General features: G+C 66.0%; 78 protein-coding genes and 4 pseudogenes (1 of these 82 cut by a window edge). 32 read left to right on the plus strand and 50 right to left on the minus strand.

Features of this window, described 5'->3' with window-relative positions; translation table 11 throughout:
* The 3 genes in view from OEZ60_RS14295 to OEZ60_RS14305 are tightly spaced (at most 57 nt apart) and all read right to left on the minus strand, a layout consistent with a single transcriptional unit that may run on beyond the window.
* Positions 1 to 100, minus strand: the 5' portion of a protein-coding gene (locus tag OEZ60_RS14295; RefSeq protein WP_263337549.1) for a peptidoglycan -binding protein. The gene continues 1,568 nt to the left of window position 1, outside the view; the window shows 100 of its 1,668 coding nt (coding positions 1–100); its start codon is at positions 98 to 100; its stop codon lies beyond the left edge, outside the window.
* A 3-nt stretch (positions 101 to 103) separates the two neighbouring features.
* The gene (locus OEZ60_RS14300; protein WP_263337552.1) at positions 104 to 1,300 is read right to left on the minus strand and encodes a biopolymer transporter ExbB; all 1,197 of its coding nucleotides are present in this window, start codon (positions 1,298 to 1,300) and stop codon (positions 104 to 106) included.
* Positions 1,301 to 1,357: 57 nt separating this feature from the next.
* Positions 1,358 to 1,912, minus strand: a complete 555-nt coding sequence (locus OEZ60_RS14305) for a gamma-glutamylcyclotransferase (RefSeq protein ID WP_263337553.1) — start codon at positions 1,910 to 1,912, stop codon at positions 1,358 to 1,360.
* Positions 1,913 to 1,981: 69 nt separating this feature from the next.
* Here OEZ60_RS14305 and OEZ60_RS14310 point away from each other — a divergent pair, with 69 nt between their 5' ends.
* Positions 1,982 to 2,965, plus strand: coding sequence for a DUF2125 domain-containing protein (locus tag OEZ60_RS14310; protein ID WP_263337555.1), 984 nt, complete (start codon positions 1,982 to 1,984; stop codon positions 2,963 to 2,965).
* 1 nt (position 2,966) lies between these two features.
* Here OEZ60_RS14310 and OEZ60_RS14315 read toward each other — a convergent pair whose 3' ends face one another.
* From OEZ60_RS14315 to OEZ60_RS14340, 6 genes are all read right to left on the minus strand, one after another.
* On the minus strand, positions 2,967 to 3,764 hold the full coding sequence (locus OEZ60_RS14315) for an extensin-like domain-containing protein (protein ID WP_263337557.1): 798 nt from the start codon (positions 3,762 to 3,764) through the stop codon (positions 2,967 to 2,969).
* On the minus strand, positions 3,761 to 4,684 hold the full coding sequence (locus tag OEZ60_RS14320; RefSeq protein ID WP_263337560.1) for a prephenate/arogenate dehydrogenase family protein: 924 nt from the start codon (positions 4,682 to 4,684) through the stop codon (positions 3,761 to 3,763). Before OEZ60_RS14320 ends, OEZ60_RS14315 begins: the two co-directional genes overlap by 4 nt.
* Complete coding sequence (hisC, locus tag OEZ60_RS14325; RefSeq protein ID WP_263337562.1) at positions 4,681 to 5,766, minus strand: histidinol-phosphate transaminase; 1,086 nt, start codon at positions 5,764 to 5,766, stop codon at positions 4,681 to 4,683. The genes OEZ60_RS14320 and hisC overlap by 4 nt, the downstream gene beginning before the upstream one ends.
* Before the next feature lie 87 nt (positions 5,767 to 5,853).
* Positions 5,854 to 7,011, minus strand: a complete 1,158-nt coding sequence (locus OEZ60_RS14330) for a ZIP family metal transporter (RefSeq protein ID WP_263337563.1) — start codon at positions 7,009 to 7,011, stop codon at positions 5,854 to 5,856.
* A gap of 1 nt (position 7,012) precedes the next feature.
* On the minus strand, positions 7,013 to 8,050 hold the full coding sequence (locus tag OEZ60_RS14335; RefSeq protein ID WP_263337566.1) for a multicopper oxidase domain-containing protein: 1,038 nt from the start codon (positions 8,048 to 8,050) through the stop codon (positions 7,013 to 7,015).
* 112 nt (positions 8,051 to 8,162) lie between these two features.
* A complete protein-coding gene (locus OEZ60_RS14340) occupies positions 8,163 to 9,068 on the minus strand; it encodes a LysR family transcriptional regulator (RefSeq protein ID WP_263337568.1) in 906 nt (301 codons plus the stop codon).
* Positions 9,069 to 9,157: 89 nt separating this feature from the next.
* Between OEZ60_RS14340 and OEZ60_RS14345 the strand changes: the two genes are divergently transcribed.
* Complete coding sequence (locus tag OEZ60_RS14345) at positions 9,158 to 9,451, plus strand: DUF1330 domain-containing protein (protein WP_263337570.1); 294 nt, start codon at positions 9,158 to 9,160, stop codon at positions 9,449 to 9,451.
* Between the two features lie 185 nt (positions 9,452 to 9,636).
* Here the strand turns inward: OEZ60_RS14345 and OEZ60_RS14350 are convergent, their stop codons facing one another.
* The 4 genes from OEZ60_RS14350 to OEZ60_RS14365 all read right to left on the minus strand — a co-directional run bounded on the left by OEZ60_RS14350 (position 9,637) and on the right by OEZ60_RS14365 (position 12,535).
* Positions 9,637 to 10,050 (minus strand): LCCL domain-containing protein, encoded by a 414-nt coding sequence (locus OEZ60_RS14350; RefSeq protein ID WP_263337572.1) that lies wholly within the window; start codon positions 10,048 to 10,050, stop codon positions 9,637 to 9,639.
* 161 nt (positions 10,051 to 10,211) lie between these two features.
* Positions 10,212 to 10,832, minus strand: a complete 621-nt coding sequence (rpsD, locus tag OEZ60_RS14355; RefSeq protein WP_263337575.1) for a 30S ribosomal protein S4 — start codon at positions 10,830 to 10,832, stop codon at positions 10,212 to 10,214.
* A gap of 186 nt (positions 10,833 to 11,018) precedes the next feature.
* The gene (locus OEZ60_RS14360) at positions 11,019 to 11,903 is read right to left on the minus strand and encodes a cation diffusion facilitator family transporter (protein ID WP_263337578.1); all 885 of its coding nucleotides are present in this window, start codon (positions 11,901 to 11,903) and stop codon (positions 11,019 to 11,021) included.
* Positions 11,904 to 12,028: 125 nt separating this feature from the next.
* Entirely contained in the window at positions 12,029 to 12,535 is a 507-nt protein-coding gene (locus tag OEZ60_RS14365) for an SH3 domain-containing protein (protein ID WP_263337581.1), read from the minus strand.
* Positions 12,536 to 12,672: 137 nt separating this feature from the next.
* On the opposite strand from OEZ60_RS14365, the gene OEZ60_RS14370 reads away from it, so the two are divergent.
* The gene (locus OEZ60_RS14370) at positions 12,673 to 13,659 is read left to right on the plus strand and encodes a 2-hydroxyacid dehydrogenase (RefSeq protein ID WP_263337583.1); all 987 of its coding nucleotides are present in this window, start codon (positions 12,673 to 12,675) and stop codon (positions 13,657 to 13,659) included.
* A 418-nt stretch (positions 13,660 to 14,077) separates the two neighbouring features.
* On the opposite strand, the gene OEZ60_RS14375 is transcribed toward OEZ60_RS14370, so the two are convergent.
* Positions 14,078 to 15,052: a quinone oxidoreductase family protein gene (locus tag OEZ60_RS14375; protein WP_263337585.1), complete on the minus strand. Its 975-nt coding sequence runs from the start codon at positions 15,050 to 15,052 to the stop codon at positions 14,078 to 14,080.
* A 210-nt stretch (positions 15,053 to 15,262) separates the two neighbouring features.
* On the opposite strand from OEZ60_RS14375, the gene OEZ60_RS14380 reads away from it, so the two are divergent.
* Complete coding sequence (locus OEZ60_RS14380; RefSeq protein ID WP_263337586.1) at positions 15,263 to 17,761, plus strand: GcvT family protein; 2,499 nt, start codon at positions 15,263 to 15,265, stop codon at positions 17,759 to 17,761.
* Positions 17,762 to 17,840: 79 nt separating this feature from the next.
* On the opposite strand, the gene OEZ60_RS14385 is transcribed toward OEZ60_RS14380, so the two are convergent.
* The 7 genes from OEZ60_RS14385 to coaBC all read right to left on the minus strand — a co-directional run bounded on the left by OEZ60_RS14385 (position 17,841) and on the right by coaBC (position 25,107).
* Positions 17,841 to 18,185, minus strand: a complete 345-nt coding sequence (locus OEZ60_RS14385; RefSeq protein ID WP_263337589.1) for a carboxymuconolactone decarboxylase family protein — start codon at positions 18,183 to 18,185, stop codon at positions 17,841 to 17,843.
* Positions 18,186 to 18,283: 98 nt separating this feature from the next.
* On the minus strand, positions 18,284 to 19,057 hold the full coding sequence (locus OEZ60_RS14390) for a glycoside hydrolase family 25 protein (RefSeq protein ID WP_263337591.1): 774 nt from the start codon (positions 19,055 to 19,057) through the stop codon (positions 18,284 to 18,286).
* A 44-nt stretch (positions 19,058 to 19,101) separates the two neighbouring features.
* Positions 19,102 to 20,181: an NAD(P)/FAD-dependent oxidoreductase gene (locus OEZ60_RS14395; RefSeq protein ID WP_263337593.1), complete on the minus strand. Its 1,080-nt coding sequence runs from the start codon at positions 20,179 to 20,181 to the stop codon at positions 19,102 to 19,104.
* 10 nt (positions 20,182 to 20,191) lie between these two features.
* Complete coding sequence (locus tag OEZ60_RS14400; protein ID WP_263337596.1) at positions 20,192 to 22,234, minus strand: M3 family metallopeptidase; 2,043 nt, start codon at positions 22,232 to 22,234, stop codon at positions 20,192 to 20,194.
* A gap of 131 nt (positions 22,235 to 22,365) precedes the next feature.
* Positions 22,366 to 23,388, minus strand: a complete 1,023-nt coding sequence (locus OEZ60_RS14405; protein ID WP_263337599.1) for a HesA/MoeB/ThiF family protein — start codon at positions 23,386 to 23,388, stop codon at positions 22,366 to 22,368.
* Positions 23,385 to 23,852, minus strand: coding sequence for a dUTP diphosphatase (gene dut / locus OEZ60_RS14410; RefSeq protein WP_263337602.1), 468 nt, complete (start codon positions 23,850 to 23,852; stop codon positions 23,385 to 23,387). Before dut ends, OEZ60_RS14405 begins: the two co-directional genes overlap by 4 nt.
* Positions 23,853 to 23,901: 49 nt before the next feature.
* A complete protein-coding gene (gene coaBC, locus OEZ60_RS14415; RefSeq protein WP_263337604.1) occupies positions 23,902 to 25,107 on the minus strand; it encodes a bifunctional phosphopantothenoylcysteine decarboxylase/phosphopantothenate--cysteine ligase CoaBC in 1,206 nt (401 codons plus the stop codon).
* Positions 25,108 to 25,263: 156 nt separating this feature from the next.
* Between coaBC and OEZ60_RS14420 the strand changes: the two genes are divergently transcribed.
* The gene (locus OEZ60_RS14420; protein ID WP_263337607.1) at positions 25,264 to 26,133 is read left to right on the plus strand and encodes a glutathione S-transferase; all 870 of its coding nucleotides are present in this window, start codon (positions 25,264 to 25,266) and stop codon (positions 26,131 to 26,133) included.
* 53 nt (positions 26,134 to 26,186) lie between these two features.
* On the plus strand, positions 26,187 to 27,701 hold the full coding sequence (locus tag OEZ60_RS14425) for a YifB family Mg chelatase-like AAA ATPase (RefSeq protein ID WP_263337610.1): 1,515 nt from the start codon (positions 26,187 to 26,189) through the stop codon (positions 27,699 to 27,701).
* On the opposite strand, the gene OEZ60_RS14430 is transcribed toward OEZ60_RS14425, so the two are convergent.
* The 4 genes from OEZ60_RS14430 to rsmI all read right to left on the minus strand — a co-directional run bounded on the left by OEZ60_RS14430 (position 27,667) and on the right by rsmI (position 30,837).
* Positions 27,667 to 28,590, minus strand: a complete 924-nt coding sequence (locus OEZ60_RS14430; RefSeq protein ID WP_263337612.1) for an alpha/beta hydrolase — start codon at positions 28,588 to 28,590, stop codon at positions 27,667 to 27,669. The two genes, OEZ60_RS14425 and OEZ60_RS14430, sit on opposite strands and share 35 nt — an antisense overlap.
* A 17-nt stretch (positions 28,591 to 28,607) precedes the next feature.
* Positions 28,608 to 29,555, minus strand: coding sequence for a glutathione synthase (gene gshB, locus OEZ60_RS14435; protein ID WP_263337614.1), 948 nt, complete (start codon positions 29,553 to 29,555; stop codon positions 28,608 to 28,610).
* Positions 29,556 to 29,626: 71 nt separating this feature from the next.
* Positions 29,627 to 29,980 (minus strand): YraN family protein, encoded by a 354-nt coding sequence (locus tag OEZ60_RS14440; RefSeq protein ID WP_263337722.1) that lies wholly within the window; start codon positions 29,978 to 29,980, stop codon positions 29,627 to 29,629.
* Positions 29,977 to 30,837, minus strand: a complete 861-nt coding sequence (rsmI, locus tag OEZ60_RS14445; RefSeq protein ID WP_263337617.1) for a 16S rRNA (cytidine(1402)-2'-O)-methyltransferase — start codon at positions 30,835 to 30,837, stop codon at positions 29,977 to 29,979. Before rsmI ends, OEZ60_RS14440 begins: the two co-directional genes overlap by 4 nt.
* Before the next feature lie 94 nt (positions 30,838 to 30,931).
* Between rsmI and OEZ60_RS14450 the strand changes: the two genes are divergently transcribed.
* From OEZ60_RS14450 to murJ, 3 genes are read left to right on the plus strand one after another with little or no spacing between them, the layout of a single operon-like run.
* Positions 30,932 to 32,104 carry a penicillin-binding protein activator gene (locus OEZ60_RS14450; protein ID WP_263337619.1) on the plus strand — a complete coding sequence of 391 codons (1,173 nt, stop codon included), beginning with the start codon at positions 30,932 to 30,934 and terminating at the stop codon, positions 32,102 to 32,104.
* Positions 32,064 to 34,877 (plus strand): [protein-PII] uridylyltransferase, encoded by a 2,814-nt coding sequence (locus tag OEZ60_RS14455; RefSeq protein WP_411709806.1) that lies wholly within the window; start codon positions 32,064 to 32,066, stop codon positions 34,875 to 34,877. The genes OEZ60_RS14450 and OEZ60_RS14455 overlap by 41 nt, the downstream gene beginning before the upstream one ends.
* Entirely contained in the window at positions 34,874 to 36,418 is a 1,545-nt protein-coding gene (gene murJ, locus OEZ60_RS14460) for a murein biosynthesis integral membrane protein MurJ (RefSeq protein ID WP_263337621.1), read from the plus strand. The genes OEZ60_RS14455 and murJ overlap by 4 nt, the downstream gene beginning before the upstream one ends.
* On the opposite strand, the gene OEZ60_RS14465 is transcribed toward murJ, so the two are convergent.
* Positions 36,409 to 37,095: a rhomboid family intramembrane serine protease gene (locus tag OEZ60_RS14465; protein ID WP_263337623.1), complete on the minus strand. Its 687-nt coding sequence runs from the start codon at positions 37,093 to 37,095 to the stop codon at positions 36,409 to 36,411. The two genes, murJ and OEZ60_RS14465, sit on opposite strands and share 10 nt — an antisense overlap.
* An 81-nt stretch (positions 37,096 to 37,176) precedes the next feature.
* On the opposite strand from OEZ60_RS14465, the gene trpS reads away from it, so the two are divergent.
* Together trpS and OEZ60_RS14475 are read left to right on the plus strand one after the other, a co-directional pair.
* A complete protein-coding gene (gene trpS, locus OEZ60_RS14470; RefSeq protein ID WP_263337626.1) occupies positions 37,177 to 38,214 on the plus strand; it encodes a tryptophan--tRNA ligase in 1,038 nt (345 codons plus the stop codon).
* Between the two features lie 257 nt (positions 38,215 to 38,471).
* Positions 38,472 to 38,957 carry a VOC family protein gene (locus OEZ60_RS14475; protein WP_263337627.1) on the plus strand — a complete coding sequence of 162 codons (486 nt, stop codon included), beginning with the start codon at positions 38,472 to 38,474 and terminating at the stop codon, positions 38,955 to 38,957.
* 432 nt (positions 38,958 to 39,389) lie between these two features.
* Here OEZ60_RS14475 and OEZ60_RS22250 read toward each other — a convergent pair whose 3' ends face one another.
* The gene (locus OEZ60_RS22250; protein WP_317852838.1) at positions 39,390 to 43,472 is read right to left on the minus strand and encodes a calcium-binding protein; all 4,083 of its coding nucleotides are present in this window, start codon (positions 43,470 to 43,472) and stop codon (positions 39,390 to 39,392) included.
* Positions 43,473 to 43,751: 279 nt separating this feature from the next.
* Between OEZ60_RS22250 and OEZ60_RS14505 the strand changes: the two genes are divergently transcribed.
* The 3 genes from OEZ60_RS14505 to OEZ60_RS14515 all read left to right on the plus strand — a co-directional run bounded on the left by OEZ60_RS14505 (position 43,752) and on the right by OEZ60_RS14515 (position 46,580).
* Entirely contained in the window at positions 43,752 to 44,207 is a 456-nt protein-coding gene (locus OEZ60_RS14505) for a universal stress protein (protein WP_263337629.1), read from the plus strand.
* Between the two features lie 298 nt (positions 44,208 to 44,505).
* A complete protein-coding gene (locus tag OEZ60_RS14510) occupies positions 44,506 to 45,567 on the plus strand; it encodes a DUF1214 domain-containing protein (RefSeq protein ID WP_263337632.1) in 1,062 nt (353 codons plus the stop codon).
* A 17-nt stretch (positions 45,568 to 45,584) separates the two neighbouring features.
* On the plus strand, positions 45,585 to 46,580 hold the full coding sequence (locus OEZ60_RS14515) for a DUF1214 domain-containing protein (protein WP_263337634.1): 996 nt from the start codon (positions 45,585 to 45,587) through the stop codon (positions 46,578 to 46,580).
* A gap of 57 nt (positions 46,581 to 46,637) precedes the next feature.
* Here OEZ60_RS14515 and OEZ60_RS14520 read toward each other — a convergent pair whose 3' ends face one another.
* Both OEZ60_RS14520 and OEZ60_RS14525 read right to left on the minus strand, forming a co-directional pair.
* Entirely contained in the window at positions 46,638 to 47,096 is a 459-nt protein-coding gene (locus tag OEZ60_RS14520) for a methylated-DNA--[protein]-cysteine S-methyltransferase (protein ID WP_263337637.1), read from the minus strand.
* Positions 47,093 to 47,974 (minus strand): LysR family transcriptional regulator, encoded by an 882-nt coding sequence (locus tag OEZ60_RS14525; protein ID WP_263337639.1) that lies wholly within the window; start codon positions 47,972 to 47,974, stop codon positions 47,093 to 47,095. The genes OEZ60_RS14520 and OEZ60_RS14525 overlap by 4 nt, the downstream gene beginning before the upstream one ends.
* A gap of 93 nt (positions 47,975 to 48,067) precedes the next feature.
* On the opposite strand from OEZ60_RS14525, the gene OEZ60_RS14530 reads away from it, so the two are divergent.
* Positions 48,068 to 48,274: a hypothetical protein gene (locus OEZ60_RS14530; RefSeq protein WP_263337640.1), complete on the plus strand. Its 207-nt coding sequence runs from the start codon at positions 48,068 to 48,070 to the stop codon at positions 48,272 to 48,274.
* Between the two features lie 33 nt (positions 48,275 to 48,307).
* Here OEZ60_RS14530 and OEZ60_RS14535 read toward each other — a convergent pair whose 3' ends face one another.
* The gene (locus OEZ60_RS14535; protein ID WP_263337643.1) at positions 48,308 to 48,901 is read right to left on the minus strand and encodes an NAD(P)H-dependent oxidoreductase; all 594 of its coding nucleotides are present in this window, start codon (positions 48,899 to 48,901) and stop codon (positions 48,308 to 48,310) included.
* Between the two features lie 99 nt (positions 48,902 to 49,000).
* Between OEZ60_RS14535 and OEZ60_RS14540 the strand changes: the two genes are divergently transcribed.
* Positions 49,001 to 49,588: a TetR/AcrR family transcriptional regulator gene (locus tag OEZ60_RS14540; RefSeq protein WP_263337646.1), complete on the plus strand. Its 588-nt coding sequence runs from the start codon at positions 49,001 to 49,003 to the stop codon at positions 49,586 to 49,588.
* Positions 49,589 to 49,649: 61 nt separating this feature from the next.
* On the opposite strand, the gene ileS is transcribed toward OEZ60_RS14540, so the two are convergent.
* Positions 49,650 to 52,619 carry an isoleucine--tRNA ligase gene (gene ileS, locus OEZ60_RS14545; RefSeq protein ID WP_263337649.1) on the minus strand — a complete coding sequence of 990 codons (2,970 nt, stop codon included), beginning with the start codon at positions 52,617 to 52,619 and terminating at the stop codon, positions 49,650 to 49,652.
* A 174-nt stretch (positions 52,620 to 52,793) separates the two neighbouring features.
* Here ileS and OEZ60_RS14550 point away from each other — a divergent pair, with 174 nt between their 5' ends.
* Positions 52,794 to 53,432, plus strand: a complete 639-nt coding sequence (locus OEZ60_RS14550) for an MSMEG_1061 family FMN-dependent PPOX-type flavoprotein (RefSeq protein ID WP_263337652.1) — start codon at positions 52,794 to 52,796, stop codon at positions 53,430 to 53,432.
* Positions 53,433 to 53,498: 66 nt separating this feature from the next.
* Positions 53,499 to 53,906: a group III truncated hemoglobin gene (locus tag OEZ60_RS14555; RefSeq protein ID WP_263337653.1), complete on the plus strand. Its 408-nt coding sequence runs from the start codon at positions 53,499 to 53,501 to the stop codon at positions 53,904 to 53,906.
* A 6-nt stretch (positions 53,907 to 53,912) separates the two neighbouring features.
* On the opposite strand, the gene OEZ60_RS14560 is transcribed toward OEZ60_RS14555, so the two are convergent.
* Complete coding sequence (locus tag OEZ60_RS14560) at positions 53,913 to 54,101, minus strand: hypothetical protein (protein WP_263337655.1); 189 nt, start codon at positions 54,099 to 54,101, stop codon at positions 53,913 to 53,915.
* Between the two features lie 63 nt (positions 54,102 to 54,164).
* Here OEZ60_RS14560 and OEZ60_RS14565 point away from each other — a divergent pair, with 63 nt between their 5' ends.
* On the plus strand, positions 54,165 to 54,719 hold the full coding sequence (locus OEZ60_RS14565; protein ID WP_263337657.1) for a hypothetical protein: 555 nt from the start codon (positions 54,165 to 54,167) through the stop codon (positions 54,717 to 54,719).
* Here the strand turns inward: OEZ60_RS14565 and OEZ60_RS14570 are convergent.
* Complete coding sequence (locus OEZ60_RS14570) at positions 54,716 to 54,958, minus strand: hypothetical protein (RefSeq protein ID WP_263337658.1); 243 nt, start codon at positions 54,956 to 54,958, stop codon at positions 54,716 to 54,718. The two genes, OEZ60_RS14565 and OEZ60_RS14570, sit on opposite strands and share 4 nt — an antisense overlap.
* A gap of 160 nt (positions 54,959 to 55,118) precedes the next feature.
* Here OEZ60_RS14570 and OEZ60_RS14575 point away from each other — a divergent pair, with 160 nt between their 5' ends.
* Positions 55,119 to 55,583, plus strand: coding sequence for a hypothetical protein (locus tag OEZ60_RS14575; protein ID WP_263337660.1), 465 nt, complete (start codon positions 55,119 to 55,121; stop codon positions 55,581 to 55,583).
* A 15-nt stretch (positions 55,584 to 55,598) separates the two neighbouring features.
* Here OEZ60_RS14575 and OEZ60_RS14580 read toward each other — a convergent pair whose 3' ends face one another.
* The 9 genes and pseudogenes from OEZ60_RS14580 to OEZ60_RS22300 all read right to left on the minus strand — a co-directional run.
* Positions 55,599 to 56,378, minus strand: a complete 780-nt coding sequence (locus OEZ60_RS14580; RefSeq protein ID WP_263337663.1) for a succinate dehydrogenase iron-sulfur subunit — start codon at positions 56,376 to 56,378, stop codon at positions 55,599 to 55,601.
* 35 nt (positions 56,379 to 56,413) lie between these two features.
* Positions 56,414 to 56,725 carry a hypothetical protein gene (locus tag OEZ60_RS14585; protein WP_263337666.1) on the minus strand — a complete coding sequence of 104 codons (312 nt, stop codon included), beginning with the start codon at positions 56,723 to 56,725 and terminating at the stop codon, positions 56,414 to 56,416.
* The gene (locus tag OEZ60_RS14590; protein ID WP_263337669.1) at positions 56,725 to 57,420 is read right to left on the minus strand and encodes a hypothetical protein; all 696 of its coding nucleotides are present in this window, start codon (positions 57,418 to 57,420) and stop codon (positions 56,725 to 56,727) included. The genes OEZ60_RS14585 and OEZ60_RS14590 overlap by 1 nt, the downstream gene beginning before the upstream one ends.
* A complete protein-coding gene (gene sdhA / locus OEZ60_RS14595; RefSeq protein WP_263337670.1) occupies positions 57,420 to 59,222 on the minus strand; it encodes a succinate dehydrogenase flavoprotein subunit in 1,803 nt (600 codons plus the stop codon). Before sdhA ends, OEZ60_RS14590 begins: the two co-directional genes overlap by 1 nt.
* A 12-nt stretch (positions 59,223 to 59,234) precedes the next feature.
* On the minus strand, positions 59,235 to 59,606 hold the full coding sequence (locus OEZ60_RS14600; protein ID WP_263337674.1) for a succinate dehydrogenase, hydrophobic membrane anchor protein: 372 nt from the start codon (positions 59,604 to 59,606) through the stop codon (positions 59,235 to 59,237).
* A gap of 12 nt (positions 59,607 to 59,618) precedes the next feature.
* Positions 59,619 to 60,002, minus strand: a complete 384-nt coding sequence (gene sdhC, locus OEZ60_RS14605) for a succinate dehydrogenase, cytochrome b556 subunit (protein ID WP_263337677.1) — start codon at positions 60,000 to 60,002, stop codon at positions 59,619 to 59,621.
* A 664-nt stretch (positions 60,003 to 60,666) separates the two neighbouring features.
* Entirely contained in the window at positions 60,667 to 61,701 is a 1,035-nt protein-coding gene (locus OEZ60_RS14610; RefSeq protein ID WP_263337679.1) for a glycosyltransferase family protein, read from the minus strand.
* On the minus strand, positions 61,698 to 63,908 hold the full coding sequence (locus OEZ60_RS14615; protein ID WP_263337680.1) for a glycosyltransferase family protein: 2,211 nt from the start codon (positions 63,906 to 63,908) through the stop codon (positions 61,698 to 61,700). Before OEZ60_RS14615 ends, OEZ60_RS14610 begins: the two co-directional genes overlap by 4 nt.
* An 87-nt stretch (positions 63,909 to 63,995) precedes the next feature.
* A pseudogene (locus OEZ60_RS22300) lies at positions 63,996 to 64,544 on the minus strand (FkbM family methyltransferase); the annotation flags it as partial.
* Between the two features lie 427 nt (positions 64,545 to 64,971).
* Here OEZ60_RS22300 and OEZ60_RS14625 point away from each other — a divergent pair.
* A complete protein-coding gene (locus OEZ60_RS14625) occupies positions 64,972 to 65,130 on the plus strand; it encodes a hypothetical protein (RefSeq protein ID WP_263337684.1) in 159 nt (52 codons plus the stop codon).
* A gap of 183 nt (positions 65,131 to 65,313) precedes the next feature.
* Here the strand turns inward: OEZ60_RS14625 and OEZ60_RS14630 are convergent, their stop codons facing one another.
* Complete coding sequence (locus OEZ60_RS14630; RefSeq protein WP_263337686.1) at positions 65,314 to 66,198, minus strand: LysR family transcriptional regulator; 885 nt, start codon at positions 66,196 to 66,198, stop codon at positions 65,314 to 65,316.
* A 193-nt stretch (positions 66,199 to 66,391) separates the two neighbouring features.
* Here OEZ60_RS14630 and dctP point away from each other — a divergent pair, with 193 nt between their 5' ends.
* From dctP to OEZ60_RS14650, 4 genes are all read left to right on the plus strand, one after another.
* On the plus strand, positions 66,392 to 67,375 hold the full coding sequence (gene dctP / locus OEZ60_RS14635; RefSeq protein ID WP_263337687.1) for a TRAP transporter substrate-binding protein DctP: 984 nt from the start codon (positions 66,392 to 66,394) through the stop codon (positions 67,373 to 67,375).
* 72 nt (positions 67,376 to 67,447) lie between these two features.
* On the plus strand, positions 67,448 to 67,957 hold the full coding sequence (locus OEZ60_RS14640; RefSeq protein WP_263337689.1) for a TRAP transporter small permease: 510 nt from the start codon (positions 67,448 to 67,450) through the stop codon (positions 67,955 to 67,957).
* Positions 67,957 to 69,258: a TRAP transporter large permease gene (locus tag OEZ60_RS14645; protein WP_263337691.1), complete on the plus strand. Its 1,302-nt coding sequence runs from the start codon at positions 67,957 to 67,959 to the stop codon at positions 69,256 to 69,258. The genes OEZ60_RS14640 and OEZ60_RS14645 overlap by 1 nt, the downstream gene beginning before the upstream one ends.
* Positions 69,258 to 70,043, plus strand: a complete 786-nt coding sequence (locus OEZ60_RS14650; RefSeq protein WP_263337693.1) for an alpha/beta fold hydrolase — start codon at positions 69,258 to 69,260, stop codon at positions 70,041 to 70,043. The genes OEZ60_RS14645 and OEZ60_RS14650 overlap by 1 nt, the downstream gene beginning before the upstream one ends.
* 95 nt (positions 70,044 to 70,138) lie before the next feature.
* Here the strand turns inward: OEZ60_RS14650 and OEZ60_RS14655 are convergent.
* From OEZ60_RS14655 to OEZ60_RS14670, 4 genes and pseudogenes are all read right to left on the minus strand, one after another.
* Positions 70,139 to 70,267 (minus strand): annotated as a pseudogene (locus OEZ60_RS14655) (integrase core domain-containing protein); the annotation flags it as partial.
* 373 nt (positions 70,268 to 70,640) lie between these two features.
* Positions 70,641 to 76,820: a cadherin domain-containing protein gene (locus OEZ60_RS14660; RefSeq protein ID WP_263337695.1), complete on the minus strand. Its 6,180-nt coding sequence runs from the start codon at positions 76,818 to 76,820 to the stop codon at positions 70,641 to 70,643.
* 312 nt (positions 76,821 to 77,132) lie between these two features.
* A pseudogene (locus OEZ60_RS14665) lies at positions 77,133 to 77,423 on the minus strand (transposase); the annotation flags it as partial.
* Positions 77,424 to 77,772: 349 nt separating this feature from the next.
* Complete coding sequence (locus OEZ60_RS14670) at positions 77,773 to 78,132, minus strand: hypothetical protein (protein ID WP_263337698.1); 360 nt, start codon at positions 78,130 to 78,132, stop codon at positions 77,773 to 77,775.
* Positions 78,133 to 78,445: 313 nt separating this feature from the next.
* On the opposite strand from OEZ60_RS14670, the gene OEZ60_RS14675 reads away from it, so the two are divergent.
* The 6 genes and pseudogenes from OEZ60_RS14675 to OEZ60_RS14700 all read left to right on the plus strand — a co-directional run.
* The gene (locus tag OEZ60_RS14675; protein WP_263337700.1) at positions 78,446 to 79,159 is read left to right on the plus strand and encodes a Crp/Fnr family transcriptional regulator; all 714 of its coding nucleotides are present in this window, start codon (positions 78,446 to 78,448) and stop codon (positions 79,157 to 79,159) included.
* 46 nt (positions 79,160 to 79,205) lie between these two features.
* Positions 79,206 to 81,383, plus strand: coding sequence for a SulP family inorganic anion transporter (locus tag OEZ60_RS14680; RefSeq protein ID WP_263337701.1), 2,178 nt, complete (start codon positions 79,206 to 79,208; stop codon positions 81,381 to 81,383).
* A 224-nt stretch (positions 81,384 to 81,607) separates the two neighbouring features.
* Complete coding sequence (locus OEZ60_RS14685; protein WP_263337703.1) at positions 81,608 to 83,878, plus strand: pyridoxal phosphate-dependent decarboxylase family protein; 2,271 nt, start codon at positions 81,608 to 81,610, stop codon at positions 83,876 to 83,878.
* Between the two features lie 52 nt (positions 83,879 to 83,930).
* Positions 83,931 to 84,914 (plus strand): hypothetical protein, encoded by a 984-nt coding sequence (locus OEZ60_RS14690; protein ID WP_263337704.1) that lies wholly within the window; start codon positions 83,931 to 83,933, stop codon positions 84,912 to 84,914.
* Between the two features lie 30 nt (positions 84,915 to 84,944).
* Entirely contained in the window at positions 84,945 to 85,784 is an 840-nt protein-coding gene (locus OEZ60_RS14695) for an adenylate/guanylate cyclase domain-containing protein (RefSeq protein ID WP_263337706.1), read from the plus strand.
* 239 nt (positions 85,785 to 86,023) lie between these two features.
* Positions 86,024 to 86,520: pseudogene (locus OEZ60_RS14700) on the plus strand (TRAP transporter large permease subunit); the annotation flags it as partial.
* 442 nt (positions 86,521 to 86,962) lie between these two features.
* Here the strand turns inward: OEZ60_RS14700 and OEZ60_RS14705 are convergent.
* From OEZ60_RS14705 to OEZ60_RS14715, 3 genes are all read right to left on the minus strand, one after another.
* On the minus strand, positions 86,963 to 87,415 hold the full coding sequence (locus OEZ60_RS14705; RefSeq protein WP_263337707.1) for a nuclear transport factor 2 family protein: 453 nt from the start codon (positions 87,413 to 87,415) through the stop codon (positions 86,963 to 86,965).
* 18 nt (positions 87,416 to 87,433) lie between these two features.
* The gene (locus OEZ60_RS14710; protein ID WP_263337709.1) at positions 87,434 to 88,243 is read right to left on the minus strand and encodes a class I SAM-dependent methyltransferase; all 810 of its coding nucleotides are present in this window, start codon (positions 88,241 to 88,243) and stop codon (positions 87,434 to 87,436) included.
* A 116-nt stretch (positions 88,244 to 88,359) separates the two neighbouring features.
* Complete coding sequence (locus OEZ60_RS14715) at positions 88,360 to 90,006, minus strand: helix-turn-helix transcriptional regulator (RefSeq protein ID WP_263337712.1); 1,647 nt, start codon at positions 90,004 to 90,006, stop codon at positions 88,360 to 88,362.
* Between the two features lie 132 nt (positions 90,007 to 90,138).
* On the opposite strand from OEZ60_RS14715, the gene OEZ60_RS14720 reads away from it, so the two are divergent.
* The coding region (locus OEZ60_RS14720) for a transposase (RefSeq protein WP_263337713.1) at positions 90,139 to 90,371 on the plus strand (233 nt) is incomplete at its 3' end.

Consider the following 90,371-nt stretch of genomic DNA (forward strand, 5'->3'; position numbering starts at 1 on the left):
CGAACATCAGCACCATCAGGAGCGCGGTCATCGCGTCGACGAAACCCGGCCAGATATTGGCCGAGAACCGCTGACCGTTGCGCCCCTTGGCGAGTGCCATCCGTTAGCCCTTCCGCACCGCGTCGGGCCGCGCCAGGGCGCGGACGGCGCGCGTGAGTTGCGCCAGATCGCCGCGCAGATCGGCCATGCTTTCCTGCCGCCCGGCCGCTACCTCCTCGAGCAGCCGCAGAAGCTGCACGTCGATGGACCGCAACCGCATCCGGCTTTCCGCGTCATCGCCACCCTCTTGCCCCGCAGCGACCGGACCGTTGCGCTCGATCAGGCTCGCGACGCGGTCCTGCCCGTCCGCGATACGCGCGAGCACCGCCGAAGTGCCGGACTCCGCCTCGAGCCTTTGGGTCAGATTGCCCACGGCCGCGATCAGGCTTTCGAGCCGCTCGTTCACCGCCGCGCGGCCGGCATCCGATTGCCGGAGGATCGTCTGCAGCGACTCCACTTGCCCCGCCATGTGATCGAGGACACCCGCCACCGCGTCAGCGTCGGGCGCGGCATCGCTGTCACCACCGGCGAAGGACAGGCGGGTGAAGGATGTCAGCCACTCCTCCAGCTCGCGGTAAAAGCGGTTCTGGCCGTGGCTGGCGAAGAGTTCGAGCAGCCCGACGACAAGCGACCCGGCAAGACCAAGGAGTGAGGAGGAGAAGGCGGTGCCCATGCCGCCGAGCTGTTTTTCGAGCCCGCCCATGAGCTTGTCGAAGACCTGCATCCCGGTCTCGCCTTCCTGCGGCGCCAGCGCGCGGATCGTGTCGACCACGGCGGGAACGGTGATGGCGAGGCCGTAGAACGTGCCGAGGAGGCCGAGGAAGATCAGAAGGCTCGTGAGGTAGCGGGTGATATCGCGCGCCTCGTCGATCCGGGTTGCCACGGATTCGAGGATGGAGCTCGCCGAGGTCGAGGAGATCTGGCCGCCGCGCCGGCCGCGGGACCGCAAGAGCGCGGCGAGCGGCGCCAGCATGCTGGGCGCGATCGTCATCTCGTGACCGGGTTGCTGCGCCGCGAAACCCTCGATCCAACTCACCGACCGCACGAGCTGGGCGACCTGCCAGAAGCAGGTCAGCACGCCGAAGACGAAGACCCCGAGGATCAGACCGTTCAGCCAGAGGTTGGCGCTGAAGATCGATATGATCGGGCCATAGGCGACGTAGGCGCCCGCGCCGACAAGGGCCGATACCAGAAGCATCATCGCAATCTGGCGCACCGGCTGGGAAAAAAGCGGCTCGGCCGAGCGCATGGATCTTGCCATCAGGATCGCGACCCCTGTCCTTTGACTTTCTTGGACAATAGGCGGGGCCGTCGCGGCTCACAAGCCGTTAGAGGAGGCGTCAGCCGTCAGCGCCCGCACCCGCTCCGAAAGCCAGTCGAGATCGGGGTCGGCGATGCCGAGCTCGTGCAGGTGTTCGGCGGTGTTCCAGAGGTATTCGGTGTTCGGCCCGCGCCCGCCCCGCGCCGTCGCGATGATGCCGGCCTGCTCCTCGAGCCCGAGGCCGCCACAGTACTGGACGTGGTCGGGGTCGATCACATAGGTCACCGCCTCCACGGCACGGCCGTCACGTAGCGCGATCGAGAGCGTCGTTTCGAGATAGGCCGAAGAGATCAGCTCGCGCTCGCGCAGGTAGCCGAGGGTTTCGGCGGCCCGCTCCGTCTCGACCGAATAGGCAACGCCATTGCAACAGGCCCCTTCGGCGGCGTCGAGCGCGAGGACGAGGCCGGGATGGTCCGAGGTGCCGCGATGATGGATCGAGCGCATGCAGAACGACCGGTGCCAGCCTTCGAGCCGGGCGAGGGTTCGGTCCTGATACGCGAAGCCCGGCTCCCACATGAGCGAGCCGTAGCCGAAGACCCACAAAGAATTCATGCCCACCTTCTGGTTCTTGCCCCCGCCCCCTTATAAACAGCATCCGGAACGATCAGGAAAGGCCCCCTCATGCGCGTGGTGCTCTGGCTGGTGGCGGCCTTCGCCGCTTTCTACGGCGGCTACTGGGTCGTCGGGTCGCGCGCGCTTCTCGACGGGACCGAGGCGGCCCTTGCCGAACTTCGCGCGGAGGGGCTCGCCGATTTCGGCGCGGTCGATCTCTCCGGTTTCCCGTCGCGTTTCGATCTCACCGTGAGCACCCCGCAGCTCACGAGCGCCGACGGGCGCCTGCACTGGTCGGCGCCCGAGATCAATCTCCACGCCCTGTCCTACAAGCCGCACCATATCGTCGCGCTCTTGCCGGCGACGCAGGACATCCGCATTGACCGCGAGGCATTGACGCTCACCTCCGACGACCTCAAGGCCAGCGCGATATTCGGGATCGCGACCGATCTGCCGCTCTTGCGCGCGCAGACGGTTGGCACCGGGATGTCCCTGACTTCCGATCACGGCTGGGGTGCTGGCGCGACCGAGGCGCGGCTCGCGGTGCGGCGCGGCGCGACAGAGACCGAGCAGGAACTCGGCATCGAGCTTTTCGGCCTGTCGCTTTCCGGTCTGCCGGTCCGCCTGATCGAAGCCACCGGGTCACTGCCGGCCAAGGGTGAGCATGCCCGGCTCGACGCGGTGCTCCGGCTCGACCGGCCGCTCGACCGCTTCGCACCGGCCGAGAGTATCGCTCTCATGGGTGCAGACATCCGGTCGGTCGAACTCGTCTGGGGACCGCTCCAGGTCACCGGGCAGGGCGGGGTCGAACGTCGCGCCGACGGTACGCCCGATGGCCGCATCGACCTCGCGATCCGGAACTGGCGCGCGGCGCTGCCGCTTCTCACCAAGCTCGGCCTGATCCGGGAGGAGCTGGCGCCCACGGTGGAAAGCGCGTTCGAGCAACTGGCGCTCGCCGGTGGCGACGCCGAGACGCTGAACCTGCCGCTCACCTTCAGCAAGGGCCGGATGAGCCTCGGGCCGATCCCGCTCGGCGCCGCGCCGCGGTTCTAGCTCAACGGCAGTAAGGCCCGCGGCCGCGCGCGGTATCGAGATGCAGGTGATCGTGGTGGTGGCGGTCCGATCCCGGCCCGAGCACGGTATTGAACGGCCCGCAGGCGGAGCGGCGCATCGAGGCCAGCACCTTGCCGTAGCGTTTCGATCCCCAGCCGTTCTCGACCGTGATCGCGGTGCCGTCGGCCAGCAGGATCGCCGAGATGTCGACCGCCCGGCCGCGCCCGTGTTCGGAGACCCTCGCGCCCTTCTGGTTGTTGCGGCCCCGGCAGGTGTAGCTGCCCGCGACCTGCAGCGCCGCGACGCCGCCGCCGGTTCCCTCGAGCGCCGGCTTCACGCCCGTCTCGACCCAGGTTTTCAGCGCCGACGCGGTCGCGCAGTCGACCGAGGCCGGCTGGCTGAGCGCGACGCCCGCGACCGAAACCAGACTCACGCCCTCCTCCAGCCCGCAGCCCTTGACCTTCGAGAGGATCGGCGGGATCGTCTTGCCCTTGAGTGCGGGATCGCCACAAAGCGCGCCCTTGCGGCCGATCGTGGCCTCGGGCGCGGGCTGGCTGCGGAACACCACCTTCTCGACCTGCAGGTCGGTTGCGAGCCCGCGGGGACGTTTCTCAGGGCGCTCCGACGACACCGGCGCGAAGTCGCTGACCGAGACGACCATGACCGCTGGCCGCGCGGACGCCCCGGGCCGGGCCTCGGGGCGCGGCGATTGCGCCGGCGGATTGGCGAGCGCGGCAGAGGCGACAAGGCAGATCACGGCAGCAATCGCGCCGCGGCCGCGGAGTTCGGTGCGTGTCATTTCTCGTCCACCTTTGTCCGGCCGAAATCCGGGGCGGCGGTATCCTGGCCAGCCTCGATGATGCCGCGGCGGATCGCGCGGGTGCGGGTGAAATAGTCGAACAGTTCCTCTCCGTCGCCCATCCGGATCGCGCGCTGGAGCATGAACAGCTCCTCGGTGAAGCGGCCGAGAATGTCGAGCGTCGCTTCCTTGTTGGTGAGGAACACGTCGCGCCACATCGTCGGATCGGAGGCCGCGATGCGGGTGAAATCCCGGAAACCGGCGGCGGAATACTTAATGATCTCGCTTTCGGTGACGCGCCGCAGGTGGTCGGCCACGCCGACCATCGTGTAGGCGATGAGATGCGGCGTGTGGCTGGTCACGGCCAGAACGAGGTCGTGGTGGGCCGCATCCATCTCCTCGACATTCGAGCCCATCCCTTCCCAGAGCGCGCGGAGTCGCGCGACCGCCTCGGGCGAGGCCTCGCCGGGGATGATCAGGCACCAGCGGTTCTGGAACAGCGTCGCGAATCCCGACCGCGGGCCGGAATGCTCGGTCCCGGCGAGCGGGTGGCCGGGAATGAACTCGATGCCAGCCCGCAGGTGCGGCGCGACCGCCTCGATCACCGCCTGCTTCACCGAACCGACATCGGTGACCGTGGCGCCCAGCTTCAGATGCGGGCCGATCTCGGCCGCCACCGCGCCCATCGCGCCGACAGGCACCGCCAGGACCACGAGATCGGCACCGTCGGCCGCTTCGGCGGCGGTCGCGAAGACCTCGTCGCAAAAGCCAAGCTCCAGTGCGGCGGCGCGCGTCGCCTCGGTCTTGGCGTGGCCGGCGATGCTCCTCGCGAGGCCCCATTTCTTCATCGCGTGACCCATCGACGAGGCGATGAGGCCAAGCCCGATCAGGGCGACGCGGTCATAGATCGGGGCGCTCATTTCTGCCCCTTGAACTGGCCGATCGCATGAGCGACGCGGCGGCACGAGGCCTCGTCGCCGACGGTGATCCTGAGGCAATGCGGCAGGCCGTAACCGGCGACGCGGCGCACGATCAGGCCCTGCGTTTGCAGGAACTCGTCGCAGGCACTCGCCTCGGCCTCGCTGGCGAAGCGGGCGAGGACGAAGTTCGCGGTCGAGGTATCCGACGGAACTCCCCTCTCGGCCAGCGCCTCGGCAAGCCAGGCGCGGAGCCGGGTGTTCTCCTCGCGGCACCGCTCGACGTGGTCGCGGTCGCGCACGGCGGCCTCTGCGGCCTCGAGCTGCGCGGTCGAGAGGTTGAACGGGCCGCGGATCCGGTTCAGCACGTCGATGATCGCCTGCGGACCGTAGCCCCAGCCGATCCTGAGCCCGCCGAGCCCGTAGATCTTGGAGAAGGTGCGCGTCATGACGACGTTCGCGCGCTCCGTCGCCAGCGCCGCGCCGCCGTCGTAGCCCTCGACATATTCCGCATAGGCGCCGTCGAGAACGAGGATCGCCTGTTTCGGCAGGCCATTGGCGAGCCGCTCGATCTCGGGCAGGCCGATCATAGTGCCCGTCGGGTTGTTCGGGTTGGCGATGAAGACAAGCTTGGTGCGGCGGTTGCAGGCCGCGAGAATCGCGTCGACATCGGTCGTGCGATCCCGTTCCTTCACCGCAACCGGCGTCGCCCCGGCGGCCATCGCCGAGATCCGGTACATGAGGAAGCCGTGCTCGGTGAAGACAACCTCGTCCTTCGGCCCGGCATAGGCCTGGCAGAGGAAGTGGATGATCTCGTCCGAACCGACGCCGCAGATGATCCGCGCCGGGTCGAGGCCGTGGGTCTCGCCGATCGCGCGCCGCAGGCTCGCGTGGTCGGTGTTCGGGTAGCGGTGGAGCTTGTGGACAGCGCGCTGAAACGCCTCCCTGGCCTTGTCCGACGGACCGAAGGGGTTTTCGTTCGACGAAAGCTTTACCGCATCGGTGACCCCGGCCACATGCGCCGCGCCGCCCTCGTAAAGGGCGATATCCATGATCCCCAGCTGCGGGCGGATGTGGTCGGTCATCTCGGGCCTCTGCGCAATGTCGGCGCTTTCTAGCGATCCGCCGGGCGCAAGGCCAGCGGGATATTGCCGCAACCCCGCGAGGTGGTGTCAGGCGGCAACGAGAATCGAGGTGAGATACATGACCGCAAGCCCCGCGCCGAAGCCGTAGAGCGCGGCCGGCGCGCGCCACCCCCGTTCGCCGGTGGCCGCCGCGGCTGGTTTCAGCATCAGGCGCGCGATCTCGAACATCACCTGCGCGATCGCCCCCGCGCCGACCGCGAGCGCGAGCGCGGCGCGGAACGGCGTAAAGGCGAAGACCCCGGCGAGCGTGCCGATCGCCGCCGGCCCGCCGGCAAGCAGCGCGAGACCGAGAAGCAGCGGCCAGCGCCAGGTCCGGCCGGCAACCGGCGCGGCGATGGCGATGCCTTCCGAGACATTGTGCACGAAGAAGCCGAGGACGAGGAAGGAGGCGAGCGCCACCTCGCCCACCGCAACAGAGGCGCCGATCGCGATTCCCTCGCCGAGATTGTGCACGCCGATACCGAGCGCGATGAAGAAAGCGAGTTCGATACCTTCGGGCGCGCGGCCCGACCGCCGGCCGAGCGCGAGCAGCCCAAGGCAGGTCAGAAGGGCCGCCGTCCAGATCGCCGGCACCGGGTTGAGCGCGGCGGGCGCTTCGGCGGCAAGCTCGGATGCTTCCGACCAGGTGTCGATCAGCAGGAAGGCGAGCAGCGCCAAGGTGAGCGCGAGCGCGAAATCCAGCCCGGCGCCCCCGAATGCGCGCAGGGCGGGTACGAAGCCGTAGCCCACGAGGACCGGCACAAACCCGACGAACAGCCCGACCCCGATCAGGCTCAACACCCCAGGCCCGGCCAGCGGGGCGGTGCTGACGGCTACCGCGATCTCGTGCTCGAACGCGGCGCCGGCCCGGGTCAGGAGCGTGACGAGATGGGCCTCGCCATCGACCCACGGATAGGGAATGTCGAGCGCCACCTGGCCAAGACGCGGAACCGGTCCTGCCGGGGTCTGGGTGAACCGCCAGAACGCGCCATCAACCTGGACTTGGGCGATCACGACGGGCTCCGACCCCGCCGCACGCACCAGCGCGTGAATCCCGGTCTCGTCGAGTCGAACGGATTCGAAGGTCAGATCCTCGATCGGCGGCACCCCGGCGGTGAGGTTCGAGAACGGCCGGAGCGTCAGAAAGCCCGCAACGAGCAGCGCGACGACGGTGAATGGCAGGATCAGGGTCCAGCGGCCTTGCATGTCAGGACACCTCCAGAAGCGACATCCAGCCGAGTTCGGCGAATTCCGACTGGTGGGCGTGGAACATGTAGAGTCCCGGCTCGTGCTCCGCGAAACTCATCTCGATGATGCCGCGCTGCGCCTGGCAGAGCATCACCGTATCGATGGTGCGCAGGGTGGGCGTCAGCGTCGTGCCATGGTCGTAATAATCGAAGAAGTTCGCATGCATGTGGAACGAGTTGATCGGATCGAACTCGGTCACGTTGACGAGGTAGATCCGGACCGGGCGGCTTCGCTCGACAGGGATCGGCCGGTCCTGATAGGCGAAGGCGATCGAGTTGGCGGCATAGACCTCGTTCTCGTCGTCGAAGTTCATGTCGAAGCCGTTCATCACGATCACCATCTCCTGCCATTCGGCATTGCGGGGATGGCCGAGCAGCCTGCCCTCCGCCACCGCGCGCGCCTCCGGATGCAGGTCGGGATCGGGATCGACGATGAACGCGCCGTAAAGCCCCTTGTGGATGTGGCGCTTCAGCGGCTGCGAATGGCAGTGATAGAGATGGCAGCCGTACGGTCGGGCGGTGAACTCGTAGGTGAAGCTTTCGCCGGGCGCGACCTCGCCCGCGCCGGGCACCCCGTCCATCCGCGCCGAATGGATTCCGTGGAAATGCATCGTATGGACATGCGAGCCGGAATTGATGAACTCGATCCTAATCAGCTCTCCCTCGGTCGCGCGCAGCGTCGGACCCGGCACGCGGCCGTTGTAGGTCCAGGCCGGGAAGATCAGACCCGGCGCGATCTCGATCTCGCGGTCGACGGCGGTGATCTCGAACCGGCGCAGGCGACGGCCGTCGGGCAGGGTTTCGACCGTGCCGGTCTCCCAGTCGGTGAGGATCTCGTGCGGATCGAATCCGTTCGCGGCATGATCGACGGCACCAACGGTGGCGTTGCCCCCGTGATCATGCGGGGTCGCCGCCGCCGCCACAGGCACCACGCCCGCGCCGCCGGTCATGAGCAGGCGGCCGAGAAATCCGCGCCGGTCGAGGGTGAAGCGCAACATCGGTCCCTCCGCCGTAGCCCTTCCTGTCTCGCAGTCTAGACTCATTGCAAATGCTTCTCAATAGCATACTCCCGTGAGACTCGGGAACCGCCAGCCGGAAGACAGTCCGGGCTCAGCCGGATTGCCTGGAATCGCGACCGCACTGCCCCTCGAACGCGGCGCGGTTGGCGAGCAGCACCTTCGTCATCATGTCGACGAAGGCGCGAACCCGCGCGGCGTGGCGCACCTCGGGATGCATCAGCACCCAGATCCCGATTCCGCGCGGCACGAAGGCGTCAGAAAGGCGAGCGAGACCGGGATCGCGATCCGCCCAGTAGCAGGGCAGCACCGAAATCCCCGCCCCCTCGCGCACCATCGCGCTCAGCGCCACGAGGCCATCGACCTCGTGCGCGATCCGCGCTGCCGGAAAGGCGTCGAGGATCACCCGCGCGTTGACCGCGTCATCGGCCCAGCCGATCCAGTCGAGCCGGTCAGGTTGCGAAAGATCGGGCGCGCGCGTCCGCCACGTCGTCGCGCCGTAGACGGCGAGGGCGAAGTCACACAGCCGGCGCCCGACGAGGGGCGGTGGCGGGCTCTCGGACACCCGGATCGCCACGTCGGCTTCGCTGCGCATCAGGTCGAGCGGCCGCATCGACGTCTGCAGGGTGAGGGCAAGCCCTGGATGCTCGCGGCAGAAGCGGGCGAAATGCGGCGCGAGGAAGCGGTCGATCATCATCTCGACGCAGGTCACGCGCAGAACGCCGCCAAGCTGCGCGTCACGCCCTTCGACCTGGCGCAGGACGGCACCGATCTCCGCCGCGATCGGCTCCGCAGCCTGCGCGAGATCGCTGCCCTCCGGGGTCAGGAGATGCCCGGTTGCATGGCGTGTCACGAGGAGCGTGCCGAGCCGGCGCTCAAGAGCGGCCAGCCGCCGCGACACCGTCGACTGGTTCACCCCGAGTTCCTTCGCGGCGGCGGAGAACGAGGCCGCGTGCGCGACGGTCAGAAAGAAGCGGAGATCGTCCCATTGCATCGCCATGCATTGTTGCATGTCCGCGATGCGAAATCACCCCGGTCGGCGGCGGCAAGACCGGCCTATAGTGAAGCCGACGAAGAGGAGGATCGGCCATGAGCACCTACATGATCGCGCAGATCGACATCCGCGACCCGGAGGAATACCAGAAGTACCTCGACGGATTCCTGCCGGTCTTTGAGCGACACGGCGGCAAGCTCCTGGTGACGTCGCGGGCGGGAACCGAGGTTCTGGAAGGGACATGGGCGCTGCCGCGCACCGTCGTCATGGCCTTTCCGGACACGGCGCGGGCACGCGCATGGTACGCGGATCCGGACTACCGCCGCCTCAAGAAGCACCGGCTGGCCTCGGCAGAGGCAAATCTCGTTCTCGTCGAAGGGATCGGCTGAGCCCTGCCCAACAGGGCGCGTTCGCCCGGCACCGGACTGAAGGAAACGGACAACCAACAATATGGGGTTGGAGCGCCGGGCGGGACAAAGCCACCGTGAATTCCGTGCCAGTTCGATTTGGACAACTGACCTTGTCGTGCATCGGGGAAGGCGTGACAGGATATCCAGCCCCCGCATGGCCGCGCCTAATTTTTTACAGGCTCGACATCGAAGGTGTTAAACTTGCTGGATCCCCAATCCTCGCTGTAAACGCCGTTGGCCAGCGTACCCTTGAAACTCGATTGTGGCGGTCTGGGAATTACGCGCACAGGTCCGCCTTCGAGCGTTGTAACTCCTGCGTGAACCGCGGCGATGCAGATGTTGCTGACGGAATCGTATGGGCCACTTCCATATAATTTCACGGTGCCCTCTGTTGTTCGAATTTCCGGGGTACAAAGGCATTCAATTGGATCTCCGGGCGGCTCCCCAAGCACTCTTATGCGTGCCGGGCAATCTGGAAACTCCGCCAGCAGTTCCGAACTTTCCGAACCGCTTTGCGCACTGGCCGATACGGGGCTGGCAAATATCATGGCTGCGTAGAGAACTGTAAATCGGTTCATTGGTCGATCCTTCCGTCTAGCCGGGCCTGTAGTAACACAAGCCCCCCGACATTTCGAACGGCATGGGTGTCAGAACCGAGCTCGCGGGAACCGCGGCGGCCCAAGACTGAAAAAGAAAGGGCCGCCCAAAGGCGGCCCTTTCCGAACTCTCCCGCGAAGGATCAGTTCTTCGCGTAGTATTCGACGACGAGGTGCGGTTCCATCTGCACGGCGTAGGGCACGTCGCCCAGCGCCGGGGTGCGCACGAAGGTCGCGGTCATCTTGGAATGGTCGGCCTCGATGTAGTCCGGCACGTCCCGCTCGGCGAGGCCGACGGCCTCGAGCACGATGGCGAGCTGGCGCGACTTGTCACGGACGGCGACGACATCGCCTTCCTTGACGCGGTAGGACGCGATGTTGACGCGCTTGCCGTTCACGGTGACGTGGCCGTGGTTCACGAACTGACGCGCGGCGAAGATCGTCGGAACGAACTTGGCGCGGTAGACGATGGCGTCGAGACGGCGCTCGAGGAGGCCGATCAGGTTCTCACCGGTGTCGCCCTTGACGCGCTCGGCTTCGCCGTAGATGCGGCGGAACTGCTTCTCGGTCAGGTCGCCGTAGTAGCCCTTGAGCTTCTGCTTCGCGCGCAGCTGCGTGCCGAAGTCGGAAAGCTTGGTCTTGCGGCGCTGGCCGTGCTGGCCGGGGCCGTATTCGCGGCGGTTCACCGGGGACTTCGGACGGCCCCAGATGTTCTCGCCCATGCGGCGGTCGATCTTGTACTTGGCAGAGGTGCGTTTGGTCACCGCTGATCTCCTTCTTTGTGGCGCCGCCCGGAGGCGGCATGAAGGGCGTTGTCCTTTCCCTTTCGGGCGACAGGCTTCCCCTTGCGGGGTCCACCAACACCAAATGAAAGCCCCGGGCGCGATGTCCCGGGACGGGCGGCTTATAACGCCCCGATCCGCAGAGTCAACGCCCGGCGGTCACGTTTCTCAGGTCTCCCGCGCCACGTCCTTGTGCACGATCACGTCGCATTGCGGATAGGTCTCGAGGATCCGGCGCCTCAGCCCGGCACCGATGGCATGGGCCTCGCGCAGGGACTGGTCGCCGTCGAGCTCGATATGGATGTTGACGAAGACCCGGCTGCCCGCGGTCCGTGTCTTGAGGTCGTGGAAGCCGTGCACGCCCGGCCAGTCGCGGGCGATCGCGGCGATTGCGGTGATGAGCGCGGGATCGGCGCTGCGGTCCATCAGCGCGTCCCAGGCGCCCTTGCCGATCCGGAGCGCCCCGAAGACCAGCATCACCGCCGCGGCGAGCGCGACGACGCTGTCGACCTCGACGACGCCGAAGCGGCGCGAGATCCAGAGCGCCGCGATGGCGCCGAGCGCGGGCAGGAGATCGGACATGTAGTGCAGGCTGTCGGCGGCGACGACCCGGCTGCCGGTCCGGCGCGCGACCCGGCGCTGCCAGAGCACGAGCGCCACCGTGAGCACGATCGACACCACCATGACCGCCATGCCGCGTCCCTCGTCCGCGAGCGCGCGCGGGCTGTCGGACAGGAGCCGGTTGACCGCCGACCAGCCGATCACCGCGCCCGAGATCAGGATAAAGACCGATTGCGCCAGCGCCGCGAGGTCCTCGGCCGAAGTATGGCCGAAGGCATGATCCTCGTCGGCGGGGCGCGCTGCGTAGAGGATCGCGGTCAGCCCGCCGAGCGACATCATCAGGTCGAGCGCGCTGTCCGCGAGCGAAGCCGCGACCGAGAGCGCGGACGTCGCGCCGAGCGCCCAGAGCTTCAGCGCGACGAGAATCAAGGCCACCGCCACCGAGGCGATGCCGGCCGAAGCGTTGAGCCTTGTCTCGTTGCGTCCCATCATCCGCTCCCGTCCCTGCGCCGCTCATAGCAGCGGTGGCAGGGGCGGAAAAGGCGGCAAGCTGACCTAGAGGGGCGGGAAGCCGCTTCCTGGCCACGCCGCGCGACAGCCGGGCGCCGCGGTTGAGCTCACTCGCGAATCTCGTCCGGCGCGACGCCCCAGAGCGCTTCCTTGGCGACCCAGCCCTTTTCGCCGCCGGCGCTGATCCGGCACCAGCCGGGATTGCATTCGCCAAGCCAGCCGATCACCCCGGCCTCGGCCTCGGCCACGACCCGCGCGGCGGGGTCGGGCTGGACCCGCATCGCGGTCCTGTCCACCTCGAACATCACGGTGCGGGCGCCCGACAGGAGGGTGTAGTAGATCCAGCCGCCCTGCCCCTCGCTGTCCTCGACCCGGCGCCAGTGCTCGAATTCGGCCGTGACCCGGAGCGGCATGTCGCGGTGGCGGAACACCCAGTCGATCCGGTGCTCAAGGCTCGGCCCGCGGCGCACGTTACCCTCCGCCGCCTTGAGCGAGACGAAGCGCGGCAGCGGCAGGTTCGTCACCGGCCCGCGCAAGGTCTCCGCCGCTGCCGCAGCGGTCACCGCGCCGCCGCAACAGATGATCGACGCGATCAGCGCCCGCAGCGCGCGCATTGTGTACACTCGTCCGCTCATGTCCTGCCCGATATTCGCCCGCCGTGGCGAGCGCCGTCTTTCGGGGCTTGTGACTTGCCCCGTTGCGCTGCACTTTGCCAGTAGCAACGCGCCGTTGGAAGAGAGGAGACAAGTCCATGGGATCGCAGCGCCTGACTGTTGTCGTCACGCGACGCTTGCCCGAGGTCGTCGAGACGCGGATGAAGGAACTCTTCGATGTCGAGTTGCGCGACCCCGACACCCGGATGACCCGCGAGGAACTGGCGGCCGCGATGCGGCGGGCGGACGTTCTGGTGCCCTGCGTCACCGACCATATCGACAGCAACCTTCTCGCCCAGGCCGGTGAAAGGCTGAAGCTGATCGCCAACTACGGCGCGGGCGTCGACCATATCGACGTCCATTCGGCGCGCCAGCGCGGGGTGCTCATCTCCAACACGCCCGGCGTCGTGACCGAGGACACGGCCGACATGACGATGGCGCTGATCCTCGCCGTCACCCGGCGAATCCCCGAAGGGCTTGCGGTGATGCAGTCGGGCCAGTGGCAGGGCTGGGCACCCACCGCCTTCATGGGCGGCCGGGTCGGCGGGCGCAGGCTCGGCATCCTCGGCATGGGCCGGATCGGCACCGCCGTGGCCCGCCGTGCCGCCGCCTTCGGCATGCAGATCCATTACCACAACCGCAAGCGCCTTCGCCCCGAGCAAGAGGCGGAGGTCGAGGCCACCTATTGGGAGAGCCTCGACCAGATGGTGAGCCGGATGGACGTGATCTCGGTCAACTGCCCGCACACGCCGGCGACCTTCCACCTGATGAACGCGCGCCGGTTGCGGCTGATGAAGCCAACCGGCGTCATCGTGAACACCTCGCGCGGCGAGGTGATCGACGAGAACGCGTTGACACGGATGCTGCGCGCGGGCGAGATCGCCGGCGCCGGTCTCGACGTCTACGAGCACGGCAAGGACATCAACCCGCGCCTGCGCGAACTCAGCAACGTCGTGCTGCTGCCGCATATGGGCTCGGCGACCGTCGAAGGGCGGACCGAGATGGGCGAGAAGGTGATCATCAACATCAAGACCTTCGCAGACGGCCACCGCCCGCCCGACCTCGTGGTGCCGGGAATGCTCTGAAGCCTTGATTTTTTCGCCCCGCTGCCACGATTAGGCGCCGCACGGCGGATATCATCCGCAGGTGTTAAGTGCGAGGTGTTGTGGTGGATCGATTTCCGGTTCTTGTGTTTTGTGCGATTCTGGTTCTCACGACGACTGGTCTCGACTACTTTTTGGCGCGCAGGGCACACCCTGACGAGCCCTACGGGTTTAGGACTCATCTGTCGCTGCGTTTCAACGGCCTTATCGGCGCCTCTGGATCGGATAGCGAGCGGGCTGAAGCAGACATAAGGGAAGCTCCCTCCTCCAAGCCGCGCGCGACGGACGCCCCGCTGGACGCTTCGGAATGCACGCGGAAGTCCGGCTCCAAGTTCTGCGAAACGTCCGAGAACTGACCTCCGCGATATGTGAGGTACGACGACTCCGCGCCGCGGGGCGGTCAGAGGGTCAGGACAGTCGAGCCCGTGGTCCGCCGCGCCTCCAGCGCGCGGTGGGCTTCGGCGACGTCCGCAAGCGCGAATCTCTGGCCGATCTCGATCCTTACGGCGCGCGAGGTGATCTTGCCAAAGAGCCGCGCCGCCATCTCTTGGCAGGTCGCGTGATCGGCGATATGGGTGAAGATCGTCGGGCGGGTGATCTTCAGCGATCCCTTGGCGGCGAGCGTCATGATGTTCAGCGGCGGCACCGGCCCCGAGGCGGCGCCGAACGAGATCATCATGCCGAGCGGACGGAGCGAATCGAGCGACCCCTCGAACGTGTCCTTTCCGACCGAATCCATTACCACATGAACCCCGCGCCCCTCCGTGATCTCGCGCACACGCGGAGCGAAGTCGCCCTCGCGGTAGTTGATCGCATGGGCGGCGCCGTGTTCGAGCGCCATCTGGCATTTCTCGTCCGAGCCCGCCGTGGCGATCAGGTTGATGCCCTCGGACCGCGCCCACTGGCAGGCGATGAGGCCGACACCACCGGCCGCGGCGTGGAAGAGCACCCAGTCGCCCTTCGCGATCGGCGTGGTGCGGTTGAAGAGGTAGTCGACCGTCAGACCCTTCAACATCGCCGCCGCGCCCTCCTCGAAGGAGATCCCGTCCGGCAGCCTGCAGACCTGCGCGGCGGGCATCACGCGGGCCTCGGCATAGGCGCCCGGCGGCTGACAGGCATAGGCGGCGCGGTCGCCCGGCTTCAGATGGGTGACACCCTCGCCGACCGCCTCGACGATGCCGGCCGCCTCCATCCCGAGCGCCGCCGGCAGCGGCAGCTTGTAGAGCCCATCGCGCTGGTAGACGTCGATGAAATTGAGCCCGCAGGCCCGGTGGGCGATGCGGATCTCGCCCGGCCCCGGCGCGCCGACCTCGCGGTCCACGAGCCTCAGCACCTCCGGTCCGCCGTGGGTATCGATGATCACCGTGCGCGCCATGTGCTATACTCCCGTCGTGGTTCCCGTTTGCCGAAGTTGTAGGCGCCCGCGCAGCCGCGGTCGAGTGCCGAGGCCGGCGCGAGAAGGGTCTAGCGCGTCCCCGACCTGCGCACATGTCGTTTTTCCTCCGGTTTAGGTCGGGCTGACATTTCCGCTATTCTGCGGCTCTGGCAGATAGGGGCCAGAAAATTGACCCGAGGAGTCGGCCCGATGAAAACCCATGTCAAAGCCCTTGTCGTCGGCGGCGGTGCCGTCGGTACCGGGATTGCCTATCACCTGGCCAAAGCCGGCTGGGACACGATGCTCCTGGAGCGCGACGAGCTGACCTCGGGCTCGACCTGGCACGCCGCCGGTCTGCTGCCGCTCTTCAACATGAGCTACGCGACGACCCACATCCACAAGTACTCGGTCGACTTCTACAAGACGCTCGAGGCCGAAACCGGGCTGAACGCGGGTTTCTACGTCGTCGGCAACCTGCGCATGGCGCAGACGCAGGAGCGCATGGACGAATACATGCTCTACTCCTCGGTCGCCGAGACCTGCGACGTCTACCATGAATTCATGACCCCGAAAGAGATCAAGGAGCGCTGGCCGCTGGTCCGCACCGAGGATCTGAAGGGCGCGATCTTCCATCCGCAGGACGGCTATATCAACCCCGCCGACGTGACCCAGGCGATGGCCAAGGGCGCGCGCCAGCTGGGTGTCACGATCGAGCGCAAGTGGCAGGTCGATGGCTACAAGTGGACCGGCTCCGAGTGGCAGGTCACCTGCACGAAGATGGTCGAGAAGGGCGGCAACCTCGTCCCCTCCGAAGAACAGACCGTTATCACCGCCGAGCATGTCGTCACCGCGACCGGCAACCACGCCCAGCGCACCGCGCGGCTTCTGGGTATCAAGATCCCGGCGATCCCGGTCGAGCACCAGTATATCGTGACCGAGCCGGACCCGATGCTGCAGGAATACCGCAAGAACAACCCCGAGCACCCGGTGCTGCGCGACGCGGACGCCAAGTGGTATGTCCGCGAGGAGCGCGGTGGCTGGATCCTTGGCCCCTATGAGCGCAATGCGCCGGCCCGCTTCCTCTACGACGTGCCGGAATCGTTCCGCGCTGACCTCTTCCCGCTCGACCTGGAGCGGATCGAGGCCGAATACATGTCGATGATCCACCGGATTCCGTCCTCGGAGACCGTCGGCCTCAAGGACGACTTCAACGGCCCGATCTGCTACACGCCGGACGGCAACCCGCTGGTCGGTCCCGCACCGGGCCTGCGCAACATGTGGCTCGCCGAGGGCTTCTCGTTCGGCATCACCGCCGCAGGCGGCACCGGCTACTACCTCGCGCAGATGATGGTCAACGGCGAAGCCGAGATCGACATGGCCTCGCTCGATCCGAAGCGTTACGGCTCGTGGATGACGACCGAATACGCGGCGCGCAAGAACGAGGAATGCTATGAGCACGTCTTCATCCTGCACCACCCGGACGAAGAGCGCGAAGCCTGCCGCCCGCTGCGCACGGCCCCGGTCTATGACCGCCAGAAGGCGCTTGGCGCGCAGTTCGGTCAGGTCAACGGCTGGGAACGCCCGAACTATTACGGCCCGAAGGATGCGCCCGAGTCGTTCGACCATGACTCGCGTTCCTTCCGCCGTGGCAGCTGGTGGCAATATGCCGTGGACGAAGCCAAGGCGATCCGCGAGACCGCTGGCCTGATCGACGCGACCGCCTTTACCAAGCACATCGTGCGGGGCCCGGGTGCGACGGCGTTCCTCGACTGGTTCACCTGCAACGCGCTGCCGAAGGTCGGCCGCATCAACCTGACCTATGCGCTGACGCCCACGGGGACGACGCGGACGGAATACACGATCGTGCGCAACGGCGAGAACGACTACTACCTCGTCTCCGCCGGTGCCTGGACCGCCTATGACGCCGACTACCTGAAGAAGTCGATCGAGGACTTCATCGCGAACGGCGGCGCGCATGTGGACATGCATGACGTCACCACCCAGTGGGGCGTCTTCGCCATTGCCGGTCCGAAGTCGCGCGACATCCTGAAGGAGATCATCAAGGATGCCGAGCCGGAGACGGCGCTGTCGAACAAGCGTTTCCCCTGGCTCTCGGCCCGCAAGGTCGAGCTCGGCATGTGCCCGGTCAACGCGATCCGCGTGGCCTATACCGGGGAGCTTGGCTGGGAGCTTCACCACCCGATCGAGATGCAGCGCTACCTCTGGGATCTGCTGCTCAAGGCGGGCGAGAAGCACGGCATGAAGCTCGTCGGCGCCCGCGCCCAGAACTGGCTCCGCCAGGAGAAGTCCTACCGCGCCTTCGGCACCGAGCTCGGCCGCGACGCGACGCCCGCCGAGGCCGGTCTCGACCGCTTCATCGATCTCTCGAAGGACTTCCAGGGCAAGCAGGCGATGATCGACACCGGTGTGCGCTTCAAATGCGTCACCCTGCTGATCGACGGGCCGTCGGACACCGATCCCTGGGGCAAGGAAGCGCTCCTCGTCGACGGCAAGAAGGTCGGCCGCCTGACCTCGGGCGGCTACTCGGTGGCGTTCAACAAGCAGATCGGCATGGGTTATGTCAGCCCGGAACTGGCGGAAGTCGGCACCAAGCTGAAGGTGCGGATGCTGCGCCAGGAATGGGATGCCGTGGTCGTCGAGGACAGCCCGTTCGACCCGTCGAACGAGCGCATCCGCGTCAACGGCTGATCCTGCGGTCAAGGCCGGGGGCGCTGCCCCCGGACCCCCGGGATATTTCGGAAAAGAAGAAGGGGCCGGGAGACCGGCCCTATTCCTTTGCCGCCGCCAGTTCGTCCCAGCAGGCGAGGGCTGCTGCGGAGTACATCAGCGTCGGCCCGCCCCCCATCTGGATCGCCATCGCGAGCACGTCGCCCAGCTCCGCGCGGGTGGCGCCGGCCTTCATCAGCGCCTCGACGTGGAAGTTGATGCAGGGCTCGCAACGCAGCGCGACCGCCATGCCGAGCGCGACATATTCCTTTTCCTTGACGCTCAGGGGACCGTTGTCCTTCACCGCGGCCGAGAGCTGCGAAAAGCCCTCGGTCGCGGCGGGAATGGTCCTGTAGAGCGTACGCAGCTCGGCGCGTGTCGCTTTGATCTCGTCGATGTAGCTCATCTCGGCCTCCGGTAACCTGTCAGCGCCCAGTCGCACGGGCGTGAGAGACCGGCCTTGACCTGCGTCAAGTTATTCCAGAAATGGAATGTGACGTAACGTCAGAGACTGCGCCGCGCGAGCCAGGCGGACCAGGCAGCCTCGGAGCCCGCGAAGGCGTTGAGGTCGGCCTCGCCGGAAATGCCCGGAACCACGCCGGTGCCGGTATATTGCCAGAAGCTCCAGTCCTGGCCGGGATACTTGATGCTCGGGTGGCCGGCCACCGAGCGCAGCCAGAACTCCTCGCCGCGGAGCTTCCAGAGCTCGTTGTCGCGCCAGAAGTCGACCGCGGTGTAGATCACCGGGCGCTGGCCAAAGCGGGCGCCGACGATGCGCTGGAAGGTCTCGATCTCGGAGCGGATCACCTCCGGATCCGGACGCGAGCGGCAGGTCCGCGAAGTGTTGTTCCACTCGACGTCGAGGACCGGCGGCAGCGTGCCGCGTTCGGCCGGGACGTTGGCGATGAACCACTGCGCCTGTTCGACCGCCGAACGGCAGAGGTAGTAGAAGTGATAGGCGCCGCGCGGGATGCCGGCCTGGGCGGCGCCCGCCCAGTGCTGGAAGAACAGCGGATCGGCGTAGTCGCCGCCCTCGGTCGCCTTGATGAAGGCGAAGGAGACGCCGGAGCCCCTGACCCGGTGCCAGTCGACCGCGCCCTGGTATCGCGAGACGTCGACGCCGTGTACCGGGTGGTGCGCGGGCGTGATGCCGCGCCAGTCATAGGGGTCGATGTCGCTGAACCGCTGCGGGATACCGGCGACGCGGCCATTGCCGCCGCCGCATCCGGCCATAGCGAGAAGGGTGAGTACTGCCAGAAACCGCCCGATCGGCCGCATTGTTCTGTCCCTTTTTTATTTTCTTGCCTGTTCGAAACAGGATGTCACGAAAACCGCTTCGGCGAAAGGGCGCTCACGGTGGCGGCGTCGATTTCCGGGGCGCGCCCGGCGATCAGATCGCCGGCAAGACGGCTCGCGGCCGGCGCGGTCTGGAAGCCGTAGCCGCCCTGCCCGGCGAGCCAGAAGAAGGAAGGTTCGGCAGGGTCAGGGCCGATAACCAGCACCCGGTCGGGCGCGAAGGTCCTGAGGCCCGCCCAGGAAGCGAGAAGCCGGGTCACGGGTTCGCTGACCATCGCCTCGTAGCGCGCGAGGCCCTCGGCCAGCACCATGTCGTCGGCCCAGGCGTCGTGCGGATGGGTCGGATCCTCCTCGGCCGGCGAGACGATGAGCGCGCCGGCATCGGGCTTGGCATACCAGGTCTCACCCGCGCCCATGACAAGCGGCCAGCGCGAGACATCATGCCCGCCGGGCGCGGGGATCCGCGCCATCGAGCGGCGGTGCGGCGTGAGGCCGATCGGTCGCAGCCCGGCCAGGCCGGCGATGGTATCGGCCCAGGCGCCGGCGGCATTGACGAGAATGCGTCCCGCGAAAGCGCCCTCTGCCGTCTCGGCGCGCCAGATGCCGCCCTCGCGGTCAAGCCCGGTGACGCGGGCGCCGGTGACGATCCGCCCGCCTGCCGCCCTCGCCTCACGCGCGAAGTCCTGGATCAGCCGGTCGGTGTCGATGTCCCAGGCGTGGTCGGCGAAGGCGGCGCGGGAAAGCGCTTCGGCCCTGAGCACCGGCAGTCTGGCCAGCGCGTCGGCAACCGCGATCTCGTCGAGGCCGAGCGCGGCGCGGTCGGTCTCGAAGGCAGCGTCCTCCCCTGCCCCCGCGACCAGCATCATGCCGCGCGGGCTGAGCACGCCGCCATTGGCGTGGCGCAGATGCGCCTCGCTCGCGAGCGACAGAGCAACGACCGGCGCGCGGCCGTAATAGGGCTCGAAGAGCGCGGCGGAGCGGCCGGACGTGTGGTAGGCGAGGTGATACTCGGCCTCGAGCAGCGTCACCGTGCCCAGCGACGCAAGTCGCGCGACGGCGGAGATGCCGGCGATCCCGCCGCCGACGATGAGAAAGTCGCTCTCCACCCCGCCCCCTTCAGGCCCGCTCGGGCACGGTTTCCGCAAGCAGGCCGCGGCCTTTCAGGAGCGGCTCCACCCCCGGCATCCGGCCGCGGAATGCCGCGTAGAGATCCTCGGCCTCCCGCGAGCCGCCGGCCGAGAGGATGTTCGCCTCCAGCCGTTGCGCGGTGGCGGGGTCGAAGGCGTCGCCCGCCTCCCGGAACGCCTCGAATGCATCGGCATCCATCACCTCGGACCACATGTAGCTGTAATAGCCCGAGGAATAGCCGTCCCCGGCGAAGACATGGGCGAAATGCGGCGTCGCGTGGCGCATGCGGATCGCGTGCGGCATGCCGATCCCGGCCAGCACCTCGGCCTGCAGCGCCATCGGATCGGCCGGCGCCGCGCCCTCGTGGAACGAGAGATCGACGAGCGCCGAGGCGACGTATTCTACCGTGGCAAAGCCCTGATCATAGGTCGAGGCTGCGAGCAGACGGTCACGCAGCGCCGCCGGGATCGGCACCCCGGTCCGGGCATGTCGGGCGAAGCGGTCGAGCACCTCGGGCACTTCGAGCCAGTGCTCGAAAAGCTGGCTCGGCAGTTCCACGAAATCGCGCGCGACCGAGGTGCCGGAGATGAAGCCGTAAGTCACGTCCGACAGCATCGCGTGGAGCGCATGGCCGAACTCGTGAAAGAGCGTGCGTGCATCGTCCCAAGACAGAAGCGCGGGCTCCCCCCTGGCCGGCTTGGCGAAGTTGCAGACATTGACGACGACGGGCCGCTGCGCCACCCCGAGCTTGCGCTGGCTGCGGAAGGAAGAACACCAGGCGCCGGACCGTTTCGAGGCCCGCGCGAAATAGTCGCCGATGAACACCGCGACATGGTTTCCGTCGCGGGTAACTTCCCAGGCCCGGGCATCGGGGTGATAGAGCGCCACGTCGAGCGGCCGGAACGCCAGCCCGAAGAGCCGCGCGGCACAGTCGAAGGCGGCCTCGATCATGGTCTCGAGCCCGAAATAGGGCTTCAGTTCGCCCTCATCGAGCTCATGCTCGAAAAGCCGGCGCTTCTCGGCATAATAGCGCCAGTCCCAGGCTTCGAGATCGCCGTTGATCCCGTCCGCGTGCATCATGGCGGTGAGGACAGCAGCATCGGCCTCTGCCTTCCCCTTCGCGGGCTCCCAGACCCGCATCAGGAGATCGCGCACCGCCTCCGGGGTCTTGGCCATCTCGGGTTCGAGCTTGTAGGCGGCGAAGCTTTCGTAGCCGAGGAGCTTCGCCCGCTCCTCGCGGAGCGCGAGGATCTCGGTGGCAATCGCCCGATTATCGGTCGCGCCGCCACTCTCGCCGCGCGCGACCCAGGCCGCATAGGCCGTCTCCCGCAGATCGCGGCGCGACGAGAACTGCAGGAACGGCACGACGAGCGAGCGGTTGAGCGTGAGCATGTGCCCCCCGGCCCCACGCTCCTCCGCCGCGGCCTTCGCGGCGGCGACGACGAAATCCGGCAGCCCCGCGAGATCGGCCTCCGCGAGCGGCATCGCCCAGTCGCGCTCATCGGCAAGGAGGTTCTGGGTGAAGGCGGTCGAGAGCACCGCAAGACGCTCCTTCACCGCGGCCATCCGCGCCCGCCCCGCCTCGTCCAGCGCCGCACCCGCGCGGACGAACATGCGCCGGTAAAGCTCCAGCACCCGTGCCTGCTCCGCATTCAGGCCAAGCGTGTCCCGCGCGGCCCAGAGCGCCTCGATCCGGGCGAAGAGCGCGGCATTCATCGTCACTTCGGAGGCGAAAGCCGCGAGCTTCGGCGCCAGGTCGCGCTGCAACGCCTCGCGTTCGGGCGTCGATTCGGCGCCTGCGAGGTTGAAGAACACCGCCGAAACCCGGTCGAGCGCCTCTTCCGCCAGTTCCAGCGCCTCGACTGTATTCGCGAAACTGGCCGGTTGCGATGAACCGGCGATCGCCGCGACATTGGCACGGGCCTCGGCCAACGCGGCCTCGAAGGCGGGGGCGAAATCGGCGTCGCGGATCTCGGCGAAGGGCGGCAGCGCGAAGGCGCCGGTCCAGGGCTGAAGCAGCGGATTGGTCATGGGGCGGTCTCCTTTGCCGGGTGAAGCTAGGCACAGGCACCGGCAAAGGCCAGAACCCTTTCCCACTTTCTGTCCCGAAATACTCCCGCCGGAGGCCGGGCCGAGGGGGCTCGACGCCCCCGAGGACCGTCCTACCCGCAGACCGCGCAGCCCGGACTGCGCTTCAGCATGATCTGGCGGCTCTCGCCGTAAAGCGCGTCGTAGATCAGCATCCGGCCCCGCAGCCCCTCGCCCGCACCGGTGATCTCCTTGATCGCCTCGACCGCCATCATCGAGCCGACCACGCCCGGCAGCGCCCCCATCACCCCCGCCACGGCGCAGGCGGGCGCCAGCCCGTCGGCGGGCCGCTCGGGGAAGATGCAGGCATAGCAGGGCGCCCCCTTCGCGGGATCGTAAAGGCTGATCTGCCCCTCCCACTGGGTGATCGCCGCCGAGAGGAGCGGGCGCTTCGCCGCCACCGCCGCCGCGTTCACCATGTAGCGCGTGTCGAAATTGTCGGACCCGTCGAGGATGAGATCGTATTCCGCGAAAAGCGCCTCCGCCTCGGCCGCGCCGAGCCGCCGGTTGTAGGGCTTGACGGTGATGAAGGGATTGAGCGCCGTCATCGCTCCTTCAGCGGAAAAGACCTTGGGCTGGCCGATCCTTGCGTCTGTATGGATTACCTGCCGCTGCAGGTTGGAATTCGACACCTCGTCATCGTCGATCACCCCGATCGTGCCGACCCCGGCCGCCGCGAGATAAAGGAGCGCGGGCGAGCCGAGCCCACCTGCGCCGATCACCAGCACCTTCGCCTCCTTCAGCCGGCGCTGGCCCATGCCGCCGACCTCGCGCAGCACGATGTGGCGGGCATAGCGGTCAAGCTCCGCGGTCGAGAACGTGCCGCCCTCGGCAACCGCGACCGGCCGCGCCCGGTTCTTGAGCTGCACCAGCACGGCGCGGTAGAGAAGGACCAGCGCCCCCCCAAGACCGAGCGCCGCCCAGGACCGCCAGTCCCCGCCGAGCGCCGCGGCCAGCGGATGGCCGGACGGCAAGGCGAGATGCGCGACCAGAACGCCAAGCCAGAGCATCCCGAGCATCCCTAGCACGACCCGGCCCGGCAGCCGCAGCACGAACCCGAGCGCGACCAGCGCGGCGGCGATCAGAGCAACCATCATCGCGCGCCCGTCGAGCCGAAACCGCCCCCGCCGCGCGCGGTGTCCCCAAGCTCCGCCGCCTCGGCAAAACCCGCCTGCACCACCGGCGCGACGACGAGCTGCGCGATCCGGTCGCCGTGACCGACCACAAAGGGCTCGGCCCCGAGATTGATCAGGATCACCCCGAGCGGCCCGCGATAGTCGCTGTCGATCGTGCCCGGCGTGTTCGGGAGCGATATCCCGTGCTTCAGCGCGAGGCCCGAGCGCGGCCGGACCTGCACCTCGAACCCCTCCGGGATCTCGAGCCGCAGCCCGGTCGGCACCAGCCGCCGCGCAATCGGGGCAAGCACGAGCCCCCCCGCCCGCTCCGCCTCGGGCAGGTTCGCGCGGACATCGGCCCCCGCCGCCCCCGCCGTCGCATAGGACGGCAGCGGCACCGCCGGATCGGCCCATTCCTCGCGCAGAACCCGGATCGTGGGTCGCATCGCTTGCCCCTTCATCTTGCCGAAAATATCCCCGCCGGAGGCATCCGCCCTATCCGCCCGCGCCAAGCGCCCCGGCGATCCGCGTCGCGAGCCGTCGCGCCACCTCGTCCTTCGGCAGCCGCGGCCATTCCTCGGCGCCACTTTCCGTGATCAACGTCACCGCGTTCTCGGTGCCGCCCATGATCCCGGTCGCGGGCCGCACGTCATTGGCGACGATCCAGTCGCATTTCTTGCGCGCCCGCTTCGCCGTCGCATGGGCGACCACGTCGTCCGTCTCGGCCGCAAAACCCACGACCAGCCCCGGTCGCCCCTTGTTCCGCTGCGCCACCGTCGCGAGGATGTCCGGGTTCTCGGCAAAATCCAGCGCCGGCGCCTTGCCGGAGCCGTCCTTCTTCATCTTCGATCCCGCCGCGTTGGCCACCCGCCAGTCGGCCACCGCCGCCGCACAGATGACGGCATCGGCGGGCAGGGCCGCCTCGACCGCCGCCAGCATCTCCACCGCGGTCTCGACCCGAACCACCTCGACCCCGCCCGGTGCCGGCACCGCCGCCGGGCCGGTCACGAAGGTCACCCGCGCCCCGAGGTCGCGCAAAGCCCGCGCCAGCGCCGTGCCCTGTGCGCCCGAGGAGCGGTTGGCGATGTAGCGTACCGGGTCGATCGGCTCGTGCGTCGGCCCCGAGGTCACGATCACATGCCGCCCGGCGAGCGGCCCGTCGCCCAGCACCGCCTCGACCGCCGCGACGATCTCCAGCGGTTCCGCCATCCGCCCCGGCCCGTATTCGCCGCAGGCCATGTCGCCCTCGCTCGGTCCGACGAGGCGGATGTCGTCGGCCCTGAGCGTGGCGATGTTGCGCTGCGTCGCCCGATGCAGCCACATCCGCACGTTCATCGCCGGCGCGATTAGCACCTTCTTGTCGGTCGCCATCAGCAGCGTCGAGGCGAGATCGTCGGCATGCCCCCCGGCCATCTTCGCCATCAGGTCCGCCGTTGCCGGGGCGACGACCACCAGGTCCGCCGCTCGACTAAGCTCGATATGCCCCATCTCGGCCTCGTCGGTCAGGTCGAAGAGATGCCGGTAGCATTTCTCGCCCGCCAGAGCCGCCACCGACAGCGGCGTCACGAATTCCTCGCCCGCCCGCGTCAGCACCGGCGTCACCGAGGCGCCCCGCTCCCGGAGCCGCCGGATCAGGTCGAGCGCCTTGTAGGCCGCGATGCCGCCGCCGATGATCAGAAGGATGCGCTTGCCCGAAAGCATGGAGGCCTCACTCGCTGGGGTTCCCAAGGATTAGGTCGCGCCCGGGCGGAAGACAAGCCGCGTGGGCCATCACGGACCGTGATGGCGACACCCACAAAGATGAACGTGACGCCGGATCGCCCCTCGGGCTAGCAAGCGGGAAAACGGAGGCACGACATGACCTATCACCTCGCCATCGGCGACCGCTCCCACTCGAGTTGGTCGCTGCGCGGCTGGCTTCTCTTCGAGAAATTCGGCCTGCCCGTCGAATGCCATTCCGGCGTGCTCTACACTGACGACTTCGACCGCCTGCTCGCCGAATTCGCCCCAGCCCGGCTCGTGCCCGCGCTGCGCCTGCCCGACAGCGAGGTGATCGGCGAAAGCCTCGCCATCGCCGAGACGCTCGCCGAACGCCACCCCGATGCGCGGCTCTGGCCCGAGGACCCCGCCGCCCGCGCGATGGCGCGCTACATGGCGGCCGAGATGTGCGCGGGCTTCTCCGCGCTCAGGGGCGCCTGCCCGATGAATCTCCTGAAAAGCTACGCCGACAGCGCGCCGCGCGCCGAGGTGCTGGCTGACCTCGACCGGATCGAACGCATCTGGGCCCGCGCCCGCGAGAGGTTCGGCGGAGAGAGCCCGTGGCTCTTCGGCCGCTACACCGCCGCCGACGCCTTCTTCTCCCCGGTGGCGACCCGGATCGCCAGCTACAACCTTCCTGTATCGGCGGCGGCGATGGACTATGTGACCGCGCATCTCGCCGACCCCGCCTTCCGCCGCTGGCGGGCAATGGGCGAGGCCGAGAACCGCCTCCAGCCGAGCTATGCCATGCCCTATCCCGAGCGCCCCTGGCCCGGCCCCGCGCCGCTTCCCGCAACGGCCGCCGACGGCCCCTCCGAAAACGCGGTCTGCCCCTATTCCGGCAAGCCGGTGACCGACTTCCTCCGCCTCGACGGCCGCGTCTGGGGCTTCTGCAATCCGTTCTGCCGCGACAAGACGCTCCACGACCCCGAAGCCTGGCCCGCCTTCATGGCAATGATCGCGCGTTAACCATTCCTAAACCCCGCCCGAGTAGCCGTTAACCAGTTGGAAGGGGACGGCGGATGGTGGCGCGCACCTACACGGTGGCATTCGAGGGCGTGGAGGCGCGCATCGTCGAGGTCCAATGCGCGGTCGCGACAGGCATGCCGGCCTTCGCGGTCGTCGGCCTGCCCGACAAGGCGGTGAGCGAAGCGCGCGACCGGGTCCGCGCGGCGCTGACCGCACTTTCGATCGCGCTGCCGTCGAAGCGGATCACGATCAACCTCTCGCCCGCCGACCTGCCGAAGGAGGGCTCGCATTTCGACCTTCCGATCGCGCTGGCACTCCTGGCCGCGATCGACATCCTGCCGCGCGAGGAGGTCGAGGCGACCGTGGCTCTGGGCGAGCTGTCGCTCGACGGCCGGCTCGTCCCGGTGATCGGCGCGCTGCCCGCGGCGATGGCGGCGGCCGAGGAGGAACGGACGCTCCTCTGCCCCAAGGCCTGCGGGCCGGAAGCCGCCTGGGTCGGGGCGACGACGGTGATCGCGGCGTCCTCGCTCGCCGATGTGCTGCGGCACTATACCGGCCAGGCGCCGATCGCGCCCGCGACGCCCGGCGAGGTCCGGCGCGACCCCGCGCACCGCGACCTGCGCGACGTCAAGGGCCAGGAACGCGCCAAGCGCGCGCTGGAGATCGCGGCGGCGGGGCGGCACCATCTGCTGATGGTCGGCACACCCGGCTCCGGCAAGTCGATGCTGGCCGCGCGGATTCCGGGCATCCTGCCGCCGCTGACCGCCGTCGAAGCGCTCGAGACCTCGATGATCCACTCGCTTTCGGGGCTCATCGACGAGGGCGGGATCAGCCGCACCCGCCCCTTCCGCGAGCCGCACCACACCGCCTCGATGGCCGCCATCGTCGGCGGCGGGCGTGGTGCCAAGCCGGGCGAGATCAGCCTCGCCCATAACGGCGTGCTGTTCCTCGACGAGTTCCCGGAATTCCCGCGCGCCGTGCTCGAAACGCTGCGCCAGCCGATCGAGACCGGCGAGGTCGTCGTGGCCCGCGCCAACGCCCATATCCGCTATCCCTGCCGCTTTCTCCTGGTCGCCGCCGCCAATCCCTGCAAATGCGGCTACCTGACCGACCCGTCCCGCGCCTGCGCCCGCGTACCGCAATGCGGGGAGGACTATCTCGGCCGCATCTCGGGGCCGCTGATGGACCGGATCGACCTTCGGGTCGAGGTGCCGCCGGTTGCCTATACCGATCTCGACCTGCCCGAGACCGGGGACGCCTCTGCCACGGTCGCCGAACGCGTCGCCGCCGCGCGGGCGGCGCAGACGGCGCGCTTCGCGGGCCATCCCGAGGTCCGGGTCAATGCCGATGTCGAGGGGCGGCTTCTGGAAGAAGTGGCGTGCCCCGATCCCGAAGGGAGGGACCTGCTCGCCCGCGTCGCGGACCGCTTCGGGCTCTCGGCCCGCGGCTACCACCGGATCCTGCGGGTCGCCCGCACCATCGCCGATCTGGCCGGGTCCGAGGCGGTCCGAAAGCCCCATGTGGCCGAGGCCGTCAGCTACCGGCTGAGCGTTCAGGAGAAGCGGTGAGCCTGCCCCCAGCGAGGCCGAGATGGCGGGCGAGGAAGGTCGCGGCCTGCGCGACGGTTGCATCCGCCTCGGGAATGCGGCCGACGAAGATCGGCCAGGCATGCGGGCTATCGGGGCTGACCTGAAGCTCCGTCTCCACCCCCTCCGCCTCGAGCCTCCGGGCAAGTCGCATCGTGTCATCGAGCAGCACTTCGGTTTCGGAGACCGCGAAGAAGACCGGCGGAGAGGCCGGAAACCCGGCAAAGAGCGGCGAGACGAGCGGGTCGCGCGGATCGTGCCCGGCCAGCGCATGGCCCGCAAGCTCGGCGAGCCGCTCAACCGGCAGAAACGGATCCCGCCCGGCGTTGGTTCGGCAGGAGGCGCCCGATCCCGTCAGGTCCGTCCGGGGCGAAAAGACCGCCACGGCGGCGGGCGGCGTGTGCTCGGCGCAGAGCCGCGCGACCAGCGACAGCGCAAGCCCCCCACCCGCGCTGTCGCCGGCAAGCGCAATGTCGCGGGGTGCGAAACCCGTCTGGCGCAGGTGCCGCCAGGCCGCGTAGGCGTCATCCTGCGCGGCCGGGAAAGGGTGCTCCGGGGCGAGCCGATAGCGCGGCGTGCAGACGGCGATGCCGGCGACCTTCGCGAGCGAGGCCAGCAGGCCGTGATGGGTCCGCGGAGAGCCGGCGATGTAACCGCCGCCGTGAAAGTAGATCAGAACTTTGGGCCGCCCCGCGGCGGGGCGATGCCAGAAAAGCTCTGGAGCCTCTTCAGGATGCTCCCGCTCGACGATGACACCGCTCGGCCGGGCCAGGAACGCCCGCGCGAACCGCTCGAAGCCGCGCCGGGCCGCGAGGGGGTTGGACATGTGGCGAAGCTGCGGCTTGACGACAGCCACCAGGGCGGCGTTCAACAGACGCAGCCGCAGGCTCACCGCGCAGCCAGCTTCGCCTCGATCGCCTCCCAGATCTTTGCCGCGGCATTGGTCCCGTCGAAGCGTTCGAGCTCCTGAATCCCCGTGGGCGAGGTCACGTTGATCTCGGTCAGCCAGTCACCGATCACATCGATCCCGACGAAGACCTGACCCTTCTCGCGCAGCGTCGGCCCGATAGCGGCGCAAATCTCGCGGTCGCGCTCGGTCAGCCCGACCGGCTCCGGCCGGCCACCAACATGCATGTTCGACCGGGTCTCGCCCTCGGCCGGGATCCGGTTGATAGCGCCGACGGGCTCGCCATCGACGAGGATGATGCGCTTGTCGCCCTTGACCACGGCGGGCACATATTTCTGGGCGATGAGCGGCTCGCGGCTGATGCCGATGAAGAGCTCGTGCAGCGACGCGAGATTGCGGTCATTCGGGTCGAGCCGGAACACACCCGCACCGCCATTGCCGTAGAGCGGCTTGAGGATGATGTCGCCGTGACGCGCCTTGAATGCGCGGATTGCATCGAGGTCACGGGCGATCAGCGTCGGCGGCGTGAGCTCCGGGAAGTTGAGGACGAGCAACTTCTCGGGGTAGTTCCGCACCCAGAACGGATCGTTCACCACGAGCGTCTTCGGGTGGATCATGTCGAGAATGTGGGTCGTTGTGATGTAGCCCATGTCGAAGGGCGGATCCTGGCGCAGCCAGACCACGTCGTAATCGGCCAGATCGACCTCGGTCTCGGTTCCGAGCGTGAAGTGGTTCCCTTTTTCGCGCCGCACCTCGAGCGACCAGCCATAAACGGTCACCCGGCCCTCGCGATAGCACAGCCGGCCCGGCGTGTAGTAGAACAGCTCATGCCCGCGCGCCTGCGCCTCGAGCGCGATGCGGAAGGTCGAATCCGCATCGATGTTGATGCGCTCGATGGGATCCATCTGGACCGCGACCTTGAGTGCCATGCGCGTCCGCCTTTCTCTGCTACGACCGGTCCCGATTGATGACCGAGCCGGCGGCGGGATGCAATCCGCGATCAGACTCCGATCGCGTTTCGAACAAGCTCGATCCTGCCCTGGCCATCGACCAGCGCGACGTCGAACCGGACCTCGCTGTTCTGTTCCGCCGGCTCGCCCTCGAGGAACTCCGACGCCGTCCGGTAGATGCGCTCCGCCTGCCGCGCGGACAGCCGCTCGGCCGCGCAGGCGTGGGTTGCCGCGCGCTTGACCTCGATGAAGACCACGACGTTCCCGTCCCGCGCGATCAGGTCGATCTCGCCGCCCCGGCCGCGCCAGCGCCGCGCCGCGATTTGATACCCTGCGCCAGTGTAGAGCGCCTCGACCTGGTCCTCGGCCGCCCGGCCGCCGTGATGGGCGACCGCGCCCGTCAGTCGTCGTCGCCGAGTTTCAGCGCGATCTGGTAGACCTGCCGACGCGGCAAACCGAGCGTTTCCGCGACCACCGCCGCCGCATCCTTCGTCGAATGGCATTCCAGCGCCTCCCTCAGTGCCCGCTCGATCTCCGCCGGATCGGCCGCCCTGGCCCGCGCCCGGTCGATCACGACGGCAATCTCGCCCTTCACGCTCCGATCCGCGAAGGCCGCCGCGAGCTCGGCCAGAGACCCTCGGGTGACTTCCTCGAATCGCTTCGTCAATTCGCGGCAGACCGCAGCCTGCCGTTCCGCTCCGAAGCTTACCGCCAGATCCGCTAACAATTCCCGAATCCGCTTGGGCGATTCGTAGAGGATCAGCGTCGCCGGAACCGCGGCCAGTTCCGCCAGCCACTGCCGCCTCTGGCCCGCACCCGACGGCGGGAAACCGGCGAACATGAACCTGTCCGATGGCAGGCCCGAAACGGTGAGCGCCGCCAGCGCCGCCGACGGCCCCGGCGCGGCGATGACGAGGTGCCCTGCCGCGATCGCGGCGCGCCCGAGCTGATAGCCGGGATCGGCCACGAGCGGCGTGCCGGCCTCGGAGGCATAGGCGACCGACTTGCCCTCGGCCAAGGCCGCGAGGATCCGCGGCCGGACCCTTTCGCCGTTGTGATCATGATAGGACCAGAGCGGGCGATCGCCGAGTGCGATGCCGTGGATATCCATCAGGTGCCGCAGGGTCCGCGTGTCTTCCGCCGCGATCACGTCGGCGCTCGCGAGGATGTCGAGTGCCCGGAGCGTGACGTCGCGCGCGGCGCCGATCGGCGTCGCCAGAAAGTAGAGGCCCGGGGCCAGTGTCTGTGCTTGGCCGGTCATCGCCGTTCTTGATGCTCCTGCGTTTACTTCGTCCGGCGGAACGCATAGTCTCGCCGGCACCCTGCGCCCTATGACCGGACCCGAGGACAGACCCATGTTCGCCGTTTTGAGCACCCGCCGCAAGGCATTGACCCGCGCCGCTTTTCTTGCCGCCGCCCTGATGCTCGGCGCCTGCGAACCCGTGCCATCCGGCCGTGGCCCGACCATCGACACGAGCGCGCCGGTTCCGGTCGCGCTGATCCTGCCCGGCGGGTCGGGAAACTCGGGCGACGAGGTGCTTGCGCGCAACCTCAAGCAGGCCGCTGACCTCGCGATCGCCGACCTCAACGGCGTGCAGATCGACCTGCGCGTCTACAACGCGGGTTCCAGCCCGGCGGTCGCCGCGAGCACGGCGCGGCGCGCGGTCGACGAGGGCGCGAAGATCATCCTCGGCCCGGTCTTCGCGGAAGCGGCCAATGCCGCCGGGGTCGCGGTCGCGGGCAGCGGCGTGAACGTCCTGTCCTTCTCCAACAACACCGACATCGCCGGCGGCAACGTCTTCGTGCTCGGCCCGACGTTCCAGAACACCGCCACCCGGCTCATGCGCTTCGCGGCGCGCCAGGGCCGCAACCGGATCATGGTCGTGCATGACCGGACCCCCGGCGGCGACCTCGGCCGGCGCGCGATCGAGAGCGCGGCGGCTGGGTCCGGCGCCTCCATCGCCGGAACCGCGACCTACGAGTTCTCGCAGCAGGGCGTGATCAATGCCGCCCCGGCGATCGCCTCGACGGTCAACTCCTCGGGCGCCAACGCGATCTTCTTCACCGCCGACACGGCGGGCGCGCTGCCGCTTCTTGCCCAGCTCCTGCCCGAGGCGGGGGTCAGCAACCAGACGACGCAGTTCATCGGCCTCACACGCTGGGACATCCCGCCGCAAACGCTCTCGATGCCGGGCGTCCAGGGCGGCTGGTTCGCGATGCCTGATCCGGGCCTCACGCAGCAGTTCCAGTCCCGCTTCACGGCGGCCTATGGCGAACCGCCGCACCCGATCGCCGGCCTTGCCTATGACGGAATCGCCGCGATCGGCGCGCTCGTGAAACGCGGCAACGCGAATGCCCTGTCGGCCGCGGCGCTGACGCAGGGTTCGGGCTTCGCCGGCGTGAACGGCGTGTTCCGGCTTCGCGCCGACGGCACCAATGAACGCGGCCTTGCCGTGGCCCAGATCCAGAACGCACAGGTGGTCGTGATTGATCCTGCCCCGAGAAGCTTCGGTGGCGCGGGATTCTGATCCGGCGGCGATAGAGCCGCAGGTCGGACTTCCCGCCGCCATCGGCGACCACCCGATCTTCGACACGGCCAGCTTCGCCGGCCGCCTCGCCGCCGCGGCCACGGCGGCCGGCGACAGCCGCGCCCAGCGCGCCGCCATCGTCCACGAACTCGCCGAGGCCCGCCGCTCCGTGCTCGACGCGGTCGCGGCCGACTTCTCCACCCATCCCCGCGCCGCCTCGATCTCGGTGCGAGCCTATGCCGCGCTCACCGACGCAATCGTCCGTGCGGTCTACTCGGTCGTCACCGATGTCCTGCATCCCCGCGCCAATCCGACCGAGGCCGAGCATATCGCGGTCATGGCCGTCGGCGGCTACGGCCGTGCCGAGATGGCGCCGCAATCCGATGTCGATCTGCTCTTCCTGACGCCGTGGAAGGTCACCGCCTGGGCCGAGAGCGTGATCGAATCCATGCTATATATACTGTGGGACCTGCGGCTGAAGGTCGGCCATTCGAGCCGCACCGTGAAGGACTGCCTGCGGCTCGGGCGCGAGGATTACACGATCCGCACCGCGCTGCTCGAGCGCCGCTTCATCGCAGGTCACCAGCCGCTCGCGGCCGAACTTCGGCTCAAGCTCCGCAACGAGCTCTTCAAGAGCACGGGCGCCGAGTTCATCGAGGCCAAGCTCACCGAACGGGCCGAGCGCCACAAGCGGCAGGGCGGTCAGCGCTACGTGCTCGAACCAAACGTCAAGGAGGGCAAGGGCGGGCTTCGCGACCTGCAGACGCTCTACTGGATCGGCAAGTACATCCACGGCGTCCGGCAGTCGGCCGAACTGGTCGACCAGGGGCTCCTGCGGCGCGAGGAATACGACAACTTCGCCGCCGCCGAGGATTTCCTCTGGGCGGTGCGCTGCCACCTGCACCTGATCACGAACCGCGCCCAGGACCAGCTGACCTTCGACCTCCAGGTCGAGGTCGCGCGTCGCATGGGCTATTCCGACGCCGGCGGCCGTCGCGCGGTCGAGCATTTCATGCAGGATTATTTCCGCCACGCCACCCATGTGGGCGAGCTGACGCGGGTCTTCCTGACCGCGCTCGAGGCGCGCCACGTCAAGCGCGAGGCGATGCTGGCGGGCTTCTTGCGCCGGCGGCGCAAGACCCGCGAGGGGTTCCGGATCGAGCGCGGACGTATCACGATCGTCGACGAGAAGGCATTCCTGAAAGACAAGCTGAACCTGCTCCGCTTGTTCGAGGAAGGCCTCAGGACCGGCTACCTGATCCATCCCGACGCGATGCGCATCGTCACTGCGCATCTCGACACGATCGACGACGAGATGCGCGAGGACCGCGAGGCGACGCGGATCTTCCTCGACCTCCTCCTGAAACACGGCAATCCCGAGCGCGCGCTCCGACGCATGAACGAGCTTGGCGTCCTCTCGGCCTTCATCCCGGAGTTCGAGCCGATCGTCGCGATGATGCAGTTCAATGTCTACCACCACTACACGGTAGACGAGCACACGATTCAGACGATCTCCACCCTCGCGCAGATCGAGAGGAAGGAGTTGATCGAGGAACTTCCGCTGTCCTCCTCGATCCTCGATGCCGGCGTGAACCGGCGGGTGCTCTACGTCGCGCTTCTCCTGCACGACATCGGCAAGGGCCGGCCCGAGGATCATTCGATCCTCGGCGCCCAGATGGCGCGCAAGGTGGCGCCGCGGCTGGGGCTCAATGCAGAGGAATGCGAGACGGTCGAATGGCTCGTCCGCTATCACCTCTTCATGTCCGACATGGCCCAGAAGCGCGACCTCTCCGATCCGCGCACGGTGCGTGACTTCGCCAAGGTCGTGAAGACCAAGAAACGGCTCGATCTTCTGACCGTGCTCACGGTCTGCGACATCCGCGGCGTCGGGCCGAACACCTGGAACAACTGGAAGGCGATGCTGCTGCGCCGTCTCCATGCCGACACCTCAGACGCGCTCGAAGCCGGGCTCGAGACGCTGAACATGAGCAAGCGCCAGGACGAGTCGAAACGCGCGCTGCGCGAGCGTCTGGCGGACTGGGACACCAAGGACGTAAGGCGGGAGACCGCGCGGCATTACGATCCCTACTGGCAGGGGCTCTCCACCGATACCCAAGTCGTCTTCGCGAACCTCCTGAAGGACATTCCCGACGACGCGATCCGCATCGACATCAAGCCCGACCCGGACCACGACGCGACCCGCGCCTGCTTCGCGCTCGGCGACCATCCGGGCATCTTCTCGCGCCTCGCGGGCGCACTGGCGCTGGTCGGCGCCAACGTCGTCGACGCGCGGACCTACACCTCGAAGGACGGCTACGCGACGGCCGTCTTCTGGGTTCAGGACGCCGAGGGCCATCCCTACGAGACCGACCGCCTGCCGCGGCTGCGCGCGATGATCGAAAAGACGCTGAAGGGCGAGGTCGTGGCGCGCGAGGCGCTCAAGGACCGCGACAAGATCAAGAAACGCGAACGCCAGTTCCAGTTCCCGACCCACATCACCTTCGACAACGAGGGCTCGGAAATCTACACGATCATCGAGGTCGACACCCGCGACCGGCCGGGGCTGCTCTACGACCTGACGCGCACCCTCGCGGCGAACAACATCTACATCGCGAGTGCTGTGATCGCGACCTATGGCGCGCAGGTCGTCGACTCCTTCTACGTCAAGGACATGTTCGGGTTGAAACTGCATACGCGGTCGAAGCAGGAAGCGCTGGAACGCAAGCTGCGCACGGCGATCACCGAGGGCGCGGAGCGGGCGCGCGGCGAATGAAACCGATCCGTCTCGTTCGCGGCTTCCTCACGGTCGGCGCCTGGACCCTGTTGAGCCGCATCGCGGGCTTCGTCCGCGACGTGCTGATCGCCGCCTATCTCGGCACCGGGCCGGTGGCCGAGGCCTTCCTGGTGGCCTTCACGCTGCCGAACATGTTCCGCCGCTTCTTCGCGGAAGGCGCGTTCAACACCGCCTTCGTGCCGCTCTTCTCGAAAAAACTCGAGGCCGGTGAGGATCCCAAGGGCTTCGCCGAGGACGCCTTCGCCGGGCTCGCCTTCGTGGTCCTCATCGTCTCGCTCGTGGCGATGGTGGCGATGCCCTGGCTTGTCCTCGCGATGGCGGGCGGCTTCGCCGGGGACGAGCGGCTACCGCTCGCGGTCGAATACGGCCGAATCTGCTTTCCCTACATCCTCTTCATCTCGCTGACTGCGCTGCTCTCGGGTCTCCTGAACGCGGGCGGTCGGTTCATCGCCGCGGCGGGCGCGCCGGTGCTGCTCAACATCATCTTCATCGTCGCCATGGTGATGGCCGACCGGCTCGGTTGGGACATGGGCCTCACTTTGGCCTGGGCGACGCCGGTGACCGGGCTCGCGCAGCTCGCGCTGGTCTGGGTTGCGGCGGCGCGGATGGGCTTCGCCCTGAAGTTCAGGCGGCCCCGGATGACGCCGGACCTGAAGCGGCTTCTCACCATCGCCGGACCGGCGGTCATGGCCGGCGGCGTGGTGCAGATCAACCTCCTCGTCGGCCGCCAGGTCGGCAGCTTCTTCGAGGGCGGCATCGCCTGGCTCTCCTATGCCGACCGGCTCTACCAACTTCCCCTGGGCGTCGTCGGCATCGCCATCGGCATCGTGCTCCTGCCCGACCTGTCGCGCCGGCTGAAGGCCGAGGACACGTTCGGCAGCCGCTACGCGCTCTCGCGCGCCACCGAGTTCGCGCTGTTTCTGACCGTTCCGGCGGGCGTCGCGCTCATGGTGATCCCGCTGCCGCTGATCTCGGTCCTCTACGAACGCGGCGCCTTTGACGCGGCCGACAGCGCGCCGACGGCGCTGGCGCTCGCCGTCTACGGGCTGGGGCTGCCCGCCTTCGTGCTGCAAAAGGTGCTGCAACCCCTCTACTTCGCCCGTGAGGACACCGCGACGCCGTTCCGCTTCGCGCTCTGGTCGATGGTCGTGAACGCCGTGCTTGCCATCGGGCTCGCGCCCTTCCTCGGCTTCATCGCCGCTGCCTGGGGCACCACGCTCGCCGGCTGGGCGATGACCGTCCAGCTCTGGTGGGGAACCCGGAAGATGGGCGAGGCCGCCCGCGCCGACGAAAGGCTCCGCCGCCGCCTGCCGCGCACGGTGCTTGCCTCGGCGGTGATGGGGCTCTTCCTCTGGCTGGCCGAGACCGCGCTCGCCGACCAGCTTTCCGCCCACGGCCACCGCTACTGGGCGCTGACGGTCCTGATCCTTGCCGGCATGGCGGTCTTCGGTCTTGCCGCCTACGCTTTCGGTGCCTTCCGGATCGCTGACTTCCGCTCCGGCCTCTCGCGTCAGCGCTGACGGATCACCTTCAAGAGATGGGCAAGCCCGCCCGGCGCCACGACGAACGACAGCAGGAAGCCCGCGCCGAAGCCCGCCAGATCGGCAATCCAGTCCGGCGCGCCGCCGAAGATCGCACCGAAAAGAAGCTGGATGCCAAGGAGGAACCCGATCAGCGTGAAGGCGCGGCCGCGGTTGGCCTGTTCCGCCCCGAGCCGCGCCCAGAGAATGAAGGTGAAGGCGCCGATCAGCCCGTAGGCCCCGGGATAGGCGCCATAGAGCGCCACCTGTAGCCCCGGCACCAGCGAATAGGCGAGCCCGCCGGCGATCACCCCGCCGAAGAAGACGGCCAGCACCGCCCAGGCCCGGTAGACCTCGGCCACGAACTTGCCGAGCGCGAGGATGAACACCCCGGCGAAGAGCGCATGCGTGAGATTGCCATGCACGAAGGGATAGGTAACGAAGCGCATCAGGTAGTCGCCATCGACGCGCCCCGTGGCGAGCATCTGGTCGAGCATCATCGGCGACAGCGCGAAGCGCTGCAGCGCGTCGCTGCGCCAGCCAATGGCGTCGGCGCTGCCGGTAAACCCGTAGGTGCCCGCGTTCAACACCACCTCCATCGCCACGATCGGCAGCACCAGAAGCCAGATGACCGGCGGCAGCGGATTGAGGGGCGCTTCATCGTAACCGTCGCGCATGGGGTCTCCTTGTTGACGGGGCTCTGCCCCTGCGATACGCGAGCGGGGCGAAAATTTCCAGACGAACCTATGGGGACAGTCATGACCGACGCGGCGAAGTCTAAATTCACCCCGCGCGTGTTTTCCGGCATCCAGCCGACGAACCACTTGCAGCTGGGGAACTACCTCGGTGCGGTGAAGCGCTTCGTGGAGATGCAGAACAGCGGCATCGAGACGATCTACTGCATCGTCGACCTGCACGCGATCACGGTCTGGCAAGACCCCGTCGACCTGCAGAACGCCACGCGCGAGCTTGCGGCCAGCTACATCGCCTCGGGGCTCGATCCGAAGCGATCGATCCTGTTCAACCAGTCCCAGGTGCCGGGCCATGCCGAGCTTGGCTGGATCTTCAACTGCGTCGCCCGCATGGGCTGGATGAACCGCATGACGCAGTGGAAGGACAAGGCCGGCAAGGATGCCGAGAAGGCCTCGCTCGGGCTTTTCGCCTATCCCTCGCTGATGGCGGCCGACATCCTTCTCTACCACGCAACCCATGTGCCCGTGGGCGAGGACCAGAAGCAGCATGTCGAGCTGACCCGCGACATCGCGATCAAGTTCAACCACGACTTCAAGGTGGATTTCTTCCCCGTCACCCAGCCGGTGATCGAGGGCGCCGCCACGCGGGTCATGTCGCTGCGCGACGGCTCCAAGAAGATGTCGAAATCCGATCCCTCGGATGCGAGCCGGATCAACCTCACCGACGATGCCGACACGGTCGCGCAGAAGTTCCGCAAGGCGCGGACCGATTCCGAGCCCCTGCCCGAGACGCTCGAGGGGCTGAAGGACCGGCCCGAGGCGCGGAACCTCGTCAACATCTACGCGGCCCTTGCCGAGATGACGCCCGAGGCGGTGGTGGCGGAATATGCCGGCCAGGGCTTCGGCACCTTCAAGCCGGCGCTCGCCGATCTCGCCGTGTCGAAGCTCTCTCCCATTGCGGACGAGATGAAGCGGCTGATGGCGGATCCGGCGGAGATCGACCGCATCCTCGGTGACGGCGCCGCGCGCGCCAATGCGATCGCAGAGCCGATCCTCGCGCAGACCTACGACATCGTCGGCCTGATCCGCTCGCGTAGAACCTGACGGCGGACCGTCACGCGGCCGTTTCAATTCGCGGGCAGGATGCCGCTGTCTGGTACAGATGCTTTCCCCGGTCGCGGCCTCCCCGGCGCCCCCCGGATGACACCGGACAGCACCGCGGGGCCATTCCCCCGGCCTTCCGCGGGCCCCCGGCTCGCCGGGGGTTTTGCTTTTTTCGCACAACATCCCTGCGAAATCGCAAGTTCTGTGCGTCCAGTTAACAAGCTAGACTGGCTGCACAATGGAAGGGGATGACCTCAATGAGCTACACAGCACCGCCGGAAACCCGCATCGGGCATGTCCACCTTAAGGTTGCCGATCTCGACCGCGCCATCGCGTTCTACTCCGGGCTGCTCGGCTTTGCCGTGACCCAGAAATACGGTACCGGCGCCGCCTTCCTGTCGGCTGGAGGCTACCACCACCACATCGGCCTCAACACCTGGGAGAGCAAGGGCGGCACGGCGCCAGCGCCCGGCCATACCGGGCTTTACCACACCGCGTTTCTCTATCCGTCGCGGGCCGCGCTCGCGGCGGTTCTGAAGCGCCTTGTCGAAGCGGACTATCCGCTCGACGGGGCATCCGACCACGGCGTCAGCGAGGCGCTCTATCTCTCGGACCCGGACGGCAACGGCGTCGAGCTCTACCGAGATAGGCCGGAAGCCGAGTGGCCGCGCGACTCCGCGGATGCCCTCGCGATGGTGACGCGGCCGCTCGACCTGCGCGCGCTCCTGGCCGAAGCGGGCTGATCCCCGTCCGGCATCCCAAGGGGGAACCGGCGCGCGGGTTACGGGCCGCTTTGTCGGACGCGAAGCCGGAAGGGTCGCGAGGAACCGGGCACAGCGGGTGATCCCGAAGGTCGAATTGCTCTCCGCCGCCGGATCCTTGCGTCACAAACGTGAACCCCTGAGGGTTCCTCGGTTTCGCCTTCTCTCCGGCGATGGACCTCGCGCCTCCCGCCCGTGCCGCTTTTCCCAGGTATTTTGCCGCCATGACCGTCCCTTGACGGCGAAACAGGGGGTATTTCGCCGGAAAGCGCGGATCTTTGATGCCCGACGGTGAGCCCGCCGTGCATCGCACGACGATCGCGACGGCGGGAGCTTCCGCCGCGCACGGTGATCTCTCGCGAGGAGAGGCGAATGCCGACCCCGTCCTGCACGTTCACTCGCCGCACCGCGCGTTCAGCCAAACAGGATGTAGTCGAGCAGCTCCTGCGGATCCATGACGCCATGCACCAGAACCTGTTCGCCGCCGTCGAACTGGAACTGGACTCCTTGCGCGGTGACGCTGGCATGCGCGGCGATCAGCTCGGCTCCGGTCATCACCGGGACACCCAGCAACTCGGCACCGAACCGGAGACTGTCGCGACCGAGTTCGAAGTCCATCACCTGATCGGAACCGCCGCCCCCCGCAAAGACGAAAGTATCCGCCCCGGAACCGCCGAACAGGAAATCGTTCCCCGCTCCGCCATCCAGCACGTCGTTGCCGTCAGCGCCGAGGAGGTAGTCGGCGCCGCCGCGGCCCACGAGCAGGTCGTCGCCGCCCGCGCCGAACAATCCGTTGACGCCATCGTCACCGCGCAGCACGTCATTGCCGGACGAGCCTTCGAGTTTCTCGATCCCGACGAACGTATCGCCCGCCGCCATCCCGGTATTGGTCGACGGCGACAGCAGGTCGACCGTCAGCCCCGTCGCCGAGTCGCCGTAGCAAGCGCTGTCGGTCCCGTCCCCTCCGATGAGACGGTCCGCCCCCCAACCACCGTACAGGAAATCATTCCCCGCCCCGCCGTCCAGCACGTCGTTGCCGTCGCCGCCGAGGAGGTAATCGGCGCCGCCGCGGCCCGCGAGCAGGTCGCCGCCGCCCCCGCCGAAGATCCCGTTGACACCGTCGTCGCCGCGCAGCACGTCATTGCCGGACGAGCCTTCGAGCTTTTCGACCCCGACGAACGTGTCGCCCGCCGCCATCCCGGTATTGACCCAATACCAAACCAGGTCGACCGTCAGCCCCGTCGCCGAGTCGCTGTAGCTGGCCGTGTCGGTCCCGTCACCGCCGATGAAACGGTCCGCCCCCCAGCCGCCGTACAGGACGTCGTTCCCCGCCCCGCCGTCCAGCACGTCGGCGCCGTCGCCGCCGAGGAGGTAATCGGCGCCGCCGCGGCCGACGAGGACGTCGTCGCCCGCCGCGCCGAAGATCCCGTTGACACCGTCGTCGCCGCGCAGCACGTCATTGCCGGACGAGCCTTCGAGCTTTTCGACCCCGACGAACGTGTCGCCCGCCGCCATCCCGGTATTGACCCAATACCAAACCAGGTCGACCGTCAGCCCCGTCGCCGAGTCGCTGTAGCTGGCCGTGTCGGTCCCGTCCCCGCCGACAAGACGGTCCGCCCCCCAGCCGCCGTACAGGACGTCGTCCCCCGCCCCGCCGTCCAGCACGTCGTTGCCGTCGCCGCCGAGGAGGTAATCCGTTCCCCCACGGCCCGCGAGCAGGTCGCCGCCGCCCCCGCCGAAGATCCCGTTGACACCGTCGTCGCCGCGCAGCACGTCATTGCCGGACGAGCCTTCGAGCTTTTCGACCCCGATGAACGTGTCGCCCGCCGCCATCCCGGTATTGACCCAATACCAAACCAGGTCGACCGTCAGCCCCGTCGCCGAGTCGCTGTAGCTGGCCGTGTCGGTCCCGTCACCGCCGATGAAACGGTCCGCCCCCCAGCCGCCGTACAGGACGTCGTTCCCCGCCCCGCCGTCCAGCACGTCGGCGCCGTCGCCGCCGAGGAGGTAATCGGCGCCGCCGCGGCCGACGAGGACGTCGTCGCCCGCCGCGCCGAAGATCCCGTTGACGCCGTCGTCGCCGCGCAGCACGTCATTGCCGGGCGAGCCTTCGAGTTTCTCGATCCCGACGAACGTATCGCCCGCCGCCATCCCGGTATTGACCGAAGGCAATATCAGGTCGGCCGTCAGCCCCGTCGCCGAGTCGCCGTAGCTGGCGGTGTCGGTCCCGTCCCCGCCGATGAGACGGTCCGCCCCCTCCCCGCCCGACAGGACATCGTTCCCGGCCCCGCCGTCCAGCACGTCATCGCCGCCGCCGCCGGCCAGCCGGTCGTCGCCGCTTCCGGCGAAGATCCAGTTCACGCCGTCGTCGCCGCTCAGCCAATCGGCAAACCACGACCCGACCACCGCCTCGATCCCCGAGAAGCGGTCTCCGGCGGCGATCGCGGTGTTGCGGCTCGAATCGGCTAGGTCGACGACGAGGCCGGTCGGCGAATCGGAGTAGTCGGCGAAGTCGAAGCCGTTCCCGCCGACCAGCGTATCGGCGCCTTCTCCGCCCTGAAGCGTATCGTCGCCGTTACCGCCATCGAGACGGTCGTCCCCGTGGCGGCCGAGAATACTATCCGCACCGTCCCGCCCGGCAATCCTGTTATCCCCGCCATCGCCGCGCAGGTCGTCGTCGTGGGACGAACCGATCAGCCCTTCGATACCGAAATAAACATCTCCGGCCGCGTCGCCGGAATTCAAGCCCGGCTCGATGAGATCGACGCGGACCGCAGCGCCCGCCCTCGCGTAGTCCGCGTAGTCGAGCCCGGTGCCGCCATCCAGCGTGTCGCCCCCCGCGCCGCCGGTGAGGACGTCGTTGCCGGCAGCGCCCCGAAGCAAGTCATTGCCCGCCTGACCATCGAGCCGATCATCGAAAACCGAACCGATCAGCCTGTCGTCGCCGGGCGTTCCAGCCTCGACCCGCCCTGCGACGATCTGCTGAAGCGGTGACCGGGGCAGGTTGATCGTGTTCGCATTGGTGAACTGGGCCGCCGCCAGCGGTGAATAGGTCGATGAGACGATCTCCACCACCTCATCGCCGTAGGTGATCGTCGCGCCGATCGCGGTGCTGGTGATCTTCAGTGCCGAGACGGAGTATAGAAGCGTGAAGTCCGACAGGTCGAGCCGGTCATAGTTGATGTCGAAATCGGTGATCCGGTCGGGCGCGCCATCGGTCAGCAGGACGAAAAGATCCCGTCCCGCGCCGCCGCTGAGCGTATCGCTCCCCGCGCCGTCAACGAGGATGTCGTCGCCGCCGCCGCCCTGAAGCAGATCGTTTCCGCTGCCGCCGAGAATCACGTCGTCGGCCGCAGCGCCGGTCAGGACGTCATCCGCCTCATCGCCATTGAGGTTCAGCCCCGGCGCGCCAAGCTCAAGCCGGAACTGGCTGAGCCCGTTTTCGTCCCCCGACGCGGTAAAGATCTGGATCTCGCCCGCGACGGCGACCGCCTCGATCGCGGCAACCGCCGACAGCGCCGTCGCCTTGGTATCGGTGATACTCGTCAAGAGGATCAGTCGGCCATCGGGCAGCAGCTGGAAAACCGAGATGCCGTCGTCAGCCCCGCCCGCGATCACATAGGTCCGTCCCGAGACGGTAACGGTGTCGAGTGCTGCCACCGACTGAAACCGGGTCGCCAGCGTATCCGTGACGTGATCGGTCGGCATCAGCCGGTCGGCCTCCACCCGCAGGACCGAAATCGAGGAACTGCCCATGCCGGCGACGATCAGGTACTGGACCGACCCGAACGCGGCCGTCTGCAGCGCGCTCGGCGCGTCGATGCCAAGCCCGTCGCGCGCCCCGATCGCTGCGTGTAACTGCAGCGATCCGTCTCCGGCGATGCGAAAGCTCGACACGCCGTCCTCACAGCCCGATGCCACGAAAAGCCAGCGTTCGCCATCGACCGTCGCGGTCGTCATCGCGGTAACGTCTGCAGAGAGGCTGTCGGCAGTATCGACGAAGCCCGCCGACGGGGTCAACGCGGCCGACCCGTCCGGCAACGACCAGGCCTTGATCCGGTCTGAACCCGGCGTGACGCCGTAGATCCAGCTCGTCGTCCCGATCCGGATCGTCGCCAGATCGGACAGCGCGCCATCGCTTCCGCCGCCGCCGGAAAAGCCCGTGACGGAACCGAAAGCGCCGTCGCCACCGAGGATCCTGCCGTCGAGCGTCGCCCCGAACCGCGCCGAGGCCAACAGCACCGTCTGGCTTCCGGTCTGCAGGACATCGAGCCGTGTCAGGCCGGTGAGGTCCGAACCCGCCGGGTAAGGGGCCCAGCCGTAAGACGTGGCCGCCGCACCGGGCGCCAGCCGATAGGAGGATATCCCCAGCCCGGGCTGCGCCCCGGCATAGAGGTAAGTGCCCGACGCCGTCGTCAGCGTCGCAAAGCCCGACACGCGAGCGCCGAAGGACAACGTGCCGTCAAGCAACGTCGCCACATGTTGGAGGCCAACCACGTTTGCCACCCGATTTGTCTTCACCCGCATCCAGTGAAGGCGGGTCGGCTTTAGAATCCCCTAAGGCGGCGCCTCTCGGCGGGCCGGAAAACCCGCAAAGTCTCTACAATCGAAGCGAATCACGGATGCCGATCCGGCGGCCCCACGGCCTGATCGATTTGTGATCATACGCGCCCCGGCGTCGGCCGCCGGACCGGCGAAAGCCAGCGCGATCGCGCAAGGTCCGTTGCCAATCGCGGCCGCAACCGCCATGATCGCGGCGCCACACAGGGGAATATGATGCGCAAGTTCCTGGTCGTTCTCGACGACAGCCGCGAATGCCTGAACGCGATGCGGTTCGCGGCGCTGCGCGCCGCGCATACCGGCGCCGGCGTCACGATCCTCGCGGTGATCCCGCCCGAGGAGTTCCAGCACTGGATCGGCGTCGGCGACATCATGCGCGCCGAGGCGCGCGAGCGGATCGAGGCGCATTACGAGGTCTTCGCCAAATGGATGCGCGACCGCCAGGGAATCGAGCCCGAACTCGTCATCCGCGAGGGCGAGCCGATGAACGAGATTTTCGCCCAGATCACAGAAGACCCCGAGATCGGCGTTCTCGTCCTGGGCGCTGGCACCGACAAGGGCGGCCCCGGACCGCTCGTCACCCAGATGTCGAAGAACTCCGGCAGCCTGCCGATCCCGATCACGATCGTGCCGGGAGAGATGTCGAAGGAGCGGCTCGAAGCCATCACCTGACACGGTGGCGCAGGCGCGGCCTTCGGCCGCCACCGGGCTGCGGTACACCGAGTATTCACCAAGCGTCATGCGATGGGCCACAGGCCGGGCACCGGCCCATGCCTTTGCGCAGTGCGCGCGTGAATGCTCGCGGCATCATTTGCAGAAACCGCTGGGCATGGCATAACTGATTGGAGTTGGCTCGCTTTCCGCGCAACCGGCGCCTTGATCCCGGTCAAGTCCAAGGCGCCGGAGCGGCGCTATAAGAGAGGCGAGTACATGTAGCCTTCGCGCTGCGACAACCCTTGGAGGGATCGCAATGAAGAGATGGATCGTATCCACTGCCACAGCTCTTGCAACCAGCGCTGCCCTGATCGCGTCGCCAATCGGCGCGCAAAGTCCGGACAACACGCTGAACGCCCTCGTTGAAGCGCGGGAAATCCCCGTCACCATCGACAATTTCATCCGTGCGGCCACGGATTTCGAGCTCGGGAAATACGAGGCCCTTGCGGGCGGAGTGAACCGGTTCTTCCATTTCCGGGCACCAACGCCGGTCGAGAGCCAGCCGACGATCCGGATGAACCGCGATACGCTCTACAGCACCGCGGTCATCGACATCAGCGAAGGCGCCACGCTGACGCTGCCCGACGTGGGCGACCGCTACATGACGGCAATGGTGGTCAACCAGGACCACTACATCGACGAGGTTTTCTTCGGAGGCGGCAGCTACACGCTCGACATGGAAACGTTCGGCACGCCCTATGTCATCGTCTTCATGCGCGTGCTCGTGGACGCGGCCGATCCGGAGGATGTCGCCGCCGTGAACGCGATCCAGGACCAGATGACGGTCGAGGCGGGCTCGGCGAAGACCTTCATCGTGCCCGATTACAGCGAGGAGGATTTCGAGGGCCTCGTCCGGGCGATCCTCGGCCTCGGCCCCTATGTTCCGGACAGTGCCGGCATGTTCGGCGCGCGGGGCGAGGTCGGCCCGGTGCGCCACTTCATCGGCACGGCCGGCGGCTGGGGCGGCCTGCCCGAGTCCGAGGCGTTCTACGTCAACGTGGATCCGGGACTGCCGGTCGGGGACTACCGGATCGACGTGCCCGCCGACGTGCCGGTGGGCGCGTTCTGGTCCATCAGCCTCTACAATCGCGCCGGCTTCTTCGAGAAGAACGACCTCGGCGCGTACAACATCAACTCCGTGACCGGGGCCCGCAACGAAGACGGCTCGATGACGGTGCATCTCGGCGGATGCGACGATGGCCGGGTGAACTGCCTGCCGGTCATGGACGGCTGGAACTACACCGTGCGCCTCTACCGGCCCGGCCCGGAAATCCCTGATGGGAGCTGGGCATTTCCCGAAGCGAAGCCCCTGAATTGACAGAAAAGGACGTCAGGATGAGATATTTGCTGGCAATCGCACTGCTTGCGCCGATCGCCGCTTCGGCCCAGGAGGTCAATGTCGAAACCTTCGTGCGGGCCGAGACGGATCACATGATCCGCCTGAACATGGAAAGCCAGGGTCTCGAGGTTGGCAAGATCGCCCATCTGCGCGAACCGACGACGGTCGCGAACCAGACGGTGATCCGCAGCAACCAGGATACGCTCTATTCCTCCGTCGTCCTCGACCTGTCGGAACCCGTCACCTTCACGATGCCGGAAATCGGCGGACGCTACATGTCTATGCATGTGATCAATCAGGATCACTACATGTTCGTCGAGACCCGGCCGGGCGCCTACGACCTGACGGAGGAGACGGTCGGATCGCGGTTCGCCATCGTGCTCATCCGCACCTTCGTCGACGTCAACGATCCCGACGACGTCGCCAAGGCCCATGCGGCGCAGGACGCGATCGAGATCGCCGGCGGCGGGGCCGGACCGTTCGAGGCACCGGACTGGAATCTCGACAAGCTCGCCGTGATCCGCAAGGCGCTCAACGATGTCGCTGCGCTTGGCTTCGATTCCACCTATGCCTTCGGCTCCGTGGAGGAGACGCGGCCCGTGGACCATCTCGTCGGAGCTGCCGCCGGCTGGGGTGGCCTGCCGGTCAGTGCCGCCTATTACCTGATAGACAGCGTCAGCGCGAACGACGGCGCGACCCCGCACGCCGTCACCGTCAAGGACGTGCCCGTGGACGCGTTCTGGTCGATCACGGTCTACAATTCCGACGGCTATCTGGCGGCCAACGACCTTGGCCGCAACAGCTACAACAACGTCACCGCCGCGCCGGATGAGGACGGCGGCTACACGCTCCATTTCGGCGGCTGCGAGGATGGCCGGGCGAACTGCATCCCGATCACGCCGGACTGGAGCTATGCGATCCGCATGTACCAGCCGCGGCCCGAACTTCTGGACGGCAGCTGGACCTTCCCCGCGATCGAACCCGCGAGCTGACCGGCCGCGCTGGCAAGCGAACCGCCGTCAGGCCGACAGACACTTGATGGCGCCGCTTCAGATCAGGAGCGAGGCGGCGCCCTCGTGTTTGAGAAGCGCAACCTTGGTCTCCACCCCGCCGGGCGCGGAAAAGCCGCCGAGGCCGGTTGCGCCGAGCACCCGGTGGCACGGCACGATCACCGGCACCGGATTGGCGCCGCAGGCCTGTCCCACCGCCTGCGCCGGCACGCCGAGATCACGTGCGAGATCACCGTAGGTGCGGGTCTCGCCGAAGGGGATCGCGCACATCGCCTGCTGGACGCGCCCGGTCAGGCCCGGCGCGAAGGCGACGGGCAGGTCGAACGCGCGGCGGCGGCCGGCGAAATAGGCGGCAAGCTGGCAGCACGCCTCGGTGAGGAGGTCGGAGCCCGCGGCGGGAACCGCCTCCGCGCTCCATTCGAGCCGGGTGAGGGCGCCATCCGCCTCGGTCAGGACCAGCCGGCCGAGCGGGCTTTCCCAGGCGGCCTTGCGGATCATCCCTCCACCTCCGTGAATGCGCCCGGCCGGAAGGCGGCGCGGATCGCCTCGGCCAGCGCATCGACCGCCGGCGAGGTGCCGCGCGAGGAGCGGTGCAGCATGACGGAGGAGGAATCCACCGCCGGGAACCCCTCCGCCAGCGTCAATTCGCGGCAGCCATCCGGGATCGTGCTGCGCGACAGCGCGACGACGGCAAGGCCGGAACGTACGGCCGCGAAGAACCCGCCCACCGTGTCGCATTCGAAGGCCACCCGGTACGGGATGCCATGCCGGTCGAGCGAGGCGATCATGTTGGCCTGGCACCAGTCGGAGCTGAAATAGACCGCGATCGGCAGCGGGGTTTGCAGGTGCTGGGCGTGGCGGTCCGACGTTACCCAGACCGTCGGCTCGACGCAGAGTATCTCGCCCTTCGTGCCGGCGGGCTTCCATTCGAACACCACGGCGAGGTCGAGCTCGCCCGCCGCCATCGCCTTGAGCTGCGGCACCGAATAGTCAAGCCGCACGGTGACCTCGACCGCCGGATAGCGCCGGGAGAAGGCCGACAGGATGCCCGGCAGCACGGTTTCGCTGTAGTCCTGCGGGATGCCGATCCGCACCGGCCCGTCGAGCGGGCGCGAGCGCAGCGCGGTGGCCGCCTCCTCGATCAGCCCGGTGACGCGGCGGGCATAGGGCAGGAGCTGCGCGCCGCGCGCGGTCAGCGCCACGCCGCGCGGCAGCCGGTCGAAAAGCTGTTGGCCGAGGTTCTCCTCCAGCCGCGCGATCTGCATCGATACGGCCGATTGCGTGCGGCCGAGCCGCTCGGCCGCGGCTGTCACGCTGCCGGCCTCGGCGATGGCGAGGAAACTGCGCAGGAGATCGCTGTCGGGCGGATGGGCCATGTCATCAGCCTGACTGATTCCTTGCATAAATTCTATTCGTTTTTCTGATGCATTAAGGCGACCGAGACTGGGGCCAGAGAGAAGGAGTCCGCCATGCTGCACCGGATCGTCCGATACCGCCTTTCCACTGTCCTGCCGCCCCGGCCGATCGGCAGGGTCCTCGCCGACTGGCGCGACCGCCGGGCTGCCCGGGCGCGCATCCGCGCGCTCCTGCGGCGGGGCGACGATCATCTGATCGACGATATGGGCCTGACCCGCGACGACCTCCGCGCCCGGTTCGGCTGCTGGGACGCTCTCTGAGCGAAACCTTCGCCTCGCCAGCGGGTCGAAGCGTCAACATGCCCGCGCGCCCAGACCTTCGACGGTCCGTGCCCAACGGTCCACGAGTCCCTCGCCGGGATGGCTCGCGCCGGAAAACCAGGTGAAGCGAGCCGGGCGAATGCCGACGAAACCGAGCACCTGGCCGCGAAGCTGATGGATCAGGGCGTTGCGGTATATCAGCCGCTGGAACCAGCCCGGCGTGTCCGATGTCACGATGACCCGCGCGCTGCGCCCGGTCAGAAGCGGCGAGGGCATGCCGAGCCGGGTCGTCGCACGGGTGTCGAACGTGGTCCCCGGCAGGAAGCTGCGGTCGATCAGCCCCTTGAGCTTGGCCGGCAGTCCGCCCCACCACATCGGCATCGCCAGCACAAAGTGATTGGACCAAGACAGATCCCGCATCACGTTCTCCAGCACGGGTTCCAGCGGCTTCGGATCCTGGAAACTGCCCTGACCGAAGTCGGCATCGAACTCCAGTTCGCTCAGATGCACCACCCGAACCTCGTGGCCGGCGGCCCGGGCGGCGCGGGCGTAGATCTCGGCAAGGCTGCGCGACAGCGACACCGCCCCGGGATGACCGTTGAGAATGAAGATGCGTTTCGCCGACATGATCGCCCCCTTAAATTGACCGAGGTCACTATTATAAAGGAAACTGACCGCGGTCAATTATAAATTTGACCGCGGTCAAAACATGCGCTAGAAGGCAGCATGACCCGAGCCGTCCAGAAGCGAACCCTCGAGACCCGCGCGCGGCTGATCGCGGCGGCCGAAGAGGTCATTACCGAGGCGGGGTACGAGGCGATGCGGGTCGAGGAGGTGGTTCTGCGCGCCGGCGTCGCCAAGGGCACGTTCTTCGCCCATTTCCGCGACAAGGAGGCGTTGCTCGAACTCTTGATCGGCACACGGATCGACGCCGCGCTCGACCGGATCGAGGCGCTGCCCGCGCCCGCCGACGTGCCGGCGATCATCGAGGCGCTGATGCCGCTGGTCGCGGTGATGATTTCCGAACGCTATGTCTTCGACCTGATCCTGCGCCATTCAGGCGCGGCGGGGAAGGCCGAGATCGGCCCGATCGCGCAGACCTTCGCCCGCACCGATCAGGTGCTGGGCGAGTGGCTGGCGCTCGGCCCCTTCCGCAGGGATGTTACGCCCGCGCTACTCTCATCGGGCGTGCAGGCCTTCCTGATCCATGTCATCGCGCTGCATTTCTGCGCCCTGCACCAGAAACAAACCTTGCAGGAGATGCTGGCGGAGCTGCTGCAAGCCTGGCTCCTGCCCGGCGGGACCAGGGCATAACGGAAACGGGCGCGACTATCGCGCCCGCTCGCCGTGCCTCATCTTCGGATCGCGGCGTGCCTCAACCCAGCACGTCGTCGCAGCGCGCGCAGGTGCCGTCGTGGCCGTGGCTGCCGACGTCCGGCAGGATCTTCCAGCACCGCTGACACTTCTCGCCGTCGGCCGCCTCGAAGACGACACCGACGCCCGGCACTTCGGGCAGGCGGAACGCCTCCTGCGGCACCGGGTCAGCAGTGAGGCTCATGCCCGACGTTATGCAGATGTCCGCGAAGGGCACCGATTGCAGCGCCTTCAGCGTCTCGGCATCCTCGACATGGACGACCGGGGCGGCCTCGAGCGAGGCGCCGATGACCTTGGCGGTGCGCTGCACCTCCAGCGCCGCCGTCACCACCCGGCGGACCCGGCGGATCTTTTCCCATTTCTGCGCAAGCGGCTCGTCGAGCCAGTCGGCCGGCGTCTCGGGCATGTCGACGAGATGGACCGAGGTGTCCTCGCCGGCAAAGCGCGAGAGCCAGACATCCTCCATCGTGAAGACGAGGATCGGCGCGAGCCAGGTCGCGAGCCGGTGGAACAGCAGGTCGAGCACGGTCCGCGTCGCGCGGCGGTCGATACTGTCCGCGCCGTCGCAATACAGCACGTCCTTGCGGATGTCGAAATAGATCGCCGAGAGGTCGACGGTGCAGAAGGTGAAGAGGGTCTGGAACACGCCCTGGAAGTCGTATTTCGCGTAACCCTTGCGGACGGTGTGATCCAACTCGGCCAGCCGGTGCAGGACCCAGCGTTCGAGTTCCGGCATCTCGGCGGGATCGACGCGCTCGGCCTCGGAGAAGCCGGCGAGGTTGCCGAGGAGGAACCGCATGGTGTTGCGGAGCCGTCGGTAGCTGTCGGCGGTGCCCTTCAGGATCTCCTTGCCGATGCGAAGGTCCACCGTGTAGTCCGACTGCGCCACCCAGAGGCGCAGGATATCGGCGCCGTATTCGTCGATGACCTCCTGCGGGGCGACGGTATTGCCGAGCGACTTGGACATCTTCATGCCCTTCTCGTCGAGCGTGAAGCCATGGGTCAGGACGCCGTGATAGGGCGCCCGGCCCTTGGTGCCGCAGGCCTGCAGCATCGAGGAATGGAACCAGCCGCGATGCTGGTCGGTGCCTTCAAGATAGAGGTCGGCGATGCCGTCCTTGGTCCCGTCGGGCCGGTCGCGCAGCACGAAGGCATGGGTCGAGCCGGAATCGAACCAGACGTCGAGCACGTCGAAGACCTGCTCGTAGGCCGCCGCATCGTGGTCATTGCCGAGCACCTGCTCCTTGAAGCCCTCGCGATACCAGACATCGGCGCCCTCGGCCTCGAAGGCCGCGACGATGCGGGCGTTGACCGCCGGATCGCGCAGGAGGAAGTCCGGATCGGTCGGCATCGCGCCCTTGCGGACGAAGCAAGTCAGCGGCACGCCCCAGGCGCGCTGGCGCGAGAGCACCCAGTCGGGCCGCGCCTCGATCATCGAGTGGAGCCGATTGCGCCCGGTCTTCGGGGTCCAGGCGACCAACTCGTCGATGGATTTGAGCGCACGGGCGCGGATCGTGTCGCCGTACTCGCCCATGCCGTCGCCGAGCTTGGCGTCGATGGCGACGAACCATTGCGGCGTGTTCCGGTAGATGAGCGGCGCCTTCGAGCGCCAGCTGTGCGGATAGGAATGCTTGACCTTGCCCTTGGCGAAGAGCTTGCCCGCCCAAGCAAGCTGCTTGATCACCGAGACGTTGGCCGGCCCTTCCTTGCCCTCGGCCGTGATGATCGCCTCGCCGCCGAAGAGCGGCAGATCGGCGCGGTAGGAGCCGTCCTCCATGACGTTGTAGGTCATCTTGAGGCCGTACTTCAGCCCGAGCTGGTAGTCGTCGTCGCCGTGGCTCGGCGCGGTGTGGACGAAGCCGGTGCCCGCGTCGTCGGTGACATGATCGCCGGGCAGCATCGGGACGTCGTAATCCCATTCGCCACTGGCTCCTTCGACGCCGTGCAGCGGATGGGCGAGCGTCAGCGCGCCAAGCTCCTCGGCGCTCACGTCGCGGAGCTTTTTGGATTCCTCGACCCGCGCGGCGGTGAAGACCGAAGCGGCGAGGTTATCCGCGAGGATGACCGTTTCACCGGGCCTGGCCGAGGCGTTCTCGCCGACCGCGACAACCTCGTAGAGCCCGTAGGCGATCTCGGGGTTGAAGGCGACGGCGCGGTTCTGCGGGATCGTCCACGGGGTCGTGGTCCAGATCACGACGGTTGCGGCTTTGAGTTGATCAATTTTCGTAAAGGCTCCCGCGGGACCACGCAGATCAGCGCCATCACCTGCCACACCAGTCGAACGCACATCCGTCACAACGAACCGAACCCAGATCGTGTGGCTGGTATGGTCGTGATACTCGACCTCGGCCTCGGCGAGCGCGGTCTTCTCGACCGGTGACCACATCACGGGTTTGGAGCCCTGATAGAGCGAGCCGTTCATCAGGAACTTCAGGAACTCCTCGGCGATCACCGCCTCGGCGTGGTAGTCCATCGTGAGGTAAGGATCGGCCCAGTTGCCGGTCACGCCCAGCCGCTTGAACTCCTCGCGCTGGACGTCGATCCAGCCTTCGGCGAACTTGCGGCATTCCTGGCGGAAGGCCACCACGTCCACGTCGTCCTTGTTCAGCCCCTTCTTGCGGTACTGCTCCTCGATCTTCCATTCGATCGGCAGGCCGTGGCAGTCCCAGCCGGGAACGTAGCGCGCGTCCTTGCCCATCATCTGCTGTGAGCGCACCACCATGTCCTTCAGGACCTTGTTCAGCGCGTGGCCGATATGGAGGTGGCCGTTGGCGTAGGGCGGGCCGTCATGCAGCGTGAAGGGCACCCGGCCCTGCTTCTCGCGCAGCCGGTCGTAGACGCCGATCCGCTCCCACCGGGCGAGCCAGTCCGGCTCGCGCTGCGGCAGGCCTGCGCGCATCGGGAAATCGGTCTCGGGCAGGAAGACGGTGCTGCGGTAATCGGGGTGCATATCGGTCTTATCGGCGCACATCGGGGTGTCCTTCTGGTCGGTCTGTCGCGGTCTATGGGGCGGTGCGAAGTCTCGGACACCTTTGCCCGGCGTCTCTTGTTCAGAGCGCCGGGTTCGTAATTCGTATGCCGTGCTGCAGACACATCATGGCCCGTGCTATAATTCCCATGTGCTCCGAGGTAAAGGAGGTGTCGCATGGCCCCTTACGAACCGACTGCCGTCGTGGCGAGCCTGAACGAGATCCGCTCGGTCATCCCCGACGAATTCGCCTCGCAGACCGGCAAGATCATCGACCGGATCGACCCCATCGTGCGGGTCTGGATCGAACGCTCGCCCTTCGTGACGATCGGCACCCACGACCGGGAGGGCCGCGTCGATGTCGCCCCGAAGGGCGATCCGGCGGGCTTCGTCAAGGTGGTGGACGACTGGACGCTGGCGATCCCCGACCGGCCGGGCAACCACCGCTTCGACACCTTCGCCAACATCCTCGAGACCGGACGCATCGGGCTGATGTTCATGGTGCCGAACCGCAACGAGGTGGTGCGCGTCAACGGTTCCGCCCGCGTTGTCCGCGACCGCGCGCTTCGCGAGACGATGGCGATCAATGGCCGGGTGCCGGAATTCGCGATCCTCGTGCGGGTGGAGGAGGCTTTCTACCATTGCGGCAAGTCGGTGATCCGCTCGCGTCTCTGGCAGCCGGATCAGGCGGCGCCGACCGACGGGCTGCCGACCTATGCGCAGGCGCTCATCGAACATGCGAAGCTCGAACGGACGCTCGAAGACGTGGAGCAGTCGATGAAGGACAACGAGGAGAAGCGGCTCTACGACGAGTGACGGCGGCAAAGCGGCGCATTGCGGGGAGCGTCGGAAGCGGGCAGGATCGCGCCGAAAGGAACCGCAATGCCCGCCATCCCCCCGCGCTTTTCCGTGACCCCCGAGGAGATCGACCGCGTAGTCGCGACATTCTATGCCAGCGTCCGGGAGCATCCCGGCCTCGGCCCGGTCTTCGCGGCGCATGTCAAGGATTGGCCCGCGCACGAGGTGAAGATCGCCGCCTTCTGGCGCAACGCGATCCTCTACGAGCGCGGCTACGATGGCAACCCGATGGCGGTCCACCAGGAGGCCGGCAACGTCCGGCCCGGCATGTTCGACCCCTGGCTCGGGCTCTTCGACTCCGTGCTCCGGCACGAACTCGCGCCCGAGACCGCCGCGCAATGGTCCGCGCTCGCCCATCGCATCGGGCGCGGGCTGCGCTACGGGCTGGTGGAGGCCGCAACCCTGCCCGGCGGCATCCCTAAACTGGTCTGAACGCGGTCAGTCCCCGCGCAGGCAATGGCGCGGCGCGCCGGTCGTGACCGCGCCGCAGGCGGCGCAGCGATAGCGGTCCGCTCCGAGCGCGCGGTCGAGCCGCCAGCGGCAGGCGCGTGTCAGCGTCTTGCCCCGGCGCGCGAGCCAGAGATAGGTGAAGACGCCGAGGAGCAGGATCAGAAGCAGGATCGGCATGCCCTGCCCTAGCACGCGCCGCGCGGAGATGTAATATCCGCCGGTCCCATGCCGGAGAACCCCATGCCGAAACCGTCCGCGCCGGTCGCCACCATCGATGTCCGCATCGCGCGTATCGAGTCGCTGTTCGAGTCGCTCGACCCCTCGCCGTTCCATGACCGCGACCTCGACCCCAAGGCGCTTGACTACATCGTCGGCTGGGCGCGGGAATACCCGTCGGACGCGGCCTTCCGGCTGCGCCTGCACCTGCCGGGGCCGGAGGCGGCCCGCGCCGGCGCCGGCGATGTCGCGGCGGCGATCCGCGCCAACTTCACCTACTGGGCGGACTCGGAGGCGCGTGACCGCCGCGAACAGTTCCGCATGGGGCGCCGCTACCTCGCGATCGGCCTCTCGGTGCTCGCGCTCTGCCTGCTGATCCGCGAGTCGCTGCCGGCGCTGATCGGCGCCTCGCCGCTCACGCAGTTTCTCGGGGAGGGCCTCGCGATCCTCGGCTGGGTCTCGAACTGGCGGCCGCTCGAGACGCTGCTCTACGACTGGTGGCCGATCCACCGGCGGCTGACGCTCTACCGGCGGCTGGCAAAGTCGGAGGTCGAGATCGTTCCCGCCGAGGCTGGCTAGCGGCCGGTCCGGTTGCGCCGTCCCTTGCGGAAGGCGCGGATGTCGAGCCAGACGACGCCGATCCCGAGCGGGATCATCCAGAAGCCGAGCACCGGCAGGAAGCCGAGAAAGCCGCCCACGATCAGGAGCAGCCCGAGCACCGTCCGCAGCCCCGGTGGCACCTTGCGGTTGACGCGCGCGAGGAAGCGCCGGCTGCGTTTCGCAAGCGCCTTGATCTTCGCTCGGTCGATGAGGGCCATGGGCGCGGTTTCCGGCGGCTGAAGGGGCGGAGCGACATCTGCCATATAGACCGGGAATGACTCCGCGTTAAGGGGCGCCGATCCGCGCTGGTGCATTGACCCGTGGCGCGCCCACGTTCACACTTTCCCGAAGGTCAATCACCCCCGGGGGGGGGCCTCCATGACTCTGCGTTCTGGCCTGCGACTCCTCGCCGCCGCGCTCTGCGCCGCAACGTTCGCGACTGCCGCGACAGCCCAGGATCTGTCCGGCTGGGGTGATGTCCGGGGCTTCCTGATCCAGACCCTCGCACCCGGACAAGAAATCGCGGCCTTCGCCTGGCTTCCCGACAATCCCGATCCTGCACTCGCGCGAGAGGCGATCGGCGTCGTCTATCCGGAGATCGTCGGATCGGCGGGCAATGTGGACATCAGGGTGGCGTACTACGCGCGCGGTGACGCCGGCTTCTCCATGAACCGCACGGTCAGCAACGTCTTTGGCATGGAGCCGCGAAACGCGCAGTTCCTGCCGGACCGGATCGAGGTCACGACGACCGTCCTCGGCCCCAATGACCCGCGCTGCTGTCCGTCGCTCGCGCGGGTCTGGTCGATCTCGCGCACCGACTGGAGCGCCCATCCGCTGAACTAGGCCGGGCGGCCCCGCTCAGACCACGCGTTCGACCATCAGCCGCTTGATCTCGGCGATGGCCTTGGCGGGGTTGAGACCCTTCGGGCAGGTCTTGGCGCAGTTCATGATCGTGTGGCAGCGGTAGAGCTTGAATGGATCCTCGAGCTGGTCGAGCCGCTCGCCGGTGGCCTCGTCGCGGCTGTCGATGATCCAGCGGTAGGCGTGCAGGAGCGCGGCCGGGCCGAGGTAGCGGTCGCCGTTCCACCAGTAGCTCGGGCACGAGGTCGAGCAGGAGGCGCACATCACGCATTCGTAGAGCCCGTCGAGCTTCTTGCGGTCCTCGATCGACTGGCGCCACTCCTTCGCAGGCCGGTTGGTCTTGGTCTCGAGCCAGGGCATGATCGAGGCGTGCTGGGCGTAGAAATGCGTCAGATCCGGGATCAGGTCCTTCACCACCGGCATGTGCGGCAGGGGATAGATCTTCACGTCGCCGGTGATCTCGTCGAGCCCGTAGATGCAGGCGAGCGTGTTGATCCCGTCGATGTTCATCGCGCAGGAGCCGCAGATGCCTTCCCGGCAGGAGCGACGGAAGGTCAGCGTCGGGTCGATCTCGTTCTTGATCTTGATCAGTGCGTCCAGAACCATCGGCCCGCACTTGTCCATGTCGAGGAAATAGGTGTCGACACGCGGGTTCTCACCGGTATCGGGATCCCAGCGGTAGATCTGGAACTTGCGGACATTGGTCGCGCCGGCAGGCTTCGGCCAGGTCTTGCCGACCCGCATCTTCGAGTTCTTCGGAAGGGTGAACTGGACCATGGGCTATCCCCTTTGCTCGCGGGTCTGGGCGCGTGTCATTCGGTGGCCGCCGCCGGCAGGGCGGCGATGCAGGCCGCCGCCTTCGGGCGGTCGGCATAGGACAGGATCAGCGCGCGGTTCTCGGCCGAGACCGCCTTGTAGTTGTCGGCGAGGCCGAGCTGCACGCTTTCGGGCAGTGTCATCGCCTTCAGCACGCAACCGCCAGCTTCGGCGGGCAGGTCGGGCCGTTCGGCAGACAGCACCTTGTCGATCGCCAGCCGCGATTCCTTGCGCGTCGCGTCGGCGGTGATGACCGCGACACAGCCGGGCAGCAGGCCGACGGCGGCAAGGGCGACAGGGATCCGCATCAGTCGGTCCTCAGTGAAGCGCCGATCGTGGAACCGTCCTTGAGGAACAGGAGCGCGCGCTGCTGCTCGGCGAGCGTCAGCGAGTTCCACCGTTCGGCATCGCCGGGCAGGAGCGGGTATTCGACCGGCAGCGGCAGCTTGCCCTTGGCGGGCTTCGGCGCCGCGGCGCGCGTCGGCACCACGTCGGCAGCGTAGGTGGCCGTGCCGGTGCCGCCTTCGAGATAGGAGCCGCGATAGCCCGCGCCGCCGGTCATCGCGGCCGCGCCGCGCTGGCGCGGCGTATAGGCGAGATCGGTCGTCGGCGCCCCCGGCGCGGCCGCGGCGGGCGGCGTGCCGTAGGTATAGGTCCGCACCGTCATGCCGCCGCCGCTCTGGACGGCGTTATACTCCCGGATCGGGGTCGAGGCCGACGCGGCAGACGCACCGTCCAGCGCCGAGGCGGACGTAGCGATTGGCGCCCCCAGCGCCGCCGCGCGGCGTTGAATGCAGGCGTTCACCGCCGCGGCCCCTTCCGCGGTGCCACCTTCGGCCGGCGTCACCGTCGGCGCCGAAACGCCACCGGGATAGGTATAGGCGCCGGGCGGGTTGACCTCGAACAAACACGAGGTTGCAATATCCGCCTTCGGCGAGCCGCATGCGGTCAGCGCCACGGTCGCCCCGAGGATTATGAACGCGACTCGACTGTCTCTGCGCATCAATAGACCCTCGCCTTCGGCGCGATCTTCTTGAGGTCGATCCCGCCCTCCTTCTCGGTCGTCAGCGGGTCGAGATGCACCGGCCGGGTCGAGAGCGTGACCCTGGCGCCGTCGACATGGGCCAGCGAATGCACCCGCCAGGTCGCGTCGTCGCGCTTGGGGTAGTCCTCGTGCGCATGCGCGCCGCGGCTTTCCTTGCGCGCCTCGGCGGCGACGATGGTCGCAAGCGCGTTCGGCATCAGGTTCGCCAGTTCCAGCGTCTCCATCAGGTCGGAGTTCCAGACCAGCGAGCGGTCGGTGACGGCAAGGTCGTCCATCTTGGCGGCGACCTTCTTCATCTTCTCGACCCCTTCGGCGAGCGTCTTGTCGGTGCGGAAGACCGCGGCATCGGCCTGCATGGTCTTCTGCATCTCGAGGCGCAACTCGGCCGTCGGCACGGCGCCCTTGGCGTTGCGGAAGCCGTCGAAGCGCGAAAGCGCCTTGTCGACCTCGGCCCTGTTGACGGGCTGGCTGCGCTCCCTCGGGTCCACCACCTCGCCCGCGCGGATAGCCGCGGCGCGGCCGAACACCACGAGGTCGATGAGCGAGTTCGACCCGAGCCGGTTGGCGCCGTGCACCGAGGCGCAGCCGGCCTCGCCCACCGCCATCAGGCCGGGGAAGACCGCGTCGGGGCTGTCCTTCGTGGGGTTCAGCACCTCGCCCCAGTAGTTCGTCGGGATGCCGCCCATGTTGTAATGCACCGTCGGCAGGACCGGGATCGGCTCCTTGGTCACGTCGACGCCGGCGAAGATCTTCGCCGATTCCGAGATGCCGGGCAGCCGCTCGTGCAAAGTCTCGGGCGGCAGGTGATTGAGGTGGAGGTGGATGTGGTCGCCCTCGGCACCCACACCCCTGCCCTCGCGGATCTCGACCGTCATGCAGCGCGAGACCACGTCGCGGCTGGCCAGATCCTTGTAGGTCGGCGCGTAGCGTTCCATGAACCGCTCGCCCTCGGAGTTGGTCAGATACCCGCCCTCGCCGCGCGCGCCTTCCGTGATCAGGCAACCCGATCCGTAGATGCCGGTCGGGTGGAACTGCACGAACTCCATGTCCTGCAAGGGCAGGCCCGCCCGCGCCACCATGCCGCCGCCGTCGCCGGTGCAGGTATGGGCGCTCGTCGCGCTGAAATAGGCGCGGCCGTAGCCGCCGGTCGCGAGCACCGTCATCTTCGAGTTGAAGACATGGATCGTGCCGTCATCGAGCTTCCACGCCACGACCCCGGTGCAGCGACCGTCGGTGACGATGAGGTCGAGCGCGAAATACTCGATGAAGAACTCGGCGTTGTTCTTGAGGGACTGACCATAGAGCGTGTGCAGGATCGCGTGGCCGGTGCGGTCGGCGGCGGCGCAGGTGCGCTGCACCGGGGGGCCCTCGCCGAACTCGGTCGTGTGGCCACCGAAGGGGCGCTGGTAGATCTTGCCCTCCTCGGTGCGGCTGAACGGCACGCCGTAATGCTCAAGCTCGTAGACGGCCTTCGGCGCCTCGCGGGCGAGGTATTCCATCGCATCGGTATCGCCGAGCCAGTCCGACCCCTTCACGGTGTCGTACATGTGCCACTGCCAGCTGTCCGGCCCCATGTTGCCCAAGGAGGCCGCGATGCCGCCCTGCGCCGCGACCGTGTGCGAGCGGGTCGGGAAGACCTTGGTCACGCAGGCGGTCCTGAGCCCCTGCTCGGCCATGCCGAGCGTGGCCCGGAGCCCGGCGCCGCCGGCGCCGATCACGACCACGTCGTATTCGTGAACTTCGTACGGATAAGCTGTCATCTTGTCAGTCCCTCAGAGCGCGAGCCGGATCAGCGCGTAAAGCCCGGTGGCCATCAGGCCGTAGGAGAAGCAGGTTACCGCGATGATCGAGAGCTTGCGGACGATCCCGTGGGTGTAGTCCTCGATCGCGATCTGGGCGCCGTTCTTGAAGTGGTAAAGGCCGATCAGGATCGTCAGCCCCGCGACGATCGCCGGGAAGGGCCGGCTGTAATAGGCGACGACCTCCTCATGGGGCGCGCCGAGGATGCCGCCAAAGGTGAAGATGAAGAGCGGCACGAGGATCGCCAGCCCGACGGCCGAGACCATCATGTGCCAGTGATGCAGCGTGCCGGACTTGGCCGAGCCGAGGCCCTCTGCGCGCTTGCGGTCAGTGAGGTAACGCATGGTCCTGCTCCCTCAGAGGATGATGACGGTGAGAAGGGTCAGCACGACCGATCCGATGATGCAGCCCCAGCCGAGCTTCTCGGCGGTCGGAATGTCGAGGCCGCGGCCGCTGTCGTAGTAAAGATGCCGGAGCCCGGCGAGGAAGTGGTACCAGATCGCCCAGATGGAGCCGAGGAAGACCAGCTTGCCGAGCCATGATCTCAAGACCGCGTCGGCCACGGCGAAATAGCTCTCGCTCGTCGCCGCCGCCAGGAGCCACCAGACGATCAGGGCCGCCGCCACGACCAGCGCGTTGCCGCTGATCCGGGTCAGGATCGAGGTGAGCATCGGCACCTGCCAGCGATAGATCTGGAGATGCGGCGACAGCGGACGGTTGCCCCGGTTGACGTCGGCCATGGTCGGTCCCTCTCTTGCCTCAGCCTCGCGGCAGCGCAGAAACGCCGGCGGGCATCGAGTACTTCATGACCGCAAATCCCGCTCATGTCACGTCGCTTATGGCGCAAAAACGACGAATCCTCACGCGTTAGCGATAAAGATCGAATTTGTGATCACATAAAAAAATCTTGTGATCACCAATTTGCCGAAATCACGGTTCCCTGCAGCATTAACCCGATCGGCGACCGGCGGAATTCGCTTGGAGCGATCTTGGACGGTCTTTCCGCGAACACCGCCGTGAACGATGCGAAGCCGACGCGCCTGCGTCCCCGCCGGAGTTCCAGAGCGCGGCTTGAATCGCGTTGCCGCGTCGAGTGCGCATCGCGGTGACACCCCGTCGCCGCGCTGCCGCCGCCCGGTAACCCCATCATCGGGACCCGGCAAGCACGGCCGAGATCGCGACTGCCGGAACGCGCCCCGGCAGATAGCGCTCACCGCGATCAATCACGCACACCGGCTGCACAACATTGGAAACCAGGGATCAATGGCGTGATCGTCCGGCCGGCAAAGGTCTCGCGCGGGCATGCTGATCACGGGGGCCACGCCAAGCACCGTGGTGACGGTTGAGACCGACCGCACCACTTCGCCGGACCGCATCGACGACCGCGTCGCCGTCACCTGGAACCTAGGCGTTCGCGATCAGTTTGGTGTTTTTTACCAACCACTCTCGAAAGTCCGTCTTGAATGGATTCGGGAATGCCTTCTGCAGGTCGGCACGATCGCGGAACAGCTCGCGCGCCGATTTGGGAATTGGTGATCCGTCACGGAATATGCCGTAGTACCACCACCCCTTTGGGATCAGTTGATCTGTGAAACGTTCGACTTCGCGCCGATACCAGGCCCAGACTTCGTGAACCTCGAAATTGTCCTTTGCGTAGCGCTCGGTCATCGTGTCGCCGACAGGACCGAGCTTGGTGAAGTGGTAGAACCGCAGCGGCACGCCGTTGACCAGGATCGATCCGTCCGCCGGGATCGTGACCCTCCGGTGGCTGAGATTCCAGCTGGCAACATTGTAACCCGGATCGCGCAGCACCTTGACGCTATCGAAATAGCAGGGGATCAGGTTGCACCACTTCTGATCGACGAAGACCCCGATATCCAGCCGATCGACGCACCACGTGTGTAGCCGCGCAGTCCACCATTCGGCAAACGCGCGCGCTTCGGCATCGTTACGAACAGCCAGGAAACCGAGGTTGTAGGTGCCATAGTGCAGCGAGGTGATCTCGTTGTCGCGCACGGCCATTTCTTCGGTGTCGGGAGTGGTTTGGTGAGGGGTCAGCACGATCGACCAGTCATCCAGAAGATCCACGACCGGCTGCATCGGGCCGAATACCGCGATGTCAGGGTCGAAATAGACGATCTTCTCCGCGTCCGGTTGCTCCATGATATGCAGAAGCGCGCGCCCCTTGACCGCCGTGCATGCCTCGACGATGTCGTGACGAAACAGCCAGGGCTCGGTGATATCGCCGAACAGCTCGTCGGCGGTAACGACCCGGTCGAAATCTTCGTCGGCGGCGTTGAACCGGAAGCCCGGGGGTGGATGGTCCGTGATCACAGCCCAGATCACCCAATCGGGGTGCTGCCTGCGCAGCGAACTGGCAAGCACACGGGCACGATTCAGGTAGCTGAACGAAAAGCTTGTATAGGCGTGGACTTTCATGCCGCGGTCATTCTTTGAAGAGTTGGTATCGCCATATCGCTGTATCGGGCGTGCAAGGTCTCGGCTCGCCGCTGCTCGCGGACTCGCAGCGCCAGGTCGCGGCATTCGGAACTGTTGAGCCACTCCGACACGGCGTCTGCAGAGTCCATGACCACACCGCGGCCCGTGGCTTGCACCAACGCCGCGACATTACCCGAGCGCACGTCCGTCACAACGAAGGCATGGCTCGCCAGCGCCTCGGCGGCGGTCAACGAAAAGGTCTCAGGCCAACCTGCGAAATGAAGAACGAAATCGATGCCGGCTGCGGTCAGCGCGCGGGTCATCGCATCGGGCGCTTCGGACGACGCCGCGACGTAATGCCTGGCGATATCCAGCTTGACCTCATGACGCCCGAAATAGTGGAACTCGATTTCCGTGCTGGCGGAATGATCCGCGACCAGCCGTTCGAATTCGAGCCAGCCCTTGTGGGCGACCGGCGCCCCAACGAACGCAACCCTGATCGGCGCGGCATCCGCACGACCGAGGCTTGGCAACGGCTTTGGCCGAGCCACCGCGTCAAGAGTGATGTGCGGTTGCACGACCACGTCGTGCAGCCTGTAATCGCAGGCTCTGGTCCAGACATCCGCGGCGACCTGAGACGGCGCCAGCGCCGTCACGGCAATCCGGTCGAAGAACTCTCTGAGGCGCTGCATATGCGCGGCGCGGGAAGCGCCAAAGACGCAGATTCCACACGCCGGCGATCCGACGCCGGGCGCGCCGCAATAGCTGATGGTGTTGCGCATCAACGTGTAGCTCTGGCAGGCGGCGAAGAAGTCGTGGAGCCAGAAACAGCAGCGGCTGTCTCCGCCTGCCTCGATCAGCCGCGCGACCGCCTCGGGAGCGTGGCCAAGCAGGTGATGGACGACGAACCGGAAGCTTTTCCCCAGAACCGTCAGGCTTTCTACCGCCGCCATTATGTCGGCATACCGTGCCACCCCGATCACGGAACCGTCCAGCGTCAGGCGGAACACGGCCGTGTCGGTCTCGCTTTCCGGCAGCAGCGCTGTGCAAGTGCGCACCGGGTGAATGTTCAGATAAGCCATGCCGGCGGTCGCGGTGCGGGCGGCCTCGATCTGAATGCAGATCTGCGTACCGCCGGTAACTTTCAGGTAGTTGTCGTGCGACACGCTCACGACAACCTGTTTGCTTGCCTGCGCGAGTGCGAAGGTAATCGCTTCCGCCTCGAGCACCGCTTCGAGGATCTCGGGCAGCGGCGCCAGTACGGACTGTCCGATCCGGGACGAAATCGCGCGCAGGACCTCGACCTGCTTGCTGCTGGTCCGAGCTAGCGGTTTTGGCGCCGGTTTTGGCGGCGGAGCGTCGAAGATGGTCTTGAGCTGCGTGATCCGCGCCTGAACCAGATTCGGCATATCGGCGGACCGGAGCAGACTGCGCGTGGCGCGGCGGTGGCGGGCATTCAGCCAGAAGTAAAGGGAAAACGGGAACTTCCGAGCCCGGTTGGCAAGCCGCAATGCCGCGGCATGCTGCACGCCCCACTGTTCATGCAGCTTGTGCAACTCGTCCAGCCTCGCCTGCGCGATGCCAAAACGCCGCGAACAGTCGGCTTCGGCGCGGCGGGCGACATCCCGGCTCTCGGCGGCCGCTGCCTCGGCGCGATTGACTGCAACCCGGCTCTCAGCAGCCACCGTTATTGCGCGGTCGGCAACCTCCCGACTCTCCGCAGCCTCAGCCCTGGCACGGTCGGCAGCTTCCCGGCTCTCGGCAACCTCGGCCCGAGCGCGATCGGCAGCTTCCCGGTTCTCCGCAGCCTCGGCCCGAGCGCGGTCGGCAACCTCCCGACTCTCCGCAGCCTCAGCCCTGGCACGCTCGGCAGCTTCCCGGCTCTCGGCAACCTCAGCCTCGGTGCGCTCCGAATCGCACGATGCCGGAGGCACCCGCAACCGGCGCGCCGCGATCTGCTGTCGAAGCGTTTCGCGGCTGTATTGGGGTTGCTGCAGCAGCAGCAGCACCAGATCATCGGCCGTTTCGATGAGTGGTAGGGCAAGTGCGTCGATCCGTTCTGAGAACCTCGCCGCATTTTCGGAGGGCAGGAACAACAGGCCGCATTCCGTCCCGCCGGCGAAAATGTCGAGTGCCGAGTGATTGAAGTTGGCGGGCGTGAACGCGGGAGTATTGAGTCCGCAGCAGAAATAGCCCTGCCCCTGCATGTGGCGCAGCAGATCGAGGCCGCGACCGACATCAAGCACTTCACTAAACACGACCGGCCTGTGATCGGCCAGAATTCGGGCCGCCCCCTTGAGGGCCGGGAGTTCGCCCCCCTCAAGGTCGAGCTTTATGAAGTGCACCGCGCCGTCAATTTCATCGTCGAGCCGCACGAGTTCGACCGGGCCGTCTTCCGCATCCGCCGCCAGCCGGATGCCGCCCGCATTCCCGCACTGCGGTTCAATCAAGCGCCCGCGCCCCGTCATTTCGGCGAGACCACGAGCCCGAACGTCGATGTTCCGCACAGCGGAAAGTGCAGCATTCCGTTCCAACACTGACCGGTTCTCGGCCGATGGCTCGAAACAGATCACCCGTCCGCGTACGCCAACTCTTTCCGAAAACGCCCGCGCGTGTGTTCCAAAACAAGCTCCGCCGTCGACGACGGTTTCGCCGTAAGCCATAAAATGGAAAAGTATTTCCAGCTCGGCTTGCGCCCATTCCCCGTACTCACGCAGGGAGTTTCCGATTATGTCTGAGCTGCCGGGGATGCAAAAAGGACCATACCGCGTCTCGATTTCGACGGACGGATGTCGTCCTTCAACAAGAGTAGAGTTCTGACTGTTAACATCCAAGATAGTCATACCTGTCCATCCAGCTTTCCTGACACAACAAACACGGCGATAATCCAACCACCGGAGGGATAATTGATTCCGCGCAAGGCAAAACACCCGCCCCAGATTGTGGCGGTTATCACGGGTGATTCGATCTATACCTGAACTGTCAGAGATCAGATCGCCTTCTAGTTAGCCGCGTGGGGGCGGTCAAGCACCCCGCGGCACAAATCGGTTCTTGACCGGGATTCTCCCTCCCCGGAAAAGATTTGCCCGTCTCGAGGCGGGTTGGGAAATGCGCGCCGGACCTTGCGCGGCAGGCCCCTGTTGGCGGCGTCCACATCGTCTGCCGCGGGGCGGCCGCGGCCAGGGTTGTTCGCAGGATCCTGACCCTGAGAACCGATCCGGGCGGGGTGCGAGTATCCCTGCACATTTCCAAAAGGAACGGAGTGTCCAGATGCCGAAGGAACGATTTACGGACGCGCAGATCACATTTGCGCTCAGGCAGGCGAAGGCACAAACGAGCGGCGGCAATATCTTCCCGAAGGTGGGCGCGGCGGTCGCAATTTTCAGGCGCCGCAAGAAAGTCCAGGTCGAAATGGGCGGCAAGCCATAGTCTGCCACCGACGCAGTGGATGGGCGTTGATGGTGTAACCGCCCATTCGGCGGAATCCATTTGCCAAGGCGGGACCGCAACGATCCAATTTGGGAGGCCATCGAGTTGGAGATTACCCCGTCGGACCGGACTTGGCGAAGAATGTGGTCCGGGCGCACGGGGCAGGTATGGATGGGCGGTTGTTTAAAGGGTTTCCCAGACGTCCCGACCGGTCTTGTCGAGACGATCGAGCGAGCAGAAGAGCGACAGCGTCAGCGTGGCTTCCCAACTTTCTCCGCCGACCCGCGCGATCCGACCATCCGCCATCTCTTCAGCGACCACGCTTTCCGGAAGCCAGGAAAGGCCGCTGCCCGACAGCGTTCGGCGTTTGATGGCTTCGGTGAGTGCGTCCATGTAGCGAAGGGCGAGCGGCGCTTCTCGGCGTCCGATCGTCTGGTCGACCACGGCGCCAAGGAAGCTGCTGGGATCGTATCCGAGATAGGGTATCGGCGCGACGTTCGCGGCATCCAGATTCCAGCCGTGCCGGCTTGCGGCCTCGGCCTGGGCTACCGGGAACATCTTTTCGGTGCCGATGTCTTTTCGCGTGAACTGCGCCTCGTCGAAGATCGGCTGAACGTCCTGGTGGCTATAGCAGAGCAGGAAGTCGCAAGTGCCGTCTGACAGCATCTGACAGCAGGTCCGCAGATTGTCGGAATACACGCGGACACGCAGATTCGGAATGTCCTGCTCCATCTGGCCGATGCGCCGGGAGAGGTAGTTCACGGAGATCGTGTGCAGCACCGCGAAACGCTGAAACGCGGTGACGCCCCGCTCCTGCGCTCGGAGCGTCTGGCGCATATCGGTGAGTTCCGCGATGGCGTTCCGCGCGACGGGCAGGAATTGCTGTCCTGCCTCCGAAAGCTGGACGGGATAGGTCGATCGCTTGATCAGCGGGACGCCGATCCAATTCTCCAGCGCCTTGATACGGCGGCTGAAGGCGGGCTGGGTGATGTTCCGCTCCTCTGCCGCACGCGTGAAGTTCAACGTCCGCGCCAGACAGGCAAAATCCTGCAACCAATTCAGGTCCATCGCCTCCTCCTCGACAGCGCCATGCTACACGGCTCCGAGCGTCATGCAATTTCGGCATGATTGGATGACATGTTTGAATTGGCGCGGTTCGCCTTCACTTGCTTAGACTTGCCTACCGGCTGCGCCCGGCGCAGCCCGCAAAGGCTGACGGCACAAAAGACCGTCGAAGAGCCTTCTCAACCGGGAGATGATCATGACATCGAAGCTCACCTGCACTACCGCCTTCGCCATTGTTACGATGGCCGCGTTTCCTGCCGTTGCAGAGACCACGGTGCGTCTCAGTACTTATGTGAACGAAGCCGACATCCGCTACGAAGGATTTGTGCATTTCGCTGATCTGGTCGCCGAAAAGACCGGGGGCAGCGTCAAGGTAGAGGTGTTCCCGTCCTCGACGCTCCATGGCTGGTCCGAGGGGGTAGACTCACTTCAGGGCGGCGTCTCGGATATCTCGTGGATCAATGCAGACAATCGCCTGCCGTGCTATGCTGTGACGTCACTCTACCCGGCGCTCGTGGATCTGTCCGAACAGCCGAAACTCGACGCCGACTACGCCAACCTCATCCGTAACGAGGCGGCACAGCAGGGGCTCGTGCCGCTTATCAACTCGAACTATTCCTACGATCAGGAGTGGTGGTTCGAGGAACCAATGGGCGACATCGGCAAGCTGGACGGCAAGCTTGTTCGCTCGATCGGCCCGCTCGTGTCGATGATGATCGAAACCTGGGGCGGCGAACCGGTGTTCGTGGCACCGAAGGAAGTGTTCCAGTCCGCCGAGCGCGGCGTCGTCGACGGGATCAACATGGGCGTCGCCACCTATTCGTCCTGGAAGCTTTGGGACGTCATGCCCCACATGGTCAATGCGAACCTGTTCTACGGCAACATTATCTACATGATGAACAAGGACAAGTTCGACGCGCTCACGGCCGAAGAGCAGGCCGCGGTCTCCGAGGCCGCCGCCGAGACCGAAGTCTGGCTTCAGCCGAAATATGAAGGTTGGGTGGACGAGCAGGTTGCAGCCGCGGTTGCAGCGGGCGGGACGGAAGAGAACCTGTCGGCCGAGGCCAGCAGTGCGTTGATCGCAAGCGTAAAGGACAAGTGGGATGTAACCGTTGATGAGGCCTGCGGCGCCGAACTGGCCGGCCAAGTTCGCGAGCTTCTGGCAAGCCACGCTCCCTGACGGTGCGACCACCCGGCGGCCCCGCGTCTCATCCGGGGCCGCCACGCGTGTTCCGGCAAAGCGAGGCAAGTTATGACTGAGGGATTGGACCATCTGATCCGAAGAATCGAGCGGATCGTCGTCTGGGCCGCCGCCGCCGGCGGGATCATCGTGCTGATCCAGATGCTCTGGATCTCCTACGGGGTCTTTACGCGTTACGGTTTGGGCAAACCCGACCGGCTGGTGACGGAGGCAACCGCGCTGCTGCTTTTCCCCGTCGCTTTCGCAGGTCTCGCTTTCTCGCTCCGCGAGGATGCAATGCCGAAGGTGACGATGCTCGTCGATCACTTTTCGATGCGGGTGCAGCACGTCTTCGCCATCATAAACCACGCGATCATGCTGGGTGTCGGCGTGTTCCTGGCCTATGCGGGCGTCAGCGCAACGATCCGATCCTTCAACTCGGGCGTCGCATCGGAAATCCTGCACTGGCCGCGCTGGTGGTTCTGGGCGCCGGGCGCGGTGGCGCTTCTGCTGTTCGCGTTTTATGTTGCGCTCAGGCTGTTCCGCCTGGTTCTGACGCTCGCCTCGGAAGGAGACGCCTGATGGAGTGGTATTCCGTCGGTCTCGGGCTGTTGATCCTGCTGATGATCTTCATCGTTATCGGCCTGCCCATCCCCTTCGCGCTCGCCGCCGCGTCTCTGCCGTTTCTCTGGGACATCCAGGGATGGTCGACTTCTGTCGTCTCGACCGAGCTGAAGCTCTGGGGGGTCTGGATCGACTACATCCTTCTCGCGGTGCCCTTGTTCGTCTTCCTCGGTGAACTCATAGGCAAATCGAACATCGGACCGAACCTCTACCAGTTCCTGCATCAGGGCGTGCGGCTCAAGGGGTCGGCCGCCTACGGCTCCATCGGTGCAAGCGCGGGTTTCGGCGCGGTCTGCGGGTCATCTATGGTCGGCGCACTGACCATCGGCGGCGTGGCACTGCCCGAGATGCTGCGTCTCGGTTATGGCAAGCGGCTTTCTTCCGGCGTTCTTGCCGCGGGCGGAACCCTGTCAGTTCTCATCCCGCCCAGCCTGATCCTGCTGTTTTACGGCATCGTCACGGATCAGAGCATTGGCGACCTGTTCATCGCAGGGGTCATTCCGGGCATCATCCTGGTCAGCGGCTTCGTCATCGTTGTGCTGATCTGGGGCAGGCTCCGGCCCGACGATATTCCGTCAAGCGAAGACGCGGCGAAAATGCCGCTGACGATGATCCTCGGCACCGTTGGCCCCGTGGCCCTTATCGGTCTCGTTATCACCGTGGCCATCTATGCCGGCATCGCGACGCCGACCGAGGCCGCGGCGGTGGCGGCGCTATTGACGGTGATCATGGCCTTTGGCGTCGGCGGGCTGACGTGGCAAGGATTCAAGGACGCACTTTTCGCCACTATGCGGACGATGGGATATCTCGGGCTCCTGCTATCGGCTGGCGTGCTCTTCGGCTTCGTCCTCACGTACTATCGGGTGCCGCAGCAGTTCACCGAGCTGTTCCTGTCCTTCGACCTGTCACCCTATACGGTGCTGGCGATCGTCATCGTCTTCTACATCGTGCTGGGCATGTTCCTCGAGCCGGTCTCGATGACCTTCATCACCCTGCCGACGATCTTTCCGCTGATGGCTGCGGCTGGCTTTGATCTGATCTGGTTCGGCGTGGTCTACACGATCACCATGGAAATTGCGGTGCTGACGCCGCCGGTGGGACTGAACCTCTACGTGATTCAGGCGATCAGTCGGGACAAGGTGAGCATCGGCGACGTCATCATGGGCTGCCTGCCCTTCATCGCGGCGATGGTGTTGCTGATCATGATCCTCATCGTGGCGCCGGACGTTGCGCTCTGGCTCCCGGGCCAGATGCGCTGATGGACGGGCTACCCTACCTCCGCGCCGGTAGCGGGCCTTCCTTCGTGCTGGTGCATGGCTATCTTGGCGGGGCGGAGCAATGGCGTCATGAGCTCGACCATTTCTCGAACCGGTATGACGTGATTGCGCCGAACCTACCCGGGTTCGGCGCAGCAGCCGATCGTCCCGCATGCGACACCATCGCGGGAATGGCCGAGGCGGTATTCGGCTTGCTCGACGAACTGGCGGTCGGCGACTTCATCTTGCTTGGCCATTCCATGGGCGGCATGGTCGTTCAGGAAATGGCGCGCATGCGGCCCCAAAGCGTGTTGCGGCTTATTCTCTATGGGACCGGCCCGCTTGGTTTGATGCCAGACCGGTTTGAGCCCATTGCAACCTCGCGCGAGCGCCTGCTGACCGATGGAGTCGAGGCGACGATCGGGCGGATCGGCGCGACCTGGTTCAAGAGAGGTGCCGAGGCGCGAGGTTACCGGCTCATTACCCAGATCGGCGCTTGCGCCCGCCGCCCGGCCGCCGAGGCTGGGCTAGGCGCGATGGCGGCTTGGGATGGTCGTTCGGCGCTAACAAGCCTTACCATGCCAACACTTGTGGTATGGGGCGACGCCGATCGCTCATATCGCTGGCCGCAGGTCGAGACGCTCTGGACCAATCTTCCTGATGTGCGTCTTTCCGTAATTCCCGGCGCATCACATGCGGCACATCTCGAAAAACCTGCATTGTTTCATTCGCTCATCGAGGATTTTCTCTCCGAACCCGCGACGGCGGAGAACGCAGAAGACCGCTGAAACAGGCCCGCCTCCTGAAAAGTGGTCCCTCCTTGATTATGGCATTCGCGCCGTCGGGCTTCTCGCCGTCTATGGCCCGGGCTTCATGCGACCTTTCAGGCTGGTTTCGGTAGGGCTGCAAAGGCGTTCGGCGCCAAGTTTTCGAGCGCCGCGTGCGGCCGTTGCTCGTTGTCGCATCTACGCCAAGCCTCCAGCTTTTCGGCGGCATCCGCAAGGATCCTGAACAAGTATTGGGCAACGACATACGCAATGCCGAATTCGTCAGGGAGAACTCATTTGCACCCGTACTTACGCTCCGCGCCAAGTGAACTGCCCGCCTAAAACATAGCGGAACACTCCAGCTTCAAACGGTCTGGACTTCGGGGATCAAATCCGCTTGCATTCATTCGGGGCGCGGACGGCCACGATAGAGCGTTCATCAATCGACCACTCATCGTCCGGCATCAGGCCTCGTGCCAAGCTGGTCTCCTTCACTGATGCCAGATTGAAGTACGAGCAGTGCGTTCTTCGAGTCGCTTTTATCAACACGGTCCAAATCGCGTTTCAAGGCGGCTCGCTTTTCACTGTCGCGGGCGGCATCTTCCCGGTGACCACAGATCAGGCAATCAGTTCGTCGCTCGGGATCGGCGTCGACCACGGGGTCGTGATGAGGTCGCCCGGATCGATCTCGTAGAGATACCCGTCCATCACGTGGCTGTTGCCGAAGTCCGCGACGTAGATATGCGTCTCGCCGCTGCCATCGCTGGCCGGTGCAAGCTCGATGTCCTTGACATGAACACGCGTGTCAGTGATCGGATTTCGATAGTCTTTCAGGAGATCCATATCTGCGAGGATGTTCCCATCGCGGTCGACTTTCCAGACGTGATCGCTGAACCCGCCCCCGACGTAGAAGACGTCCTCATTGCTGTCATATGCGAGGGCTTCGACGTCCCAGGAACTCGACAGCACCAGCGTGGAGTATACCTGTGACCCGGTGTAGTCCGTTTCGACGATCTTGTGATCCGTTTCGCCGCTGAGAATGAACAAGCGATCGTTCGCGGCGTCGACCGCCGTATCTTCCGGATCGTTCGCGCCGAGCGCGATCGCGTCGAAGGAATACAGCAGCGTCGTCGGGTCGTTGGGGTCCACGACATAGATCTCGCGCGTGTCGTCGTCGGAGATGAACATCAGCTGGTCCACGGCGTCTATGGCCAGTCCGGTCGGCTCGTCGGTGAATGAACTCGGTGTGTAGCTCTCCTGCAGGAAGCCGGCGCGGGTCAGGCGGAAGATGTCGGTGAAATCGAAATGCGGCTCCTCGTCGATCTCGGAGTCCGAGAGAAGGAAGCTGTCCGTGAACGGGTCATAGGCGAGGCCCGACGGGTCGGGAATGCCATAGGCGGCCATGGAGTATTGCGCGACCACCGATGGCGCCGATCCGCCTCCGGGAACAGCCAGCGCGTCGATCGTGTAGCTGTCGATCAGGGTGCCGCCGCCCGCGACCGACCAGAACTCGAACGTGATGCTGGTCTCGCTGGCTTGGACGAGCATGGTGCCGTAGTCGCCGTTGTAGCGGACCTCGCTGCCGCCGATTGGCGTTGCGAAGCCGGTTATTCCGTGTCCTCCGAGCCCGGTGACGAAGTAGGGAAGCACCTCGCCGTCGCCATTATCGTCGCGTAGGATGCGTTCGTAGGTATGGTCGTGGCCGTTAAGGACCGCTGTCGCGCCCCAATCCTCGAATGGCCACTGCAAGGACGTCGTCGATCCGTGGCTGTCGCCGGAGGAATAGGCCGAATGATGGAAATACACGATCTTGAACGTCGACGTCGAAGCGGCCAGCGCGTTCTGCAACCATTGGCCCTGCACTGAACTGCTGCTCGAGCCGTCCAGTTCCTCGCCGTTGCTGTTCACCGCAAAGAAATGCACGGGGCCGATTTCGAAGTCGTAATAGCGCTCGTTGCCCGGCAGGGTGAAGTAGTCGATATACTCGGCGAACAGTCCTTCACTGTAATCGTGGTTTCCGAGCGCGGGGAAGAAGTGGTTGACGGAACTCCCCGACCCATATGCGCCGGAATAGTTGCCGATATAGTCGGAGTAGAACTGGCCAATCTGATTGTCGACCGTGTCAAGCGGGTTATAGATATTGTCTCCCGTCGTCACAATGAATTCGGCATTGAGGTTCCTGACCAGATTGGCGACAGCGGCCGTGCCGGCGCCGTCGGCCCAGTCCCCGAACGCGGCAAACCGGATCTCGGCGACGTCCGCGACATCGATCAGGATGGTTTCGGTCACCGACAGCCCGCCGGAATCCGTGGCCGTCACGTCGAGTGCGACGACCGGTTCCTTCTCGAAGTCGATCCGCACGCCGTCCTTGAGCTTGAGCAGGTTGCCGACGACCTCGAAGCGCGGGTCGCTGACCGAGAAGATGTGGGTGTCGCCCTGATCCGGGTCGCTCGCGCCCAGAGTACCCGCGATGGCGCCGGAAATATTCTCCGTGAACGGCCCCGCGGATGTGAGAACGACCGCCGTCGGCGGCGCGTTCACGCCGACCGCGATGGTGACGAGGCCGGTCGCGCTGTCGCCGTCGAAGTCGGTGATCGTGTAGGTGAAGGAATCCGAGCCGATGAAGCCGGCCGGGGGCGTATAGCTGAAGCTGTTGTTGGCACCGGCGATCACCGTTCCGCCTGCCGAGCTGACGCTGTCAAAGCCGGTGACGCTGGCCGGCCAGTCGCCGGGGTCGTCGTTTGCCAGCACATCGCTGATGACGGCCGGCGTGTCCGGCGTGGTCGATACAGCGTCACGCACCGGGTCCGGGGCGCGGTCGATCGCGATCGTGGCGAGTGCCGCATTGGACGGGGAGATCCCGTCCGAGACCGTGACCTCGACCGTCCGCGGGGTCGGGTCGGGCGTCTCGCTCGAGTTCTGGAACAGGATGCGCTGCAACGCCGTCTGGTAATCCGCGAGCGGTGCGAGGCCGGTCAGGACGATCCGGTCCGCCGTCGAACTGGAGTCGACCGAGATGCCGGACGGCAGCCCCGCGGTATCGACCGACAGGACATCGCCCTGCTGCGGGTTCGTCAGTACGATGGTCGCGCCCACCAGATGGGTGCTGTCGCCGTCCGTGATCAGCACATCCGCTCCGGCAATCGCGACCGCCGCGGCGTTTTCCAGATAGGTCGTACTAAAGCCGGTGCCGCCGCCGGGCCCGTCCAGGTCGACCTGGGGCGCCTCGGTCTGTTGCGGCGGCAGGAATTCGATGTGCAGGAGCGGCGCGCCGGTTGCGTCGCCCTCAAAGGCTTCGGCCGTGCGGGTGCCGGTGCCGGTGATGATGAAGGCCATCGAGTTGAGGTCGGTCCAGCCTGACCGGTTCACGATCTCCTGCACGATCGCCGTCAAATTCGGGGTGCGCTGGGCGTCGCCGGCCTCGCCCCTGACGGTCCAGTCGGGTGGCACCCACAACGCGGATGCGTCCGTCGTCATGCGCGCGGACAGAATCCCCGGAGTGCTGGTGAACGGCGCGGCATTGTCGCTGTCGTCGCCACGGATCTCCAGCGAGGCGGCGCCGGTGCTCACCTCGTCGGTCTTGAACTGAATGTAGGCGTTGGTGATGATGGATCCCTGCGGGATACCGATCGCGTTGAAACGGATCCCGACCGTCTGCAGGTTGCCGCCGTCATTGATCAGTTCGAGATCGCTGCTGTTGGTGTAGATCGAGCCCGAGGGTCTTTGCTCGATGTCGTCGGCACCCGAACTCACCCTTTGCTCGAACGTCACCGGCGTCACGTTCTCGACGACATCGGTCACCGTCACGGCGATGTCCTGGGTGGCCGGGAGCCCGCCCGCGTCGGTCACCGTGACCTGGACCTCGTAGACATTGTCGGTGTCGGCGTCGCCCGGCGCCTCGAAGTCGGGCGGGCTATTGAAGCTGAGAACCCCGGTGTCGGGATCAATCGAGAAGTGCCCCCGGTCGGCCCCGCCGGTCAGCGCATAGGTCAGCCCCGCGCCCTCGGTGTCGAAATCGTCCTGGGCTTCGACGTCGATCACCGCGGTCTGGTTCTCGGCCGCGGAGATCGCGGACGCGCTGGTGATTTCCGGGGCGGCGTTAGCCTTGGTCACCGTGATCGCGAGATCCTGGCTTGCCGTCAGCGTGCCCGAGTCCGTCACCGTGACCTGAACCTCGTAGACATTGTCGCCGTCGGCATCGCCCGGCGCGTCGAAGGCGGGCGGGCTGTGGAAGCTGAGAACTCCGGTGTCGGGATCAAGCGCGAAGAGCGCGACATCGGCGCCTCCGGTCAGCGTATAGACAAGCCCCGCGCCCTCGGCGTCGATATCGTCCTGGGCCGCGACGTCGGCGGCTGTGGTTCCACCTTCGGTCACCGAGACTGCGGCAGCACTGGTGATCTCCGGCGCCTCGTTGACACCGGTCACGGTCACGACGATGTCCTGGCTCGTCGGGAGCCCGCCGCTGTCGGTCACCGTAACCTGAACCTCGTAGCGGTTGTCGCCGTCGGCATCATCCGGCGCCTCGAAGTCGGGCGGGTTGAGGAAGCTGAGCGCGCCGGTGTCGGGGTGGATCGAGAAGCGCGCGGCGTCGGCGCCCCCGGTAATCGAGTAGGTCAGCCCCGCGCCCTCTGTGTCGAGATCGTCCTGGGCTTCGACGTCGATCACCGCGGTCTGGTTCTCGACCACCAAGGCCGCCGATGGAGTGGTGATCTCAGGGGCGGCGTTGATCCTGGTCACGGTCACGACGATGTCCTGGCTCGTCGGGAGCCCGCCGCTGTCGGTCACCGTAACCTGAACCTCGTAGCGGTTGTCGCCGTCGGCATCGCCGGGCGCGTTGAAGGCGGGCGGGCTGTGGAAGCTGAGAACTCCGGTGTCGGGATCAAGCGCGAAATGCCCCTGATCGGCGCCCCCCGTCAGCGCGTAGGTCAGTCCCGCGCCCTCGGCATCGATATCATCGAGCGCCGCGACGTCGGCAGCGATGGTCCCGCCCTCGGTCATAGAGACCGCGGCGGCGCTGGTGATTTCCGGCGCCTCGTTGACACCGGTCACCGTCACGGCGATGTCCTGGCTGGCCGTAAGCCCGCGTGAGTCCGTCACAGTGACCTGAACGCCGTAGACATTGTCGCTGTCGCTATCGGTCGGCGCCTCGAAGTCGGGCGGGGAGTTGAAGCTGAGCACCCCGGTGTCCGGGTCGATCGCGAAATGCGCGGCATCGGCCCCGCCGGTCAGCGCATAGGTCAGCCCCGCGCCCTCGGTGTCGAGATCGTCCTGGGCGTCGACGTCGAGCACCGCGGTCTGGTTCTCGGCCACCGAGGCGGTGGCAGGAGTGGTGATGACAGGCGGTTCGCCGCCCTCGGCCGGCAGCCACTCGATATGGAGCAGCGGCGCCGCGGCCGCGTTCCCGTCGAAGGACTCGGCCGTGCGCGTGCCGCTGCCGGTAATGACGAAGGCGATGCCGTTGTCCGCGACCCAGCCGGGCCGGCTGATGATCTCCTGAACGATCGCGGCGAGATCCGGCGTCTGCTGGCCGGCGTCTGCCGCGCCGATGATGGTCCAGTCGGGCGGGGTCCAGATCACCGCCGCATCGGTGATGGGGCGCGACGAAACGTCGAACTTGGTCCGCGAGTAAGTCGCCGCGTCGTCGCTGGCCTGCCCGCGAATCTCCAGCGACACCGCGCCGATGTCGGACTCGTCGGTCTGGAACTGAATCCAGGCGTTGGTAATCACCGCGTCCTTGGGAATGGCGATGCCGGTGAAGCGGATCCCGATCGTCTGCGCGCCCTTGGCGCCATCCACGGACAGTTCGAGATCGGTGCTGTTGGTATAGATCGAGCCGGTATTGCGCTCTTCGACATCGTCGGCGCTCGCGGTCACCCGCGTCTCGAAGACGTTCGGCGCAATGGCGGTCGCGGCGAGCGCGGTGGCGGAGCCGCCCGAGGTCGGCGCGGCGGTCACGGTCACTGCAAGATCCTGGCGGGTGGAGAGCCCGTCCGTGTCTGTCACCGTGACCCGGACCTCGTAGACATTGTCGCCATCGGTGTCGGCCGGCGCCGCCACATCGGGCGGGCTGAGGAAGCTGAGCGCGCCGGTATCGGGATCGATCGCGAACTGCGCGGCATCGGCGCCGCCGGTCAGCGCATAGGTCAGCCCCGAACCCTCGGCGTCGAGATCGTCCTGGGCCTCGACGTCGAGCGCCGCCGTCTGGCTCTCGGCCACCGAGACCGAGGCGGCGCTGGTGATCTCCGGCGCGGCGGAGAGGATCGTGAACTGGCTGGCCGTCACGGTGGAATTCGGCGCGAAGCTCGCGATGGTCACAGCGGCTGCGGGGCCGGCTCCGTCCGGATCCCACAGCAAGTACGGCTCGGCCCCGCCGGTGAACACGAACTGGCCATGACCGATGGCGGTTGCAGACGGGCCGACGACGAACCAGTCCGGATCCAGCCGGCCGCCTGTCAGCCCATTGCCTTCCGTCAGCCCGAACTCCGCCGCATCGATGCCGAGCCAGTCCTCGGACGTGAAGTCATGGATCGTGTCGGCGCTTGCCGGGTCGGACCGGATGACGAAGGTGTCCCGTCCGGATCCTCCGATCAGCTCATCATTGCCGGTGGCGCCGACCAGAGTGTCGTCTCCGTCGCCTCCGTCGAGAAGGTCATTCCCCGACCCGCCATCGAGAATGTCGTTGCCGCCGTTCCCTGCCAGGGTGTCATTCCCGTCGAGGCCGAACACCAGGTCATCGTCCGCGAAGCCAGAGAGTCCGTCTTCAAACTCGGTTCCAACGATGACATTGGGCGGACACATGCCGACTTCCCCTCGAGTGACTGGTTGAAAAAATGGCGAATGAATTGATTTCCAAGCGAAATTCTGGGTGTATCCCCAGCTCGACCACGCGGAATATCAATGGGGTATTATACCTCCTCGCCCTTTGGGTTAATATCACGACGAAGAAGTACCCCTTTGGAGGACGTTGTCGCGCCAACCCGACGCGGGAGGGAGTTTCCCCTCAAGGTTCCGATGTCAGGAAATGTTGGGTCTCGGCAGTGCAGAGTGCGTCGAACCGATTCACGCCGAACCGATCGGCAGTGTCGCGAAAGCGGCCATTCAAATCCTACACCCCTTGGCGATCAGACCGGGCTCGAAACTACCGTCGCGGTCCCGCGGCACCTCGTTCGCAAAGGAGCCGTCCTCGCCCTTCAGGGTCTTCCGACTGGTGCCGTTCCGGCGGTTCGCCTGCACCGAAGGAGTTTCCGCGTCGCGCTCGCAGCCGAGACGCTCCGTCAACTCCGCGCCCAGCAAACGCTGCGTCGGCGCCTTCTTCAGATCCTTCATCAAACCACCGTCGCCCAGCAGGTCCTCAGGCCGTTCACAGCCCTTCAACAGCTCGACCAAAAACTCGTCGTTGATCTTCTTTCCCCATCGTCCACGCTGTCCTTTTCTCTCAGCATGCCCGCCTTCATCGACAACGTCTGCAACGCCACACCGCGCACGGCAAGCTGAGCCCCGATCAGTACGAGGAGAGAAACGCCCCGGAATGGTCAAAACAGGCCACCTGACCTGCCCGGGAGCAATGGCGCACTCCAGCCCCCGGACACTAACCTACACACCGTTCGACAGATGGTGTCCGACCCCGATCATCGCCGACATGACCGCCCTCCACTTCCGAGCATTGCAACCCCACCTTGGCACTTCGAAGCCGTTGGGGGGCGGTCACATAACCATCACTGTCCGCAAGCACCGAAATACAGCCTGAACGTCAGGCTTTCTGTGCTAATACGGGGTGTTCGTTGATCCGCGAAGAAAACTGCCCGATCTTTTCTTTGACGCCGGCCACCCTGAGGTTGACGGACGTGGCGACATGCTCTGTCAGGCTAGCCTGCGGCTCCTCGATCACTTCCTCGACTCCGATATCGTCCAGCAGATGCGGGCTCAGTTCCTTGAGCCGGCGGCAGTTCGCCACGAATTCCCGCTCGAGCGCCTTTTCGGCCCAGGCTTTCCTCACGCTCGCAGGGACGAGCGCCACCGCCGCTTCGCTTATGCGCTCCCGGGCGGACTTGCGTGTCATTGCGGCCATCCGTTTCGCTTCGGCGCGAAACAGCCTGTCCTCCAATTCCATTTCCGTCTCCGGACCAGGATCCGGTTGATGAAGGATCTGGCAAGCTGCAGTTGCATAACCCATGGCAAACATCGTGGCCTCCATCCTTTCCCGTGCCGCCCGACCGGCGGGTGGCGTGAAAGAAAGGATGCCGGATTCGCGAGAGTCAGGCTGTTACCCAAGGAACAGACGCACGCTGATGGGCGGGAGAACGCAGACATGCGTATGCCCGGGGGCGTCCCCCAACGTTTTGCGAAATTCTCTTGCTCTTGGGGCCATCGGCCGGTCCTATATAGCGCGGAAGCCTGCGCAGTATATTGGTGGGGGTGCTCACATGCGCGACCGGGATCGTATAGCCGATCACGACTCGGAGATCCTGCGCTCCGTTCCCATCTTCTGCGATCTCGACGAACCGGTTCTTGCCGAAATCGCGCGGCACGTCCACAGGCGCAGTTGGGTCGCCGGTGAAGCGGTCTTTTCCAAGGGCGACGAAGGCTCGTACATGCTAATCGTTGCGGACGGGCGAATAAGACTTTCCATCGTTTCGGCAGCCGGACGCGAATTGCTGATCCGCATTGCCTCTCCCGGCGATCTGGTAGGCGAAATCGCCTGCTTAGATGGCGGCGTCCGTACGGCGGATGCCACCGCCGTCAGCGCCGTGCAGGCACTGGTGCTGAGCCGGCGAAACTATCGCGACATCGCTTCGCGGTTCCCGGAGCTGAACGTTGCCGTGATCCAGTATCTTTGCAACATCGTTCGCGACACCGATGACCGCCTGGAGGGATTGGCGCTTCACAACCTGAAGGCACGACTCGCGCGGTTCATTCTGTTCGCAGTAAGGGAGTTGAACGGCTCCGACGCAGACCCGACGGCGCATCTGTCCATCGACCTGACACAGGGAGAACTCAGCCAGTTCCTGGGCGCCAGCCGCCCCAAGATCAACCGGGTATTGCACGACTTTCACGAGGATCGCGTTCTCGTGCGGGAGGAGCGGACTTGGCGCTGCGACCTAGGCGCGCTGCGCAGTCTTGCTGAGAGCGACGAGTGAAGTGCGTTGCACCGGGTCCCGGTCTGACCCGTCCAAGGGCAGACGCATGACGAGACTTGCGATTGCCCGTCCAGCGCTGCTCGGCTTTGCGCTCGGCGTTGATGCGCTCGGGCATTGTGTCGCCATCGGGGCCTTTGTCTTCGCCGGCCCGCTTGCTTCGGGCGTCGGGATCGGGACGACGCTGTTCCTGGTCTCGACATTGGTGGCGACGATGGCGATCGCGCGCTGGGGAGGGTTGCAGGGCGCGCTGGGGATCGCGCAGGATTCCTCGATCGCGATCCTCGCCGCCGTCACTGCCGCGGCCGCCGCGGCGATTGCCGGCGCTGGCAACAACCCATTGCCCACAGCACTTACCTTGATCGGACTTTCCACACTTCTCTCGGGCGCGGTCCTTTTCGGCATGGGCAAGTTCGGCGCCGGCCGAATTGTACGCATGTTGCCCTATCCCGTCGCCCTGGGGTTCCTTGCCAGTTCCGGTTGGCTCCTCACACGTGCCGCCCTGATGATCGTAGCGAATGCAGACGACCTCCTTGGCCTTCCGCATGCCATGTGGACGAACCTCGTGATCACTCTGCCGGCGGTCACATTTGCGGTTTCGATGATGCTTTCGCTGAGGCTCTGGACCGGTGCAGCGACGATGATGATCGTGTTGACAGTGTTCATCGCGGGTTTCTACCTGACACTTGCGTTTCTGGGCATGGATGTGGACGCCGCTCGGCAGATGGGTCTCCTGCCCTCGATCACGTCCTCTGGCGACCGGGCTGGACCGGATCCGGCGTTTCTGGCGCAGATCGATTGGAGCCAGATCCTTAACGCCGGCCCGAGCCTTGCCGTCGTCGTCGCGATCAACGTGATCGCATTCCTGCTGAACACGTCCGGAACCGAACTTGCGACACGGAGCAATCTCGACATGAACCGGGAGTTGCGGGTTGGCGGGCTGACCAACGCCACACTTGGCCTTTTCGGCGGGGTAACCAGTTTCGTTTCGACGGGCTCAACGATTTTCGCCGACAAGCTCGGCGCCCGCGGCCGTGCCATGACCCTGGCCTATTGCGCGGTGGTGCTCGCAGGGGGTGTCTTTGCCGCACAGGTGGTCGCTGCGGTGCCCGTCTTCGTCACCGGGGGGCTGCTGCTTTTCATCGGGCTTTCGATGCTGGAGGACTGGATGATCGCGCCCCGCAGGCATCTTACGTTGCAGGACTGGCTGACCGTCGTCGCCATTGTCGCCGTCACGGCAACGACGGGTCTGTTCCTCGGGATTCTTGCAGGAATACTGTTCGCCCTGATCAGCTTTGTTCTGAGCTACGTGCGGATTCCGATCATTCGTCGCAATATCGCCACGCAGCCGCGCCGCAGCAACGTCGACCGTTCGCCAGACAGAGAGGCGTGTTTGCGAGACACATGGAACAGGGTGCGCCTTGCACGGCTTCAAGGTTACCTTTTCTTCGGCTCGGTTGATCGATTGCTGGAAGAGGTCTACGCCCGCCGTGTCGATGCCTCAGGGGCAGGCACCGAAAACCGGCCGGATTGGTTGATACTCGACTTTTCCGCCGTGACCGGAATGGATTCCTCTGCTTGCGCCGGACTTGGCAAGTTGGGATATCTCGCACCTTCGCGCCGGTTGCGTGTGCATCTCTGCGGGCTATCGACAGAGGTCAAAACGGCGCTCGAACTCTGGCGGAACGACTTTGATGAGGCATTCGGGTTCGGCCGCTCTGACACACTCGAATCCGCCCTGGAGCAGGTCGAAGAAGCGCTGCTTGCCGAGTGTCCGATTTCCGACGCCCAAGGCGGGGGCCTCGAGAAGCTCCTACGGGCGGCGGCGGGCGCGCATCCGCGCATGCCTGAGCTTGCAGGGCTTTTCGAAGTCCGGATGCTGAATAAGGGCGAGGTGCTTTTCCGGCAGGGTAGTGACGGGCGCGACATCTTTGTGGTCGAGGAGGGTCGTCTCGGCGTCTATCTGGATCGAGGCGAAGACGGGGCAATGCGTGTCAGGGTTTTGACAGAGGGGGCAATGGTTGGGGAAATCGCTCGTTATCTGCACACCGCGCGTGGCGCCAGTGTCGTGGCTGATGGCCCGGTAGTCGTGCAATGCCTGTCAGCTGCGACGCTCGATCGGCTGGAGCGCGACGACCGCGATCTGGCAGCGATCCTTCACGCAACCATTGCGCGAGAGTTGGCTGAAAAGGTCACCAGAACGAATCTGCTCTTGCTTGACGACTAGCTTCAGCGTTGACGGACAGCCGCCACGTCGCTCCGGATCGCAACCGAACCAAGGCAATTTCCAATTCGGAGCGGTCAAGCGCGCACTATTCTACCGCAAATTGAACACCAGCCGTTCGGGCTGGCGCTTTTGAGGGCAAAGTTCATCAAACTTCATTTTTCCTTGACATAATTAAGACTTAACCCGCCAATAGAATTGTTTCCAATCTTGTGAGTACCCTTGCGATGGCGAAGCACCACGGCAGGCACGGTCGACTTCATGCTTCCCTCGCGGATGCGCTGTCCCACGAGAACTCACGACTTTCCCTTGACCGGCGCGGTGACGGGACGCCCGAAACCTGGTTTCTGGGACCGAAAGGCGAGAACGTCGATTTTCTGAAATTGCTGGTTGCAAAAGCGATCGATGCGAACGTCGAGGCGCGGCGGGCCTACATGCCCTCCGATCCCGGCATTTTCGGAGCCGGCCCACCCAAGAGCCTGGCTGACTCCAAAGCGTTCATTTCCGACGCGGTCAACGACATGTTGCATTACCTGCAGGGGTCGATACCGCTGTCGAGCTTTCGCAACCTTTCGCACATGTACTGGGACCAGTCGCTTCCCGGATTGGTCGGCTATATTGCCGCCCTACTTTACAACCAGAACAACGTCGCCGCCGAGGCGTCGCCCGCCACGACTCTTTTCGAGATGGAGGTCGGCGACGACCTGTGCCGGATGCTCGGTTTCGAGTTGCCCGATGCCGACGCGACGGAAAACGGCGCGACAAGGCCCTGGGGGCATATCACCTGCGACGGCTCGGTGGCGAACTGCGAAAGCGTCTGGGCTTCGCGCAACACCAAGTATCTGGGTGTCGCCCTCGCCCGCGCAATAGACGTGGACCCGGAACTGGCGGGTGCCAGGCAGACGACCGTGAGGCTGCTCTCGGGAGAGCGCGCACGGCTTCTCGAGCTCTCGCCCTGGCAACTGCTGAACCTCCCGCTCGACGAGGTTCTCGGCCTGGCCACACGTATCGCGCGCACGTCGGGCCTTCCGGCCTCTGTCATCGAAGCCGCCCTGGCGCGAACCTCGGTCCAGTCTCTCGGGCTGATGGAGTTCCACCGCCGGTACCTGCCCGACGTGTTGCCGCCCGTGCTGATTGCGCCCGCGACGGCGCATTACTCTTGGGCCAAGGCCATGGCACTGGCGGGCCTTGGGTCGGCGTCCCTGGTTTCGATCCGGGTCGATCTCGATGGACGCATGGACACGGTGGAACTGCGCAAGGCCATTGACCATTGCCTGGCCGAGCGGCGACCCGTGATGCAACTGACCGCGGTCATGGGGTCTACCGAGGAAAGCGCCGTCGATCCGTTGGCGGACATCCTGTCCATTCGCGCTGAAAGCCGGGAAATGGGCATGGAATTCTCGGTGCATGCGGACGCGGCTTGGGGCGGGTACTTCGCCTCTCTCCTGCGCAAGCCCAGACATCACGGAACCGAGCATGAGGAACTGCAGGCCGTCACAGAGACCGAGGAAAACCCGCATCATGCGCTCTTGTTGAAGGACGGCAAGAGGGCCCCGGGAATGATGTTCAACGCCTATGTGATGCGGCAATTCCTTGCCCTCAGACACGTTGACACGATCACCACCGACCCGCACAAATCCGGGTTCGTGCCCTACCCGGCCGGGTCGCTCTGCTACCGCAACGGCGCGATGCGCGACACGATCTCGTTCAAGGCGCCGGTGGTCTATCATGGCGGTGTCGACCCGGCGGTCGGATTCTACGGCATCGAAGGATCGAAACCCGGCGCGGCCGCCGCGGCCGTGTATCTGTCACACCGCGTCATTCGGACGGACAGAAGCGGCTATGGCAGACTGCTGGGCCGATGCATCTTCAACAGCAAGCGCCTCTACGCGGCACTTGTCGGTTTGAATGGGGCGAATTTCACCCTGACGCCGTTCCAGCAGCTTCCGGCCGAGCGGGACGCCACGGCGACCACACACGACATAGCGGATCAGAAGGACCTGATCGCCCGGCGGATCGTGCCTTTGGCCGATGCGGACCTGGTGGATGCTCTCATCGGCGACCCGGCCTTGTTCAAGCTCTTCCGTGACATCGGCCCCGATCTGACGATCGTGACCTACGCATTCAACTTCGTCACCGCCGAGGGGGTAAATCGCGATGTCGCTCTGATGAACGAGATGAACGACAGCATCTTCAAGAAGCTCAGCATGCATTCGTTCAACGGTGGCCAGATCCCCACCGCGCCGATGTTCGTCACGTCTTCAAGCTTTGATCCGAAGGCCTACGGTCAGTCCTTCGTCAACACGTTCGCACGCCGTGCCGGCGTGGATCCGCAGGAGGGCGTTCCGGTAAGCTTCCTGATCTCCACCACTCAGAACCCATGGCTCAGCGAGGGCGGAACGGGCGATTTCGTTGGCCGCATCGTCAAGGTGCTCGCCGCGACGGCATCCGAGGCGGCGGACAACGTGATGACGCGCCATGGCCTTACCCCCCCTTGAAGCCGGCTCGGCACGACCAGGACTTCGACCGATGCGAGGAGGGAACAAGCCGATGCCCGAAAAGACCGCAAGAAAAGCTGAAGACGCGACCGAACACACCGCCCATGGGCCCGGCTGCACCTGCCCGCATTGCCGTTCCCATGACGGACACGACATGGACCCGGTCCGGATGCGCAGCCCGCGCATCGACAACATGCCGCACCAGCATGCAATGACGCTCGTGGGTCACGAGACGGTCTTTGCCGTCCACATGACCCAGTTCCACATGGAGGAGCACAAGTACCAGCTTGTCTTCGAGGCCTCGCTTCCCGATTGGGTCGCAAAAAAGCTGGACATTGCGCGACGCCAGAACCCCAAGGACTGGTTCATCCTTTCGAACGCCGAAACGGACCAATTCACCATCCCCGATCTCGCGGCGGGCCGTAAGCGCAACTATGGGGCGAAGATATTCCAGGGGCTCCCGCCCTTCACGGAGGAGGACGAAAAGAACCCTCATTTCTACCCCTGGAGTCCCGATCGTGTGCTGCCGCTGATCGACGACTTCGAGGTCGAGGTGAACCGCATCGTCACTTTTCGGCCCTTCGCACATCATCTGCAGTTGCCCGAGTTCGCGACCTATCTGCTGTTCGGCAAGGGTAGCGAAGCGCATCTCACCAATTTGCAGACCGGCCGTCTCCAGAGCGATGCGTTCGAGACCTGCGCCTTTGGTCCAGACTACGACCATGTGATGAGCCTGGCCAAAAGGCCGGACGGTCTGGCGGACGCACAACTTGAAGCCGGTGTCGTGGTGACGCTTCCAGCCGTCCGGCTCACGGACAGACACACGGGTGAGCAGACGATTCCGGGCAAATGGCCATTCAAGCCGGGTGACGAATTGAGGCTGCTCTACCGGGGAATGCTTCCTGAGATCGCTGCCATCGCCGGCGAGACATTCCTCTTTGGAACCGGGGTGTGCTGCAGCCCGGAAACCTTGCGCAACGACCAGGCCTGTCTGGATGTCAGCCCAACTCCTTCGTCGATGCTCAGGAACAAATAGCACGACGCCGGCCAACAGGAGAAATTCGAAATGTCCGAACTGACGCACAGCGAAGGCAACTCCGAACTTTGGCACCAGATCTTTGCCGAGGGGCATCCGGTCCTGGCGAAGAAACAGGCGCGCTACGGAAGGCTGCCCGGCCAACCGCGGTGCAAACTCTGCGACGCACCGATGGGCGGGTTGGGCGGATGGCTGGTCAGGCTGACCGGCCTTCATCAGTCCGAACGCAACAAGAACTTCTGCAACGCCTGCGATTCGTTCATGAAGGCCTTTCCAGGAGGGGCGGAGGTCAACATGTCGATGATGATGGTCGACGTCCGGAACTCGGTCGAACTGTCGTCGCGCCTGTCGCCCTCCGAGTTCGCCAGGACCGTCCTTGCCATGCGGTCGGCGGTGTCCGATGCGCTTGCCCGCACCGACGGGTTCGTGCTGGAGTATCAGGGAGATTCAGTCTTTGCAGTCTGGCCGCCGGGGTTTGTCGGCAGCGACCATGCGCGCAAGGCCCTGGCGGCAGCCGATCTGGTGCTCGACCGGCTGCGGCAACTGCCGGATGCGGCAACGGTGGGGATCGGCGTCCACACCGGCAAGGCCTATATCGGCACGGCCTCGACAAATGACGGCGATATGCTCAGCATCAGCGCGTTCGGCCTTGATGTGAACCTTTTGGCGCGAGTCACGCACGCTGCCCAACGGGGCGAGGCACTCGCTACGCCCGAAGTTTTCCGGAATGCCGGGCGCGAACCAGGATCGCTTTCGACCAGGACGCTGGAACTCAAGGGTATCAGCGATCGAACGCCAGTCATCGCCATCGGCCCATTGACCGCAAAACCATCCCAAGAGGCCAAAGCGACTGAGGCAGACGCTGGCTAGCAACTGTGTCTATGCATCGAGAGTATGTCGCCACGGCGTTCCGGTTTTGAGGATCGCGTTTGCAATGGTGATGAGCCTGCAAGCGAAGCTTTAGGCCGCCGTGAAGTCGGCGAGATGGCTGCGAAGCTGATCGCGGCTGTCGTAGTGGAAGTGACCTTCTCTCCAAGATCCGGGCCATTGCGAACTGGAATCCTCCGCTTCTGAATGGACGAAGGAGGAAGTGCCATGAAGCACAGGCGGTTCTGGACGCCGGCAAGCTGACGGTCACGCTGTTGTTCGTCATCGCGAACGCGCTGATCCTCAAACACGTTTTGACCGAAGAGCAAATCCCCCAGCATGTGGCCGACGCAATGCTGTCGGCAGGTCTGGGGCCGGTGATGTTCCTAGTTGTGGTCAACATCATCCTGCTGATCGGCGGCCAGTTCATGGAGTCCTTGGGCTTGCTGGTGATCGTTGCTCCGCTGGTGTTCCCGATCGCCATTGAGCTCGGCATCGATCCAAGTCACCTCGGGATCATCATGGTCGTGAATATGGAGACCGGGATGATCCCCCCGCCTGTCGGCCTGAACCTTTTCGTGACCTCCGGTGTCGCGGGCATACCGATGATGCGGGTCGTCTGGCGGCCCTTCCTTTCCTGGCGGTGTTGTTCGTCTTCCTGATCATAGTCACCTATGTACACTTGATTTCGACGTTCCTCCCAAACACCTTCATGGGGCCAGAGATCATCACCAAATAGGGTTAGTTGGACTAGGTACTCTCAGCAGCGAGCGGCCTGGTGCAATTCTTGGCCGCTCGTTCAATGTCGAAGTTCCTCAACTTGGGAGACATCCGGTTTGGATGTATTGCCCGCCAATGTCCGGCTTGCGGAAGCTGCGGCAGACGTCACGATGAACGGTAATCAAGGTTCCTCATCGACACGGCCAATGTCTGCAATTGGAGCTTCGCCGCCATTCAGGCAATGTGCAGCATTCGTGAAGCAGGGCTCGAAGCCGACAATCTCCGCGCCGCAGGAGTTCGCGATCACAATACCCCCGTTCGACGAGTGCGGCCCAGAGCGGAGATCCAGAACCAACTCAGCAAACGACAGCTTCGCGGTCTCAGCTTATCCCAAGCTGGCGGACAGGAGCCACGTGATCGCGATGCACATCAAGCGGCCGGAACTGCGTTCGCCTGGTGGGTCAGAAATCGAAATCTCCCTTCGCCACCACTTCTTCCGGCAGCCACGTTTCATGAACCTGCAGGATCGTTAAGCCTCGATCCCCTGCGCCCTTCCCGAGAACCATGGTCGTGACACGTCCATTCTCCGGATCGTCAGAGTCCTTCGCACCGCGCTGCCATTCTTGGTAGGTCACGACCGCCATGTCGGCTCCGAGATGACGAACCTGCACGTCTTTGATCTTGATGCGGAAATCGGGATTCGAGCCGTATATTCCGGTCATATACCCCTCGAAATCCGCCTTTCCGAAGCTCCTCCCGGCCGGAAAGATTGCGACAAGGTCGTCAGAGATGTAATCGAGCGCGCGTCGGCGGAAAGTGTCGTCATCGCTGGGGCAGCGGCCGCCGACCCAGTCGGTGAAGAAATCATGGATATCGTGAATGATGCGTTCGACTTCCGTTGGATCAATTGTCATTGCTCTGCTCCCCTAACCTCAGGCGCTCGCGCGAACAGTCGCAATCCCGACCTTGAACTGCATCTTTCCCCCGTCCACGAATTCTGACCACTTCGGGCAGACCTCATCTTCCAGCGCCTGCCGGGCTGACGGAGCCATGTCCATCGCGTCGGAGGCCATCGGGCTGCTATGGACATACTGCCAGAGGAATTCCTCAGGCTTCGGAACCGTCAGAACCTTCGGCACCGCGGTCACGCTGACGTCTTTGAACCCCGCACTTTCGAACAGGTCCCTCAACTCCGCCGGATCATGCATGGCGAAGACGAGATCGAGGAACGCCGCCGCGTCCTGCGACAGTCGGCGGGCGATGCTGTCGTTCAATGCCGCGAAGAGTAACGGCTTCGGCCCGGGCACGTTCAGAAGGATCCGGCCAGACGGCTTCAGGACGCGGCGCATCTCGCGCAGCGCGGCGATCTTGTTGGTTATGAACTGCAGGCTCATCTGGCAAAGCACGACATCGAACAATGCATCGTCCAACGGGATCGCCGCCGCGTCCGCCTCGACCCAATCGATGCCGATTTCCGGGGCGGTGTTCACACGCGCGGTGGCCAGCATACCTTGGTTCAGGTCGAGTCCTGTGACCGTGCCGCCCGGCAAGACTTGCCCAGCCGCCATGCGGGTGACGACGCCGGTGCCGCAGCCAACATCGAGGACGTGCTCACCGGACTTCAGGTTGGCTTGGGCCACAAGATCCTCGGCGACAGGTCGGCCGATGCTGGGGACGAAGAATTTCTGGTAGTTGCAGGGGGCATCACCACCGTAGTTGGTCGTGGCGTAGCTCTGTTCCATGCCCGGTCCTCCCGATGAAAGCGACGAGAGAAGTCTAATGGGCGGCACGGCCAGTTTCTTCGCCCGTCCTTGCCATCGCCCGACGCTGGACATGGTCAATCCTGACCATTCCGCTGTCAGGAAAGCAGCCTGTTCTTATGCGCGAAGGCAACCGCTGCGGCACGCGATGAAACGCCAGTCTTGTCGAAGATATTGCTCATGTGACGCGCCACCGTATGCCTGCTTATGCCAAGTTCCGCCGCGATCTCGCGGTTTGTCCTGCCATCCGCCAGCAGTCGCAGCACGTCGATATGCCTGCAGGTGAGGCCACAGGAGGTTCCGCCCCGCAGCGTCCTGACGACGCCCGACAGATCGTGGCTTGCGCCGAGGTCGCTGAACGTCGCCTCGGCAATCCGGCGATGCGCCTCGGCGGAATCGTCGTCACCTAGATCGTGGTACAGTCCAGTGAGGCGAGCGCGAGTCCGTGCGGCTTCGTACGGTATGGCGAGGCGTTGCCAGAGAGCGAGAGCCCCAGAGAACTCCGCCAGCGCAGCGTCGCGATCACCGGTCGAGGCAAGCACCGCACCCGTCGCGTGCGCAGAGGTCGCCTGAACGAGCGGTGTTCCGAGGGCGCTCGCCCAACCGGAGAGTTCCTCCGCCGCGGCAACGGCGGTCCCGGTTTCGCCGGCCGCAAGACAGATCTCGACGGAGGGGCCGAGCAACTTCAGCCGTTCCGGATCGCCCGGAACAGCCGGTGCCCCATAACGCGACCCGCATGCTGTGCGGATCGTTGCCAACGCGGCCTCCGCCTGCCCTTTTGCAAGCCGCAAAAGTGCTCGGCCCGGTTGCGGGTTTACCCCTTGCCTCAGCGCGCGCTCGTAGCACGCTTCGGCTGCGTCGCAATCGCCGAGAAGTCGGTGCATCTCACCTTTCTGATAGTACGCGCGGCCCACCGTCGCCTCTGTCCGGTCCGCTAGCCAGTGGCAGGCGCGATCAGCGGCCGTCATGGCACCTGACCAGTCGCCTTTCATCTGGAGGATTTCGGAGCGATGTATCAGGCATTGCCCGCGAAACGGCACCAGATCGGGCTGACCCCCGCACCAGTCATCGAAGACGGCGGTCCATTCCCTCGACCGTTCGCTGTCGAATAGGCTCTGGCAGGTCAGGATGACCGCGCAATAGATGATGCCGCTGAGGATCGGAGAGACCTGCCCGCCAGTGACCGAGACCATCGCCTCATCGAGGCTAGCGGCACCCTCTGGCGCTCGGCCCGTGGCAACAAGTGCCTGCCCTCGGCACAGGAGTGCGAGTGCGAGAAGGTCCGGATCCCGTTCCTGCGTCCCTACCGCCACGGCGGCGTCGAACGATGGCAACGCTCCGTCCGGATCGCCGCCGAACATCTGTCTGATCGCCATCAGCAGCCGGGAAAGCCCCTGCTCTGCAGGGTAGCCGGTGGCAGTCTCCAGCAGCCGCTGGATGCGCGCGAGCCAGCCGTTGCCCTGCGACATCTCTCCCCTGAGCAGGGACGTAAGGCTTAGTAGGAAACCGACGCGCACAGCATGTCCTACATCCGCATCGTCAACATAAAAGTTGTGCGCCCGTGTCCAGACCCGGACGGCTTCCTCGTCCCTGCCGACAAGGTAGGCTGCATTGCCCAAGCGCTCGATATCGGCCGCCTTCAGCCGCTCAAGGCCGTCCGCGGTCGAAAGGCGGGCATGAGCCTCCGCCCACCTCATCGTCGAATAAGCCTTCCGGCCAGACCTGATATCCTCACCCTGCGACATGCCTGATCCTAACACGACGCGGCGCGGACCGGCAGGTGCGCAAGATGCTCCGCGGGTGGTTCCCGCCGCCCGCCGTTGATCCTCCCTCAGTGAAGTGGTCCGCCGTTATGTTTAGGAGAACGGAGGATCGACATGGCTACGAAGCGGCACAAACCTGAAGAGATTGTCATGAAGTTGCGGCAGGTTGAGGTGCTTGTCGGGCAAGGCATTGCACGGGTCGATGCGATCCGCGAGGTGCGCATTACCGAGCAGACCTACTATCGCTGGCGCATGCAGTATGGCGGGATGGGAACCGCCCAACTGAGGGAGCTCAAGCGGCTACAGAAGGAGAACGAGCGGCTAAGAAAGGCCGTGTCGGAGCTGAC

The organism is Albidovulum salinarum (genome assembly GCF_025673475.1).
GTDB classification, from domain to species: domain Bacteria; phylum Pseudomonadota; class Alphaproteobacteria; order Rhodobacterales; family Rhodobacteraceae; genus Albidovulum; species Albidovulum salinarum.

Bases quoted from the DNA above. Each gene is read 5' to 3' on its own strand.
- OEZ60_RS14300 (WP_263337552.1), bottom strand. From the start codon at position 1,300: ATGGCAAGATCCATGCGCTCGGCCGAGCCGCTTTTTTCCCAGCCGGTG.
- OEZ60_RS14305 (WP_263337553.1), bottom strand. From the start codon at position 1,912: ATGAATTCTTTGTGGGTCTTCGGCTACGGCTCGCTCATGTGGGAGCCG.
- OEZ60_RS14310 (WP_263337555.1), top strand. From the start codon at position 1,982: ATGCGCGTGGTGCTCTGGCTGGTGGCGGCCTTCGCCGCTTTCTACGGC.
- OEZ60_RS14315 (WP_263337557.1), bottom strand. From the start codon at position 3,764: ATGACACGCACCGAACTCCGCGGCCGCGGCGCGATTGCTGCCGTGATC.
- OEZ60_RS14320 (WP_263337560.1), bottom strand. From the start codon at position 4,684: ATGAGCGCCCCGATCTATGACCGCGTCGCCCTGATCGGGCTTGGCCTC.
- hisC (WP_263337562.1), bottom strand. From the start codon at position 5,766: ATGACCGACCACATCCGCCCGCAGCTGGGGATCATGGATATCGCCCTT.
- OEZ60_RS14330 (WP_263337563.1), bottom strand. From the start codon at position 7,011: ATGCAAGGCCGCTGGACCCTGATCCTGCCATTCACCGTCGTCGCGCTG.
- OEZ60_RS14335 (WP_263337566.1), bottom strand. From the start codon at position 8,050: ATGTTGCGCTTCACCCTCGACCGGCGCGGATTTCTCGGCCGCCTGCTC.
- OEZ60_RS14340 (WP_263337568.1), bottom strand. From the start codon at position 9,068: ATGGCGATGCAATGGGACGATCTCCGCTTCTTTCTGACCGTCGCGCAC.
- OEZ60_RS14345 (WP_263337570.1), top strand. From the start codon at position 9,158: ATGAGCACCTACATGATCGCGCAGATCGACATCCGCGACCCGGAGGAA.
- OEZ60_RS14350 (WP_263337572.1), bottom strand. From the start codon at position 10,050: ATGAACCGATTTACAGTTCTCTACGCAGCCATGATATTTGCCAGCCCC.
- OEZ60_RS14360 (WP_263337578.1), bottom strand. From the start codon at position 11,903: ATGATGGGACGCAACGAGACAAGGCTCAACGCTTCGGCCGGCATCGCC.
- OEZ60_RS14365 (WP_263337581.1), bottom strand. From the start codon at position 12,535: ATGCGCGCGCTGCGGGCGCTGATCGCGTCGATCATCTGTTGCGGCGGC.
- OEZ60_RS14370 (WP_263337583.1), top strand. From the start codon at position 12,673: ATGGGATCGCAGCGCCTGACTGTTGTCGTCACGCGACGCTTGCCCGAG.
- OEZ60_RS14375 (WP_263337585.1), bottom strand. From the start codon at position 15,052: ATGGCGCGCACGGTGATCATCGATACCCACGGCGGACCGGAGGTGCTG.
- OEZ60_RS14380 (WP_263337586.1), top strand. From the start codon at position 15,263: ATGAAAACCCATGTCAAAGCCCTTGTCGTCGGCGGCGGTGCCGTCGGT.
- OEZ60_RS14385 (WP_263337589.1), bottom strand. From the start codon at position 18,185: ATGAGCTACATCGACGAGATCAAAGCGACACGCGCCGAGCTGCGTACG.
- OEZ60_RS14390 (WP_263337591.1), bottom strand. From the start codon at position 19,057: ATGCGGCCGATCGGGCGGTTTCTGGCAGTACTCACCCTTCTCGCTATG.
- OEZ60_RS14400 (WP_263337596.1), bottom strand. From the start codon at position 22,234: ATGACCAATCCGCTGCTTCAGCCCTGGACCGGCGCCTTCGCGCTGCCG.
- OEZ60_RS14405 (WP_263337599.1), bottom strand. From the start codon at position 23,388: ATGATGGTTGCTCTGATCGCCGCCGCGCTGGTCGCGCTCGGGTTCGTG.
- dut (WP_263337602.1), bottom strand. From the start codon at position 23,852: ATGCGACCCACGATCCGGGTTCTGCGCGAGGAATGGGCCGATCCGGCG.
- coaBC (WP_263337604.1), bottom strand. From the start codon at position 25,107: ATGCTTTCGGGCAAGCGCATCCTTCTGATCATCGGCGGCGGCATCGCG.
- OEZ60_RS14420 (WP_263337607.1), top strand. From the start codon at position 25,264: ATGACCTATCACCTCGCCATCGGCGACCGCTCCCACTCGAGTTGGTCG.
- OEZ60_RS14425 (WP_263337610.1), top strand. From the start codon at position 26,187: ATGGTGGCGCGCACCTACACGGTGGCATTCGAGGGCGTGGAGGCGCGC.
- gshB (WP_263337614.1), bottom strand. From the start codon at position 29,555: ATGGCACTCAAGGTCGCGGTCCAGATGGATCCCATCGAGCGCATCAAC.
- rsmI (WP_263337617.1), bottom strand. From the start codon at position 30,837: ATGACCGGCCAAGCACAGACACTGGCCCCGGGCCTCTACTTTCTGGCG.
- OEZ60_RS14450 (WP_263337619.1), top strand. From the start codon at position 30,932: ATGTTCGCCGTTTTGAGCACCCGCCGCAAGGCATTGACCCGCGCCGCT.
- murJ (WP_263337621.1), top strand. From the start codon at position 34,874: ATGAAACCGATCCGTCTCGTTCGCGGCTTCCTCACGGTCGGCGCCTGG.
- OEZ60_RS14465 (WP_263337623.1), bottom strand. From the start codon at position 37,095: ATGCGCGACGGTTACGATGAAGCGCCCCTCAATCCGCTGCCGCCGGTC.
- trpS (WP_263337626.1), top strand. From the start codon at position 37,177: ATGACCGACGCGGCGAAGTCTAAATTCACCCCGCGCGTGTTTTCCGGC.
- OEZ60_RS14475 (WP_263337627.1), top strand. From the start codon at position 38,472: ATGAGCTACACAGCACCGCCGGAAACCCGCATCGGGCATGTCCACCTT.
- OEZ60_RS14505 (WP_263337629.1), top strand. From the start codon at position 43,752: ATGCGCAAGTTCCTGGTCGTTCTCGACGACAGCCGCGAATGCCTGAAC.
- OEZ60_RS14510 (WP_263337632.1), top strand. From the start codon at position 44,506: ATGAAGAGATGGATCGTATCCACTGCCACAGCTCTTGCAACCAGCGCT.
- OEZ60_RS14515 (WP_263337634.1), top strand. From the start codon at position 45,585: ATGAGATATTTGCTGGCAATCGCACTGCTTGCGCCGATCGCCGCTTCG.
- OEZ60_RS14520 (WP_263337637.1), bottom strand. From the start codon at position 47,096: ATGATCCGCAAGGCCGCCTGGGAAAGCCCGCTCGGCCGGCTGGTCCTG.
- OEZ60_RS14525 (WP_263337639.1), bottom strand. From the start codon at position 47,974: ATGGCCCATCCGCCCGACAGCGATCTCCTGCGCAGTTTCCTCGCCATC.
- OEZ60_RS14530 (WP_263337640.1), top strand. From the start codon at position 48,068: ATGCTGCACCGGATCGTCCGATACCGCCTTTCCACTGTCCTGCCGCCC.
- OEZ60_RS14535 (WP_263337643.1), bottom strand. From the start codon at position 48,901: ATGTCGGCGAAACGCATCTTCATTCTCAACGGTCATCCCGGGGCGGTG.
- OEZ60_RS14540 (WP_263337646.1), top strand. From the start codon at position 49,001: ATGACCCGAGCCGTCCAGAAGCGAACCCTCGAGACCCGCGCGCGGCTG.
- ileS (WP_263337649.1), bottom strand. From the start codon at position 52,619: ATGTGCGCCGATAAGACCGATATGCACCCCGATTACCGCAGCACCGTC.
- OEZ60_RS14550 (WP_263337652.1), top strand. From the start codon at position 52,794: ATGGCCCCTTACGAACCGACTGCCGTCGTGGCGAGCCTGAACGAGATC.
- OEZ60_RS14555 (WP_263337653.1), top strand. From the start codon at position 53,499: ATGCCCGCCATCCCCCCGCGCTTTTCCGTGACCCCCGAGGAGATCGAC.
- OEZ60_RS14560 (WP_263337655.1), bottom strand. From the start codon at position 54,101: ATGCCGATCCTGCTTCTGATCCTGCTCCTCGGCGTCTTCACCTATCTC.
- OEZ60_RS14565 (WP_263337657.1), top strand. From the start codon at position 54,165: ATGCCGAAACCGTCCGCGCCGGTCGCCACCATCGATGTCCGCATCGCG.
- OEZ60_RS14570 (WP_263337658.1), bottom strand. From the start codon at position 54,958: ATGGCCCTCATCGACCGAGCGAAGATCAAGGCGCTTGCGAAACGCAGC.
- OEZ60_RS14575 (WP_263337660.1), top strand. From the start codon at position 55,119: ATGACTCTGCGTTCTGGCCTGCGACTCCTCGCCGCCGCGCTCTGCGCC.
- OEZ60_RS14580 (WP_263337663.1), bottom strand. From the start codon at position 56,378: ATGGTCCAGTTCACCCTTCCGAAGAACTCGAAGATGCGGGTCGGCAAG.
- OEZ60_RS14585 (WP_263337666.1), bottom strand. From the start codon at position 56,725: ATGCGGATCCCTGTCGCCCTTGCCGCCGTCGGCCTGCTGCCCGGCTGT.
- OEZ60_RS14590 (WP_263337669.1), bottom strand. From the start codon at position 57,420: ATGCGCAGAGACAGTCGAGTCGCGTTCATAATCCTCGGGGCGACCGTG.
- sdhA (WP_263337670.1), bottom strand. From the start codon at position 59,222: ATGACAGCTTATCCGTACGAAGTTCACGAATACGACGTGGTCGTGATC.
- OEZ60_RS14600 (WP_263337674.1), bottom strand. From the start codon at position 59,606: ATGCGTTACCTCACTGACCGCAAGCGCGCAGAGGGCCTCGGCTCGGCC.
- sdhC (WP_263337677.1), bottom strand. From the start codon at position 60,002: ATGGCCGACGTCAACCGGGGCAACCGTCCGCTGTCGCCGCATCTCCAG.
- OEZ60_RS14610 (WP_263337679.1), bottom strand. From the start codon at position 61,701: ATGAAAGTCCACGCCTATACAAGCTTTTCGTTCAGCTACCTGAATCGT.
- OEZ60_RS14615 (WP_263337680.1), bottom strand. From the start codon at position 63,908: ATGCAGGGGCAGGGCTATTTCTGCTGCGGACTCAATACTCCCGCGTTC.
- OEZ60_RS14625 (WP_263337684.1), top strand. From the start codon at position 64,972: ATGCCGAAGGAACGATTTACGGACGCGCAGATCACATTTGCGCTCAGG.
- OEZ60_RS14630 (WP_263337686.1), bottom strand. From the start codon at position 66,198: ATGGACCTGAATTGGTTGCAGGATTTTGCCTGTCTGGCGCGGACGTTG.
- dctP (WP_263337687.1), top strand. From the start codon at position 66,392: ATGACATCGAAGCTCACCTGCACTACCGCCTTCGCCATTGTTACGATG.
- OEZ60_RS14640 (WP_263337689.1), top strand. From the start codon at position 67,448: ATGACTGAGGGATTGGACCATCTGATCCGAAGAATCGAGCGGATCGTC.
- OEZ60_RS14645 (WP_263337691.1), top strand. From the start codon at position 67,957: ATGGAGTGGTATTCCGTCGGTCTCGGGCTGTTGATCCTGCTGATGATC.
- OEZ60_RS14650 (WP_263337693.1), top strand. From the start codon at position 69,258: ATGGACGGGCTACCCTACCTCCGCGCCGGTAGCGGGCCTTCCTTCGTG.
- OEZ60_RS14660 (WP_263337695.1), bottom strand. From the start codon at position 76,820: ATGTGTCCGCCCAATGTCATCGTTGGAACCGAGTTTGAAGACGGACTC.
- OEZ60_RS14670 (WP_263337698.1), bottom strand. From the start codon at position 78,132: ATGGAATTGGAGGACAGGCTGTTTCGCGCCGAAGCGAAACGGATGGCC.
- OEZ60_RS14675 (WP_263337700.1), top strand. From the start codon at position 78,446: ATGCGCGACCGGGATCGTATAGCCGATCACGACTCGGAGATCCTGCGC.
- OEZ60_RS14680 (WP_263337701.1), top strand. From the start codon at position 79,206: ATGACGAGACTTGCGATTGCCCGTCCAGCGCTGCTCGGCTTTGCGCTC.
- OEZ60_RS14685 (WP_263337703.1), top strand. From the start codon at position 81,608: ATGGCGAAGCACCACGGCAGGCACGGTCGACTTCATGCTTCCCTCGCG.
- OEZ60_RS14690 (WP_263337704.1), top strand. From the start codon at position 83,931: ATGCCCGAAAAGACCGCAAGAAAAGCTGAAGACGCGACCGAACACACC.
- OEZ60_RS14695 (WP_263337706.1), top strand. From the start codon at position 84,945: ATGTCCGAACTGACGCACAGCGAAGGCAACTCCGAACTTTGGCACCAG.
- OEZ60_RS14705 (WP_263337707.1), bottom strand. From the start codon at position 87,415: ATGACAATTGATCCAACGGAAGTCGAACGCATCATTCACGATATCCAT.
- OEZ60_RS14710 (WP_263337709.1), bottom strand. From the start codon at position 88,243: ATGGAACAGAGCTACGCCACGACCAACTACGGTGGTGATGCCCCCTGC.
- OEZ60_RS14715 (WP_263337712.1), bottom strand. From the start codon at position 90,006: ATGTCGCAGGGTGAGGATATCAGGTCTGGCCGGAAGGCTTATTCGACG.